This window comes from Spirabiliibacterium falconis (assembly GCF_014885015.1).
Lineage (GTDB): Bacteria > Pseudomonadota > Gammaproteobacteria > Enterobacterales > Pasteurellaceae > Spirabiliibacterium > Spirabiliibacterium falconis.
Map to the genome: position 1 here is coordinate 230,685 of NZ_JABMIJ010000006.1, position 115,343 is coordinate 346,027.

A 115,343-nucleotide genomic window follows, 5' to 3' on the forward strand; every position below is an offset into this window, starting at 1 on the left:
ATGTTGATTAATAAACTCTCGTTGACTTAACTCTGATAATGATGACTGTTGATAACGCACGCGTCTGAAATAGTTCCAAACCGCACTTTGATTAATTTTATCCTGTTGACACTGTGCGCTGATGGCCTCAATTTTTGCCGTAAGCGACGGCAATGCAATTGGTTGCAAGTAAGCATCTTCACTTTCTCGCACACCAAGTTGGTAAAGTGCGGTTAACCCCTCTGCATCAAAGCACTTCCCTGCTATTTGCTGGGATAAATATTGCACTAATCCACCCCACTGTTGCAAACGTTCTGGCGTGCTGGTATCCAAATAATGCTCAATTTCACTGTATTGTGAAAACGCATATAAGGTCTCATCAAGCTGATAAAGACTGGCCAATTGTTCACGAGAACCAAGTAAAATTAGTTTAAACGTCAGCGGTTGAGGTGGAACATAGGGTAAGTTAGATTTATCTGAGAGTTCCCAATGAAACACTTGCGTTAACAAAATTGATTTTAAACGAAACCACCAATGCGGATGCTGAATTAATGGCTCAACACCGAGAATTAAAACGCCATTTTTAGCATGATGCACCAGCCCTTGTTCCAATGAACACGCACTGTTGGCATTATGCACTCGTCCAAATAACATGTGCTGTGTGTAATATAGCTGTGAAACCACCCTGTCGTCTTCAATAGGATATTGAGAACAAATATAGCTCCTCAGACATTGCCCATAAACATCAACCTGTTCGCACTTTAATACTAACGCCTGCCCCGCTTGTGTATGGAGATAATCGCTGATAGCAGATAATACGCGCGGCTGCGTTTCCATAAAATGGGGGATTTTATAGTCTGGATCGTCAAAGTGCGGTTGTGGTGCTAATGTCAGATAAGATAAAGGTTGTCTGCTCACATGGGTGTCTCTTATAAAATGTTACTACTTCTATTATAACCTTATCACACCACAGTTCACAAAACATAAAAAAAAGCCTATACTAATCAAATGTGACATTGTCACGAATTAGGAGGCAACATGAAATATCAAAAACTGGAAAATCAAGAAGCACAATGGAAATGGCTCTATCTGGCAAAAAAAATTCGTAATGGAGAAAATATCACGCGTTATCTTGAGCACAGTCTGGCAACAGAAAAGGCAAACGCATTATTACAATCACAACATTATCCAGCATTAATTGAACAATGGATCAATCAGCACCTTGCACCTGAATTAGTCATTAAACTTGATCAAGCTATTCGAGCAAGGCGAAAGCGTTTTTTTAATGGCGAAAAACGCACAACAAAGAAAAAATCGATTGATTTAGAATATAGCGTGTGGGCACGTTTATCTAAGCATTCTCGCAAAATGAAAATGACACTGTCTGAAACCATTATGTATATGATTGATGAGGCTGAAAATAAAGAGCGTTACGCCAGCAAAATGGATTTAATGAAGAAAAATCTCAAGCAACTCCTTGAATAATTTTTAAGCAACATCATATATCTTAGTACGACGCAATGAACATTTTACTGAAAAAAGTGTCATAGCTTTCGTTGAGCTTAACAAATGTTTCTTACAGGATTAATAGAGAGTATTGTATGAAAAAAAATAAATTTCTTTTATCTGCCTTAGCAACTGCCGTTTTAGGCTTAAGCCTAGGTAGCATGCCAGTTTATGCACAAAATGCAACCAATCTTGCAGAAAGTATTATCAACACACCGACTCACAGCACAATGGATGGGCAACAATTACCGAGTTTAGCCCCAATGCTACAAAAAGTATTGCCAAGTGTGGTAACCGTCAATGTGTCGGGTACACAAAAACAAGAATCACTCATTCCCGAAGAGTTCAAATTCTTTTTTGGTCGTGACTTTGATACTCAACCACGCGAGTTTCAAGGTTTAGGTTCTGGCGTGATTATTGATGCGGAAAAAGGTTATGTCTTAACCAATAATCATGTTATTGAAAATGCCAATAAAATCAGCCTAACGTTACAAGATGGGCGAGAGCTTAAAGCAAAATTACTGGGGGCTGATAGCAAATCTGATGTAGCGTTACTACAAATAGAAGAGCCGAAAAACTTAACGGCTATTAAAGTTGCCAATTCAGACAAACTCCGTGTAGGCGACTATGTCGTCGCTATCGGTAACCCATTTGGACTTGGACAAACTGTAACCTCTGGTATTGTATCCGCACTTGGGCGTTCGATGCTGTCAGGCAGTGGCAATTATGAAAACTACATTCAAACCGATGCCGCCGTTAATCGCGGTAATTCTGGTGGTGCGTTAATTAATTTAAACGGTGAGCTTATTGGTATTAATACGGCCATTATTGCACCAAGTGGCGGTAACGTAGGGATTGCATTTGCCATTCCGAGTAATATGGCGAATAACTTGGTAAAACAAATCGTGGAATACGGTGAAGTCCGTCGTGGTATTTTAGGCATTAAAGGCGGCGAATTGAATGCTGATCTTGCTAAAGCCTTTGGAGTGGAAGCGCAAAAAGGGGCATTTATCAGCGAAGTGATACCAAAATCAGCTGCCGAAGTTGCGGGTTTGAAAGCCGGTGACATTATCACTGCCATCGACGGTCAGCCTATTAATAGCTTTGCCGAATTGCGCGCTAAAGTGGCTACGACTGGGGCAGGCAAAACGGTTAAACTCACTTATCAACGTGAAGGTAAAAGCCATGATACCGATGTGGTATTACAAGCAGACGATCAAAGCCAAACAGCAGCATCAAGTGTCATGCCAGCTCTAAAAGGTGCAGAGTTGGGTAATTATGATAAAGATGGTGTACAAGGCGTTGAAATTACTGCGGTAACACCGAAATCAGATGCCGATCGTTATGGATTACAAAAAGGCGACATTATTATTGGTGTAAATCGTCAAAAAGTAAACAACATCAGCGAACTACGTAAAATGTTAGAGAAAAAACCGTCTGTCGTAGCACTAAATATCAAGCGTGGCGACAGCAATTTCTATATGCTAGTGCAATAGTTAACCGCACTTTATCATTCCAATCCCCAGTTTTGCTGGGGATTTTTTTATCTTGCAATTTGACACCAGTTACCTACAATCACATAAAAACAGGAGGCATAATGGCAGATCCGCATATCAAATCTCCAATGGATGGGTGGGATTATTTAACCGTTATTTTATATCGTCTCGGCTTTTTTATTGCCACAGTAGGAATAATGGGATTACTGTTTGCCACGCCTTGGGGCATTGTCTGTGTTGCGCTTGCTGCTGCACTATGCGCCAGTAGTTTACATATTTATCTCAAAAAATTCCGTCTAATTTTGCAATTTGCTACATGGACTGGTTTAATCCTGATGCTCTTAAACGCACACGCTCTGGCATTAGGAGCTTTTTTTGTAACCTTAGGGGGATTATGCTTTAAAGAATATTTCTGCTTTCGTGTACCCCTATTGCAGTTTCAGCCACTTTTTTTAGCGATATTATGGCTTGCCAGCACAATTCATCATGCTATGCTGACATCCATATTAGGCATCCTCTGCACCGCACTTTTTCTTTTACTCGCAATCAAAAAAGCACTGATGCCACTACATTTTGATATTGGAGATAAACAAAAATATGAAATTTAAGCCACAGGTAACCGCACTTTACCTCTATCCGATTAAATCCACCCAACCCTATTGCGTGCAACAGGCAACGGTCACATCAGAGGGGCTACATTTTGATCGTCGCTTTATGCTGACTGACAACAATGGTGCGTTTATCACAGCTCGTAAACACGGTGGACTTTATGACGTCACTGCATATCCAACGCCACAAGGGCTTTGGATACAGCATCGTGATGGAAGCCATATTGAGGTGCATTATTCAGACTTTACTCAAACCGCACTTTGCACCGTCTGGGGAACGGAATTTGAAAGCCTAGTGGCGAAAGCAGATATTAATCAATGGTTTAGTGAAAAATTACAAAGTGCGGTACAATTACGCTGGTGCGGTTTTGCCAGCGAGCGACGAATCCAACGCTACCCTGATACCGCACTTTCATTTGCCGATGGCTACCCGCTATTACTGACCAATCAACACAGTCTCGAGCAAGTTCAACGACACTGCCCTGTCGAGATTGATATGCGTCAGTTTCGCCCTAATATCGTCATTCAACATGTACAAGCGTTTGCGGAAAATACATGGCAACGCATCAAAATTGGTCAGATTGAATTTATCAATGCTAAAGCCTGCGAACGCTGCATCCTGACAACACGTGATCTTGCTTCAGGTCAGTTACAACCAAAGTCTGAACCCTTTCGCACCCTAAAAAAACACTTTGCGAATGAGCAAGGAAAGCCGATTTTCGGTGCAAATTTAATCGCCATGCAATCGGGTGTGATTCATGTAGGCGATACACTGGAAATTTTAGCGTAAAACAACAAAGTGCGGTTGAGTAAAATGTGGTGCAAATCACAATTTGAGAATCTTTCTCATTTAATAAAAATAATCGCATTTTCTAACTCATTGCTCTATTTGATATTTTAAAAAGTCAAGTATCAAACGGCAAATTTTCCACTTGAATTTCAGTTAAATTATCATTATCTTGTACTTCGTTTTTTACAACACCACAAGATATAGTATTTGTTAATATTTTTAACATCGTATTTATAATCGCAAACAGGACATCTTATGAATAAAGCATTGATGGTCACTAAGCGTGACGGACGCTTAGAACCGATTGATTTGGATAAAATCCACCGCGTTATTACATGGGCTGCGGAAGGATTAGATAATGTGTCGGTTTCACAAGTTGAGTTACGCTCACACATTCAATTTTATGAAGGTATTCGCACTTCCGATATTCATGAAACGATCATTAAAGCTGCTGCCGATCTCATTACTAAAGATACGCCTGATTATCAATACCTTGCTGCTCGTTTAGCGGTATTTCACCTACGCAAAAAAGCCTATGGGCATTTCGATCCGCCACGCCTTTATGACCATGTGAAAAAATTGGTGCGTATGGGCAAATATGATCCCGCACTTTTAACCGATTACTCTCGTGAAGAATGGGATGAAATGGATGGCTATTTAGATCACTGGCGTGATATGACATTTTCATATGCCGCCGTGAAACAGCTAGAAGGTAAATACTTGGTACAAAACCGTGTCACGGGTGAAATTTATGAATCAGCACAGTTTTTGTATCTTTTAGTGGCAGCTTGTTTATTCAGCCAATACCCACAAGACACGCGTTTAGACTATGTACGCCGTTTTTATGATGCGGTATCCACATTTAAAATTTCACTGCCAACACCAATTATGGCTGGAGTTCGTACTCCAACCCGTCAATTTAGTTCCTGTGTGCTTATCGAGTGTGGTGACAGCTTAGATTCAATTAATGCGACCTCTGCGTCGATTGTTAAATATGTTTCACAACGTGCTGGAATTGGCATTAATGCGGGTGCAATTCGTGCACTTGGTAGCCCAATTCGAGGTGGTGAAGCCTTCCATACTGGCTGCATTCCATTCTATAAACACTTCCAAACCGCCGTCAAATCTTGCTCTCAAGGTGGTGTGCGTGGTGGTGCGGCAACGGTGTATTATCCATTCTGGCATTTAGAGGTAGAAAGCCTGTTAGTGTTAAAAAATAATCGTGGTGTGGAAGATAACCGTGTACGCCATATGGATTACGGGGTGCAGCTTAATAAATTAATGTATCAACGCTTGATTAAAGGTGGCAATATTACCCTGTTTAGCCCATCAGATGTACCCGGATTGTATGCGGCTTTCTTTGCTGATCAAGAAGAATTTGAACGTTTATATGTACAATATGAAAACGATGCGAATATTCGTAAGCGTAGTGTCAAAGCCCTTGAGCTATTCTCTCTGTTAATGCAAGAGCGGGCCTCGACTGGACGTATTTATATTCAAAATGTCGATCACTGCAATACACACTCGCCTTTCGATCCACTGGTTGCACCTGTGCGTCAATCTAATTTATGTTTAGAAATTGCACTACCAACCAAACCACTTGAGCATATTCACGATGAAAAAGGCGAAATTGCCTTGTGTACACTGTCTGCATTCAATCTTGGTGCGCTCGACAATTTAGATGAATTAGAAGGACTAGCTGATTTGGCAGTGCGTGCGTTGGATGCGTTACTGGATTATCAAGACTACCCGATTAAAGCGGCACGTATCGGCTCAATGGGGCGGCGTTCACTCGGTATCGGAGTTATTAATTTTGCCTATTATTTAGCAAAAAATGGCGTACGTTATTCTGATGGTAGTGCGAACAACTTAACACACCGCACTTTTGAAGCGATTCAATATTATTTGCTTAAAGCGTCAAATAATTTAGCCAAAGAGCTAGGCCCTTGTGGTTATTTTAATGAAACAACCTATGCAAAAGGTATTTTACCAATTGATACTTATAAAAAAGACATTGATAAACTCACTGATGAGCCATTGCACTACGATTGGGAAAGTCTGCGTGCTGACATTCAAGAATTTGGTTTACGCAACTCCACTTTGACCGCACTTATGCCATCGGAAACCTCTTCGCAGATTTCTAATGCGACCAACGGTATTGAGCCACCCCGTGGGCATGTGAGCATTAAGGCCTCCAAAGACGGCATTTTGCGTCAAGTAGTGCCTGATTATGAAAACTTAAGCGACAATTACGAATTACTCTGGGATATTCCAAATAACGAAGGCTATTTGCAATTAGTTGGGATTATGCAAAAGTTTGTCGATCAGGCAATCTCAACCAATACCAACTATGATCCAAAACGCTTCGAAGATGGCAAAGTACCAATGAAACGCCTACTTGCCGACTTACTCACTGCCTATAAATATGGCGTGAAAACGCTTTATTATCAAAACACCCGTGACGGTGCTGATGACTCACAAGAAGACATCGATGACGGCTGTGCGGGCGGTGCGTGTAAAATCTAATTAATTGAGGTATTTATGGCTTACACTACGTTTTCACAAAACAAAAATGATCAACTCAAAGAGCCGATGTTCTTTGGGCAGAACGTGAATGTTGCACGTTACGACCAACAAAAATATGAAACCTTTGAAAAGCTGATAGAAAAACAATTATCGTTTTTCTGGCGGCCAGAAGAAATTGATGTGTCACAAGATCGCATTGACTATCAAGCGTTGCCTGAGCATGAAAAACATATTTTTATCAGTAACTTAAAATATCAAACATTACTGGATTCTATTCAAGGACGTAGTCCAAATGTGGCGTTATTGCCTGTGGTATCCATTCCTGAACTGGAAACGTGGATTGAAACTTGGACGTTTTCTGAAACCATTCACTCACGTTCTTACACACATATTATCCGTAATATTGTCAATGATCCTTCCGTCGTGTTCGATGACATTGTGACCAATGAAGAAATTATTAAACGGGCGAAAGATATTTCTGCTTACTACGATGATTTTATTCGCGATACCCAACTCTACACCCTCTATGGTGAGGGCACTTATACCGTGGATGGCAAAGAATGCGTAGTGAGTTTACGTAGTCTAAAAAAACAACTGTATTTGTGCTTGATGAGTGTGAATGCCTTGGAAGCCATCCGTTTTTATGTCAGCTTCGCCTGTTCGTTTGCTTTTGCTGAACGCCAATTAATGGAAGGTAATGCAAAAATCATTAAATTTATCGCACGCGATGAAGCCCTGCATTTGACGGGCACACAACATATTCTCAATATTATGGCATCGGGGCAAGATGATCCTGAAATGGTCGAAATTGTCGAAGAGTGTAAAGACGAAGCTTATGAGCTTTTCCTTGCAGCTGCCGAGCAAGAAAAAGAGTGGGCTGATTATCTGTTCAAAGATGGCTCAATGATTGGCTTAAATAAAGATATTCTTTGCCAATATGTCGAATATATCACTAATATTCGGATGCAGGCTGTGGGCTTGCCGCTACCATTTGAAGTGCGGTCAAACCCTATCCCTTGGATTAACGCTTGGCTCGTGTCTGATAACGTGCAAGTGGCGCCACAAGAGGTGGAAGTTAGCTCTTACCTTGTTGGGCAAATTGACTCCAAGGTTGACTCCAGCGATTTTGGCGACTTTGATCTGTAACTGAGGCAACCGCACTTTTAAGTGCGGTTTTTCATCATGAAAGTGTATAAAATCACCCTTCCCCGCTTCGGCTATTGTGTTGAGCATAACAATGACGACGGTTCATTATTAGAAACACTGGAGAAACACGGCATTGAACACGAATATCAATGCCGCTCAGGATTTTGTGGTGCTTGTCGCGTCAAATTATTAAAAGGCACTGTGCATTACAACCAACCTCCACTTGCCTTTTTAAATCCAGACGAAATGCTACTGTGTTGTTGCAAAGTAGATAGTGATTTAGAGATTGATTTTTAAATGACTTCTGTCTGGAATGAATATTGTGCTAATGTGAGTTCTAGCTTATCACCAGGATGCAATTGCCCGACACCTTTTGGCGTACCCGTTAGTACAATATCGCCTTTTTGTAATGTGAAAAATTGGCTCGCATAACTAATTAAGTGCGGTATATCCACTAACATTTGTGCTGAATGTCCCATTTGACGCAATTCATCATTAACTAACAAGCTAAACGTAATATCTTGCCAATCAGAAAACTGTACTGCGGGAATAAAGGGCGAAATAGGGCAAGCATTATCAAATCCTTTCGCAATTTCCCAAGGGTGAGCGTTCTCTTTACAGCGTTGCTGCACATCACGCAAGGTCAGATCTAATGCAATAGCGAAAGCGCTAACCGCACTTTTTGCCGTGTCCACGTTTGCTTGTGATACATTTTTACCGATTAACACGGCAATTTCTAACTCATGCTCAACACGCCCGAGATGTTTGGGAATAAAAATAGGATTTTGCAAACAGCAAAGTGCGGTTTGAGGTTTGATAAATAACAATGGGGCACTAGGTTCGGGGTTGTTTAATTCGTGAATATGTTCACGATAATTGCGTCCAACGCAGACGACTTTGCCTGCTGGCAAATCCAAAATACTCCCTTTAATATCACGATGTTGATACATAACGCCCCTCTATTTTACCTTATGGATTTACCCGTTGTTTTATGCGATCGGCAAACATACCAATACTTGTAGCGAAATAATTTGAATTATTCCAATGCAGTAAAGTGCGGTAATTATTGGTCACTAAAAATGCTCGCCCAACCTCTTTATTTGGTTGCACTAGCCATAAATCAGCAGCATTAAGGGCTTGCCAGCGTTCATAATCCAACGCTGATTTTGGTTGTACGCCTAATGCTTGCCATTGGCTTAAACTGCGTTTTTGCTCAGCTTTCGTACCAGATATCTCCAGCGATACCGGCATTGTTAAACTGACTTCTAAGCCCCAAGGTAAATTGTTATTCCAGCCAACAGTTGAGAGATAATTAGCAATGGAGGCAAACACATCATATTGGTTTTTCCAAATATCTTCCGTACCATCATTATCGCCATCGGCGGCATAGCTTAAAAATGAGCTTGGCATAAATTGAGATTGCCCCATGGCTCCCGCCCATGAGCCTTTCATTCGTGTTCGATCAATCACATTTGATTGTAAAATTTTGAGTGCAGCAATATACTCTTTACTGAATAATGCTTCACGTCGCCCATCAAATGCCAGTGTTGCAAGTACGGAAAGGACATCATAATTACCTTGATAATAGCCAAAACTACTTTCCATTCCCCATAATGCCATAATATATTCCGTTGGCACACCATAACGCTGGCTAGCTTTCGTTAATGCGGGAAGCTGCTGCCAATAACGTTCAACGGCAACATCAACCTTATGATTGGTTAAAACTTTATTCAAATAGCGGGTAATACCATGCGGATTTGGACTTGGTGGTGCATTACGATTGCGTTGTGCTCGTTCAGCTTGTGCATTATCTAGTTCAACAGCGCGTGCAATATAGTTAACATTCTGTCCTTTTTGTGCGATCGTTTTAGCACTAACGCCTTGATGACTGGCTTGATATTGTAAATATTGCACATAATGCTGAAATTGATCTAAAGTGCGGTTCGCTGGTGCTTGGGTTTGATACAATACCGAAGTATTACTACTACAGCCTGCAAGTATTAGGCTGGTTAATAAAAGTGTACGTTTAAACATAATTATCCTATTTTGTTACGGGTGCCCACGGATCTTTAGGGGGCATTTGTAAATAAAATCCTTCCGTTTGTAATTGCTGTTTTACCTGTTCAATATCGGCGCGTGCCAGTTTATTACGTTGGCTTAAATCAAGCATCATGACAAATTGTGCACGTCCAAACTGAGCAAGCAATAATTCAGGTACAGCACTAAAATCGTCTTTTTGGCATAAATAAAGATACATGCCCTCTTTTTTTGTGCTTTTATAAATCGCACATTGCATTGAAATCCTCCGCATTTGACAAAATTTATGCTATATTGAGCTATTATACACGACATTACGCTAGTTCTCAGCAATGCAGAAACAGATTATTGAATTTCATACTGGTCAGTTTTCTTCTATTGTGCTTACGCTTCATGGAGAAAGCTTGATTGCTATCAAAAAAGCACTCACATTAAAAGTGAAAAAATCGCCTTTATTCTTCCATAATGTACCCGTAATTTTACAATACACACCCATCTTAGAAAAATGCGATTTAAATCAACTTAAAGCATTGTTATCTGAATTTGGTATTCATTTAATCGGGGTGAGTAACTGGCAAAACAACCTGCAAAAAGAATTAATTTTAAGCCACAATTTGCCTGCGCTGGGGAAAAGTGCCAATCAAGATGAACTAATTACACCACGCTACATTGCGCCATTAGTGATTAATGAAAACATCACCAAAAGTATGCCTATCTATGCGAAAGGGCGGGATTTGATCATTTATGGTGATGTATTACCCAGTGCAGAAGTTGTCAGTGATGGCAATATTCATATCTATGGCAAATTGCTAGGGCGTGCAATGGCGGGATTACACAATGAAAACTGTGCAATTTACACCCAATTTCTAGATCCTGAATTTATCGCTGTGTGCCAACGCCATATGACAAAATCGCTGATTCCAATTGATTATTTATTACATAGCGTGCGGATCACAGCACAAGGTCAACATCTTATCTTTACTGCATTTGATTAAAAAATAGACACAAAGTTGAAAAGCTCTGCTGAAATGTGTATGATGAAAGTGGTTTTTCTTTAAACCATCTATGAATAACTATAAGTTTTATAAATCAGGAGAAACAATATGAAAATGATTTGGGCTGTAATTTTTGCATTAACTGTGGGTTCTTTAACTGCATGTAATACTGTGAAAGGTGCTGGTGAAGATGTTTCAGCAGCGGGTCAAGCTATCAATAACACAGCATCTGACGTACAAAAAAGCCTATAATTGAAGGCAACAAAAAAGGGAACAGATGTTCCCTTTTTTATTGGAAAAAAGTGCGGTTAATTAGTCAGCCAACTGGCTAATAAAATAACCACCGCAAAAATGCCTAACCAAATCAATTGTAACTTGGCACTTTTACGATTAATCTCTTTCTTTTGCTCACGAATGCGAGCCATTTTTTGATTAAACGCTGCGATATTATCTGGTGCAAAAGAAAAACCACAATGAGGGCAGAAATTAACCTCTTGGGTCATTTTTTTCTTACATTCTGGGCAATGCGTTATTTTCATTGGGTGCAAATTTCATCATCAGTAAAAAAATATGCGATTTCACGCGCAGCGGAATCTACCGAATCCGAACCATGCACGGCATTACAGCTTTTACTTTCAGCAAAATCATAGCGTAATGTCCCCACTCTCGCCTGTGCAGGATCGGTTGCACCGATTAACTCACGCTGCCCTAAAATCGCATTCTCTCCTTGCAAAACAGACACCACCACTGGTCCTGAGGTCATAAATTCAATTAATCCTTCAAAAAATGGCTGCCCTTTGTGTTCCGCATAAAATCCTTCAGCCTGCTCACGGGTTAATTTCAGCATTTTACTCGCAACAATGGAAAAATGAGCTTGCTCAAATCGCGTAAAAATTGCGCCAATAAGCTGTCGTTTTACAGCATCAGGCTTGATGATTGAAAGCGTCTGTTGCATACATTGTATCCTTACATTATCAAATTTGTGATAAAGTGCGGTCAAACCGCACTTTGCTAAGCGGTCTGATCGGCTTGGGCTAATAATAAATTAGCTAAGGTATTCACACCAATTCCCGTTGCCCCCGTTGCCCATTGAGCATTGGCTGATTTTCTAAAGGTAGCAGAACAGTCAATATGTACCCACTGTTTTTGGTATGTTTCCACAAAATAAGACAAAAATGCCGTCGCTGTACTGGCTCCAGCCCCCGTGCCAGCTGGAACGGTTGCGGTGTTACAAATATCGGCAAATTGCGATTTAATCTGCCCCCGATGAAATGGTTCAAATGGTAAACGCCAGAAGCGTTCTTGTTCTTGTTCGGCTGATGTAAACAAGGCGTTAACCAGTGTATCATCCATGGATAACACACTGTGATAATCATTACCCACTGCCATTTTGGCAGCCCCTGTTAATGTAGCACAATCAATGATAAAGTGCGGTTTATCACGGCAAGCATCGATTAAGCCATCAGCTAACACCAAACGCCCTTCAGCGTCAGTGTTAAGCACTTCTACTTTAACTCCATTACGATATTCAATAATATCGCCAAGTTTGAACGCCTGTGAGCTGACCATATTTTCAGCACAACATAAATACAATTTGACTCGCTGATTCAAACCACAAGCGATTGCTAAGCCTAATGCGCCCGTAAGCAATGCTGCCCCGCCCATATCTGATCGCATAGAATCCATTGAATTACTCGGCTTTAAGCTATACCCGCCAGAGTCAAATGTAATCCCTTTACCGACTAAACTTGCCATCACAGGGGCGGTGTCGTCCCCTGTTGGATTAAAATCTAGCTGTAACATTGCTGGGCTATGTTGTGAACCACGCCCCACCGTCCAAATACCGTGATAGCCCCTTTCAACTAATTCAGCGTTCGTTAAAATCTGGTAAGACACCGCACTTTGCATATCGGCGTGTTCTGCTTGTTGCAAAATAAAATCAGCAGCACGCTGTGCAAGCACCTCTGGCGTGATCACATCGGCGGGAAGGTTAATGATTTCTCGCACAAAATCCCCACATTCAATTTGGCGAAACAGTTGCTGCTGCTCTGCGTCCTCTAAATGGGGAAATTCAATGCCAAAATCTTGTTTCGCCGAATAAAACCCTTGATAAAACGCCCAACAACGACTTAAATCCCAATTATCGCCTGCTAATTCCACATCATTAATATGTTGCCCGCGCAAACGACGCGCCGCCGTTTGAATGCTCGTATTGCCTTCTAAAAGGTGAATATGTGCACCTTGGTTATCAAAACTCAGCACCGCACTTTCACCCCATTGCGCCGTCGCAGGGCTACTATTTAAAAACACTTTCATCGTCATATACTTACCTAATCAATGTTAACGTTCATGAGGAATAGTATAACGCAGTTATAAAAAAAAATAACCCATTATGACCAGAAAGACAGTTGTTCGTTGCGAGCTTGTGGCGAGAGTACAATTTGTAACCCAATAAGGCGTACAGCGCGATTTTTGCGACGTTGCCAAATTTGAGCAAGTAATTGCTGAAAATGAGCCTTACTAAACACCAACATGCGGTTTTCTAGCGTTGTAACGTGAAAATCGCTGAATTTGAGTTTAATGCCAAGATGATGAAAATCACGCAAAGTGCGGTCAGGTAGCACAGATTGGACACGCGCAAGCAACGCATCATAAAGCTGATCTAACACGCGATTAGCCTCATTAAGCTCATCAATATCACGCAGTAATGTCGTTTCCACGCTGATCGATTTGCGTACCTGTTTCGGCTGCACTGGGCGTGTATCAATACCATGGCTGAACTGCCAAATGCGTTGCCCGAGCTTGCCAAATGTATCCAGTAAAATATGTTGTGACATCTGCTGTATATCGCCACAATTAATCAGCCCCATCGTATTGAGTTTTTGTGCAGTTACTTTGCCCACGCCTGGAATTTTCGCCAGTGGTAACGTTTGAATAAACGCATCAACTTGCTCAGGTGTAATGACATATTGCCCATTGGGTTTATTCATATCTGATGCTATTTTTGCGAGAAACTTCAACGGTGCAACACCCGCTGATGCCGTAAGTTGTGTTTCTGCAAAAATGGCTTGGCGAATGGCTTGCGCTATCCAAGTGGCAGAACCATTACATTCACAGCAGTCGGTTACGTCAAGGTAGGCCTCATCAAGCGATAAGGGCTCAATTAGATCGGTAAAGCGACGAAAAATGTGCTGAATTTGTGCAGATACCCTGCGGTAAAGTGGCATATTACCCTTCAGTAAAATTAAATGAGGGCATTTGCGAAGTGCGGTTACGCTCGGCATTGCACTGTGCAGACCAAAACGGCGGGCTTCGTAATTACATGTGCTTAGCACGCCACGCTGACTCGGCAGACCACCGACGGCCACGGGCTTGCCCTGAAGATGTGGATTTTCACGCATTTCAATGGCTGCATAAAAACAGTCCATATCAATATGGATAATTTTTCGCACGGGCAGGTTACCTAGTCATGATTAATGGTAACGCCACTATAACAAAAAACACTGTATAAATAAACAGTGTTTTTAAAATAATAACAGTACGAATTTAAAAACTAACGGAGCCAAAATCGATGTGATGATGCCACATAACACCAGTGCAATAGAGCTAAAAATCCCTGCGTGTTTATCTAACTCTAAGGTGCGTGCCGTGCCAAGAGCATGTGATACGGCACCAATGGAAAGCCCAATGGCTTCAGCATGTTTAATCTTCAACTTTTTCAGTAAGACATAACCAAAAATAGATCCTTGCAATCCCGCTAAAACCACGCTCACTGCTGTAACCGACGGTACGCCCCCAATGGTTTGCGCAACCGCCATGGCAATTGGTGTGCTGATGGATTTAGGCAATAATGTTGCCACAATTTCTTGATTAGCCCCCAATAATATTGCCAGCACGGCACCACTAAACATCGCAAAGACTGACGCGGTTGTGGTGATCAATAAAATACTTTTCCAGCGGCTACTGATTTGACGCAACTGTTCATACAACGGCAATGCCAAGGCAACAATGGCAGGACCAAGCAGACTATTTAACGGTGCATTGCCTTGCATATAGCGATCGTAAGGAATATCACACAGCAACAAAATCGCTACAAGCATTAAAATGGTTAATACAAACGAATTAAAAATAATCGAACGCCAACGTTTACTTATCCACACGGCAAGCATAAAGCAGACAATGGTCAGCAATGAATATAGCCAAAGTGCGGTTTCCGTTAGAAAAGATACCCACATTATGCTTGCCCTCTACGCCGTTTGCTTGCCTTGCGGCGTAAAAATGTGACCGAATGGCGATGATATAAATAATCCCCCAGAAAACCAATAACCACCATTGTGAGCATGGTGCTGACAATATTTGGGATGAGCAACTGTTGTGCATTATCAAGCAACACATCACCATATTTAATAATCCCCACACTGACAGGCACAAACAGCATTGCCATATAACGCACGAGCAACGATGCACCTAGTGCGATCCACTCCACTTTGACAACTTGCGTGGTAAGGCAGAAAAATAAAATTAATAGCCCCCAAATACTGCCAGGCACGCCAATCGGAATAAGATTCTCAATGAAAATGCCTATATAAAGCACGAGATATAAAATAACCAGCGCGCGTAATAAGTTAAAAATGTGATATCGCATAATTTGATTGTATAAGAATGTAAATCGGGTTAAAGTCGTTCAATCTATTGGCTAATTTTACTCCCTTTTCGTGAACTATGTCACCCTTTGTCGTGTATAAATCCGCTCATTGGCGATTGTTGTGGCTGCTGACCGCACTTTGCCTCACAACACATCCGAGTATTTTGGCTAAATCTACATCCAAACGCCAACCTGAGGTGATGGTGCAGCACTGCTTCGTCAGCCATGTGATTGATGGAGATACATTTATTTGCCATTTTAGCCAAGAGAATGAACAACGCGTACGTCTTATTGATATTGACAGCCCCGAGCGGAAACAGCCGTTTTATCATACTGCCCGTAAGGCATTGAGTGCGATGGTTGAAAAACAAATTGTGCTCCTGCACATCTACGGCACGGACAAATATCACCGCCTACTTAGCCGTGTGTATAATACCGACGGCAAAGATGTCAATTTCACGATGATCACACAAGGGCTTGCATGGGTCTATCATTATAGTGATAATGCCTTATATAAACAGGCAGAGCAACACGCTCGACGTGAAAAACGCGGGCTATGGCAAGACAGCTCTAGCATTGATCCCTATGACTATCGCAAACAACAGAAAAAGCAAAAATGACAGCACTTACCGATCACTTTAGACAAGCATTTCCCTATTTTCAGCGTGCTAATGCACCCGTCTATCTCGACAGTGCCGCCACCGCCTTAAAACCGCAAATATTAATAGACAGCACTAACGCCTGTTATAGCCAAGCAGGAAGTGTCCATCGTGGCATGCAACACGCACACACAACCGATCAGTACGAGCATGCTCGCACGCTGATGGCGCAATGGCTACATTGCCAAAGCCCAGATTGTGTGGTGTGGACATCAGGCGCAACGGCGAGCATTAACCTTGTCGCTCATGGGATTGCACCGCAATTATGCCCTAGCGATAACATCATCACAACCCGTGCGGAGCATCATGCCAATTTTGTACCTTGGGTTATGCTTGCACAAAAGTGCGGTGCGGCGTTACGCGTGATTGATTTTGATCACCATTATGCTATTGATCAAACCGCACTTTTAGCCCAACTCGATCACCAAACAAAATTAGTGGCATTAAACCTACAATCCAATATCACAGGCACAATACAAGCGATTTCGCCATTAATTCACTTGATTAGAACACATGCACCCAATGCGTATATTTTACTCGACTGTGCGCAAGCCATTGTGCATCAGCGTCTAGATGTTCAAAAGCTCGATGCGGATTTTTATGTCTTTTCTGCTCACAAACTGTATGGACCAACTGGATTAGGGGTACTGACAGGCAAGCGAGCTGCATTATCACAGCTTCAACCGTTACATTTTGGCGGAAAAATGGTGCAACACGTCAGTGAACGTGCGGTCAGTTTTGCCCCATTACCCTATCGCTTGGAAGCAGGAACACCCAATATTGCCGCTGTGATTGCCTTTGGCGATGTGCTAGCATGGCTGGCAACATGGGACATTGAACGCCTTCAACGTGACACTGTCACACTAGCACAATACTGCTATACCGCACTTTCGCAAATGGCAGGTTGTCGGCTATTTTCCGCCTCACCCGTTGAAAGCCTGTTTTCATTCGCATTTGATGGCATCGCAAGTATTGATTTAGCCTTATTATTACAAGAACATGGCATCGTGCTACGAACAGGACAACACTGCGCACAGCCTTATTTACACGCACTCGGTGAGCAAAGTTTGCTGCGGTTGTCTTTTGCACCTTATAATAATACAGACGATATTGAGCAATTTTTAACCACACTTTCGCTATCGCTTGACCTATTACGAGATTAATATGACCACGATTGATGATGTAATCGCACACTTTACTGCACTGCCTGACTGGCAAGCGCGTTATCGTGCGTTAATTTTACTCGGTAAAACATTACCTATGCCTAATGATGAGCAACAACAAGCCATGACGCTATTAGCAGGCTGTGAAGTTCCTATTTTCTTTCAATTAGAGCCAACAGAAAATGGCATAAAAGTGCGGTTATATAGCCAATCACGCATTATCAATGGGCTATTTGTGATTTTACTTCACCAACTTGATGCACTCGATAATCCGCAAGCGTTAAATATTCACGCGACCCTTGCAAAGTGCGGTATCAGTGAGCATTTAAGTGCAACACGCTTGGCAGGTTTGCGGGAGATTGAACGTCAAATTAAAACGGCATTGCGTGCAAACGTATAGGCTAGGCGAAAAGATGGTTTCCTGCTAGAATATTCTTTTCATTAACATAAGGATAACATGTGCTAGACCAATCCCTTTTTCGTAATGCGATGGCAAATGTGGCATCAGCAGTGAGCATTTTAACCTCTCATGGTAACGCAGGCAGCGCAGGGTTGACGGTGTCGTCAATGGCATCAGTTACCGATACGCCTGCCACAGTTTTAGTCTGCATTAATCAAGGGAGTGATTTGCACGATGTGATTGCCGAAAATGGGCATGTTGCCATTAATTTGCTACAGCCGCAACACGAGCAACTTGCATTGCACTTTGCCTGTATGGCGGACAGTACGATGGCAGAACGGTTAAGCTGGGAAATGTGGACGCAAGGCCGCAATGGCGTACCCATTTTAAAAGATGCTCTCGCCGTGTTACAAGGACGCGTTACCCAGCAACATGCCGTCGGAACGCACAGTGTCTTTTTTATTGAACTTGACCAAATTGATCTGGCTGAAAAAGGCAACGCCTTGATTTATCACAACCGCCAGTTTAAAGCCTTAAACTATTGACAGTAAGTGCGGTCAAACCGCACTTTTATAATTCTCGCCAAAATTCATCATCTAAATGCCGTTGCGCGTGATTTAGCACGCGGGCAAGATCATAAAAGTGCGGTTGAGCTACACGTTCTACCGCAATGCCTTTGGATTGCAATGTATCACAAATGTGCATATAAGCTAGCCGTGAGCGTTCATTTAAAGGCGTTTTAGCACGTTTTCCAAGCCAAAAAATACCTTGCAGCGGCAGGCTTAGAGCAAAAAGTGCGGTAATAATTGCTGCCGCCAATGCCATTTGGCTATGAGGCATTGTTAATCGCTGCCAAACAATCGCTAACACCGCAACCGCTGGCATAATTTTTTCCGCAAAGCGAACTGCACGAATAATACGATTTTCAGGGAAAATCATACCTAGTTTAGGGTGTAATACCCATAAATTGAGATACTCTCGCCCCTGTTGATAGGTTTTCAATAAACTCATTTTTGGTCTTATGTTTTAACAAATTGAAAAAAATCAATTTTTCCTGCATTTATCCTGCGTTATAATTTATTTTATGCCGACAAAGGTGTATTCTATTGCAGTTATTTTTATGACGCAATGTCATCTTCATTTAATTAATCAACATAGGTATTGATATGTCTGAAAAACTCATTCTGGTGCTCAACTGTGGCAGCTCATCTCTAAAATTTGCCATTCTTAATCCTGAAAACGGGGACGAAAAATTATCTGGTCTTGCTGAGGCATTCCATTTGCCTGATGCGCGAATTAAATGGAAATTGCATGGTGAAAAAGGCAATGCTGATTTAGGTGCGGGTGCCGCGCATAGCGAGGCGTTGGCATTTATCGTAAACGAAATTTTAGCCAAAGAGCCCGCATTAAAAGACAATATTGTTGCCATTGGGCATCGTATTGTGCATGGTGGTGAGAAATTCACCTCATCTGTATTGGTTAATGATGAAGTGATTGAAGGTATCCGTGATGCCATTCAATTTGCGCCATTACACAACCCTGCGCATTTAATCGGAATTGAAGAGGCATTTAAAGCATTCCCTGAATTAAAAGACAAAAATGTGGTTGTTTTTGATACGGCATTCCATCAAACAATGCCTGAAGAAGCCTACCTTTATGCGCTGCCGTATAAACTCTATAAAGACCATGCCATTCGTCGCTATGGTGCACACGGTACCAGTCATTATTATGTCAGCCGTGAAGCTGCAAAAGAACTCAATATTCCTGTTGATAGCCTCAATGTTATTACCTGTCATCTTGGTAATGGTGGCTCAGTTTCTGCTATTCGCCACGGCGAATGTATTGACACCTCGATGGGCTTAACGCCACTTGAAGGGATTGTCATGGGCACACGTTGTGGTGATATTGACCCTGCTATCGTGTTCTATCTCTACAATAATTTAGGGTATAGCATGGAGCAAATTGAAAAATGCTTAACGAAAGAATCAGGGTTATTAGGCTTAACTGAAATCACTAGTGACTGTCGCTATGCCGAAGACAATTTTGATACGGAAGAACCTGCCCGTCGCGCATTAGAAGTGTATTGCTACCGTTTAGCCAAATACATCGGCGGCTATATGGCCATTATTGGTGAGCGTTTAGATGCTATTATCTTTACTGGTGGTATCGGTGAAAACTCAGCGCATGTTCGTGAATTAACCTTGGGACATTTAAAACTCTTTGGTTATCAATTAGACGAAGAACGCAACTTAGCCGCTCGCTTTGGTAATGCAGGTAAAATCACAACTGATACCTCTCCATTAGCAATTGTAATTCCAACTAATGAAGAATTAGTGATTGCACAAGACACAGCTCGTTTAGCTGCACAATAATGTTTACACTGCCGATTTTGTCGGCAGTTTTTCTTTAAATAAAAGGTTTAGATTATGTCTCGTACTATTATTTTAATTCCTGTAAGTGCTAGCGTTGGATTAACCAGTGTTAGTCTTGGTTTAGTGCATGCGTTACAGCAAAAAGGCGCAAAAACGGCTTTTATGAAGCCAATTTCTCAGCCTAGCAGTGGTGAAGATAAAATTGACCGCACAACGGCAATTCTTCGCTCAAGCACTGCTATAGATACGGGCGAGCCAATTATGCTTAGCCAAGCAGAATCATTGATCGGACAAAACCAAACTGATGTTTTGTTAGAAAAAATCGTGGCACAACATCAACAATTAAGCAATAAAAATGAAATTGTCATTGTTGAAGGATTAATTCCAACCAGTAAAAGTGCCTATGCTGCTGGTATTAACTATGATATTAGTCAGGCTCTTGATGCCGAAATCATTCTCGTTGCTGCGCCAGGAACAGATACACCAAGTCAATTAATCGAACGTTTAGAAGCTGCTGCCAGTGATTTCGGTGGTCGCAGTAATCCGAATATGCTCGGTGTGGTTGTCAACAAATTTAATGCTCCCGTTGATGAAAGTGGACGCACACGCCCAGACTTAAGTGAAATTTTTGAAGCCTTTAAAGAACGTGAAAGTTCTAGCAATGAGATTCGTCATTTATTTACTAAAAGTCCATTAACTTTACTGGCGTGCATTCCCTGGAATGCAGAATTGATCGCAACACGTGCTATCGACATTGCCAAGCATCTTGATGCCCAAATCATTTACGAGGGAGAAATTAAAACACGCCGCATACATGGTATTACATTCTGTGCAAGAAGTTTACCCAATATGCTTGAACATTTCCGTGCTGGGAGCTTATTAGTTACCTCTGCCGATCGCCCTGATGTATTAGTTGCCGCCTCATTGGCAGCAATGAATGGGGTAAAAATTGGTGCATTAGTTTTAACAGGTGGCTATAAAATTGACGCTCAAATCAGTAAGTTATGTCAACAAGCCTTTGAAACTGGTCTACCAGTTATCCGCGTTGAAGGCAACACATGGCAAACATCACTAAACCTACAAAGTTTCAATTTAGAAGTGCCTGCTGATGACGCAGAACGCATTGAAACAATCAAACAGTTCACCAGCGAACAATTCAATTCGCAATTTATTGATGGCTTAATTGGTGGATCATCACGCTTACGTCGCTTATCACCACCTGCATTCCGTTATCAATTAACGGAACTTGCGCGTAATGCAAAAAAACGTATTGTCCTGCCTGAAGGTGATGAACCCCGCACCGTTAAAGCAGCTGTGCTTTGTGCTGAGCGTGGCATTGCAGAATGTGTATTATTAGCAGATCCTGCTGAAGTAGAACGCGTTGCGGAATCCCAAGGCGTACAATTAGGAAAAGGCATTACCATTATTGATCCAAAAATGGTTCGTCATAATTATGTGCCACGTTTAGTTGAACTACGCAAAAACAAAGGCATGACTGAAGTGGTTGCAGAAGAACAACTGCAAGATAACGTCGTGCTAGGCACCATGATGCTCGAAGCAGGTGAAGTTGATGGATTAGTGTCAGGCGCGGTACACACCACAGCCAATACCATTCGTCCGCCACTACAAATCATCAAAACTGCACCGGGCAGCTCTCTTGTATCATCAGTATTCTTTATGCTATTGCCAGATCAAGTGCTTGTTTACGGTGACTGTGCAATTAATCCTGATCCAACTGCTGAACAGCTGTCAGAAATTGCAATTCAATCAGCCGACTCCGCTAAAGCCTTTGGAATCGATCCAAAAGTTGCAATGATCTCCTATTCAACAGGTACATCTGGTCAAGGTTCTGATGTTGAAAAAGTGCGGGAAGCAACACGTTTAGCGAAAGAAAAGCGCCCTGATCTCGTCATCGACGGACCATTGCAATACGACGCTGCCGTGATGGAGGATGTGGCACGCTCTAAAGCACCAAACTCTCCTGTTGCAGGTAAAGCGACTGTCTTTATATTCCCAGATCTCAATACAGGTAACACAACCTATAAGGCGGTTCAACGCTCAGCCGATCTCATCTCTATTGGACCAATGCTACAAGGTATGCGTAAACCCGTTAACGATCTCTCCCGTGGTGCATTGGTAGATGATATTGTCTATACCGTAGCACTCACTGCTATTCAAGCAACACAACAATAAATAAAGTGCGGTCATCCAACCGCACTTTCACCTCTCACGGCAGGTTTTCCTGCCGTTTTTCTTAAGTGATTAACAATTATACGATTTTAAAAATAAATTTCTTGTCCCAAATATTAAAAATCGTTATCATAACCGTACTTTCAAATGCGACCATAGCTCAGTTGGTTAGAGCACCACCTTGACATGGTGGGGGTCGGTGGTTCGAGTCCACTTGGTCGCACCATTATGATGTCTTATCGTTACACGATTCCATTCATTCAATAAGCTATTTTTCAATTGAATTTTTTGATGCTTACATAAAAGAACCGCACTTTAAAATAAAAAGTGCGGTTTTAAGCTCTTAAAATATTTAATTAAGCTGGTGTTTTCGCTAATTTATAAATTTGATAAAAATTCACGGCGGTAACAAAAAGATTGAGTAGCATTACTGGAACAGATCCAATGAGTGCGCCATAGATAATGTACAGCACTGCGCCAATTGAGTTGACCACTCGCAATGCCATCATTTTGCTTAATAAAAACGAACCTGCTACAAAGGCAGTAGCAATATAACCTAAAATTTCAATTAAATTAATATCCATTGTTATTATTATCCCTATAAAAATAAAGAGTTAGGTTAACAAAAACTTTTTATTGAATAAAGATAAAACTGCTTTTTTTGTCAGCAATCAGCATTTTTGAAGTAATAAAACTCGTGTATAATCTTCTACTTTAATCAGTTATTAGGATTTTTATGTCATTTAGTACATTACTTTTGGGACATATTACGTTTGCATTTTTCGCTCTTGCTTTACTGCTCATTCGAGGAATAATGCAGTTAAGAGGATTAAATTGGCGTAGTATAATCGTGCTACGCATTATGCCACATATTATTGATACACTTTTGCTCCTTTCTGGGATTATGATGATCGTTTTAGGTTATCCAATGATGCCTTGGCTATGGTGTAAAATAGCACTACTTCTTGGCTATATTATGTTTAGTATTCAAACATTTAAACGTAATATGCCTAAAAATTCTTGCTTCTTGCCCGCTTTATTCTGTTTACTTGCTGTGATGGGGATTGCCTATTTTCATTGATATAAAAAAGGAAGCATTTCGCTTCCTTTTTCTCACTTAACCACCTGCAAGTTTTACTTTATAGCCTTTTTGTTCCAATAGCTGTTTGAGTAATTCTCTGTTATCGCCTTGGATTTCAATGGTATAGTCTTTCACCGCACCACCACAACCGCACTTTTTCTTTAATTCAGTTGCTAATATACTAAGTGCTTTTTTATCTAACGCTAAACCTGTGATGATACTAACGCCCTTACCTTTTCGACCGCTGACTTGGCGTTGAATCCGAACTATGCCATCGCCTTTTGGTATACATTCTTCGACAGGTGCTTTAATTCGTCCAAGTTCAGTGGAATAAACTAATGAGTTAGCCATTGCGTACTTGATTAACCTCTGCATTAATTTGCGATAAGACCGCCACAGGATCGGATGACTGTGTAATTGGTCGCCCAACAACCAAATAATCTGAACCTTCACGGATTGCCTCTGATGGCGTCATGACACGACGCTGATCACCAAAATCTGCACCTGCGGGACGAATTCCTGGTGTCACCAATGTAAAATCCTGGCCGCAATTGGCTCGCAAAATTTCAACTTCTTGTGGCGAACAAACCACACCATCGAGCCCTGCACGCTGTGTTAGTCGAGCAAGACGAATAACTTGCTCCATTGGCGAGGCATTTAAGCCGATTTGTAATAAATCTACATCTTCCATACTTGTTAATACGGTAACTGCAATCAGCTTTGGTGCATCTTTGCCATAAGGCTCAAGAATTTTCTTTGCTGTTTCCATCATTCTTAGGCCACCACTGGCATGCAAATCCACCATCCATACCCCCAGATCAGCAGCAGAACGTACTGCTCGTGCAACAGTATTCGGAATATCATGAAATTTTAAATCTAAAAACACATCAAAACCACGCGAATGGAGCTGTTTGACAAATTGAGTTCCCAATGTGGTAAACATTTCTTTGCCAACCTTTAAACGACAAAGTTCTGGGTTGATTTGGTCAACCAATGCCAAAGCCTCTTTTTCTGTTTCATAATCAAGTGCAACAATCACTTTGCTTTCCATTCCGATCCCCTTATTGAATGTTTTTTTGATAAATTCCATCTGTTGGTTTAATACTTTCCCATTGATTACATGACGGGCAATTCCATAATAAACGATGACTATGATAGCCACAATTCGTACAGTGATATTGATAATTTTTTTCTATTTTATCACTCACAATTTGCTGCAAACGCGAAAGGCTTGATTTTGCGTTATCATTATCCATTGAATTTAAATCATATTGCAACAAACGTTGAAAAATATCCATACTTGGAATATGTGAAAGCTGTTCATAAAGATGGGTTTGTGCAATATGTTCACCGCTCTTTTTCTCAATAATGTCTGCTAATGCAAGCTCAATTTGCCCACTTTTCACGCTTTGGCGTGCTTTAATTAAAAATAATTCAAAATTATCTAATTGACTTAACTGACTATAACACCAATGTAAATGAACCAGCGCTTCACTAATAAAAACAGGATTTTGCACTAAAATTTGCTCGAAATAGCTAATTGCTTGCGTGAAATCGTGTTCCCGCATGGCGATAAAACCAAGTTCAAGACTCGCTCTCGCACAGCTTGGAGAAACAGAAAGTGCTTTTTGTAAAAGTGCGGTTTTCTCTTTATCATCTGGTTGTTGAGCGGCAATATATTCGCAATAATAATGTGCTAACTCAACATTATTCGGCTTTGGAAACGCTTTTTGACGCTTTTCTGTTACGTCAATTGCTTTTTTCCACTCTTTCATTTTTTGATAAATTTTTGCTAATTCTTTTAACGCATTTTCAGCATATTCTGGCTCATCAATTAAGCTAATATATAAATTCTCAGCACGATCAAAAAAACCAACACGAACATAATCGAAAGCAAGCTGCTGTTTTACTAATAATTTTTGCTCATCAATTAAATTGACATCATCTAATAAATTTTGATGAATACGAATAGCACGATCGACTTCACCACGCGTGCGAAATAAATTACCAAGCGTTAATGAGGCTTCAAATTGGGAGGCACTATCAATTTCATTTTCTGCTTCTTGCTTTTGTAGCATATCTAAGAAAAGCCCCACCGCTTTATCTTGCTGATTAGATAAAAGCAAGTTGACCCCCGTCACATAGTCCTGCGACAGTTTATTGCGGACATCATCTTGCCCTTTTCTTGCACTGCGATACCCCATATACCAACCATAAAGTGCGGCTATGGGTAATAATAGAAAAAGTAATTCCAGCATTTAATTACTGTAGTTTACGATTCATACTTAACTCGGTGATCTGCTGTGCTTGGCGTTTTACCTGACGATTTAAGCCCATATTTTTCATTTTTAAACGTAATACAAAATAAGCACTAATCAACCAACCTAGCAGTAATCCTAAACCAAATAAAATGGCCACAAGAGATGAGAGTTGTAGCTCTGATTTTGCCACAATATAATTAAATGTGATGATCTGATCATTATCTGCACCAATAGTTACTGCTACAATAACAATGGCTAAAATAATCACAAATCCAAGGAAAAATTTAATCATTTTACGCTCCAAACAATAAAAACACACATTCTATTATGCCAAAATTTCCGTATGCCTTGTAGCTAAAAAATAAAAAACGGTGCTTTAACACCGTTTTTTTATTTATTTTGTTGGATTTACACGCTCTCTAAGTTCTTTGCCTGCTTTAAAATGTGGTACATATTTCGCATCTAAATCCACTTTTTCTCCTGTCTTAGGGTTTCGTCCAAGGCGTGGTTGGCGATAATGCAATGAAAAGCTACCAAAGCCACGAATTTCAATGCGATTACCTTGTTCTAATGTCTGCGACATTAATTCAAGAACTGCTTTCACACCATTTTCTACACTCTTAACAGGAACGGTTTGATTTTGTTCAATCAAACATTCTATAAGTTCAGATTTTGTCATAACGATGTCCTCATTAAAAGCAGGTAAAACTTAATTTACCTGCGTGTTATACACGTTTAATTATTCGCTTTTAGCAGCTTTAAACGCTTCCGCCATTGCATTTGGAATAGCTTCTTCTTGCTTGTTCACATTTGCAATTGCTGCGCTATCTTCTGCTTCATCTTTTGCACGAACAGATAAATGAACTAAACGTGCTTTACGATCAACGCCTGTGTATTTTGCTTCAATCTCATCACCAACATTAACAATACTGGTTGCATCTTCAACGCGTTCACGAGAAAGATCTGCTACACGAACGTAGCCTTCAGCACCGCCATCTAATTCAACTTTAACACCTTTCGCATCAACTTCAACGGCTTTACCTTTTACGATAGCACCTTTCTTATTAGCTGCGATAAAATTGTTAAATGGATCATCTTCTAATTGCTTAATGCCTAAAGAAATGCGTTCTTTAACGGCATCAACTTGCAATACGACAGCTGCAACTTCATCACCTTTCTTATAATTACGAACAGCTTCTTCGCCTGGTACATTCCAAGAAATATCAGATAGATGAACAAGACCATCAATGCCGCCTTCCAATCCAATGAAAATACCAAAATCAGTAATCGATTTAATTTTACCTTCAACACGATCACCTTTTTTGTGCGTTTCATCAAATTGTTGCCATGGATTTGGTTTACATTGTTTTAAACCTAAAGAAATACGACGACGTTCTTCATCGATTTCTAATACCATAACTTCAACTTCATCACCGACATTAACAACTTTAGATGGGTGGATATTTTTATTAGTCCAATCCATTTCAGATACGTGAACTAGACCTTCAACACCATCTAAGATCTCAACGAAACAGCCGTAATCTGTTAAGTTAGTAACTTTACCTGTTAATTTGCTATTAACTGGATGATTTTCAGCAATCGCAACCCAAGGATCTTGACCTAATTGTTTTAAACCTAATGACACGCGAGTACGATCACGATCAAATTTTAATACTTTAACGGTGATTTCATCACCTACATTAACAATTTCACTTGGATGTTTAACACGTTTCCACGCCATATCAGTGATGTGTAATAAACCATCAACACCGCCAAGATCAACGAATGCACCATAGTCAGTTAAATTTTTAACCACACCTGTAACGGTTGCATCTTCAGCGAGGTTTTCAAGTAATTGTTCACGTTCTTGGCTATTTTCTGTTTCAATCACAGCACGACGTGAAACAACAACGTTGTTACGTTTTTGATCAAGTTTAATTACTTTAAACTCTAATTCTTTGCCTTCTAAATGTAAGGTATCGCGAACTGGGCGAGTATCTACTAAAGAACCCGGTAAGAACGCACGAACGCCATTTAGCTCAACAGTGAAGCCACCTTTAACTTTACCATTGATGATACCAGTTACAGTCGCCTGTTCTTCATAGGCTTTTTCTAATTCAATCCAAGACTCGTGGCGAACAGCTTTCTCACGCGACAGTTTAGTTTCACCGAAGCCATCTTCAACCGCATCAAGGGCAACTTTCACTTCATCGCCCACTTGGACTGCAAGTTCGCCTTGTGCATTTAAAAATTCTTCTACTGGAATAGCGGATTCAGATTTTAAACCTGCGTCAACCAATACAAATCCTTTTTGGATTGCAACAACAGTACCGTTAACGATAGAACCTTGACGAGTTTCAAGTTCTTTTAGGGATTCTTCAAATAATTGAGCAAAAGATTCAGTCATATTTAATCTTCAAAATAAATTAATAACGTCCACTTGAAATCCTTTCAAATGGGGCTGTAAATATCGGTTCAATCATCCATGATTAAACCCTAGTCACATCACACCTTCAAATTTAGGTTATGATCAATATATTGTAACGCTTTTTCAAGTACTTGACCAACACTTAATTCACTTGTATCTAAAAAATAGGCATCTTGTGCTGGTTTTAATGGTGCAACAGCACGATTTCTATCACGATCATCACGCGCCTTAATATCCGCTAAAATCGCGTCAAAATCTGCCATCACCCCCTTTCCCAGCAGCTGATTATAACGCCGCTGAGCACGAACCTCACTACTCGCATCTAAGAAAATTTTAATCTGCGCCGTTGGGAAAACCACCGTCCCCATGTCACGCCCATCGGCGATCAACCCGCGTGGCGTGCTAAAATCACGTTGGCGTTGCAACAATGCAGACCGCACTTTAGGCAACGCTGCTACTTTTGACGCATTAATGCCTGCCTGTTCAGTACGAATTGCTACACTCACATCTTCACCATCGAGCAAAACCTGAACCGCACTTTCATGCGGAATAAACTGTAAATTAAGTGTCGAACCAAGCGCACTTAACGCATTCTCATCCTCAAGTGCAATTCTCTTTTTCACAGCTGCTACGCCTAATACACGATAAATTGCGCCAGAATCCAGCAAATCAAAATCAAAATGCTGCGCCAAACGCTGGCACAACGTCCCCTTGCCCACTCCACTTGGACCGTCAATCGCAATGACTATATTTTCCATTTTTATTCCTTTTCTAATATCGCACGTTGAATTTTTAAAACCAGTTCGAATGCCACGGGCAAATGTGTAAAACCCTCTCGATCAAGGAAATGACCGCCTGAATTGAAGAGATAAAAATCTGCGCCCAATTTTTCAGCTAAATGTTCACTATACTGCCATGGAACAATAGTGTCATCACGGGCAGACACGACTGCTTTATACAAAATTTGCTGTTTTAAAAAATCAAAATTAAGGGCTTTAACACAAAATTCATCTAATTCACTTAACCCTGTCACAGATTGGCAAAAGCCAGAGACAAAAACAACGCCTACAACTGACGTGACATTTTTATTGGCTTGTAAATACTGCAAAAGAGAAATACATCCCAAACTGTGCCCCACTAAAATTGTGTCATGATCAAGTATGATTTCCTGCTCAAGCGTACGTAGCCACTGCTCAAAGTGCGGTGCGTGGCTATTAGGCATCTCCAATGAATACGCTCTAATATTATGTTTTTCACACTGTGACACCAGCCATGGAAACCAATGTGCGTTTTTATTAGCCGTATAGCCATGAACAATATAGAGCTTCACACTTTCCCCCGCACAACCCAACAATTATGAATCTGTTTATTGCGTTCAAAATCCAGTGGTAGGGTTTTGGCGGTGATGTCAACCGCACTTAGTCCCAACTGTGCTAAACCATCATGATCCATTTTAAAGCCACGCTTGTTGTTGGAAAAAATAATCGTACCGCCCTCTTCGAGGCAATTTTTTAACATTGTGAATAAGTGAATATGATCCCGCTGCACATCCCAGCTGTCTTGCATGCGCTTGGAGTTTGAAAAGGTCGGCGGGTCAACAAAAATCAAGTCATACCGCACTTTGCATTGTGCCAGCCACTGCAGGCAGTCAGCTTGGATGATTTGGTGGCAACGGCTTTCTTCAAAACCGTTTAAGTTCAAGTTCTGCTCTGCCCAATTAAGATAAGTGTTCGACATATCCACCGTGGTAGTACTTTTTGCGCCGCCAAGTGCAGCGTGAACTGTCGCCGATCCTGTATAGGCAAACAAATTCAAAAACGATTTTCCTTTTGCCATCTCGCCGACCATTTTACGCGTCTGTCGGTGATCTAAGAACAAGCCTGTATCCAAATAATCGGTGAGATTAACCCACAATTTTGCGCCATACTCATGCACATAAAAATATTCACCTTTTTCCGCCATTTTTTCGTATTGATTTTTGCCCTTTTGCTTTTGGCGGACTTTAAGCACCAATTTATTCGTGTCAACACCCGTGACATTCAGTGTGGCGGTGACTGCATCTAGCAAACGTTGGCGTGCTTTGGCTGGGTCAATATTTTTCGGTGCGGCGTATTCTTGCACCACGATATGATCGCCATAGCGATCCACCGCGAGGTTATATTCAGGCAAATCCGCATCATATAAGCGATAGGCATCAAGCCCTTGCTGCGTCGCCCATTTTTCCACTTTTTTACAATTTTTCTGCAAGCGATTGGCAAAATCTGGTGCAACATTAACCGCACTTTGTGTTTTTTCATCGGCTAGTGTTATGCCTGATTTTTCAGCAATGCGATAATTTTTTTGCACACAATCCAACGGACCATTTTTTGCCTTAAATTGGCGATAGGCACGCATGCGTACGCAGTCCAATAATTGCGCCTCACCGCTAAAAAGTGATACATTCCAACCTGCGAATTCAGCTTTCAACCGTTGCCCTAATACGGAATACAGTGCAATAAGGGCGGGGGTTGCCCCCAATCGCTCTCCATAAGGTGGGTTACACACCACCGTACCGCACTTTTGTGGGCTTGGATTGTGCAATGCTGCCACGTCACCAAATTGAAAATGAATTAAATTGCCTACACCTGCCGCAATGGCGTTATTCTGTGCTTTGTTTAATACGCGGCGATCAATGTCAACGCCGTAAAAGTGCGGTTCAATATCATGCTTAACCGCACTTTGCAGTTGTTCTCGCACAGTTTGGAATAGGGTAGGATTATGCCCTTTCCAATGGTCAAATCCCCAATGCAAACGGCTGAGATTAGGTGCAATGTTTGCTTCCATCATCGCTGCTTCAATTAATAATGTGCCCGAACCACACATAGGATCGACTAAAGGCGTGCCGCTCACCCACCCCGAACGTATGATAATTGCAGCGGCAAGCGTTTCCCGTAACGGGGCTTTACCGCTTTCTTGCCGATAGCCTCGCAAATGTAGGGCTTCTCCGCTGAGATCCAGTGAGATAATCACCTTATCACGATTAAGGTAGGCATGTAAGCGAATGTCAGGGTAATCTTTATCAACATTCGGACGTGCCTGCCCTTGACGCTCAAAATAATCAACAATCCCATCTTTCACACGCATCGCACCAAATTGACTATGGCGAATCGCATGATTTGTGCCGTTGAAGTCAACTAAAAAAGTACAACGACTATCAAATTGGCTTGCCCAATCAAACTGGCTCACTAACGCATATAAATCCAAATCACTATATACATTACCTGAAATGAGAGGTAATAAAATACGCGAACTTAGGCGTGAACCAAGCAAAGTGCGGTACAATGTGCTCTCATCAGCGGTAAATTGCACGCCACCTTGCACAATACGCAATGCTGTGGCGCCAAGCTCTGTGAGTTCAACTTTTAACAATTCTTCAAAACCACGAGCGGTGGTGGCAAATAGTGTATTCATAACAGCCTTTAAGGTAATACTAGTCTGCTAATTATATCAGATCAGTGTATGAAAAAGCATATCTAAATAAAAAAGCGCAGCAAAGGCTACGCTTAATCATCAAAGTGCGGTTGTTAATTCAAGGCTTTGCCTTTTAGCTCAGGAATTAAGAATACGGTTGCAAGCAAATCAATAAGATAAATAGCCGCCAGCAGGGCGATGGCCACTTGGAATGAATACGCTGATACAATTGCACCTACGACGATAGGTCCAAATCCACCGACAGCTCGCCCTAGGTTGAACAAGACATTTTGTGCTGTCGCCCGTGCTGATGTTGGGTAGGCTTCTGACATGAGCGCGCCGTAACCTCCCAGCATACCATTAACAAAAATCCCCATAATCACACCCGCAATTAGCATTGATTCAGGGGTGGTTAATTGAGAATAAACGATTACGGCGATGGCCGCACCGATTTGAAATAAAATGAAACTTGGCTTGCGCCCAATGCGATCTGCAAGTTGCCCGAATACCCAGATGCCTAACATCATTCCCAGCACACTCATTGCAGTCCATACGCCTGATTTTGCCAATGTGAAGCCCAGTTGTTTAGATAAGAAACTTGGCATCCAAATCATAATGCCATAATAACCAAAATTTTGCACCGAACATAAAATCCAAATGCCGATACTCACTTTGGTGGTTTCACGGTCTTTCACTAATAGGCGGAAAGATTCCCATTTTGATTGACGAGGCTGTTTTTGGTTTTCTTTAAATACCTCAGGCTCATGCAATTTCGCTCGTAAATACCACGCCACAAACGCAGGAATAATGCCAACTAAAAACATTCCTCGCCAGCCAATGATAGGTAATAATAATGGTGTGAGTAATGCCGCACCCAATACACCAAGTTGCCACCCTAGGGCAACATAACTTGATGCCCTTGCACGGTGACGAGCAGGCCATGCTTCTGCCGCTAAAGCCATACCAATGCCGAATTCACCACCAAGACCAATTCCTGCGATAGTTCGGTAGATCAGTAAATCCCAGTAACCTTGTGCAAACGCACACAATCCAGTAAAGACAGCAAATAAAATGATCGTCCACGTTAAAACCCTCACTCGTCCAAACCGATCACTTAATGCACCAAAAATAATGCCGCCCGCGACCGCACCGACTAATGTCCACGTTACAAGTGAACCCAGTTGTGCTTTTGTTAAAGCTAAGTCAGCACCAATAGCTGAGAGCATAAAGCCTAAAATTAATAAATCAAAGCCGTCCATTGCATAGCCTACGGCAGATCCCACGACCGCTTTGATACCATAACGATCTATTTTTTGCATTTGCTGTTTTCTCCTGTTGTATTTCACTTTCTCTCAATCAAAAAAAATCCCTTTTAAAAATAAAAGGGATTTAAAAAATTAATGACCACCAATAACATCAATGCCATTCATATAAGGTCGTAACACCTTTGGAATAACAATAGAACCATCAGCTTGCTGATAATTCTCTATGACTGCAACTAATGTGCGTCCAACCGCTAATCCTGAGCCATTTAACGTATGCACTAGCCGTGGTTTCTTCTCACCCTTAGCACGGCAACGTGCTTGCATACGACGAGCTTGAAAATCCCACATATTAGAACAAGATGAGATTTCACGATAAGTATTTTGTGCTGGTAACCAAACCTCTAGATCATAGGTTTTGCATGATCCAAAGCCCATATCGCCTGTGCAAAGTAATACCTTACGGTATGGCAATTCTAATAGTTGTAAGATTTTTTCTGCATGCCCTGTCAATTCTTCCAACGCTTGCATTGATTGCTCTGGTGCTACAATTTGTACCATTTCCACTTTATCAAATTGGTGCATACGAATAAGTCCACGCGTATCTCTACCATAAGAACCTGCTTCAGAGCGGAAACACGGCGTATGCGCTGTCATTTTAATAGGCAAATTTTCTTCTTCTAAAATAGTTCCGCGCACAATATTGGTTACGGGCACCTCTGCGGTAGGAATCAAAGCATAAGGTTGCTCACCTTCTAACGGTTTGGTATGAAAGAGATCTTCACCAAATTTTGGCAACTGTCCCGTACCATAAAGGGTTTCATGATTGACCAAATAAGGCACATACGTTTCTTGATAGCCGTGCTGTTCTGTATGCAAATCCAGCATAAACTGTGTTAATGCTCGATGAAGTCTCGCAATGTGTCCTTGCATCACCACAAAACGGGCACCTGCTAATTTCGCGCCTGTTGCAAAATCTAATCCTTGTGCCATTTCGCCCAATGTAACGTGATCACGTACTTCAAAATCAAATTGTTTTGGCTCGCCCCAGCGTAACACTTCTTTATTATCATTTTCGTCTGCACCAAGCGGCACATCATCATCTGGAATATTCGGGATACTTAAGGCAATATCTTGTAGCTCGGTTTGAACATGTTCAAGTGCTTGCTTAGCCTCATTGAGTTCACTACCCATTTTATCCACCTCAGCCAGAAGTGGTGCAATGTCCTCACCGCGCGCCTTCGCAGCCCCGATAGATTTTGATCGCGCATTGCGCTCTGCCTGTAACGTTTCTGTTTTAACTTGTAATGCTTTGCGTTGTTCTTCAAGTTGAGCGAAATGATTTACGTCTAAATTATAGTTACGACGAATTTTTAGTTTTTCAGCAATCTCTGCTAAATTGCTTCTCAGTAAATTTGGATCGATCATAAACTAGCCTTTTATGAAAGTGTTTTAATGTGTTTTACACAAAATTGGCGTATTTTAACGCGATTTTTGTGATCACGCTAGCAAAAAAACCGCACTTTATCCTTTTTATTTTCACGTATAAAAAAAGCACCTTAACGGTGCTTTTATCAAAGTGCGGTCAACTATGCTTTTGGCTGATCATCATCAGCTTTTTGTCGCTCTTCTTCCTTCACTTCGTCAAACGATTTCGGCTCGTCATCCGATGGTTCAGGCGCATTGCCTTTTACCTCTTCCCACCCTATTGGCGGGCTGACCTCTTCTCGTGCCATTAACTGTTTGATTTGCTCAAGCTCAATAGTCTCATATTTGATCAACGCATCTTTCATTGCATGTAATATATCCATATTATCTTGCAACAATTGACGAGAACGCTGGTAGTTTCGACTCACAATCGCACGCACTTCTTCATCAATAAGGTGTGCGGTTTCATCAGACATATGTTTCGCTTTTGCCATTGAACGACCAAGGAATACCTCACCTTCGTCCTCAGCATAAAGCACAGGACCGAGTTTGTCAGAAAAGCCCCACTCTGTCACCATTTTGCGTGCAATATTAGTCGCAACTTGAATGTCATTTGAAGCCCCTGTTGAGATATTTTCTTCACCATAAATCAGTTCTTCAGCAATACGTCCAGCATAAAGCGTAGAAAGTTTACTCTCTAATTGTTTCTGACTAATGCTGATTTGATCGCCTTCTGGTAAGAAGAACGTTACCCCCAGTGCTCGCCCGCGTGGAATAATAGTCACTTTATGTACGGGATCGTGCTCAGGCACAAGGTAACCTACAATTGCATGTCCTGCTTCATGATACGCTGTCGATTCTTTTTGCTTATCGGTCATCATCATGGTGCGACGCTCAGGTCCCATATTAATTTTATCTTTCGCCTTTTCAAACTCTAACATCGTCACGATGCGTTTGTTTGTACGAGCAGCAAAAAGCGCAGCTTCATTCACTAAATTTGCCAAGTCCGCCCCTGAATAGCCCGGTGTACCACGAGCAATCACCATTGGATTGACATCCTCTGCAACAGGCACTTTACGCATATGCACTTTTAAAATTTGCTCACGTCCACGCACATCAGGCAATCCAACAGTTACTTGGCGATCGAAACGCCCTGGTCGAGTCAGTGCAGGATCGAGCACATCTGGGCGGTTAGTCGCTGCAATCACAATCACGCCTGAATTGCCTTCGAAACCATCCATTTCAACTAGCATTTGATTTAGCGTTTGTTCACGTTCATCGTGTCCGCCCCCTAATCCTGCACCACGTTGACGGCCCACTGCATCAATTTCGTCAATAAAAATCAAACACGGTGCATTTTTCTTTGCTTGTTCAAACATGTCACGCACACGTGATGCTCCAACCCCCACAAACATTTCGACAAAGTCAGAACCCGAAATAGTGAAAAATGGTACTTTTGCTTCACCTGCAATGGCTTTTGCTAATAATGTTTTACCCGTTCCTGGTGGTCCAACCATTAAAATGCCTTTAGGAATTTTACCGCCAAGTTTTTGAAACTTACTTGGATCACGCAAGAAATCAACAACTTCAGCCACTTCTTCTTTGGCTTCTTCACAGCCTGCCACATCGGTAAACCGCACTTTGTTTTGATCTTCACTCATCATCTTGGCACGGCTTTTTCCAAAGCTCATCGCTTTACCGCCACCGCCTTGCATCTGACGCATAAAGAAGACCCATACTCCAATAAGAAGTAACATTGGGAACCATGAAATCAAAATTTGGGATAATAGTCCTCGTTTTTCAGGCGGTGTGCCAAGCACTTTGATGTCTTTTTTGATCAAATCATCAAGCAATTTATCATCATATAACGGCATAACGGTTTGATATTTATCACCATTGGTTTTGGTTACCGTAATTTCGTTTTGATCAAAGCGTGTCTCACGCACTTGATTTTTACCCACATCAGAAATAAAAGTCGTATAATCTACACCACTTTTTGCGTCTGAATCGGAATTAAAACTTTGAAAAACAGACATCAAAATAACACCGATAACTGTCCACAAAATTAAATTTTTTATCATATCGTTCTTCAAATTACGACCTCTTCTGATTTCCCATAGTGATAAAATAAGGCAATAGATTACTACAATTTATAACCTGTTGCCACAATATAAACTTCCCTTGAGCGATCTCGCGATGCTTCAGGTTTTCGAACTTTGACTGTTGTAAAAAGGCGACGAATTTCGCGTAAATACTCATCAAACCCTTCACCTTGAAACACTTTAACCACAAAACTACCATTTTTCGCCAAGACTTGACGACACATATCCAATGCCAGTTCAACCAAATACATCGCACGTGGAATATCGACCGATGGCATGCCAGAAAAATTCGGGGCCATATCCGACATTACCACATCCACTTTTTGTTCGCCAACGCGATCTAAAAGTGCGGTCAGCACACTCTCTTCACGAAAATCACCTTGCAAAAAATCAACACCTGCGATCGGGTCCATATCCAAAATATCACACGCAATCACTCGCCCGCGCCCGCCAATTTGCTGTACCACAAATTGTGACCATCCCCCTGGAGCCGCACCAAGATCGACTACTGTCATCCCTTGTTTAAATAATTTATCCTTACTTTGCAGCTCATCGAGTTTAAAATAAGCTCGTGAACGCAATTTTTGTTTGTGTGCTTTTTGCACAAACTGATCTTTAAAATGTTCATTTAGCCAGCGATTAGAACTTGCTGAGCGTTTTTTCTTTCCCATTTTTTCTCTCTGAACATCAAATGATGGTTTAAATGTTAATATGGTGCTAAAATTTTTATATTCAAGCAGATTTTTATAATTTTCCGTTTAACTGGAAACCTAAGGATAACTATGACACTTTCTACAAAACAAAAACAATTCTTAAAAGGACTTGCACATAATCTCAAACCGGTGGTTATGCTCGGTGCAAATGGCCTAACTGAAGGCGTTGTTGCTGAGATTGATAACGCGCTTGACCACCACGAACTGATTAAAGTGAAAATTGCAGGTGCAGAACGTGAAACCAAACAATTAATCATTGATGCCATTGTTCGTGAAACCCGTGCTGAGCCCGTGCAATTAATTGGTCATGTTTTGGTACTCTATCGCCCAAGTGAAGCACAGTTAATTCGCTTACCAAAATAAAGAAAATGCCTTTCATTAGAAAGGCATTTTTAACCGCACTTTAGGTTTTGTAAATGACCTCAATAATATCAAACTCAACTTGCCCACCTGGCGTGGTAATAACAACATTATCGTCAACTTCCTTGCCGATAAGCCCACGTGCAATCGGCGAATTCACAGAAATTAACCCTTGTTTGATGTCAGCTTCGTCATCACCAACAATTTTATACGTGACTTCTTCATCATTATCAACATTGACCAGTACCACCGTTGCACCAAAAATCACTTTTCCATTATTCTTAATTTTGCTCACATCAATGATTTGACAATTTGCCAGTTTACTTTCAATATCTTGAATGCGTCCTTCACAAAATGCCTGCTGCTCACGAGCAGCATGATATTCGGCATTTTCCTTTAAATCCCCGTGCTCACGCGCTTCTGCAATTGCTTTGATAATTTCAGGGCGACGAACGGTTTTTAATTGCTCCAATTCTTGTTTTAGTTGTTCTGCACCACGGGCTGTCATTGGAATTTGCTGCATAATAACTTCCTTGCGTTAAGACAAAAAAAACCTACAGCAATAATAATGTTGCCGTAAGGAATTGATGTTTTGTAAAAGAATTTGAAAGTATTCAAATTCGCTTTTAAATAACTCTATAACACTCTATATTATGGGGTTTGGAATCAAATTGCAATGAATTCACCATGATTAAATTATCCACATTCATCTGTTCGCTATTTTCTATGGGTGTTGCCGTAGCACAAATCTCACCACAGGAGTTTGTTTCATCATTACCGCAGGGGGCGTCAGTAGCACTCATTGCTGAAAATCTTAATCAGCATCAACGCATCGCTCAGCTCAATGATGACCAATTAATGCTGCCCGCTAGCACACAAAAAATCTTTACGGCATTAGCCGCAAAACTGATTTTAGGTGATAATTTTACGTTTAAAACCGCACTTTTAACCACGGGGAAAATACAAGATGGCATTTTACAAGGCGATGTGATAGTTAAATTCTCAGGCGATCCGACCCTAACCAGTGGGCAGCTTTACCAACTACTGGCGCAACTAAAACAACGAGGTGTGAAGCGTATTGCAGGCAATGTATGGCTCGATTCGACTATTTTTGCTAGTCACGATCGGGGATTAGGCTGGATTTGGAATGATTTAACAATGTGCTTTAATGCACCACCGTCAGCAGCCAGTGTGGACGGTAACTGTTTCTCTGTTAATCTTGATGCTTCGAGCAATGCAGGCGAGCTTGTTAATGTCACGATTCCTGCTCAATTTCCAGTGCAAGTTTTTAGCCAAGTACAAATTGTAGAGCCAAAAGCGGCTGGATTTTGCAATTTTGATGTCAGTGTCAGCGATAACAATCGCTATACCTTGAAAGGCTGCATTGCTCGTAATGCTAAGCCGTTTGGGCTGAGTTTTGCCGTACAAGATCCAGATAGTTATGCTGGAAGCTATATCGACAGCCAATTAAAACGCCTTGGCGTGCAACATAGCGGCGTTAACGTGAGTTTAGTTCCACGCCAAGGAAATGAAATTGCCGTTGTCGAATCCAAGCCACTTCCTGTGTTGCTTAAACGAATGATGAAACGTTCAGACAACCAAATCGCTGATAGCCTTTTCCGTCGTATTGGTTACGCTCACTACCAACGCCCTGTATCATTTCAACAAAGTGCGGTTGCGCTCAAAACGATTCTGAGCAAACAAGCAAATATTCGATTTGGGAACGATCAAATTGCCGACGGCTCAGGGCTTTCACGCCATAATTTAGTTAGCCCCAATACGCTTTTGCAAGCACTTGAATACATCAATGCCCATGATGAAACGCTGGATTTACTCTCCACTTTTCCTATTGCGGGTGTTGATGGCACAATAAGTGGACGCGGCTCAATGATCGCACCACCGATTCAACATAATCTCATCGCCAAAACTGGCTCACTGAAAGGCGTATATAATCTTGCAGGTTTCATCACAAATGCTCGCGGTGAAAAAATCGCATTCGTGCAATTTGTCAGCAACTATGTGACAGGTGATCTAGAACAAAAAACGAAACGCCGTCCTTTAGTGCAGTTTGAAAAACAATTTTATACCGCACTTTTTGAAGAATAATCAACCGCACTTTAGAATAAAAAAATCCCCTTTTTATTCAGGGGATTTCGTTTTAGTGGCTGTCATTCAATGTATTTTCCAATTTTGCTAGCTCTTTTTCGGGAAATCGAATATCAAGCTGATTATATGGAATTTCAATGCCTGCTCGGTCAAACTCTAATTTTACCCGCTCTGTTAAGGCGAATTGTACCGCAAAAAAATCGGCTGTTTTCACCCATGGACGCACAAACAGTTGCACACTGCTTGACTCCAATGCGCCAACTGCAATCAGTGGCTCTGGATGACGTAACACACGCGGCTCTTCTTCTAAGCATAGTGCAATAACCTCTTTTGCTTTACGAATATCCGCTTCATAGGCAATATCAAAAATGAAATCGATGCGACGTGTTTCGTTAATGGAGTAATTAGTAATGCTATCGCCAAATACTTTACCATTAGGTACCAGTACGGTTTTATTGTCCGCTGTGCGTAATTCCAAAACCAATAGCCCGATTTGCTCTACACTGCCTGCCACACCGCCAGCCTCAATATAATCCCCTTTACGAAATGGCTTGAAAATCAAAATCATCACACCCGCTGCAAAATTTTGTAACGAATTTTGTAATGATAACCCTATCGCTAATCCAGCAGCCCCAATCAACGCCACTAACGAAGTCGTATTAATGCCAATTTGAGAAAGTGCCGCAATCACAACCATTAGCAACAGTGCAAAATAACTAATTGAGCGTACGAAACTTTGCAACATTTCATCGCCACTGGAACGTGCCACTGCTTTGCCTAAAATAGTGCTGAATAAACGCGCAAGCCGTTTTCCAACCCAATAAATAACAATAGCGAGAATGATTTTTGAGCCATAAGGAATAAGCCAATCATAAATCACCGTGTGTAAATCTAATCCTTGCACGCTACTAATAATCTCTTTTGCGTTTTCAGTAATATCAATATTCGGTGCAGTTTGCACCGCACTTTCATTTTCTGCTGCCATAATACTCTCCAAAAATAAATGAGATGGGCATTCTAGCACGGCTTACCGCACTTTTTAAACATTCCCGACCAAATTAATCAGGAATAGATTGCGCATATGCTCAAATTTCTATACACTTTATTCATTCATATTAAATACATCTTTTAAGGACATGTTATGACTCCCAACCAATTAGTTTGTTATAAAAAAATGCCGGTATGGACCGCCAAAACGTTACCTGATATGTTCCAAAAAATGCACAATACCAAAGTGGGGACATGGGCAAAATTGACGATTTTACAAGGAAAATTGAAGTTCTATGCCCTTGATGAGCAAGGTAATATTCAAGCGGAATATATTTTTGACCAAGATAATCAAGCCCCATTTGTTGAGCCACAGCAATGGCATCGCGTTGAGCCACTCAGTGATGATTTGGAATGTTATCTAGAATTTTATTGTGAGCTGAAAGATTTCGGTTCCAAAAAATACAATATGACCGCCACTCACAGCGACGTGGTGCGAACAATGTCGCACATCTGTAAGGGAAAAGCACTGGATCTTGGCTGCGGACAAGGGCGAAACGCACTTTTCCTTGCAAAAATGGGCTTTGAGGTTGACGCATGGGATCGCAACGAAAGCAGCATTGCTTTTCTCAATAATGTGAAAGAAAAAGAGCAATTAACCCACCTTAATACCGCACTTTATGATATTACCCAAGCGGCAATCCAAGATCACTACGATCTCATCATCTCCACCGTCGTGCTGATGTTCCTGCCCGCTGAAAGTATTCCGCGCGTGATCGCCAACATGCAAGAGAACACCAAACAAGGCGGCTACAACCTCATTATCGCTGCCATGTCAACCGACGACTACCCATGCCCAATGCCCTTCCCTTTCACCTTTAAAGAAGGCGAATTAAAGCACTATTACCAAGACTGGGATATTGTGGAGTACAATGAAAATATAGGTGAATTGCACAAAACCGACGAAAACGGCAACCGCATCAAACTGCGCTTCGCCACCCTGCTTGCCAAAAAAGGCTAAAAGATAAACGTACAAGTGCGGTCAGATTATTCTAACCGCACTTTTATTATGTAAGATCGATATGTTCTACCAATTCGCGAATGAGGTTCGGGCCTTGGTAGATCATGCCTGAATAGAGTTGCAAGAGGCTGGCGCCAGCGTTGATTTTTTCTTGTCCAGTGGCAACACTGGTAATACCACCACAGCCGATGATCGGTAATTTTCCATCCAGCTCTTGATGTAAACGTCGAATAATTTGAGTACTTAGTTCACATAATGGTTTACCACTTAACCCGCCTTGTTGCTCGCTGTTAGCAACGCCTTGTACCATATCGCGTGAGATGGTGGTGTTGGTGGCAATCACGCCATCAATTTGGTGGCGTACGAGACTGTCGGCGATTTGCACCAGTTCCGCTTCGCTTAAATCAGGGGCAATTTTCACCGCAATTGGCACATAGCGGTTATGATAGTGTGCAAGCTCTCCTTGTCGTTGTTTAATGCCTTGCAATAAGTCATCAAGCGCATCACCATACTGTAAATTGCGCAATCCAGGCGAATTTGGCGATGAAATATTGATCGCAATGTAATCAGCATGCGGATAAACTTTATTAAGGCAATATATGTAATCACCTTTGCCATTTTCGACGCTAGTAGTGGTATTTTTGCCAATATTAATGCCTAAAATACCATCATAGTGCGATTTTTTCACATTTTCGACAAGATTATCCACCCCAAGATTATTAAAACCGTTACGATTAATAATGCCTTGCACCTCAGGCAAACGAAATTGACGTGGTTTTGGGTTACCTGCTTGCGCCAGTGGCGTTACCGTACCGACTTCAATAAACCCAAATCCAAGTGCGCCAAAGCCGTCAATCGCTTCACCGTTTTTGTCCGCCCCAGCGGCTAACCCAATCGGGTTGCGAAAATGCAATCCCATACATTCAATTGCGTGGTCTTGTGCCCGACACTGCCCCAATGCAAACAAATGCTTCGCGGGTGTTTTACCAACCGCACTTAGGGTTTTTATTGTTAATTCGTGGGCTCGCTCGGCATCTAGTGCAAATAACCCTTTACGAATGAGAGAATATAGTTGGCTCACAATCCCTCCTTAATTTAGTGCTTTTTCAATTTTTTCATACAAATCATTGGATAGGTTTTCAATTTTTTCTAATCGCTCTAATCCGCGACGCATTAAAGTTTGACGTTGGTTATCATAACGACGCAGGCGGATCAATGGCTCGATTAAACGCGACGCCACCTGTGGATTACTGTTGTTTAAACGAATAAGCACATCAACTAAGAAGCGATAGCCTGAACCATCGATAGCATGGAAAGCATTTGGATTTTGTCCACAGAAACTGCCCACCAAACTACGCACACGATTTGGATTATTAAATTCAAAACTTGGGTGATCCAGTAATTTTATGACCAGTTGTAACACATCACTGTCTGGACGGGTGGCTTGCAAAGTAAACCATTTATCCATGACAAGGCCATCATGTTGCCATTTTTGTTCAAAATCTGCCAATAATTTATCGCGACACGCTAACTGGTTGGCACAAGCACAGCTTAATGCCGCTAATGTGTCTGTCATATTATCGGCATGCAAATAGTGCGTGTTAACCAGCGCATTACCATAATCGGTCGCCGCCAAGAAACTTAAACAACAATTACGTAAGCTACGCAACGCAATATCATGTTGTTCCACACGATAGCTTGGCAACGCTATTTTATGATAAATACGAAGTGCGGTTGTTTTTAGATGCTCTGCGATGGCTTTGAACATAAAAGCACGCACATGGTGAATACCTTGCGGATCAATGATCTTAAATTGTTCAGCAAACTCGGTCTCTTTCGGCACACTAAGAATAAGTGCGGTCAGCTCAAGATCATCTTCATATTGTGCTAAAATTGCGTCAAATGCGTTTAATAACGCCGTTGATAACTGCATTTCCTTGCCTTCGCGCCAACGCTCAAGATTGGCTTGTAACTCTCGATTAAGCAAGGTTTGTGCAGCATCCCACCGCACAAAATCATCTTCAGCATGCGTCAGCAATGTCAGCAATTGCTCCGTCGTGTATGGGTAATCTAATTTTACGGGGGCAGAAAACTCACACAGCAACGCTGGCACAGGCTGGCTTGTCAAACCATGAAATTCAAATGTTTGATTATACTGCGTGACATTCAACACATTATGCATTGCACCATCTGCATTTTCTAAGCGCAATGGCTTGCCTTGGGCATCATATAATGCCACTTTCAATGGAATATGCAGGTTAATTTTATCCATTTGATCATGTGTGGCTGGGGTCATTTGAGTAACATGTAAGCGATAAACGCCTGTTCGCGCCTCAAATTCATCATGTACGCTTAACTCTGGGGTGCCTGACTGGCTATACCAACGACGGAAAATAGACAAGTCAATCCCTGAAGCCTCTTCCATTGCTTGCACAAAATCATCGCATGTTGCCGCCTTACCATCATTGACTGCAATATAGCGTTTCATCCCTTGTTGGAAGCGTTCTTCACCCAGTAGAGTATGTAACATTCGGATAACTTCAGCCCCTTTTTCATACACCGTAACCGTGTAGAAATTATTCATCTCAATCACTTTTTCAGGGCGAATTGGATGTGCCATTGGTCCTGCATCTTCAGCAAATTGTACGCTACGTAAAAAGCGAACATTATTAATGCGATTGACAGAACGCGATCCTGTATCCGAAGAAAACTCTTGATCACGGAATACCGTTAAACCTTCTTTTAGGCTTAATTGGAACCAATCTCGGCAAGTCACGCGGTTTCCCGTCCAATTATGGAAATATTCGTGGGCAATCACCCGTTCAACGTCCAAATAGTCGTTATCCGTCGCAGTTGCGGGATTAGCCAGCACAAATTTTGAGTTGAAAATATTTAACCCTTTGTTTTCCATTGCCCCCATATTGAAGAAATCAACGGCCACAATCATATAAATATCTAGATCGTATTCTAAATCAAATCGCTCTTCATCCCAACGCATTGATTTTTTTAGACTTTGCATTGCCCAGTGAGCACGATCTAAATTGCCCTTATCCACATAAATTTCTAATGCAACCGCCCGACCGCTTTTTGTAGTGAATGTATCAGAAAGTAGGTCAAAATCACCTGCAACTAAAGCAAATAGATAGCTCGGTTTTGGAAATGGGTCTTGCCATTGCACCCAATGTTTATCGCCTTCCTCACCGCTATCAATGCGATTACCATTAGATAAAAGATAAGGATACTGCGCCTTATTTGCTGTAATTTTTGTGGTATACCGCGCCAATACATCGGGGCGATCTAACATATAGGTGATTTGGCGAAAACCTTCTGCCTCACATTGCGTACAAAATGCCTGTCCTGATTGATAAAGCCCTTGCAAGGATGTATTGCTTGCTGGCTGCAAAATAGTGGTGATTTCAAGCTCAAATTCATTCGCATCAATATGGCTAAGATCTAATGTCAGTGATTGACTATCTTGTGTATAAGCACTAAACGGTTTGCCATTGAGTTTAATATCTGCAAATTGAAAACTATGCCCATCAAGGCGTAGCGTGTCTGCGTCATGATTGATGCGCTTAACCGCACTTTTATTCACAACAGTGGTATGCTGCGGATCCAGTTGGAAATCCAGGGCGATATCCGTAATCGTGAAATCGACAGGTTGATAATCTTTACGATATTTTGCTTTAGGCTGCATGCAATGCTCCGAAATAAATAAATGACTATTTGGGGCGTAAGCATAGAATTTTAAACGTCAAGTTGCAATCAGATTAATCTATCATTCTAAAAAATTTTCACGTCATAGGGTTAAATTCTGCGCAATTCGTGCTATCCTAACCGCACTTTCACCTTTATCTCTCTGCAAGGAGTTATTGCATGTCTAACTGCCCTGTTGCCATTGTGATGGGTTCCAAAAGTGACTGGTCAACCATGCGTGAAGCGGCACAAATGCTCGATTTACTTGATGTTGCCTATCATGTTGAAATTGTCTCTGCCCACCGCACTCCCGATAAATTGTTTTCATTTGCCGAACACGCTAAGCAAAATGGTTACCACGTGATTATTGCAGGAGCTGGCGGTGCTGCACATTTACCAGGCATGCTGGCAGCAAAAACGCTTGTGCCTGTGCTAGGCGTGCCCGTAAAAAGCTCGATGTTAAATGGGGTGGATAGCCTTTATTCAATTGTACAAATGCCACGTGGTATCCCAGTCGGTACATTGGCCATTGGTGGTGCAGGTGCGGCAAATGCTGGGCTTTTAGCAGCACAAATACTGGCGATACACGATGACCATTTGGCACAACGTTTACTTAATTTCCGACAACAACAAACCGAGCAGGTATTACAAAATCCAGATCCGCGGGAGGAAGCCTAATGCAAAAAAGTGCCCTTTACCCCCCGATTTTGGTACTTGGAAACGGTCAACTTGGGCGAATGCTACGCTATGCTGGCGCACCGTTAGATATTAATGTTATTCCTCTTGGCTTTGACGAACCGCACTTTGATATTCCAACCGATGCCATTGTTACAGCCGAAATTGAACGTTGGGCAGAAACACCACTCACACACGCATTAAGTACCCATCCTCACTTTGCTAATCAAACTGTTTTTGCACGCCTCGCAGATCGCTTGTCCCAAAAACAATTAATTGATGACCTTCAGCTTGCGACCTCGCCGTGGTGCTTATTGGAAACCAAACAAAATCTCACTAATGCGCTGAATACTATTGGTGAAAAACTGGTCATCAAACGACGCACGGGTGGTTATGATGGTCGTGGACAGTGGATTGTCAATGCACAAAATTGTGATGTCATCACAGAAGAGCTTTACGGCGAAGTCATTGCCGAGCAATTTATTCCATTTGATTATGAAATTTCATTAATTGGTGCCCGTTTTCGTGATGGCACGACACGCTTTTTTCCGATAACGCATAATTTGCAACAAGAAGGCATTTTGCGTTGCAGCGTCACACATAAAGCACTTCCTCAGTTAACCGCTCTTCAACAGCAAGCAGAACATATGCTAACTGCCATTCTTAACACACTAGATTATGTCGGCGTGATGGCGATGGAATGCTTTGTGGTTGGCGAGCGTTTATTGATTAATGAACTCGCACCGCGTGTGCATAATAGCGGGCATTGGACACAGTTAGGTGCAAATATTAGCCAGTTTGAATTGCACCTTCGTGCCTTACTGAATTTACCTACACCAAACTTAGAACTCATCATGCCAAGTGTTATGGTAAATCTCATTGGTTGTGCATATAATGAACAATGGTTAAGCCTGCCAAATAGTCAACTGCATTGGTATGGTAAAGAAGTGCGGTCTGGACGAAAATTAGGGCATATAAATATCGCACATCCCGATAATAAACACATTATTAGCACATTAACACAGCTCCAACCCATGCTACCCGCTGATTATCAATCGGGACTTGCTTGGGCAATTGAGAAATTACAATAAATTCTCGTGAAATGGTTGTCATTTTGCGATGAAATGAGTATAAAAGAAATTCACAACATCATAACGTATAAAAGGAAAGACTATGTTTGAAAAAATTGAAGCCGCTCCCGCAGATCCAATTTTAGGTTTAGGCGAAGCCTTTAAAGCCGAAACACGTGACCCCAAAGTCAATTTAGGTATTGGGGTCTATAAAGACGCTAATGGACAAACCCCAATCGTACAGGCTGTTAAAGAAGCTGAACGTCGTCTACTGGAAACTGAAGAAACTAAAAATTATCTCACTATTGATGGTATTCCTGCTTATAATCAACTTACGCAAGTCTTACTATTTGGCGAAAATAGTGACGTTGTCACTCAAAAGCGTGCTAAAACAGCACAGAGCCTTGGCGGCACTGGCGCATTGCGTGTTGCTGCAGAGTTTATTAAACGACAAACCAACGCCCAAAACGTGTGGATTAGTTCACCCACATGGCCTAATCACAATGCCATTTTTAATGCTGTGGGAATGACCATTCGCCAGTACCGTTATTATGATGAAAAAAATCACGCCTTAGATTGGGAGAATATGCTCTCTGATTTAAGCCATGCAGGTGAAGGGGATGTTGTGCTTCTCCATGGTTGCTGTCATAACCCAACAGGTATTGATCCAACACCAGCGCAATGGCAACAATTAGCGGATCTTTCTGCTAAAAATGGGTGGTTACCGCTGTTTGATTTTGCTTATCAAGGTCTTGCCAATGGTATTGAAGAAGATGCCTTTGGTCTGCGCACCTTTGCTAAAAACCATAAAGAATTATTGGTCGCCAGTTCGTATTCCAAAAACTTTGGGCTTTATAATGAGCGGGTTGGAGCATTCACCTTAGTTGCAGGCGATCAAACCACTGCCGAAACAGCTTTCAGCCAAGTAAAAACGATTATCCGCACACTATACTCTAATCCATCATCTCACGGGGCCAATGCTGTGGCTATTGTGCTAGGCGATGAGAAACTGAAAGCCCAATGGCTTGAGGAATTAAGCCAAATGCGTAATCGCATTAAACAGATGCGTGGCAAATTGGTTGAATTGCTCAAAGAATATGGTGCACAGCAGAACTTTGATTTTATTAATGAACAAAATGGTATGTTCTCATTCAGCGGTTTAACGCCAGAACAAGTCGATCGCCTAAAAGAAGAATTTGCTATTTATGTTGTACGTTCAGGCCGTATTAACGTAGCAGGAATTACTGACAATAACATTGAATACCTCTGCAAAGCTATTGTTAATGTCCTCTAATTTTACTGGTTAAGAGCGCATTTGCGCTCTTTTTATTTTTCCAACGGTACAGCTATGCTATTTCTCACCCTCTTTCATCTTAGCCTTGTCATCATTTTTACCTTACGCATTCTCTTACGCGATGATCTTGAGCCCAACGGGCGACTCGCATGGTTTGTTGTATTAATCGTTGTACCGTACATTGGAACCGCACTTTATATTTTCTTTGGCGAAAATAATATTGGACGCAAATTCAGTAATGAATATCGTACTATCTTTAGCCAAATGCGAACACACTATCCTCACTTAATCAGCCATACACAACAAGACAACGATAATATAGCCATTCCATATCGCCCTGCTTTTGCTTATGCATCATCAATTAACGGTTTTCATACGCTCGACGGTAATCGTGCAGAACTCCTACAAGACGCTCAAACAGCACGTGAACGCCTTGAATATGATATAACTAATGCCAAGCACAGTGTTGATATTCTGTATTATATTTGGCTAGATGATAATACAGGTAAGCGAGTGGCAAATGCGGTAATATCCGCGGCTAAGCGTGGTGTAAAATGTCGTATTATGGTCGATGGGCTCGGTTCACGCCAATTTATACACACACCCTATTGGCACGAAATGCAACGTGCTGGTGCACAAGTGGCAATCGCATTTCCAATTAATCATCCATTAAAAACCATTATTACAAGCCGCTTAGATCTGCGTAATCACCGTAAAATTACAATCATCGATGATCAAATACTCTATTGCGGTAGTCAAAATTGCGCTGATCCTGAGTTTCGCATAAAGGCAAAATATGCGCCATGGGTCGACATTTTGTTACGTTTTGAAGGAGCTGTGGTAGAACAAATGCAACTGTTGTTTGAAAGTGACTGGCTTGCTGCAACTGGTACAACGTTAAAAAACCTTCATCGTAGCATAAAGCATGCCAATCCGATGAATGCCATCACTGACGGGTTTCCAGCACAAGTCATTGGCGATGGTCCAACTGAGCGGCATAATTCAAGCCCACAATTATTTTCCAGCTTATTTAATTGTGCACAACAAACCCTTATTCTTTCCACACCTTATTTTGTGCCTGATGTGATGACATTGGAAAGTCTGTGTGCTGCGGCACTACGCGGTGTCAATGTTACACTTATTTTTCCACAACGTAATGACTCTTGGGTGGTCTCTGCCGCCAGCCGTAGCCACTATAAACGTCTGCTACAATCTGGTGTGAAGATTTTTGAATTTCAAGGCGGGTTGTTGCATGCGAAGACTTTAACGATTGACCATCATGTCAGTTTGATTGGCTCAACCAATTTAGATATGCGTAGCTTTAATCTTAATTATGAAAATAACATTTTGCTGCAAGATGCAACAGTAACCGCTGCAATTGTTGAACGTCAGCAACACTATCTTCAAAGTGCGGTACAAATTCAACTTGATGATGTAAAACGTTGGCGTTTTTATCAACGCATTTGGCAAAATGTGATTGCAACCATTGGACCAGTGTTATAAAACCGCACTTTTATCCTTGCCAGCGATCTGCACTGTGCTGATCACTGTCGCGTGCTTCAATCCAACGATCGCCTTGCGACGTTTTTTCCTTTTTCCAAAAAGGGGCTTGGGTCTTAAGATAATCCATAATAAATTCATTGGCTTGATACGCACTGCCTCGATGCGCGCTACTCACGCCAACCAATACAATTTCATCGCCCATAGAAAGCGTGCCGATACGGTGAATCACACTCACACGATCCAACGCCCACCGAGCACACGCCTGCTCGATAATGTTATGCAATGCTTTCTCGGTCATACCAGGATAATGTTCAAGGGTTAATGTTTGGACTTCGTCGCCCAAATTCATGTCACGCACCTTACCGATAAACATAACTACCGCACCACTTTGCGGCAACTCCGCCAGCCATTGATAAACCGCACTTTGATCAAACGCTTCGTGCTGTACCGCAATATGAATATTGCTCATCTAGCCTCCCGTTACTGGCGGAAAAAAGGCCACCTCATCACCGTCTAAAATCGGGTGTTCAAGGCTTACTAACTCTTGATTAATGGCAACCAATAACTTACCTCGCGTCAATGCCAATGCCCATTTATCGCCTTTTTCGCACAACATTTGACGTAACTGCTCGGCAGTCTCAAAAGTGCGGTCTAGTTGCAGTTCATCGCATTGCACTAACTCACGCACTTGGGCAAAAAACCGTACTGTAATCATATTAATCCACCTTAAACTCGCCCGATTTACCGCCCGACTTGCTCAATAATCTAACATGCTCAATAACAATATCTTTTTGCACAGCCTTGCACATATCATAAATGGTCAATGCGGCAACACTGGCCGCCGTTAATGCTTCCATTTCGACACCTGTTTTACCACGCAAACGGCATAGACTTTCAATTCTTATTTGATTACGCTCAACCAACGGTTCGAGCATGACTTCCACTTTTGTCAATAATAATGGATGACATAATGGAATTAATTCTGACGTACGTTTTGCCGCTTGAATGCCCGCAATGCGTGCTGTGGCAAACACATCTCCCTTATGATGAGCTCCATGAATAATCATTTCCAGCGTTTTTTGTGACATTGTCACAATCGCCTCAGCTCGAGCTTCTCGCACAGTTTCGAGCTTATCACCAACGTCAACCATATTAGCTTCACCATTGGTATTAATGTGAGTAAATGTTGTCATAATAACCCCTATATCAACCACCGATCGAGGCTAAGTGCGGTCGAATACCACTGTCACCTTGGTGTAAATAATGATGCTCCCGCTTGCGTGTTAATGCCTGTTGTAGCCTTAGTTGTAATTGAGTTTGTTGGCTGTCAGACTGTAATAAATCCCGCAAATCGATACCATCTTCGCCAAATAAACAGAGATGCAACTGCCCTTTCGCCGATACCCGCAAACGATTACAATCAGCACAGAAATTTTTTGAATACGGCATAATTAAACCAATGCTTCCAACATAATCTGGATGCGTAAATACTTTTGCCGGCCCATCTGTTACAGCGCGTTTCTGCTGTTGCCAACCGCACTTTATTAATTTTTGCATGAGCACAGCACCAGAAAGATGGTACTGCTCAAAGAAACTATCCATCTCGCCTGTTTGCATCAATTCAATAAAGCGCATTTGAATAGGTTTATCTTTGATCCAGTTTAGAAAGGCGTTGAAATCAGATTCATTCAACCCTTTCATTAACACGGCGTTGACTTTAATTTGTTTATAACCGACTTCAAGGGCGCGCTCAATACCCGCCATAACTTGATGAAATACGTTTTCGCCTGTAATTTGATAAAAGAGCTTAGGATCAAGGCTATCGACACTGACATTAATAGCATCTAAGCCTGCCGCACGCCATTCATCTACCGACTTTGCCATACGATAACCATTCGTCGTTAATGCAATAGTCTCAATCGCAGCGTTTTGACGAATAGTTTCAATAATAGCTGTAAAATCTTTACGTAGCGTTGGCTCGCCTCCTGTGATCCGCACTTTGCGTGTACCAAGGGCTGCAAAGGTATTAACCACGCGACGAATTTCATCAAGCGTCAAAAATAGATTTCGTTGCCCATTAGGCTTATATCCATCAGGCAAGCAGTAATTGCACTTAAAATTACACACATCTGTAATTGAAAGTCGCAGATAATGATATTGACGTGCAAATCGATCCACCAACTGGGGAGAATCAATTGTACGAATTGCGATTTTTTGCATTAAACACCTTTCTAAACACGAGCGGACAAACCGTTTCCAGCGTATCCGGCGTAGCAAATTAGCTAACAGGCTGGCAACCCTATTTTGCAACGTAGGTTACTCAGCTCGGAGTATGCGAATATTATTTTTCATTCTAAAGAGTTACGCTTTTTATCGCAATCCCTAATTAGACGTAAGCAAAGGAAATGTGATCTAAAACAAAATGTGCGTGATGACACAGATTTTAGCATCGTTACTGACAACATCTATAAATTTGATTAAAATAGTCCTATGAGCTTTAGCTAAGTGAGAAATTATGCTTTATTCTAATCTTAACGCACTAACGTCGGTGGTTGCCATTGGTGGCGGTCATGGACTTGGGCGTGTAATGTCGAGCTTGAGCTTTTTAGAATCCCGCCTGACCGGTATTGTAACCACCACAGACAACGGCAGCTCCACTGGGCGCATCCGAGCACAACAAGGCGGCATCGCGTGGGGAGATATTCGTAACTGCTTAATGCAGCTTAATGACACGCCATCAACGGCAGCCGCCATTTTTGAATACCGCTTTCAAGGCGAAGGGGAACTCTCAGGGCATAATTTAGGTAATCTTATTTTCCGTGCATTAGAAGATTTACATATTCGCCCATTTGAAAGCATTAAATTAGTGCGTAATTTCTTGCGTGTTAGTGCAAATTTAATTCCGATGTCGGAACTGCCAGTACATATTGCTGCCAAAATGCCTGAAGGCGAAACCGTGGTTGGCGAAGTAAACATCGATCAATTAGATCAAGCACCGAGTGAGCTTTTTCTGCTGCCGCAAGTCCCTGCTACGCGAGAAGCAATAAGTGCGGTTAAAACAACGCCGCTGATTTTACTTGGGCCAGGAAGTTTTTTTACCAGTATTCTGCCTCCGCTTCTCGTCTGCGATCTCTCCCATGCAATTGCACAAAGCAACGCCAATATTGTGTTTATTGATAATCTCGGTACAGAACACAGCCCAGCCGCGCAGTTAAGTTTACATAAACGGATTGCTTGGATTGAACATTTAATCCAACGCCCTATTCAAGGGATTATTACACATCAAGATGCAGTGCTTACTGGGCTTGATAGCAAAGTAATCATGGCTAAGCAACTCAATGATAGTGATGTGTATTATCGCCACGACCGCACTTTATTATGTCGTTATCTTGATCAGATTTTAACCGCACTTTAATTTTATACTATTTATAATAATACCCCACAGCTTCTATTCATTAATAGGCATACAATAGATTTAGCATATTCCACACACAATTTTACGCAATATGACAAATTAATTGTTTTATGTTAAAATATCGTTAAATTTCAAAAACCGTACTCTCTATGCACAGCTATTTTATTTAAAAAATAAAAAGTGCGGTTTATTTTAAATAAACAATATCACATTGATAATAAAAAAGTTTCATCTCATATTTAATTTAATAGATATAACCAAAAAGGATATTATGAAAACACAAACAGCTTATATTAATGGACGTTATGTTGAACACAATAATAATGCTGAAACATTTGAAACAATTAATCCAGCCAACGGTGAAATTATCGCAAAAATTCAACAAAGTGATGAGAAAGAAATTAATTTTGCCGTTGCAAGTGCACAGCAAGGTCAAGTTATTTGGGCGAAAATGACGCCTGTTGAACGCAGCCGTATCTTGCTCAAATCCGTTGATATTTTACGCTCTCGTAACGATGAACTTGCCCAGCTTGAAACGCAAGATACTGGTAAACCACTTTCTGAAACACAATCTGTTGATATTCAAACAGGTGCCGATGTGATCGAATATTACGCTGGTCTTGCTGTTGCAATTGAAGGACGTCAGATTCCATTGCGCGAAACCAGTTTTGTTTATACCCGCCAAGAGCCTCTTGGCGTGGTTGCAGGAATCGGTGCTTGGAACTATCCAATTCAGATTGCTATGTGGAAGGCTGCGCCTGCTCTTGCAGCAGGTAATGCAATGATTTTTAAACCCAGTGAAATTACACCGTTAACCGCACTTAAATTAGCTGAGATTTTCACCGAAGCGGGCTTACCTAATGGCGTTTTTAACGTGGTACAAGGTGACTATCGCGTAGGACAACTCTTAAGTGAGCATCCTAACATCGCCAAAGTCTCATTCACAGGAGGCGTATCAACGGGCAAAAAAGTGATGGCACAAGCCTCTTCATCAACCCTAAAAGAGGTCACTATGGAGCTTGGGGGCAAGTCCCCATTAATTATCTGTGATGATGCTGATCTCAATCAGGCAGCAGATATTGCAATGATGGCAAATTTTTATAGTTCTGGACAAGTCTGTACTAATGGTACACGTGTCTTTGTGCCGACCAAGCTGAAATCCAAATTCGAACAAAGCATCCTTGAACGGGTAAAACGCATTAAAATTGGTACTCCTTTAAACGAAGAAACCAATTTTGGTCCAGTGGTCAGCTTTCCACATATGGAAAAAGTCCTTAGTTACATTGAGAAAGGTAAAGAACAGGGTGCAAAACTTCTCGCTGGTGGTGAGCGTTTAAGCGGTGAATTTGCACAAGGTGCATATATTGCACCGACAGTATTTACAGATTGCCGTGATGACATGACCATTGTGCAAGAAGAAATTTTTGGTCCCGTGATGAGTATTCTGAGCTATGACACTGAAGAGGAAGCCATTGAGCGTGCTAACAATACAAAATATGGTCTTGCCGCTGGTGTTGTAACTTGCGATCTTCAACGAGCCCATCGCATTATTGCTCAGCTACAAGCTGGAATTTGCTGGATCAATACATGGGGCGAGTCACCCGCACCAATGCCTGTAGGTGGCTATAAACAATCGGGTGTAGGACGAGAAAATGGCATTCAAACGCTGATGCATTACACACAGACAAAATCAATTCAAGTGGAGTTAGAGCCTTTCGTCAGTGTCTTTGAGTGATTTGACCGCACTTTTAGTCTTTGAGATTTAAAAAGAAGGAATAAGAAGAAGGAAATTTATGTCAACATTTCAAGAATACGATTATATCATTATTGGTGCTGGCTCAGCAGGCAATGTGCTAGCTGCTCGCTTAACCGAAGATGCCGATGTCAGCGTACTGCTACTTGAGGCAGGGCATCCTGATTACCGCTTAGATTTTCGCACGCAAATGCCTGCCGCTCTCGCTATGCCGCTGCAAGGACGCATGTATAATTGGGGTTATAAAACCGATCCTGAACCTCATATGAATAATCGCCGTATGGACTGCGGTCGTGGAAAAGGCTTAGGCGGTTCATCGCTCATCAATGGAATGTGCTATATTCGCGGTAATGCCCTTGATTTCGATCATTGGGCAAAAATTCCAGGCTTAGAAGATTGGACTTACCTTGATTGTTTGCCCTATTTTAAAAAAGCAGAACAACGTGATGCTGGTGAAAATGATTATCATGGCGGCAATGGGCCAGTGCATGTAACCACGGCGAAGAGAGATGTTAATCCTCTATTTGAAGCGATGATTCAAGCTGGTGTTGATGCGGGTTATCCACGTACTGATGATCTTAATGGCTATCAGCAAGAAGGATTTGGTCCGATGGATCGTTTTGTCACCCCAAATGGACGACGCTCATCCACTGCACGGGGTTATCTTGATATGGCAAAACATCGCTCTCGTTTAACAATTTTAACGCAGGCTATAACGGATACTATTCTCATTGAGAATAAGCGTGCCAAAGGCGTGAAATTTGAACATAAAGGTGAAAGTAAAACAGCTTACGCTAAACGAGAAGTGCTGCTCTGTGCAGGTGCTATCGCCTCCCCGCAAATCTTACAACGTTCAGGAATAGGGCCTGGTGAATGGTTGCGTGAGGCGGGAGTGCAAGAAGTTTTAGATTTACCTGGTGTTGGAAATAATTTACAAGATCATCTTGAACTTTATATGCAATATGAATGCTTACAGCCTGTGTCTATTTCACCTGCAACCAAGTGGTGGAATAAACCTGCCATTGGAGCACAATGGCTATTTAATGGTACAGGTCTAGGCGCGACTAACCATTTTGAAGCGGGTGGATTTATTCGCAGTGATGCAAAATTTGAATGGCCGAATATTCAATATCACTTTTTACCTATCGCCGTGCGCTATGACGGACGCAATGCTGCCAAATCGCATAGTTTTCAAGCACATGTAGGCTCAATGCGTTCACTCAGCCGTGGGCGAATTAAATTACTTTCTCGTGATCCTAAAGCACATCCTAGTATTTTGTTTAACTATATGAGTCATGAACAAGATTGGGAAGAATTTCGTGCCGCTATTCGCATCACACGTGAAATCATGAATCAGCCTGCGCTGGATCCATATCGTGGTAAGGTCATCACGCCAACAGAAGATATTACAACTGACGCCCAACTTGATGAATATGTACGCAATCATGCTGAAACAGCCTATCATCCTTCGTGCACCTGTGCGATGGGAGAAAGCAATGATGCCGTAGTTGACGGTCAAGGACGTGTGCATGGTATTGATGGCTTGCGCGTGGTTGATGCGTCAATTATGCCAAATATCATTACAGGCAATCTAAATGCAACCACCGTGATGATTGCCGAAAAAATCGCTGATCGCATCCGTGGCAAAGCTCCCCTTGCTCGTGCAGCCGTTGATTATTATGTTGCTAACGGTGCGCCACTGCATCACGAGCCTAAGCGTAAATAATTCGCAACCGCACTTTATACAAAGTGCGGTTACTCATCTTTAAACACAACAAAAGGAAAATTGTATGCACAGTCAAATAAAGGCGACTGATGCTGACAATGCCCAATTGTCAGTGAATAAAATTGTATTTCTTGCATCTGCAATTTTATCAATTGCCCTCATTATTTTTACCATCATATTTCCCGAAACCAGCGGACAGCTACTGGATAATTCTCTTCGCTGGGTATCTGATTCATTCGGCTGGTATTACATGCTAGTCGTTGCTGCCTATACGATTTTTGCCCTCTTCGTTGGGGTATCACGCTATGGCGACATAAAATTGGGGCAAGATCACGATAAACCCGATTTTCCCTTTCTTGCCTGGGCGGCCATGTTATTCTCAGCTGGGATTGGGATTGATTTGCTGTTTTTTGGAGCCTCTGAGCCTCTCGCACACTATTTAACCCCGAATATGGGAGAAGGTGCCACCCCTGCCGCAGCACGCGCTGCTTTATCTCAAACATTTCTACACTGGGGACTACATGGTTGGGGCATTTATGCACTTATTGGTATGGCACTAGCCTACTTTTCTTATCGTCAAAATCTTCCTCTAGCTCTACGAAGCGCACTCGTTCCTGTATTTGGACAGAAACGCACTGACGGCTGGCTTGGCCATAGTGTCGATACATTTGGCGTGGTATGTACACTACTTGGAATCGCAACCTCGCTTGGAATTGGCGTATTACAAGCTAATGCCGGTCTGACTCATGTATTCGGTATTGAATCAAGTAAATTCGTACAATCGGCAATAATCATTGGTGTTACCGTTGTTGCAGGGCTTTCAGCAATGTCAGGCGTAGAACGAGGTGTACGCCGCCTTTCTGAAATTAATATGGGGGGAGCAACCATCTTGCTCATCGCTTTATTGGTGATGGGGCCAACTATTTTCTTACTCAACGCCTTCACAGAAAATATCGGCGATTATTTCCAGACAATTATTGCTAAAACCTTTGATGTATATGCCTATGAAGGTGAACAAGGCGCAGAATGGAAATCGTGGTGGACCGTATTTTTCTGGGCGTGGTGGGTCGCTTGGGCACCATTTGTAGGGCTTTTTATTGCACGAATTTCCCGTGGTCGTACCCTGCGTGAATTTGTTTTCGGCGTTATGTTCATTCCACTAGGCTTTATCTTTGCTTGGTTTTCAATTTTCGGTAACAGTGCCATTGATCTTGTAAGCCACGGTGCAACTGAGCTAGGAAAAATAGCACTTGATGATCCCGCAATGGGAATGTTTGCCTTATTCGATCACTATCCACTCGCCTCTTTATGGGCTACGATGGCTGTTATGATCGGCTTAATCTTCTTTGTAACCTCTGCTGACTCTGGCGCACTCGTACTTGCTAATTTAAGTTCTAAAAATCTTGCATCAGGTGCAGATGCTCCTATTTGGTTACGCTTATTTTGGGCAACAGCAACAGGATTGATCACACTTGGATTACTATTTGCAGGTGGATTTAGCTCATTACAAGCCGTATCTGTTGTCGCTGGTCTGCCATTTTCTATCGTGTTATTAATTTATATGGCGTCAATGTGGATCAGTTTAAGCCGAGAAAGCAAAAAGCGTAAAGCCAGTAATGTCGATATGGCTCCTGTATTACAAGGTGGACGCACTTGGCGTGAACGCTTAGCGCGCATCGTGCATTTTCCAAGCAAAAAAACCGTGCTTGCCTTTATGAGTCAAAGCATCGAGCCTGCAATGCAAGAAGTATCACAAGAGCTTAAATCAAAAGGGATTTTATCACGCATTGAACATCGTCAAGATGGTTCTGAGTTGATCTTTTATGTCGTGCATGGCGACGACTCACCAGAAACCGAAGAAGACTTTATTTATGAAGTGCGGTTGATCAAGGCTATTAAACCTGTACTCGCATTGGGTCAAGCTGGAAATATCACGAATTCACGTGAAGAACACTATTATCGAGCCGAGGTGTTCTTACGTGAAGGCAGCCAAGAATATGATTTAGTTGGTTACACAAAAGAGCAAATTATTACGGATATGCTCAACCAATACGAACGTCATATGCAATTCTTACACCTTGACCACTAAAAATAAAACGGCTCAATTGAGCCGTTTTTCTATTCTCATCTAACTTGCTAACTGCAATAATTCTTTCGCATTTGCCAATGTTGTTTTTGTTACCGCACTTCCACCAAGTAACTTCGATAACGCATAAACACGCTGTTCATTATCAAGTGCGGTCATTTCTGTGATGGTTTTCCCATTATGTGTATATTTTTCCACACTAAAATGGTTATCTCCAAACGCAGCCACTTGTGGCAAATGCGTAACACACAATACCTGACATTTTTGTCCTAGTTCATGTAATAATTTACCCACTACGGTAGCCGTTGCACCACTAATACCTGTATCAATTTCATCAAAAATTAACGTTGGAATCGCATATTTATCTGCGGTTAGTGCTTGTAACGCTAATGCAATGCGTGATAATTCCCCGCCAGATGCAACTTTTGCCAATGGTTGCATACTTTGCCCTAAATTGGCTTGTAGCATAAATGTCACTTCATTGCCACCTAATGCACTCAAATTTGGTGTGTCGATTATTTCGATGCCAAAATGCGCATTTTCCATCGCCAATAAATGCAATTGCTGATTAATTTTTTCACTTAATGCATGAGCTCCCTGACTACGTGCTTGCGACAGTTTTCGTGCACACTGCTGCATCATTTTTTCACACTGTGCTACCGCACTTTGCAATGTAGCTTCACTCTCGTTGATGTCGGATAATTGTGCTAATGTATCTTTTAATGCTATATGCTGAGCTACCAACTCTTGCGGTTTGATATAATGTTTTTTTGCTAATTGAATATATGATGCTAAACGCTGCTCAACTTCAGCCAGTAATTGCGGATCCTGCTCTATACCTGAGCTTAACGAGCTTAATTCACTACTCGCTTCTTGGACTTGGATTAACGCATCATCTAAATAACGTTGTAATCCCACATATTGTTGGCTAATTTGTGCTAATTCTTCACAATATTGCCCCGCTCTGTACAACATAGACTCAATATTACTTGCCCCTTCACTTAGCAAATTCAGTGCTGATTGTGCCAATTCCGTCATATTTTCGCTATTTGCCAAACAGCTTTGTTGCTCTTCAAGAGCGTCAAATTCTCCTTCTTGAGGAGCAAAGTCATCAAGTTCACTGACTTGATATTCCAGTAATTGTCTTTGTGCAGCTTTGCTTGCCATATCCTGTTGAAAGTCATGCAGTGCTTTTTTAGCCGCCTTCCATTGTTGATATGCTGTTGTCATTGCTGATAATAATTCATGATTATGACAAAATGTATCTAATAAACTGAGCTGATATTCACTTTTTAGTAAGCGTTGAGTGCTGTGCTGTCCATTAATTTGAATCAGATATTGGCTCAATTCTCGCAGTTGTGCCACAGGTACAGGGCAATTATTAATGAAGGCTTTAGAGCGGCCATCTGTACGTAACACGCGCCGTAGCGTGCATTGTGTGGGGGCATCTTCATCAATCAATTCATGCTGCTCCAACCATGCTATCGCTTGAGTATTTTCACCAATGAGAAACGTTGCTCGCACATCACTTCGCTCTTGTCCATGACGAATCATTGAGCTGTCACATCGCTCGCCTAAACACAGACCAAGTGCATCAATAGCGATGGATTTACCCGCCCCAGTTTCACCTGTGATCACACTCATACCGCACTTTAAGCTAAGCTCCAGTGTTTCAACGATTGCAAACTGATTAATGCTTAAATGAATTAACATAACAACACCAAACTGGTTATTTATACAATAAAACACAGTATAGACTGTTTTTTTATACAGTAAAGTGTTTTTTGCTACATTTAGAATAATTTTTTGAGCCAGCCAAGTTTGGAGCTTAATACATTAAAATAGTTATAATCATTAAGATGCACTAAACGCAAGGTATCAGCACTTTTTCGCACAATAATTTTATCATCAGGGGAAAAGAGGGCGGTAACTTGGCTATCACAACTTATTTCCAACTGGCGTTCCGTATATTGAGCAAAACGTAACGAAATTTCACTATTACCGTCGATGACCAAAGGGCGTGATGAAAGGGTGTGCGGAAACATTGGTACGAGTGCAATAGCATTTAATTGTGGTGTTAATATTGGCCCACCTGCTGATAATGAATAGGCTGTTGAGCCCGTTGGAGTTGAGATAATTAACCCATCAGAACGCTGAGAAAACGCAAATTTGTTATCAATATAGACTTGAAAATCAATCATATGGGCAATTTTCGCAGGGTGAATAACCACTTCATTCACCGCATTATTGATGGGAATCAGTGCCCCCTCACGCTCAATAATAGCCTCTAGCAAAAAACGTTCTTCAATGAAATATTCGCCCCCTTCCAGCAAGGCATGGAGCTGAGAATAGGCATTTTTAGGATCAATATCGGTCAAAAAACCAAGGTGCCCACGATTAATGCCAATGACAGCAATATCATAGCGAGCTAAAATTCGTGCACGCCCTAACATATTACCATCACCGCCGATCACAATCGCCAGATCTGCTTGTTCGCCTATACGCTCAATACTCGCAACATCATCGTCACTAATCGCTAGCCCTTTGGCGATCGTGTCTTCAACTAAAACGCGATAGCCACGCTCTTGCAACCAATGATAAATGTTAATATGCATTTGTAATGCGTTATGATTGCGTGGACGACCGACCAATGCGATAGTCTTAAAATGGTGTTTTGACTGAAAATCTGCTGTCTGTTGCATATTTTTTCTTTACAGGTAAAAATCACTGTGCCTTGAAACCGCACTTTTTGCCACTATATTAACAAAAAGCATTTAGAATAACAGCATAAATCCGTTCTGCCCTTACGCATAGCCATTTTTTTGGGTAGAATAAGCACATTTAATGAAACGGAGAACACTATGTCAGAGCAAGAAAAACAAACTGAAACGTTGCAAGAAGAAACACAACAGGCTGAAAACACCACCGAACTTAATGAGGAAAGTGCGGTTTCAGAAAATGAACCTGATGCACTCGAAGAGGCCATTGCCCGTGTGCAAGAGCTAGAAGATGCATTACAAGCACAACAAGATGATGTTAAAAAACAATTACAAGATCTGCAATTACGCAATCAAGCGGAATTGCAAAATGTGCGTCGTCGTGCTGAGCAAGATGTGGAAAAAGCCCACAACTTCGCCCTTGAAAAATTTGCAAAAGAATTATTAGAGGTCATTGATAATCTTGAGCGTGCAATAACGTCAAAACCTGAGAATATTGATGAAACAAGCAAACCTATGTTTGATGGGGTTGAATTGACATATAAATCGTTGATCTCAACGGTAAATAAATTTGGTATTACAGCGGTCGGTGATGTTGGCGAAGCCTTCAATCCAGACTTACACCAAGCCATTGCGATGAACCCAACCGAAGGCTTTTCTAGCAATCAAATCACCCAAGTATTACAAAAAGGGTATTTGCTCAATGGACGTGTTATTCGCCCCGCGATGGTAATGGTAGCCGCTTAGTCATTTCTTAATATACTGCACCCAAACTGGGTGCAGCCTTTTCTATCTTATTCACTCGCCCTAGACCGCACTTTGTTTTTCTCTGCGTAAAATTATTGTAAAAAAGACAAATTTTCACCACATTAGGCTTGAAAATAACATTTTTATAACTATTAATAAGAGAGCTAAATCACATTAAGGAGTAACCAATTATGATGAGAATTGTACTGTTTTTATTGACCAATATGGCAGTATTGTTCGTATTTAACATTATCTTAAGTTTGACGGGCATTCAGGCGCAAGATGCAACAGGCTTGTTGATTTTTGCAGCACTGTTCGGGTTTTCAGGCTCATTAATTTCTCTCTTTTTATCCAAAACGATGGCACTACGAGCTGTGGGCGGCGAAGTGATTACACAGCCACGAAATGAAACAGAGCGTTGGCTACTCAACACTGTAGCACAACAAACCCAAAAAGCCGGCATTCCAATGCCTGAGGTGGCCATTTATCACTCAAGTGATGTGAATGCGTTCGCAACAGGTGCGTCGAAAAAAAATTCATTGGTCGCCGTCAGTACAGGGCTTTTAAATAATATGACGCGTGATGAAGCTGAGGCGGTACTCGCTCACGAAGTCAGCCACATTGCCAATGGTGATATGGTGACAATGACCTTATTACAGGGAGTGCTCAATACATTTGTGATTTTTGTATCTCGAATGATTGCCAAAGTTGTTGCGAGCAATCGTGATGGCGAAACCAGCTCAGGCATGTATTTTATGGTGGCAATGGTGCTTGAAATTGTCTTTGGTTTTCTTGCGAGCATCATTGCGATGTGGTTTTCTCGTTATCGTGAATTCCATGCCGACGCTGGCTCTGCACAATTGGTAGGCAAGCAAAAAATGATCGCAGCATTGCGTCGTTTGCAAAGCCTACATGAGCCAGAACAGCTCGAAGGTGAACTCGCTGCATTTGCGATTAACGGCAAGCGTACAGGTTCACTCGCTGCGCTATTTATGAGCCACCCACCACTTGAAAAACGCATTCAAGCATTAGAAAAACTTTAATAAGGAAGGGGCATTTGCCCCTTTTAGCGTTATGACACACGATTACAACGATTTAATTACCCTTTTCAACCGCACTTTTTATGCCCAATACAACACCAAATTAGTCAAAGGTGGAGATGAACCTATTTATCTCCCCGCAGATGAAAACCGCACATTTAATGGTATCTATTTTGCTCATGGCTATTTTAGTAGCGCATTACATGAAATTGCGCACTGGCTTGTTGCTGGACGCAAACGTTGGGGATTGGTTGATTTTGGTTACTGGTATGAAGCAGACGGGCGTAGTGAAGCACAACAGCGTCTTTTTGAACAAGTAGAAGTCAAACCACAAGCACTTGAATGGATTCTCTCTGTTGCGGCAAAACACCGTTTTTATGCCAGCAGTGATAATCTCAACGGCACCACAGGCGACACACGCCCTTTCAAACAAGCCGTTTATAATCAAGTATGCTATTACGCTCAGCACGGTCTTCCCAAGCGTGCAGCCATGTTACACCAAGCACTGTGTGAATTTTATGGTACAGAAAATCGTATTAATTTAGCGTTATTTGATATTGATAAGATCTAAAAAGGCAACCGCAGTTGCCTTTTTCTTTTCATATTTATGCTGTTTCTCGAGCCAAATGTCCTTGATCTAGATGCACTGTACCAACCAAGTCATTCGGATCAACTTGGAAGGCTTGTCCAAACCCTTTCACAAACAAGCCTTTTTCAGGCACAAGGTTAAACAAGGTAAAATCTTGCATCTTCATCAAATGTTCCATTACCTCACCGTGACGCTCACGCAGTGATTGTGTGCCACTTTTCCATTCATCGCTGTTATAAGGCACAATTTCAACTGCGGCATCAAACGATAAGCGACGACGAGCAAAAATCTGACGAGATTTCTCTTCATCTTCAATCAGCATTAATGACACACGCGGATTCTGTTTTAAATTACGCGCATGACGTGCAATATCCGAAATAAAGACATAATAGCCCCGATCATTTAAGGCAAATGGTGCATAACTCACATTAGGTTGCCCATTTTCATCCACCGTTGCCAACATAATGGTCAGACAATTCTCTTTTAATTCTTGAATTTCGGGGCCGATTTTATTTTGTAAACGAGTTTGACGATCTTCCATTATTCATCCTTAATTAGTTGTTTTTGATAAAATTTGTTTGAATTTAGCCACTTGTTCTGGAATAAGTTCACGCTGTTCATTACGTCCTAGATAAATTTTAAACATCACTTGACCGCACTTTGTGATAAACGCAAATGCATAACTTTCTTTGCCACGAAACGGTTTACTAACTAAGGCAATTTTATCCACATTACTTAATTTTAAATGCCCATACAACGCACCAACAGGCTCACCACCGTGCATATTTAAATTGTAATAGCCATAACCTGAACACCCTAGAGGAAAGGGCTGTTTAACCTCAAAGATTGAACCCTCTTTCTCAATAATGGTGACCAACTTTCCCCATTGGCTTAATTCATGCAGCAATTCTTCACACTGCACGCCCGAGATGACATGCACCCATTGGGCTGGCAATGCGCAAATAATATCACCTTCGGGCTTATCTAACCGCTTGGCTAAATCCAGCGTATTGAGCTGAGGCTCGTCAGCTAATATGTTCGCAACTTCATTTGCTAAATCCATTTATTCTCCTTAGAAAACCGCACTTTAACCAAAGGCAGACAGCTAAAGTGCGGTATATTTGCAATCGCAGTTAATACCGAGCAATCATGACATTATTTGAATGCTTACAAAACCAAAAATAAGAATTATTATCATTATAATTAAAATGTCGCTATATGCAATATTTATAACAATCTATAAACACATCTATGACGATTTAATAACCACAAAGTGGTTTATCTCATTGTTATAAAAAGTATTTTTAATAAACTTTATATTTTGCAACCATTTACCCCCTTATTACCTATCCACTTGATTTTATAGATGAAAAATAAAAATAATTGATTCATATGCCGCAAAAAAAGAAAAAACTTGACTAGAAAGCATTGATCAAATAATAATTATTATCATTATTTTTCTCAATTAATGGACTGCCATCATGAAATGGATTTCACTCGCATTCATCAGTTTTGTTACTGTGTTGTTAAGTAGCTGTGCTCATAAACACGAGATTTATTTACATGAAAAAACTGTTTTTGACACCGCACAACAACGCTACATCACCGTTGAGGCTATGTTACAACAATTGCAGCAACGCGATTTGGTATTACTCGGTGAAGTGCATGACAATCCTAAACACCATCTTGCGGAACTCTTTCTTGTAAAACAATTACAAACTCAGCCAAAAGGCTTGCATTCTGTGATGTTAGAAATGCTCACAACCGAACAAAATGCGAAACTGCTCGCTGCACAAGTTATGATCCAACGAGAACATATAACAGACGCTCAAGACATTGCAACGCTAATACAATGGAATCCAAAATGGAATTGGCGATTGTACCACACTTTAGTCTCGTTTATTGCTCGCTCACGCACACATCTCATCGGGGCGAATCTCACGCAAGATGAAATCAATACGATTATGCAGGGGGCATATCCGCTCAATGGGCAACAATCTACCCAAGATAGCGTTAAAGCACAGCTGGCTGATATTATTACCCAGACACACGGTAAACTTGATAACAGCACGCTCGCCGCATTGGTCAGTGTGCAACAGTTTAAAGATCGCCGTATGGCACAAACCTTGGTGGAAAATACTGATCCAAAAACAGGCATTGGGCTATTAATTGCGGGGCGTTTTCATGTGAGTAAATTCATGGGCGTGCCTTTACACCTCAATGACTATGGCAAACACAACTATGCCGTTGTGATGATGAGTGATTCCCATACGGCAATGGATTCGCGTGAAGCTGATTTCATTTGGGAGATCAAATGAAATTCGTGATAGCTAGCTTGACCGCACTTTTATCGTTATCTGTGCTGGCCGCACCTGCTCCACAACTTGAGCCAAAGCAGGGCTATTTATCTACACCGCAGGGGAACGTCCAAGATGATTATTTATGGTTGGAAATGCCCCAACATCAGCACACCTTAAACAAGATCGTTGCACAAGAAAACCGTGCGACACAAGCCTATTTGGCAGATCAAACCGCATTGAAAAACCAACTTCGGCAAGAAATGTTAGCTCGCCTTAACCAGCAAAGTGCGGTACAAATATGGCGTGATGGGCATTATCGTTATCGCAAAACTGTCGAGCAACGCTACCCTCTCTATCAACGCACCAAACTCGCAACCCATGCGTGGGAAACCGTTGTGGACGGGCGTACACGTTCGGCTTATTCAAACTATTATCAATTACTGCCTCCCATCATCAGCCCTGATAATACATCGGTCATCATTGCCGAAGATACACAAGGGCGAGAGCTATACACCCTTTCATTGGGTCAGATTGGCACACAAATTTTTACGCCTGAGCTTGAAAATACCACGGGTGAAGTTGTATGGAGTAAGGATAATCAGCAACTTTATTATTTGCAAAAAGATCCCCATTCAGGGCGCATTCGTGGATTATATCACCACACAATAGGAACACCGCAGCAAACGGATCGCCTTATCTATGCCGAACCTGATCCGCGCTTTTATCTGAGTTTGTCTCAGTCTAGCTCCCAACGTTATTTATTATTGGATATTGCTGGACAATCGCAATCTGAAACCTATGTGCTCGATCTCGATGCACCGAAAGCGAGCTTGCAACGGGTTAAACCTCGCACGAAAGGGGTTGAATACTATCTTGATCACAGCAATGATGGCTTTTATCTACGCACCAATCTCAATGCACCGCACTTTGCGTTATTTTATACCCCAACGCTGCAACAACCTTGGCAGCCACTCTACCACCCAGATGATGAGGAATCACTGGAGAGTTTTACGATTTTACATGATTGGGTTATTGTAAAAGTGCGGTCAAACGGCATTGGACTTTACCGTTATTGGCAAAAAACTATGCCACAACAACGCACAGAAATTACCTTTCCAGATCCTAATTACTTAGCTTGGCCGCAATATGGCGAAAACACGCAAGATGGCATTATTGATTTTACCTATACGGCAATGGGCACGCCAAAAACGCATTTACGCTATGATTTACGCAAAAAACAGTGGTTAGATGATACCCAAGCCCTCGCTGGCGATTATCACACCGATTACATTGAGATTACAACACGCGATGGTGTGCGAGTGCCTGTATCATTAATTTATAAAAAAGGCTTACTAAAACAACACGATACACCGCTATTACTCACTGCTTACGGTGCATACGGATTTAGCTTTGAGCCGACCTATGGCACAGCGTATCACAGCCTGCTGGATCGCGGTTTTATCTACGCTATTGCACACATTCGAGGTGGTGGCGAGTTAGGCATAAAGTGGCACCAGCAAGGCAAAAAACGTCATAAAATTAATAGTATTAATGACACAGTTGATGTTGCCAATGCCTTAGCAAAGCGATTTAACACAACGCATCTTTATGCCTTAGGCGAAAGTGCGGGTGCATTAGCCATTGCGGGTGCAATTAATCAAGCCCCAACACGTTTTAAAGCAGTAGTGCTACAAGTGCCTTTTCTTGATGTCGTTGGCGCACTGGCACATGCTCAAGACGGCACAAATGCACAAGAAAGTGAAGAGTGGGGTTCATTGTCTGATCAAACTGATTTTAAGCATATTCTCAGCTATTCACCATATCAAAATATTACCAAACAACCCTACCCTGCACTCTATCTCATTGCGGCATTGCAAGATAAGCGGGTGCCGTTTGTTGATAGCCTCAAATATGCGGCAAAAGTGCGTGCATTAAGCACGAGTGATGCCCCTGTATTAGTTCATATTGAAAAAGACAGTGGGCACAGTAGCGGGCAGGGGCGATATGGTCGGATTGAGCGTAATCTTGATGCGTATTCTTTTTTATTAAAGCAAGAACAACAATAGTACACAACCTTAAGGAGATCTTATGCAACTGAATAAAATTGTAAGTGCGGTTATTTTCACCTGCCTAACAGGCTATACCTTGTCTGCCATGGCAGAAACGGTAACCGCACTTGATACCATTGAAGTGGTCGCAGATAAAAAAACAACCGAGCAACAACGCTATACACGCGCAGGTGCAGTCAGTACCATTGGTGCAACGGATAAAAAAATGCAATCGCTCGACAGCACCATTCGCTCCTTACCTGGTACCTATACCAACATTAACCCAACTCAAGGCACAGTGAGTGTCAATATTCGCGGAATGACGGGCTTTGGGCGTGTCAATACGATGGTTGATGGTGTTCCTCAAACATTTTATGGTACATCGTCCAATTCAGGCAGCAAATACCACGCTGGTAATGATGGTGAAGGTTATGGTCCTAGTAGCCAATATGGTGTTATGATCGATCCAAACTTCATCGTGGCGGCAACCGTTGAGCGTGGTTTTAGTACCGATGGCGCGCACAACATCAATGCATTAAATGGTAGTGCAAACTTCCGTACATTAGATGTGGATGATATTGTTTTCAGTGGTAATCGTCTTGGCGCATTAGCGAAATTTAATGTCGGCAATAATGGCGTTGGACGTGGCGGAATGCTGGCATTAGGTGGCAAAACATTATTAGAAAATAATGGTCATATTGGGGCATTAGCCGCATATAGTGGCAACTCTAGCAAAGCAAACTACAAATCAGGTGCTGGCACTTTTTCAAGTGATAATGACTATGTTAAACGCTTAGATCAACGCCCTCGTTCATGGCTGGCAAAAGTAGAATGGAAAGCCAATGACGATCATTTTATTAAATTCAGTAACAACGGCTATCGCAATAATGTTGGCGGGCGTGACACTGAGCACGATAGTTATCAATTAGATTATCGCTATACCCCAACATCGCCATGGGTTGATGTCAAATTACTTGCTGCATATAGTCAAAATCAACAAATTTACAATGATGATGCCAATATTTGGCAAATTGCTGATGCCAAAACAAAAAATAAATCGAATTATCTCGATCTCAGCAATAAAATGGCATTTGATTGGCTAAATACCCAAAACTCGCTTATTTTAGGTGTAAATTATCTCACAAATCAATATATTAAAAACGGTACAGGCGTCAACGAAGATAACTATAATTACACGCCTTTTGCACCATCTGGTAAGCAAAAAATGCATAGCCTCTATGCAACATTGCAATCCAATTGGCAGCGTTTCACCTTAGACAGTAATTTAACCTATACCCAAGCAGAAACAACTGGGTATAAACCCGCTTGTGAGGAAATTGAGTGTTTCCCACAAGGCGGGGCAAGCATGAAGCTTACTCAAAAAATACTGAAACCTTCTGTGATGTTATCTTGGCAAGCATCTGATTGGTTTGCACCTTATATTAGTTATGCCTACACCTCTCGTATGCCGAACTTAAATGAAATTTTCTTCAATCACCAAAGCGGTGGTTCAATGAATCCATTTTTAAAACCCGAACGCGGACATACATTCCAAATTGGCTTTAATACACATAAAGACAATGTATTTGTTAAAGATGATTTTCTCGGATTAAAAGTTACCGCATTCCAATCCAATGTCCGTGACTTTATTTACAACCAAAGTTTTTATGTGACAACCGGTGGCTCAAAAGTGACATCACTTAATAATCCAAATGTTGTCTCCCATACACAAATTTATATGAATTCACTCAATACCATTAAACAACGTGGTATTGAACTTGATTTCAATTACGACGCTGGCTTTGCCTTTGCTCGTTTAGATTTAAGTCTGATTAAGTCAAATGAGCCTATTGATGTCAACTCAACTGTCAGTACAGGGTTTGGTACTGTTGGGGTCACACAACTGCCAACCAGCTATGGCTCACTTGAGTTGGGTGGTCGCTTGCTTGACCGCACTTTAACACTGGGGTCTATTTTCAAATACACGGGTAAAAATCAACGTCTTAAACCTAATGGGCTTACCGTTGATTATGCAGAAGGAAATGACACACTAACTCAAGAAATGCCAAAAGTCCCAATTATTGTTGATGTTTATGCGAACTATCAGATTAATAAACATATTTTATTAAAAGCCTCTGTGCAAAATCTCATGAACAAAAATTACGTTGATGCACTCAATAGCCTAAATTCGACCGCCTCGCAATACAGTGTGGATAGTAATGAAAATGACGTATTTTCATTTACCAACTCAGCACGTGGCAGAACATTCTATTTGGGTGCAGAAGTACGTTTTTAACCCTTAAACAAAGAGGAGACAATATCCATGCAAACCATCACAAAAACAACTCTCGCAGCAACATTACTTGCCGCACTGACGGCTTGTTCATCAAACAGTACATCGTATGAATTGGATCAACCACGCAATTCGACGACAGCGAGTGAAACTAATCCACATCAAGCACAAGAAGGGGCTTCAAATAGCACACCAGATAAAACAGATGAGGCTACTGAGGCTACTGAACCCGCTAAGCCAGATAATTCTACCAAACCAGATGATTCTGCTCAGCCTACAACACCTGATGCCTCGGATACTGTAACACAGCCAAAAGAACCTAAACAGCCTGTTGAACCTACACAACCTGCAGAAACCGAGCCAAAACCTGATGTGGTTAATGGATTGGAGGATCGCACGATTACTATTCCTGATAAACCTTATCTAGGTGGAGATGAATATAATCCCAATATACAAAATGGCGTAGCTAGCTATTATAGTGCTGGTGGTGCTCATGCAATGAGTAAACCTGGTACGAATAACGCTGTTCAGCTTCAACTCAAAGATGTTTTGACTGACGCTGATAAAAAAGCGTTGCAAAATGCAAAAATTGATCCAAATGAACGACACGTTTTAGAAGTTAAAGATAAAGACGGCACATTACTAGGTAGATTTCAATTTGTTAATCAATCCTATTCTAGTTATGGCACGTTTGTTCCTGAAGATACGCAATATAACTACGGCGAAAAATATTCTTACGATAACTTAGCAATGTTCCTTGCTACCCCAACCACCGAAGCCCAATTTGCACAACAAAAAGGCACGGCAACCTACTCAGGGCATACGCTCGGTTATGTTGATGGTCCAAAAGGCGAAACACCAACACAAGGTTATATGGGTGATGTGAGCTTAAACGTGAACTTTGACACCAAAATGATCGACGGGAAAGTCACCGCACGTCAAGATGGCTTCACCAAATATAGCCCTAGTTTTACAGATGATAATAAGAATCCGACCGCTGAAGGCATTGAATTGACCAAGTCAGATCTAATCTTAGAAAAAACTGAAATTAAAGTCAGTAAAAATGGCACCATGAGCTTCGGAGAAGGTGCTTACAACAATGTAGCCGTCATAAAAAATAACGGAGAAAAAATTGGCTTTAATAAATACAGTGGAACCTTTGCTGGACCTAACGCCGACGAAATTGTGGGTCAAATTGGTGGCGGTGAAGAACGTATTGCCTTTGGTGCAAGCCGTGATAAATAACCAAAGTGCGGTCTAACCGCACTTTCTTCAAGGAGTTTTTATGAAATATAAGCTAACCGCACTTTTAGCTTGTGTGTTCTGTAGTGCGATCGCAGCCGCACAGCCCCAACGGATCGTGTCCGCAGGCTTTGGAATTACACAACTGGTTAATGAACTGGGTGCTGGCAATGAACTGGTTGCGGTAGACTCCACCAGCAAGGCATTTGCACGCGATCGCAATTTGCCCGTGTTAGGCTACCAACGCAAACTCAGTGCAGAGGGCATTATCGCCCTAAAACCCAGTATTGTGATTGGGAGTGAAGAAATGGGGCCTGAAAGTGTATTATCCCAATTAAAACACGTCGGCATTGAGGTGTTAGTGCTGTCAAGTGAGCAGCATAATCTTCACGATTTAGAACAACATATTGCTACGCTGGGCAAAACATTAGACAAACAAGAACAAAGTGCGGTTCTACTCAAACAACTTACACAACAAAACGCTGAGCTAGCAGCACATAAACAACATAATCAAAGTGCGGTTTTTCTCTTTTTAGGTGAAAAAGGGGCGCTGTTTGCAGGTGGCGACAAGACAACCGCCAATGGGATGTTTGAGTTAATTGGGCTGAAAAACAGTGCGGACGGGAAATCCAGCTATTATCCTTATGGGATTGAAACATTAATTAGCCTTCAACCGAAAGTAGTGCTTATTTCTGAACGAAGCCTTGCGCAAGATTTAGACAGCATTTTACAGAAATACCCGTTTTTAAAGCAGCTTTCGGCTGCACAAAAACAGTGCATTTTTACCGTTAATGGGCAAGCATTACTCGGTGGATTTAATTTAAGCTCATTAGAGGAAAGCGTTCGCTTACAGCGCGCTATTGCGAATAATTCTGCGTGTCAAGAATGAAACTGATTTCACCGTTTATTTTTGGGGCTATCACCCTATCATTATTATTGGGATTGAGTTTGCTATCTCTGAGTACAGGGGCAGTAAAACTTGAGCTTGAACACATTATCACCGCACTTTTTGGGCAAGGCGACAACGCCACGGTGTTTATTTTGCAGCAATTACGTCTGCCACGCACCTTAACAGCCCTCTCTATCGGGGCTATTTTGGGCTGCTGTGGTGCGGTGTTACAAGGATTATTTCGCAATCCCTTAGCTGACCCTGGTATTATTGGGGTTAGTGCTGGTGCAGCACTCGGTGCGGGCATTGCGATTGTATTATTGCCCGCGTCCTTGTTCGGTTTACAATTAGGCATCACCTCAATTTTTGCCTTTCTGGGCAGCTTGCTAATTACCCTATTCGTCTATCGCCTAGGTAAAACGCAATATGGCTCACAAATGACATTAATGTTACTCGGCGGCATAGCCATTGGTTCGATTGCCTTTGCACTGCTCGGCTTACTGCAATATGTTGCTGATGACCGTGCGCTGCGTGATTTAACCACATGGCAACTAGGCTCTCTCGCACAAAGTCATTATTGGCATGTTATAGTTACCTTTATTGCGTTAATCATCGTGTTACTCCGTTTTAAACAACTGGCATATGCCCTTAATGCGTTGTTATTAGGTGATATTGAAGCCCAACATTTAGGCATTAATATTGAGCGTGTCAAACGCCAATGTATATTTTTGACCGCACTTGCTATCGGCATTGCGGTGGCGGTGGCGGGCATTATCGGCTTTGTCGGCTTAGTTGTGCCGCATATCTGCCGCACATTACTTGGTGCAAATCATAAAATATTAATTCCAGCCAGCAGCGTTATGGGGGCCGTGCTATTACTGTTTGCAGACATCCTCGCACGCGCCATTGCACCGCCAGCGGAAGTGCCTATTGGCATCATTACAGCCTTAATTGGTGCGCCATTTTTTATTGCTTTATTGCTGAAATTAAAAGGGAAAATGTGATGTTATCGCTCAATCAAGTTTCTGTTACTATTGGCAATAAATGCTTATTACAATCACTCAGTTTTTCGGTAACTCAGCCATGCTGTATTGGCATTATTGGTGCAAACGGTGCTGGAAAATCAACCCTATTAAAAACCATTGGGCAGAATATCGCTTATCAAGGCAATATTTTGTGGAATGATCACGCCTTAAAGCACCTCAATGAACATCAACGTGCCACACAGATGGCATTTATGCCGCAACATAGCCAAATGGCATTTGCCCTAAGTGTTAAAGATATTGTGGAAATGGGGGTAATGATGCACCACGGTTTGAAAAACCCAAGTGCGGTTATCGATCGCGTGCTCGCACAATTTGATATTACCCACCTTAAAGATCAAAACTATCTGCATCTATCTGGTGGCGAAAAACAGCGTGTGCATGCCGCACGTGTATGGGCACAAATTCAAGCAACCGAACAGCCCAAATTAGTGCTGTTAGATGAGCCAACAAGTGCGCTAGATTTAAAACACCAACACCATTTTTTACATTGTACACAAGCACTTGCACGCCAGCATATTGTGCTAATTGTGCTACATGATCTCAATTTAGTCAGCCGCTATTGTGATCAATTACTGTTGCTTAAACACGGTATGCTCTGTGGTTTTGGTGCAACTGACACCTTAATGAATGCAGATACTATTCACACATTATACGACTATAAGGCTGAGGTGTTTGAACATAATAATCGTATCCATATCAGCTAAAAAAACCGCACTTTTAACGTGCGGTTTGTGAAAGTGCGGTTAAGTTAAGATTTATCCATCGGGGTGAACTCACGTTTTGCATGTCCTACATACACCTGACGTGGGCGCACAATACGAATAGCACCATCGTTATACATCTCTTTCCAATGGGCAATCCACCCAACTGTACGCGCTAATGCAAACATTACGGTAAACATAGACACAGGAATGCCAATCGCTTTTAAGATAATGCCCGAATAGAAATCCACATTAGGATAGAGTTTGTGATCTTTGAAATAAGGATCGCTCAGTGCAATACGCTCCAGCTCCATTGCCACGTCTAACAGTGGATTTTGCACATTCAATTCTTTAAGCACTTCATGACACGTTTTGCGCATCACTTTTGCACGTGGATCATAGTTTTTATATACACGATGCCCAAAGCCCATTAGACGGAACGGATCATTTTTATCTTTCGCTTTAGCAATATATTCTGGAATGCGATCAACAGTTCCAATCTCTTCTAGCATATTAATGCAGGCTTCATTTGCGCCACCGTGCGCTGGTCCCCAAAGTGAGGCAATTCCTGCCGCAATACATGCAAACGGATTTGCCCCTGATGAGGCAGCGGTTCGCACCGTTGATGTGGACGCATTTTGTTCATGATCAGCGTGTAGAATAAAGATACGATCCATCGCTTTTTCAAGTACAGGATTGACCACATATGGCTCACACGGCGTAGCAAACATCATATACAAGAAATTGCCTGAAAATGACAGATGACGTTGCGGATACATAAATGGCTGACCAATCGAATATTTATAGCACATTGCGGCAAGTGTTGGCATTTTGGCAAGTAAACGATAAGCGGTTAATTCACGATGATAAGGATTGGTTACATCGGTCGAATCGTGATAGAACGCTGCCAACGCACCACTGACCCCACACATAATCGCCATTGGGTGAGAGTCTCGACGGAAACCATGGAAAAAACGTGAAATTTGCTCATGCACCAATTCATGTTTTTTGACTCGATTGCTAAATGTGATGTACTGCTCTTTGGTTGGTCGCTCACCAAACAATAATAAATAAGATACCTCAAGATAGTCAGCGTGCTCTGCAAGCTCTTCGATAGGATAGCCACGATGCAATAACATCCCCTGTTCGCCATCAATATAAGTGATTTGTGACTTACACGATGCTGTAGACATAAAACCAGGATCAAAGGTAAATAGTTGATTTTTAACCAATGGTTGCACATCAACGGCATCATAACCTAACGTTCCTTGCTCTACATTCAACTCGAATTGACGTCCATCACTAATTGACAGGGTTGCTTTGAGTTCTGACATACTTACTCCTTTGTTATTGTTCTGTTAATTGCCAAGTGCCATTTTCAACCGCACTTTAGCCTTCATTAACTGATGATTTGATAACCATACTCACAATTTAGCCCTTTATGATTAAAAATTAAAGTCTGAATTACGGTTATTTGTTACTTTTTTGTAAAAAATTCTAGTTACGTCACATTATAAAAAAAATTTTTAGGTATAATTTCACCATTCATCACAACTTGCGTTATATTTTAATACATACTCGTGTGTTGGAAGATAATAAGCGGTAAACTAACCCATAAACGTGGATAGAAAAGGTCTAATTTATGCAACAAAATAATGCAATGCAAGACTGGATTGATAGCAGTGCCCTTAGTGGCAGCAATCAAAGTTACATTGAACAACTTTACGAAGATTACTTGAACGACCCCAACAGCATCGACGCTAGCTGGCGTGACATTTTTAACCAATGGCCGAGCCCACAATCCCCCGAACAAGCCCATAGCCCTGTGCGAGACTATTTCCGAGAGCTTGCGCGTGAAAATGTGAATAAAAAAGGCACGCATACCATTATCGATCCAAGTGCAAGCCAACGTTTAGTGCGTGTATTGCAATATATTAACGCATACCGTTACCGTGGTCATTTGCGTGCGGATCTTGATCCATTAAAAATGTGGCAACGCCTCTCTGTTCCCAATTTAGACTATCAATTCTATGGATTAGACGATAAAAACCTTGATGAAGAGTTTAATATTGGACGCTATGTTTACGATCAAGAAAATATTACATTACGCGAATTGTCTGAAAAATTACACGCCACCTATTGCGGCACTATCGGACTTGAATTTATGCACGTCCATAATGTCGAAATGCGTGACTGGCTACAAAAGAAAATGGAAGCACGCATCGCCAAACCGCACTTTAGTCAAGCTGAAAAAATCACGTATCTGCAAGAGCTTACAGCCGCAGAAGGGCTAGAACGTTATTTAGGTGCAAAATTCCCAGGTGCAAAACGTTTTTCTCTAGAAGGAAGTGATGCGTTCATTCCACTCATGAAAGAGATTATTCGCCATGCAGGTAAATTTGGTGCAAAAGATATTGTGATGGGGATGGCGCACCGTGGGCGGTTGAATATGCTAGTCAACGTGCTAGGAAAAAAACCGATTGAGCTGTTTGATGAATTTGCAGGAAAACACAGTAATGAAGAACGCACTGGCGATGTAAAATATCACCAAGGCTTTTCCTCTAATTTCCATACAGATAACGGAGATGTGCATTTATCACTTGCCTTTAACCCGTCCCATTTAGAAATTGTCAGTCCTGTGGTTATCGGTTCAGTACGTTCCCGCCAAGCACGTTTAGGTGATATAGAACATGATAAAGTGCTTGGTATTACCGTGCATGGCGATTCTGCGGTGACTGGACAAGGTATTGTGCAAGAAACCCTCAATATGTCTGCAACCCGTGGCTATACGATTGGGGGCACTATTCGTGTTGTGATCAATAACCGTATTGGTTTCACGACCTCTTATCGCGGTGATACCCGCTCAACTGAATACTGCACAGATATTGCTAAAATGGTGGACGCACCAGTTATCCACGTCAACGGTGATGATCCTGAAGCCGTTGTCTATGCTGCGCGTATGGCAGTGGAATTCAGAGCTAAATTTAAACGTGATATTTTCATTGATTTGGTCTCTTATCGCCGCCATGGTCATAATGAAGCGGATGAACCTTCTGCCACGCAGCCAATGATGTATAAAGCCATCAAAAAACATCCAACCCCACGCAAAGTGTATGCTGATCGTTTAATTGCAGAAAATGTAGTTAGCGATGATCAAACATTTGAAATGATCAATGAATATCGTGATGCATTAGACAATGGCGAACGTGTCGTGAAAGAGTGGCGAGAACTGGACCGCACTTCACTTAGTTGGCTGCCATATCTTAACCACGATTGGACAACCGCTTATGACAGCACATTCGACAAAGAGCGGTTTATGGCTCTGGCAAAAAAAGTGTGCATGTATCCACAAACGCACAAATTGCATAATCGTGTGAAAAAAATCTATCAAGATCGTGAGTTAATGGCAGCGGGTGAAAAACCACTAGATTGGGGAATGGCTGAAATTATGGCCTATGCTACGCTACTTGATGATGGCAATGCTATTCGCCTGTCTGGTGAAGATTCAGGACGCGGAACCTTTTTCCACCGCCATGCGGTTATGCACAATCAAGAAGACGGCACATACTATATTCCACTGCAACACTTGCACCAACAGCAAGGTCGCTTTGAAGTCTGGGATTCGGTATTATCTGAAGAAGCTGTGCTCGCCTATGAATACGGTTATGCCACCTCAGATCCCAAAACATTGGTTATTTGGGAAGCCCAATTCGGGGATTTTGCCAATGTTGCCCAAGTGGTTATTGATCAATTTATCAGCTCAGGTGAACAAAAATGGGGCAGAATGTGTGGTTTGACCATGCTATTACCGCATGGTTATGAAGGACAAGGACCAGAACACTCCTCTGCTCGCTTAGAACGTTATTTACAATTGTGCGCAGAGCAAAATATTCAAGTGTGTGTGCCATCAACACCTGCACAGGTTTACCATATGTTGCGTCGTCAAATGTTACGCCCAATGCGCAGACCATTGATTGCATTAACACCAAAATCACTACTACGCCACCCGCTCGCCATTTCAGACATGGATGAATTATTAAATGGCACATTCCAAACTGTGCTGCCAGAGGTGGACGCATTAGATCCAAACGGCATAAAACGTGTGGTATTGTGTGCAGGTAAAGTGTATTACGACTTACTGGAAAAACGACGTGAGAAAGAGCAAACCGATGTGGCAATTATTCGCATTGAACAACTCTATCCTTACCCAACTCAAGATGTGCAAGCTATTTTAGCACCTTATCAACACGTCAACGATTTTATTTGGTGTCAAGAAGAGCCGCTCAATCAAGGGGCTTGGTATTGTAGCCAGCATAACTTCCGTACATCATTGCCTGATGGCGCAAGTTTAAATTATGTCGGGCGAGCTGCATCAGCTTCTCCTGCCACAGGTTTTGCCTCATTACATAATGCGCAGCAAAAAGCATTAGTTGAGCAAGCCTTAACGGTATAACTGAATTTATATAAAATAAGGATTAGAAAATGAGTACAATCGAAATCTTAACCCCCGTCTTACCAGAATCTGTTGCTGATGCAAGTGTTGCCACATGGCATAAAAAAGTGGGCGACAGCGTTGCGCGTGATGAAATTATTGTAGAAATTGAAACCGATAAAGTCGTGCTAGAAGTGCCTGCAACCGCCGACGGTGTCATTGAAAGTATTTTAGAAGAAGAAGGGGCTACCGTAACCAGCAGTCAAATTCTTGGTAAACTAAGCCCTCAATCTACGGCTGGTACGCAAACCAGTGCCACAGTAGAAAGCGCAGAAGCAACTCCTGCACAACGCCACGGTGCTGCCATTGACGACGAAAGTAGCAATGAGAGTATTAGCCCATCAGTACGCCGCTTGCTTGCTGAACACAATGTCGATGCAAACCACATTAAAGGAACTGGTGTAGGGGGGCGCATCACCCGAGAAGACGTGCAGGCATATATTGAAAAAACACAAAGTGCGGTTCACTCTGGAGGAACCGATAGTTCCGTTGCTCTGGCAAATCGCAGTGAAAAACGTGTTCCAATGACACGCTTGCGTAAACGGGTTGCAGAACGTTTACTTGAAGCGAAAAATTCTACCGCAATGCTTACCACCTTCAATGAGGTGGATATGTCGCCAATCATGCAATTGCGTAAAACCTACGGCGAACAATTTGAAAAACGTAACGACATTCGCTTAGGTTTTATGTCATTCTATATCAAAGCCGTTGTAGAAGCCCTAAAACGCTATCCTGAAGTAAACGCTTCCATTGACGGTGATGATATCGTTTATCACAATTATTTTGATATTTCCATCGCCGTATCAACGCCTCGTGGGCTGGTTACTCCAGTATTGAAAGACTGCGACAAACTCTCTATGGCAGAAATTGAGAAAAAAATCAAAGAATTAGCAATCAAAGGACGTGATGGCAAACTGACCGTAGAAGAACTCACGGGCGGTAACTTTACCATTACCAACGGTGGCGTGTTCGGCTCATTAATGTCAACCCCAATCATTAATCCACCACAAAGTGCCATTTTAGGTATGCACGCGATTAAAGAACGCCCTGTTGCAGTCAATGGTGAAGTTGTTATTAGACCAATGATGTATTTAGCATTGTCTTACGATCATCGCTTAATTGACGGTCGCGAATCTGTTGGCTTTTTAGTAACCATTAAAGAATTACTCGAAGATCCAACACGCATTCTACTTGAAATTTAATAATACCTTATTGGTAGGCATAACATCGTTATGCCTACATTTACTTTTGCCCTAAAACGACGAAAGGATAAACTATGAATCTACACGAATATCAAAGCAAACAGCTTTTTTCCCAATACCATATTCCCGTTCCCGATGGTTATGCCTGCAAAACAATAGACGAACTACTCGAGGCCGCCGATAAACTCGGTGACTCACGTTTGGTGATCAAATGTCAAGTCCATGCAGGCGGGCGAGGCAAAGCGGGTGGCGTGAAATTAGTCAATAGCAAAGAAGATATTCGTGCATTTGCAACACAATGGTTTGGCAAAAACCTCGTAACTTTTCAAACCGATAAACATGGTCAGCCCGTTAATACCATTTATCTTGAACGTTGCTCCGCAATTGCCAAAGAATTATACCTAAGTGCGGTTTTAGATCGTAGCCAACAAGCAATAACATTTATGGCATCAACTGAAGGCGGAATGGATATTGAAGAAGTCGCCGAAAAATCACCCGAATTATTGCACAAGATCAGTTTTAGTCCACTTTATGGCGTACAACCTTTCCAAGCTCGTCAATTAGGCTTTGCGTTAGGATTAACTAAAGAACAGCTTAAGCAATTTACCCACTTAGTTATCCAGCTTGGTAAATTATTTGTAGAAAAAGATCTCGCACTGATTGAGGTCAATCCGCTGGTCATTTTAGACAATGGTGATCTCTTATGCCTTGATGCGAAAATTATCACTGACAGTAACGCTACATATCGTCATCCCGACCTAGAGGCTTTCAATGATCCAAGCCAAGAAGATGAACGTGAGTCACTTGCAGAAAAATGGCAATTAAATTATGTTGCGCTTGACGGAAATATCGGTTGTATGGTTAATGGTGCTGGGCTTGCCATGGGCACAATGGATATTATCAAACTGCATGGCGGCGAACCTGCTAATTTCCTTGATGTTGGCGGTGGTGCAACAAAAGAACGTGTTGCTGAAGCGTTTAAAATTATTCTATCCGATAAACACGTTAAAGCCGTACTTGTGAATATCTTCGGAGGCATTGTACGCTGTGATTTAATTGCTAACGGCATTATTGCAGCCGTCAATGAAGTGGGCGTGACAATTCCCGTGGTAGTCCGTCTCGAAGGAAATAATGCAGAAAACGGACGCAATATTCTCGCCCAAAGTGGGCTAAATATCATTGCAGCCAATAGTCTTACAGAAGCTGCACAACGTGTCGTTGCCGCAGCGGAGGGAAAATAATGTCTATTTTAATTGATAAAAATACAAAAGTGATCTGTCAAGGATTTACAGGTGGTCAAGGTACATTCCACTCAGAGCAAGCCCTCGCTTACGGCACCCAACTGGTCGGCGGTGTCTCACCAGGCAAAGGGGGGACAACGCACTTAGGCTTGCCTGTGTTTAACACAGTCAAAGATGCCGTAAAACAAACAGGTGCAACAGCTAGCGTTATCTATGTTCCTGCGCCAGGCTGTAAAGATGCCATTTTAGAAGCCATTGATGCAGGAATTGAGCTTGTAATCTGTATCACAGAAGGTATTCCAACCTTAGATATGCTTGCGGTAAAACAACGCTTAAATGAAACTGGTGTACGAATGATCGGGCCAAACTGCCCTGGTGTTATCACACCTGACGAATGCAAAATCGGCATTATGCCTGGTGATATTCATAAAAAAGGTAAAGTTGGCATCGTTTCACGCTCAGGTACATTAACCTATGAAGCCGTCAAACAAACGACCGATTGTGGACTTGGGCAATCAAGCTGTGTAGGAATTGGGGGTGATCCTATCCCTGGCTCGAGCTTTATTGATATTTTAGCGTTATTTGAGCGCGACCCTGAAACGCAAGCGATTGTGTTAATTGGTGAAATTGGTGGAAGCGCAGAAGAAGAAGCAGCGGCATATATCAAAGCGAATGTTAGCAAACCTGTTGTTGCCTATATCGCAGGCGTTACAGCCCCGAAAGGCAAACGAATGGGGCATGCAGGTGCCATTATCAGTGGCGGCAAAGGCACTGCTGATGATAAATTCCGTGCACTTGAAGACGCTGGCGTCACCACCGTTCGTAGCCTTGCTGACATCGGCGAAGCAGTGAAAAAAGTACTTAGCTAACACTCATTGCTAGAGCAAACCGCACTTTATATAAAGTGCGGTTTTTTCGTAAAGCGAGTTGCGGTACACTAAAAGCCTCTTACCATCCCTTTTGGAGTATTTATGAAAGCAGAAACCATCGCCCTTCACGCAGGTTATACCCCTGAGCAAACCACCAAAGCAGTGGCAGTGCCCATTTACCAAACTGCCAGTTATGCCTTTGATGACACCCAGCATGGAGCAGATTTATTTGATTTAAAAACCCCGGGTAATATCTATACTCGCATTATGAACCCAACAACTGCTGTACTAGAAGAGCGTATCGCACAGCTTGAAGGCGGCATTGCCGCACTTGCCGTATCGAGTGGTATGGCTGCAATTATGTATGCCGTTGAAGCCTTAGTGGAAAGTGGCGATAATATTATCGCAAGTCGCACATTATACGGCGGCACTTACACCTATTTCACTCAGACCTTGAAAAAACAAGGGGTTGAAGTGCGGTTTTTTGATCCAAATAATCCCGATGAAATCACCGCACTTTCAGATAACAATACCAAATTGGTCTATTGTGAAAGTATCGGCAACCCTGCAATTAATGTGATCGATATTCCAACCGTATCTGATTTGGCACATCAATGCGGCGTACCTTTAATTGTTGATAATACCGTCCCGTCCCCTGTGTTATGCAAACCTTTGCAATTGGGAGCCGATATTGTGGTTCATTCTCTGACCAAATACATCGGAGGGCATGGCACAACAATTGGCGGTGCCATCATTGATGGCGGTACATTTAATTGGAAGCAAAACACACGTTTTACCCAATTTAACACGCCCGATCCATCCTATCATGGCATTACTTATTGTGAACATTTTGGCAATGCCGCCTATATTGCCTATTTACGCGTAGTTGCGCTACGCAATTCAGGTGCCGCATTGAGCCCAATGAATGCCTTTTTATTACTACAAGGGCTGGAAACATTAAGCCTGCGTATGGAGCGTCATTGCGAAAACGCCATCCGTGTAGCAAATTTTCTCGCAAATCATCCAAACGTTTCATGGGTAAATTATCCTGCTTTGCCTGATAGCCCATATTATGCACTCATCCAACGTGATTTCGCGGGTAAAGCCTCTGGATTACTGAGTTTTGGTATCAAAGGCGGGCGTGAGGCTGGGGCTGCATTCATTGATAAATTGAAACTGATTATACGCTTAGTGAATATTGGTGATGCTAAATCGCTTGCCTGCCACCCTGCTAGCACCACCCATCGCCAAATGAGTGATCAAGAATTAACGGCTGCTGGCGTTGGTGCAGATATGGTGCGCCTAAGTGTCGGTATTGAACATATTGACGACATCATCGCCGATCTTGCTCAAGCACTTGAAACATGATGACCATAAAAAACCGCACGTTAAAGTGCGGTTTTGTTTTGTTGGCGATTATTTTTTCGGCTCTAACACGAATTTACCGAATGATGAATTGATATGGAAATTCGGTTTTTCCGTTTGCGGATTGATCCAAGTAATCCAATCGGCTCGTTCTTTGCCTTTTCCTTCAATAATACTAAATTCTGCACGATACACCCCAGCTTGAATAGTATTATCTTTCACCAATCCTAAATCATTAAGCTCTTTTAAGGAAATTTGCCCTTCAACAACATAGCCATTATCAGTGCGTTCACCTTTTAGCTCAAGTGAATTTGGATTCCACGCAGCATCAACATTTTTCTGTACATCACGCAACATGGATAATGCACGTCCTTTAAAATCCATCTCCAATGCCATATATTTTGGATAACTACCATCAGCATTCGCCTGATCGATTGCACCTGGTGCCATAAAGAGTTCAACGCGATCTTCACGGGCAACCATCCACTCATGATCAGTTTGATCATACACTACAACATTTGGATCAACGACATCGAAGGCAAAATAGAGATTTTTATCATCGTGATATGCTTTAAATGATGTTGATGGCATTTTATCTTCAACCCATGGGTTAGAAAAATCCGTGATTGCCGCAACATCTTTCCACACGGCATCATTTAATTTTCCATCAAGCACAGGGGCTTTGTCGTTATATACCACATTATAACTATCCCCAGTATTAGCTGCATACACATTCGCGGCTAATGCGCAGGTTAATAATGATAAAGTCAATTTTTTCATACACTCTCCTTGGATAAATGTAGCAACTGTTGCTACTGTTATTGGTTATTTCACCTCTGTTAATTGTATTTGGCACGGTGTCGCATCACGCGTTGTTGTGCTTAGCGTTGTATTAGCACCATCAAGTGCGGTTTTGGCACACGCTGACCGCACTTTAAGTTGCCATTGTCCTTTTAATGTCACTTGAGAGTGCTGCTCTTGTGACTCATTAGCACGCCATTGGCGAGAATACACGCTCACTTCCACTTGCTTTCCGTTGTTAAGTTGATCACTTTCCACACCTTGATAGAACGCTAAATCAGGATTAAGCACCGAGACATCTAATTGTTTGTCATGCACTTTCGTCATCACCATCAGCGGATTATTCGCACTCAGTACTACTCCACCTTGATTTTGTTCCCCTTTTTCAAAGAAAGCATAACCCTCCATACCTGTTTTTTCATCACGTACAGCATGCAATTTCTCGGTGCGTGCAAGCACGTGATAAGCGGGTCGCTGCGGCATGTGAGGTTCAACTACAATAGCATACTCATAACCTGCATTTTTGGGTGCTTTACCATGATTGATCACAGCCGTAGCAAACTTGCCTTCAGTTTCTTTATCATTGCGCCCATCTAAAGATTTTTGTACTTGATAAGTTATATTAATGCGCTGTCCTTTCGGCACATAATAGTAGTTACCCGCAGGATCAACCAACGTTAATGCCTCACCATCAAATTGCATCGACTCACCCAATTTGTTCACTTCTGTGCCATTGACTAAAATAGGCTGATTGTTCGCAACTGCATATTGGAGCAAGGTTGTTTCTGTTGGATGTTGCATATCATCATCTTGAATATTTGAACCCAATGCCACAATACGATTATCAAACATAAAATACGATTTATTAGCAGTAAAGGATTCTTGTTGATACTTACTGTGACCATGCAACTTCACCGCATACATACTGTTATTATCCAACGCATTAGCACCTGCATAGGTTTCCGTCGATAGTAACATTTCCTCTAATCCAGCCGCTGGCAACTGCTTAAGTTGTGATTTTAATTGCTCAAATGGTAATTGAATTGTCGTCGTACCTGGGAAACGATTCCAATTCCAACCATTATAGCTAAAGGCGTATTTGCTAAAATCTGACGGAATTAGCTCGAGCTGACCATATTGTAAATAACGCCCATAACGGTTATTGGCTTCATAGCTTTCATTGCCCACCAAATAACGACTAAACCCACGCGCAACAGCTAACCACGATTTTTTCGCATCTTCGCCATGACGACGTTGTAATGCCATAGAAGCATAATTCATTGCCCAAGCACCTTGCGGCTCTTCAATTGCTGGCACGCCTTCAAATGCTTTTTCGCCTTTCAATGCCGCATAAATACCCGCAAAGGTTTTATTAATGCGTTTTGGATTATCCACTTCTCCTGCAAGTGCCATCCATTTAAAGGGGGTATCTGCAATTTTAAATTTACCTGTTGGATGCCGCCCACTAAGCACCACAGGAATATTCATATCTTTGGTGTAAACCCACATTTTATAAAGCACATCATTAAGGCGTTTATGCGCCTCAGGACTGATGGCATAATCCGTGCCACTTAACACATAAATTGTCGGAGCAAGGCCATTAAAGGCATCTTTTGCATAAGCGGTATAGTGTTGTGAATGGTGAAAAATTGAGCCGTCAGGCTTAAAGCCACCAGACACGCCTTTCGATTGTAAAATCGTTTTACTCAACCAGTTAGACAGTTGTGTTAAAAGAGCTTCACGTTGTGCCATATCTGGAATTAAAAGAATACTTTTTACCATCCATTGCAATTGGGTATTTAAAATATCGACATTAGCAGAAACAATTTCCTCATCACTTTCAAAAATGCGTCCTGTGCCGTTATACCACATCATTGCACCTTGTGCTTGCTCCAGCAAATTATTCTCTGCCAGCAAATCACGCGCAATAAACCAAGCATCAAACATTTCTCGAGATTGATAGCCTAAATGCGTAATAATTTGATACCCACTGCCTCGCACAAAACCTTGATCAAAGATATACTGTGTAGCAAGTAAAAACGCCTGTTCTAACTGTTGCTTATCAACCGCACTTAGGTTTTTGGCTTGTAATAATTTTGCAGTTTGTAGCAATGTTTTGCCGAGCTCTCGCATCTGGATTGCATCAAGATAGAAATCTTGTGCCTTTTTATCAAAAACATCGGCATTTTTCATAAATTTTTGACGCGCAGGAAAATCCATACTTTTGCCTAAAATATGCCCTTGCTCGTCACGATAAATGCCAAATTTAGCATAAACGTTTAGATTTTCTTGAATTTTATCCGCCCCTACGTCTGCTTGACTAACGCCCATCACAGTGGCAAATTTTTCATATAATGCGTGTGTTTTGCCTTGATCACTAAATGGGGTATTAAAGTTCAAGTGCGGTATGTGTTTGCTAAGCATATCATCGTACATCAACAACCCATTCCAGTTTTTATTCACCGAAGTATTGACTTTTACATTCACAAAACGGGCTTGGTAATCAGGGATAGGATCTCGATTATCAACGGGAATATTCAACATGATCTGATCAAAAAAGACCTTTCCTGCTTGATTGGGGGCTTTTATCATCACGCTATCGGCACGGTTTACGGCATCACCTTTCATATCCCGAAATGGCACCGCAACACCCCGCCACCCTGTAAAATTCAAATTAAACTCAAATTGTTTAACCGTTTTATCACCTTGCTTGAACGTAAACGTAAACGGGGCATCAATTGCTTTTGAATTATAAATCCAAGCCATAAATGTGCGAGGCAAAATCGTATCATCATTGCTTAAATCAATTGCTATGTTAAGTGTTAACGTATCATTTGCTGGAAACGCCCACGCGAGGGAATGCGAACCATCTTTAAAATGTTCCTGACTTAAATATAATTTTCCCGCATCGGCATTAAATGCTGATATATCCTGTTGTTCAAAGCTGTATTGAGGAAATGGTATTTCAGTTGCTACAACAGCACTTGAGGCAACCGCACTTGCTACAATGCAGTAAGCCAAGCTCATTTTTTTAACCATGGCACTCTCCTAACATCATACACATTATGATGAGAACGGATTTACGTTTATTTTCGATTAGTAAATATAATAAGTAGTCGAAACAAAAAGAAAAGAAAGAAAAATGAATTATTAGAGTTAGATCACAAAAAATATGGTTTTATAAAATCACATTTCAAAAAAAAGCAAACCGCACTTATAAAGTGCGGTTTATGCAATAGGAAAGAGCGGATATTAAAAGACAACGGTTCGATTTTGATAAACAAAAATGCGATCTTGTAATGCCAGATCTAATGCTTGAGTCAGCACACTTTTCTCTACATCGCGCCCTGCTTTCATCATCGCTTGTGCATCGTAGGTGTGATCAACATTAATCACATTTTGTCGAATAATTGGGCCTTGATCGAGCTCATTATTGATAAAATGTGCGGTAGCACCAATGATCTTAACACCACGCTCATAGGCCTGTTGATAAGGTTTAGCCCCAATAAATGCAGGTAAAAAAGAGTGGTGAATGTTAATCACACGATTTGGATAGCGTTCCACAAATTTAGGATTTAATACTCTCATATATTTCGCAAGCACAATATAATCAGGCTGATATTCATCAATTTTATTGGCTAATAGTTCATCGTGTTGCTCACGTGTCAAATTTTGATGGCTAATATAATGAAATGGAATATCAAAACGTTCAACTAACTGTTTAAGGGTTTCGTGATTACCAATAACAGCTGCAATCTCCGCATCTAATGCCCCGTAATAATTTTTCATTAAAATATCACCAAGACAGTGTGCTTCTTTAGTTACCAATATAACCAAACGTTTTCGTTTCCGAGTTACTAATTGGTATTTCGCCCCTTCTGGCAAGGCCAATTGCAAATCTGCTAATAAGACCTCATCATTAAAAATACCTGTTAACTCAGTACGCATAAAAAAGCGTTTGCTCACGTTATCCACATATTCACTATTATGTGTAATATTTAATTGATGCTTATAGCAAATATTCGTTATATTGGCGACTAATCCTTTTGCATCACGACAATCTGTCAGCAAAATTTTATGTTCAATCATAGAAAATCCTATAAAATACAAAAAATAAACCCTTATAATAAGGGTTTATTGGCTTATTATAATAGTTAATTAAATTTCAAAATCAGCGAGTGCTTTACCCGCATCAAGTGCTTTTTGAATTATTTTTGGGGTACGACCTTGCCCTGTCCACGTTTTTTGCTTACCACTTTCATCGGTATATTGATACTTTGCTTTACGCGGTGTACGTTTTTTCCGTCCTTTATTTGTCACATCTCGTAGTAACATTTCAGCCAGTTCTTCTGGATTTAAACCACTTTGTTCTAATTGTGATTTTAATGCTGCGATTTTTTCTTGACGTGCTTTTTCTTGTGCTTCAACTTCACGCAACTCTTCTTTTTTCTCATCAAGAATCTGTGTTAATTTTTCAATTATATTCTCCAACTGCTCAACTGTTAATTCCTTTAATGAGACACGAAGACTACGAATATTTGATAATTTTTTAATAAGATCAGACATACTATTTCCTATTTTTAGACCAACATTTTTTACGAAATATAATGTAATTTATTATAAATATCAACTTTATTCTTACGAGAATAACGCAAATTAACACAATGTAATAATAACCGCACTTTATGTTAAAACCGCTGTCATTTTATGTTGGCTATTGTATGATTTTTACTTGATTTTTCGCTATTTTATTGTACGCTCTCAACGTGCGGTTTCTCCACTTTCTGATTTCCATAATAATGACTCATGATAAATGTCATCACGAAATCAAAAAGTAACGTGCATTTTTATTAACCTAATATTGGAACAAACTATACGGATGTTTTATGCAACTAATTGATTTTTCATCTTCTTTCTGGGCGGTATTGCCACCCTTACTGGCACTTTCACTTGCCATACTAACACGTCGAGTCCTGCTTTCTTTAAGTGCCGGGATTATCATTGGCGGATTAATGTTAACCGATTGGAATCCTATCAATGCAGGCATTTATATTAAAAATAGCGTATTATCGCTCGTTTATGGTGATGATGGCTTAAATTTTGATAGCTTAAATATTATCATTTTCCTGCTTCTCTTGGGGGCATTAACCTCACTTTTGACCGTATCAGGCAGTAATCAGGCCTTTGCCGCTTGGGCACAAAAACATATTAAAAATCGCCGTGGCGCAAAAATGCTCACCGCTGGTTTGGTCTTTTTTACGTTTATTGACGATTATTTCCACAGTCTTGCCGTCGGTGCTATTGCCCGCCCTGTCGCTGATAAATTTAAAATTTCGCGTCCAAAACTGGCTTATATTTTGGACTCTACCGCAGCCCCGATGTGTGTCTTAATGCCAATTTCAAGTTGGGGAGCATACATTATGACCTTAGTTGCTGGCTTATTAGCAACGCATGCGATTACGGACTACTCTCCAATCGGTGCCTTTGTCAGCATGAGTTTAATGAATTATTACGCCATTTTTGCACTCATTACGGTATTTATCGTTGCTTGGTTCTCATTTGATATTGGCTCAATGGCACGTTTTGAACGTGAAACACTGGAAAAGCAAAGTGCGGTTGAACACGTTGATGATGGTGTGAAAGGGCGTGTTTATGCGTTGATTTTACCGATTATTACCTTAATTATCGTTACCGTTGGAATGATGATCCACACAGGGGCCGACGCTCTCAGCGCAGATGGCAAACCATTCTCTATTCTTGGCGCATTTGAAAATACCACCGTGGGTATCTCACTGGTCGTCGGTGGCTGTGCCTCATATCTCGTAGCTACGCTATGTACACTTGGTTTAATTAGCCTGCCAGACTTCATCAAATCTATTTTTGTGGGCTTTAAATCAATGTCTGGCGCAATTACGATCCTCTTTTTTGCTTGGACAATCAATGCCATTGTTGGTGATATGAACACAGGTAAATATCTTTCCTCATTGGTCACAGAAGGTGGCTTAAACGCACAATTCTTACCTGCACTCCTTTTCGTGTTAGCCGTTGTGATGGCATTTTCAACTGGTACGAGCTGGGGTACATTTGGCATTATGCTCCCAATTGCCGCCTCAATGGCTGCCAATGCAGATCCGAGTTTAATGCTGCCTTGTATGTCTGCGGTAATGGCAGGAGCGGTATGCGGTGATCATTGCTCGCCTGTATCAGACACCACTATTTTGTCTTCTACGGGGGCGGCGTGTAATCACATTGATCACGTGACCACTCAGCTACCTTATGCCTTAATTGTGGCAACCGCTGCTTTTGTTGGATTTCTAACATTGGGCTTTAGCACCTCTAGCCTGCTTGGCTTTGTCGTAACCGCACTTTGCCTAATGATTCTATTGGTCATCTTTAAAGCAAAACAACGCACTGTGCAATAAAAATTAAATTCTACTAATTTTATAAAATGCGATATTTATATCGCATTTTTTTATTATCCCCACCTTTAATTTTATAAAATATCGTATTACCAAGTTATAAAGTATAAAAATCCAAAATAATCAAATTAACCATATAAAAAATCACTGGACATCTTCTAAGCTTTATCGTAAAACTAAATCAAATAAACAAAAAGGAGCGACTATGAAAAAATTGTCTGGTGCTGAAATTATTGTACAAGCACTGCAAGATCAAGGCGTAAAGTATGTTTTTGGTTATCCTGGTGGATCTGTGCTGGATATTTATGATGCCATTCAAACCCACGGCGGCATTGATCATATCTTAGTCCGTCATGAACAAGCAGCTGTGCATATGGCAGACGGTTATGCACGCGCCACAGGTGAAGTCGGCTGCGTGTTAGTGACCTCAGGACCAGGCGCAACCAATGCGATCACTGGCATTGCTACCGCTTATATGGACTCCATCCCGATGGTTGTATTTTCAGGGCAAGTGCGGTCAGCCTTAATTGGCTCGGATGCCTTCCAAGAGTGCGATATGGTCGGCATCTCTCGCCCTGTGGTTAAACATAGTTTTTTAGTAAAACGTACAGAAGACCTGGCCGCGACCATTAAAAAAGCATTTTATCTTGCCGCTTCAGGTCGCCCTGGTCCTGTCGTCATTGATCTGCCCAAAGATGTGGTTAATCCTGCGTATAAAATTCCATATCAATACCCAGAGCAAATTAGCCTGCGTTCGTATAACCCCACCTTATACGGGCATAAAGGGCAAATTAAGCGTGCATTAAAAACCATGCTTGTAGCGAAAAAGCCTGTACTCTTCATTGGTGGCGGGATTATTAGTGCCAACTGTGCTGCTGAGCTAACGGAATTCGCCCATCGCTTACATTTACCTGTGGTCAGCTCACTGATGGGGTTAGGTGGTTTTCCCGCAACAGATCAACAAAGTTTAGGCATGCTCGGCATGCACGGTACTTTTGAAGCCAATAATGCCATGCACCATAGCGATTTGATTATTGCACTCGGTGTCCGCTTTGATGATCGCACCACCAATAATCTCGAAAAATATTGCCCAAATGCCAAAGTCATTCAAGTGGATATTGATCCTACGTCAATTTCTAAAAATGTCAGTGTATATATTCCTATTGTAGGCAGTGTTGAATTTGTATTAGCCGAATTTTTATCCCTACTCAGTGACGATCAATTACTAAAATCACAGACCGCACTTTCACCTTGGTGGGAACAAATTGAGCAATGGCGTGCGAAAAACTGCCTACAATACGAGCACAAAGACGATGTTATCAAGCCTCAACAGGCGGTAGAAATGGTGTATAAGCTAACAAAAGGAAAGGCGTATATCGCGTCAGATGTTGGGCAACACCAAATGTTTACCGCACTTTATTATCCATTTGATAAACCGCGTCGCTGGATCAACTCAGGTGGGCTTGGCACAATGGGATTTGGGTTGCCAGCCGCTATGGGCGTGAAACTTGCCCATCCCGATGAAACCGTGGTGTGCGTCACGGGCGATGGCAGCATTCAAATGAATATTCAAGAGCTATCCACAGCACAGCAATACAACATTCCCATCGTCATCATTAGCCTGAACAACCGCTTTTTAGGTATGGTAAAACAGTGGCAAGATATTATCTATGCAGGGCGACACTCTCAATCTTACATGAAATCGCTACCTGATTTCGTTAAACTTGCCGAGGCCTACGGGCATAAAGGCATTCAAATTAATCACCCTGATGAGCTTGAGCCAAAGCTCAAAGAGGCCTTTGCTTGCAAAGATAAACTGGTGTTTGTGGATATTTTAGTTGATGAAACCGAACACGTTTACCCAATGCAAATTGCAGGCGGAGCAATGAATGAAATGATGTTAAGCAAAACGGAGAAAAGCCATGCGTAGAATAATTTCAGTCTTACTCGAAAATGAAACGGGTGCCCTATCGCGTGTAGTCGGGCTATTCTCGCAACGTGCCTTTAATATTGAAAGTTTAACCGTCGCACCGACCGATGACCCAACACTTTCACGTATGACCATTGAAGCCTTTGGTGAGGAAAGAGTGCTTGAACAAATCGAAAAACAGCTGCACAAGCTGGTGGATATCTACAAGGTGATGAGCTTAAGCGAATGTGAACACGTAGAGCGTGAAATTATGCTACTCAAAGCTCGTGCAAGTGGCAACACCCGCGATGAACTCAAACGCATGTCTGACATCTATCGTGGTCAAATTGTCGATATTACCCCAAAAAGTTATACTATTCAGCTTGCAGGTACAAAAGATAAGCTCAACGCCTTCGTTAACGCAGTAAAACAAGAAACTGACGTGCTGGAAATTGTACGATCAGGGCTGATTAGCCTCTCGAGAGGCGAGAAAAATTGCCTCTGACCGCACTTTAAAGCACCAACCGCACTTTGCCATCACAAAGTGCGGTTTTGTTATTTAGCTAATGCCTGAAAATCAGCAAAAAAGGTTGGAAAGGTTTTTGCTGTGCAGTTTGGGTCTAAAATTGTCACTGGCGTTTGAGAGAGTGCAACCAAGGCAAAACACATTGCCATGCGATGATCGTTATAGGTCTCAATTTCTGCATGTTGAAACTTTGTCAACGCAAGTGGTTGAATACGGATAAAGTCCTCCCCCTCTTCTACGGTTGCCCCAATTTTACGCAATTCTGTTGCCATCGCATTTAGGCGATCGGTTTCTTTCACCCTCCAGTTGGCGATATTGCGAATCACCGTTTCACCTTCGGCAAAAAGTGCGGTGGTAGCAATCGTCATTGCCGCATCAGGAATATGATTCATATCCATATCAACACCATGCAATGGTGCACAGTCCGCCTGAATAAAATCATCCCCCCACGTGATTTTCGCCCCCATTTTTTCTAGCACATCAGCGAAAAGTTTGTCGCCTTGAATGCTATTTTTACCAACCCCAATGACTCGCACGGAACCTTTCAGAGCACCTGCGGCAAGAAAATAAGAGGCAGACGATGCATCACCTTCTACTAAAAACTGCCCAGGCGATTGATAACACTGCCCGCCTTTAATGAAAAACCGTTGGTAATTTTGGTTCACGACCTGTACTCGAAATTGTGCCATCATGGCCAATGTCATATCAATATAAGGCTTAGAAACCAGATCACCGATAATCTCCACTTCGCTGTCGCCCACTGCCATCGGCATTGCCATTAAAAGTGCGGTCAAAAATTGACTTGATACGGAGCCGTCAATCTGAATTTTGCCTCCCCGCAATCCTGTATTGCGAATCGCCAGTGGTGGGAACCCCTCTTGCTCAAGATAATCAATTTCAGCCCCTGCCTGACGCAAGGCATCAACCAAGTGCGCGATAGGGCGTTCCTTCATTCTTGGCTCGCCAGTCAGCACTGTTTCAGCAACGGTATGTTGAGCATGGTGTAAACACAATGCGGCTGTCAGAGGGCGCATTGCCGTGCCTGCATTCCCTAAAAAAAGTGATAAGCCAGCGTCCAGTTGAAACGCCCCCCCAAGCCCTGTAACCCAGCACTCACGCTTATCGTCAGATAAACGGTAATCCACGCCTAGGTGTTTCAAGGCATTCAGCATATGACGCACATCATCACTATCAAGCAAGTTCGTTAAATGCGTTTCGCCTTGCGCCAGTGCTGCGAGTAACAACGCGCGATTTGATAAACTTTTTGAGCCTGGTAAACGAATTTCACCCGCCATGTGATGAATTGGGTTTAGTGTTATTTTTTCAGTCATACTACAACCCTAAAACCGCTGTTAATGCGTCAATAAAACGTTGATTTTCTTCTGGTAAGCCTATGCTAATGCGTAAATGATTTGGTAAGCCATAACCTGCAATTGGACGCACGATAACGCCCTGCTCAAGCAATTTTTGGTAAATTGGGGCGGCTGGTTGTTGCAAATTCAGCATAATAAAATTCCCTTTAGACGGCACATATTCAAGCCCTTTTTGTTCAAAAAATTGGCTTAACTGGCGCAATCCTGCTGCATTATTAGCCGCAGTTTTCTCCACAAATTCGTCATCATTAAGCACGGCTTTTGCGGCAGCCAGCGCGAGGCTATTACAATTAAAAGGTTGGCGAATGCGATTGAGCAAATCCGCCACTTCCTCACTTGACACCAGATAGCCCACACGCAAGCCTGCCAAACCATAGGCTTTAGAAAACGTGCGGCAAATAAGTAAATTTGGATAGCGACGCAATAGCTCAAATGATGGCACTCGCTCATTGGGTGCAGTAAATTCAGTGTACGCCTCGTCCAACACCACGACAATATGCGGTGGCACCTGTGCAAGAAACTCATTAATCTCCTGCGCACTTAAAAACGTGCCTGTTGGATTATTTGGATTGGCAATATAGATAACTTTGGTTTTATCTGTAATTGCGGCTAAAAAACCGTGCAAATCATGCCCATATTGTTTAGCTGGCACAATAACTTGTTTTGCATTAATGGCCTTTGACACCAGCGGATAGACAATAAATGTATATTGGGAAAAGATCACTTCATCATGCTCACTTAAGAATGTGTGAGCAGTGATTTCTAACAAATCATTTGAGCCATTGCCCAGCGTAATTTGTTTTGGATTTAGCCCAAATTTTGTCGCAATCGTTTGTTTTAATTCAAAGCCATTGGCATCAGGGTAACGTGGAAGATCATCTAACTGCGCTTGAATAGCGGCTTTCGCACTTTGTGGAAAACCAAGCGGATTTTCATTGGACGCCAGTTTCACAATATCCGTCAATCCAAGCTCGCGCGCTAATTCGTCAACAGGTTTGCCTGCTTGATAAGGTGATAGGTTTTGTACCCCAATATTGGCTTGATTTAAAAATGTCATAGTTAATCCTTTAATCTAAGTGCGGTTAGCCTTGCTGTTCAAACGCTTGCATAAATGTAATCAACGCTGCTACGCCGTCCAATGGCATGGCATTATAAATCGACGCTCGCATCCCACCAACGATACGATGCCCTTTCAGGGCTTGTAATCCCTGAGCGGCTGCTTGTGCAACAAATTCGGCATCACGCGCGGCATCTCCTGTGGTAAATGTCACATTCATTCGGGAGCGATTTGCGAGTGCGACGCTATTGCGGAAAACCGCACTTTTATCAATATAGCGGTAAAGCATCTCTGCTTTTTCTTGATTACGTTTTTCCATTGCGCTCAAGCCACCATGTTGCAGTAACCAATCAAAGACTAACGAGCAAAGATACCATGCAAACGTTGGTGGGGTGTTAAACATGGAATCGCTATCACGCAATAATTGATAATCCCAAATTGATGGCGTTATTCCCTGCGCCCGCCCAAGTAAATCATCACGAACAATAATGAGCGTAATTCCCGCTGGTCCTACATTTTTTTGTGCGCCAGCATAAATTAGACCAAAACGACTCACATCAATTGGGCGAGACAGAATTGTTGATGACATATCTGCCACCAGTACGCTATCACCAACATCTGGCACCTCAAAAATTTCCACACCGCTTATGGTTTCATTTGGGCAATAATGGACATAATCATACGCTTGTGCTTTTTGGGATAAATCGGGCAACTCAACCGCACTTTGCCCATTTTGGTTGACTAAAATGGTTTGCACATCGATTTGCCCATAACGCTTAGCCTCATCAGCCGCAGCATTCGACCAATAACCGCTGTTAAGATAAAGTGCTTTGCCATTCTGTGACAGTAAATTCATGGGAATCGCCGCAAATTGTCCACGTGCCCCTCCTTGTGCAAATAGCACATGATAATTCTCTGGAATGGCAAGTAGCTCTCGGATTTGTGCAATTGAACGCTCAGCCAGAGCCATAAAGTGTTTCCCTCGATGACTCACTTCCATAACAGAGGTGTGCAACGCCTCCCAATTACATAATTCGGCTTGTGCTTTCTCAAGTACTGCGGCAGGCATCATCGCTGGACCTGCACTAAAATTAAACACTCTAGACATCATTTTTCCTTGGATTGTAATATGATTTAATTAAGTGAATTAGTTTTAACACTGCGCCCCGTTTCAATCAATCAATTTATGCGCTTTTTTAAAAAAATTTCTTAATCTTGCTCACAAATTTCATTCATAGACTTTGACCAACGAAACAAAAAAGGCTAAATTACTCAAAAATTCATTTTATGTAGGATATAAAATCATGGAAAAAGTCAGCAAACAATCCTTTCAAGATGTATTGGAGTATGTGCGTATGTATCGTTTAAAAAACAAATTGTTGCGTGATATGGACGATATGCAACGCAAAATCCGCGACAATCAAAAACGTGTATTATTGCTTGATAACTTAAATCAATATATCACTGATGATATGTCAGTTGCAGATATCCGAGCGATAATTCTTTCCATGCGTGATGATTATGAAGATCGTATCGACGACTACATTATTCGCAATGCGGAAACCTCAAAACAGCGTCGTGAAATTAGTAAAAAAATGGCCGAGCAAGCAAGAGGACCATCAAAAAGCTAATCTATCATAGAGGCACATTCAATTTCGTGCCTTTTCTCTTACATTTTTTGCAAAGTGCGGTTATAATAGACTACCAGTTGGCTTTAAGTCCAACATTCTTTTGTTCTTTTTAAACTCGGTGGACACAATGAATCCAATGTTAACAATTGCTGTTCGTGCTGCACGAAAAGCAGGTAATTTAATTGCCAAAAGTTATGAACGTCCAGATAGCGTGGAAGTGCATAACAAACAAGAAAATGATTTTGTTACAAATGTAGATAAAGCGGCGGAAGTTGCCATTATTGAGGTAATTAAAAAATCTTATCCTGATCATACCATCATTGCTGAAGAAAGCGGTGCTCAAGAAGGTGATAATGCCCAAGTGCAATGGATCATTGATCCACTTGACGGCACAACTAACTTCACAAAATCATTACCGCACTTTGCTGTGTCTATCGCTGTACGCGAACATGGCCGCACAACTGTGGGCGTGGTATATGATCCAATCCGCAATGAATTATTCACAGCTGTGCGCGGTGAAGGTACAAAACTGAACGAAATGCGTCTGCGTGTAAACAACAAACAAGAACTTGACGGGAGCATTATTGCAACAGGTTTTCCTTACAAGCAAAAACGCAATATGCCAATCCAGTTTAATATGATGACCGCACTTTCAGATCAAGTAGCCGATTTCCGCCGCACAGGCTCCGCTGCCCTTGATCTTGCTTATGTGGCGGCAGGTCGGGTTGATGGCTATTTTGAAAGTGGCTTAAAACCGTGGGATTGTGCAGCGGGTGATTTGATTGTGCGAGAAGCTGGCGGCATTGTATCGGATTTTACTGGCGGACACGCTTATCTGCAATCAGGTAATATCGTTGCTGCACCTGCCAAAGTAGCAAAAGCGATTTTAAGCAAAGTTCAACCTTTTTCTAAATAGCATCTAAAAGAAAAGCTACATTTATGTAGCTTTTTTATCTCATTTGAAACTTACGACGTAACGCACGCAAAAGCAAGAATACCCACGGCCATAAGATACCACTAAGTATGGCACCAACAAGCTCTTGTGGATTAAAACGAGCACTGTGCATAAATAATTCAAGCAAGAAAATAGCAATATCAATAACGATCACAGATAAAATTGCGATGACACTTTGCAACCATAAGGATAGATTACGCAAAACAAGATAATTTGAAGCAATAATGTAAGTAAAAATGGACAATATTAGAGCATGAACGCCCATAATGGAACCGAGACTTAAATCCCACATTAGCCCAACAATAAATGCCCAACCAATACTCACACGATTAGGTAGTGCCATGACCCAATAAAATAGCACCATCACAAGCCATGCTGGTCGAAAACCTTGAAAATCCGCTGACCACGGCGTAATTTCCATAATCAATGCAACTAAAAATGTGCCTGCCAATAATAATGTTTGTAATATCCAACTGCCACGCATTACTGATTATCCTCTCGCAGTGCATCTTGTTGCTGCTGATTAGCATCGGCAGGATCAACGTCAGAATGATGCTTGTCATTATCATCAACACCATCATTTAGCTCAACTTTTTCTTTGATATTTTGGTTCCGCTTCGGATTTAAATAATCGGTTGGTTTTGCGGATAAACGTTGACGAACCGCATTACGAACATCTTCAGGCGAAATCGAATGTGCTCGATGTAATTCATCGTTAACTGGCCAAAGTAGTAAGAGATAACGCAAACGTTCAAGTGAGGCCAATGGACGAGCGGTAATAGTAGCAAAATAATTTTGTTTATCACGAGATACGCTATCGACTATTGCAACTGGGTATCCTTCGGGAAAACGCCCGCCTAGTCCTGAAGTCACTAATAGATCACCTTTAATAATATCTACCGAACGTGCAACATTATCCAATTGCAATTCATCGCTACGCCCTGTGCCACTCGCAATTACTCGTACATCATTGCGTAATACTTGCAGAGGAATAGAATGGGTAACATCAGAAATTAATAACACTCGACTTGTGGTTGCTCCGACTGAGATAACCTGCCCTACTACCCCTTTTTCATCAATAATGGGTTGCCCAACGAACACCCCATCTTTACTGCCTTGATTAATCACAACTTGTTGGCGATAAATATCCGTCTCGGCCGTTAATACTTCAGCGATTTTTTTATATTCATCGTAGCGAAGGGGGGAATTTAGTAACAAACGTAAGCGTTGATTTTCTACTTTAAGTTGATCTAGCAGTAACAAATCCGCATTTTTTTCACTTAACTGCTGCTTAAGCACTTTATTTTCAATTTGTAATTTACTGGCATCAACAAAGTTATCTGAAACACCATCAAGCACAGTGCGTGGCATATTCGCAAAATAAAATATACCACTAATTGAGGTCTCCATTAAGCTGCGTAATTGAATCATAGCACTACTACGCCCATCCCCAATCATCAACAAGATAGAGGCAACAATAGCAAGGATTAAGCGAATGCCTAATGGCGGTGCTTTGGAAAAAATGGGTTTCATTAATTGTATGTCCTAGGACGAATTTTTCGCCCTATTCTTGGGCATTAATCATCGCTGAAAATATCGCCACCGTGTGTATCAATCATAGAAAGTGCCTCACCGCCACCACGCGCAACACAGGTTAACGGATCTTCGGCGATAATGACTGGCACGCCTGATTCTCGTGATAGCAAGATGTCAATATTCGGCATTAATGCACCACCACCCGTTAACACCATGCCACGTTCAAAGATATCTGCGGCTAATTCTGGTGGGCAAGACTCAAGTGCGGTTCGAACCGCTGTCACAATGCCACTTAATGGTTGCTGAATCGCCTCTAACACATCTTTCGAAGTGAGTTTGAAGCTACGAGGTGCGCCTTCAGCCAAATTATGACCATGCACTTCGATCTCTTTGATCTCGTCGCCGTCTTCAATAAAAGCTGTACCAATTTCGTGCTTAATACGCTCTGCTGTTGCTTCTCCAATTGATGAGCCAAAGGTACGGCGGACATATGCAATAATGGCTTCATCAAAACGATCGCCACCAATGCGAACAGAAGATGAATACACCACACCATTCAGGGAAATGACAGCAACTTCTGTCGTACCACCGCCAATGTCAATTACCATAGAACCCGTAGCTGATGAAACGGGTAATTTTGCACCAATTGCGGCCGCCATGGGTTCTTCAATGAGATAAACTTCACGTGCACCCGCACCAATTGCAGATTCTTTAATGGCTCGACGCTCAACTTGTGTCGCACCTGCAGGCACACACACTAATACACGTGGACTTGGACGCATAAAATTATTACGGTGGACTTGTTTAATAAAGTATTGCAACATTTTTTCTGTTACAAAAAAGTCAGCAATCACGCCGTCTTTCATAGGACGAATAGCAGCAATACTTTTCGGAGTACGCCCGAGCATCATTTTGGCATCACGCCCTACTGCAGCAATAGATTTGAGCGAACCAACACGATCTTGACGAATCGCCACAACAGAAGGTTCATCAAGTACAATACCTTGACCTTTTACATAAATAAGAGTGTTTGCAGTCCCTAAATCGATAGAAAGATCGTTAGAAAATAAGCCACGAATTTTTTTAAACATAGTCATTCCGATTTGAATCTGAGAGTTAATTATAATTGGCAGAAATTGCGCTCAATGTATCAAAATCTGCGCCCTTGCTCAACTTTAAATTGTAAAAGGGCTCAGATTATTTTTAAAACCGCACTTTTTATTTTGCTTTATTCAGCATTGGCGCAAGAAAGCGAGCTGTATGGGATTTCTCGCATTGACATAACTGCTCTGGTGTCCCTGTGGCGATAATTTCACCGCCGCCATCACCCCCTTCTGGTCCAAGGTCAACAATCCAATCCGCCGTTTTGATCACATCTAAATTATGCTCAATTACAACAACCGTGTTTCCTTGATCACGCAAGCGATGCAACACGCTCAGTAATTGTTTAATATCGGCGAAATGCAGTCCTGTGGTTGGCTCATCAAGAATATAGAGCGTTTTCCCTGTATCACGTTTAGATAGTTCTGTCGCGAGCTTAACCCGCTGTGCTTCACCGCCTGACAATGTCGTTGAAGATTGCCCTAACCGAATATAAGAAAGCCCAACATCCATTAACGTTTGCAATTTGCGTTTAATGACCGGAATCGCATCAAAAAATTCACAGGCCTCTTCCACAGTCATCTCAAGGATCTGATGAATGGTTTTGCCTTTATACCGCACTTCTAGTGTTTCACGGTTATAACGTTTGCCTTTACACTGATCACACGGTACATACACATCGGGTAAAAAGTGCATTTCTACTTTTATCATGCCATCGCCTTGACAAGCCTCACACCGCCCGCCACGCACGTTAAAACTAAACCGCCCTGGTGTATAACCGCGTGCGCGTGACTCTGGTACGCCTGCAAATAACTCTCGAATTGGCGTAAATAGTCCCGTATAAGTAGCCGGATTAGAACGTGGCGTGCGTCCAATTGGGCTTTGATCGATGTCGATCACTTTGTCAAAAAAACCTAATCCATCAATACTGTCATAAGGCGCAACATGCGTATTTTCTGCGCGATTTAGTGCATTTTGTGCTAATGGGAAAAGTGTATCGTTAATCAATGTCGACTTACCCGAACCGGATACTCCTGTAATACAGGTAAATAACCCCACCGGTATTTCTAACGTGACATTTTTGAGATTATTTCCCGATGCACCTTTGAGTATAAGCCATTTCTTTTTATCTACTGGTGTGCGTTTTTTGGGAATTGCTATTTTCTCCACGCCAGATAAATAACGCCCTGTCAATGATGCCGCATTACGCATTAATTGTTTTGCTGTTCCTTGTGCGACAACATTGCCACCATGCACTCCCGCACCTGGTCCAATATCAATGATGTAATCTGCTGCCATAATCGCATCTTCATCATGTTCAACCACTATCACGGTATTACCCAGATCACGTAAGTGCGTTAATGTTTTTAATAAGCGTTCATTATCACGCTGATGCAACCCAATAGACGGCTCATCAAGTACATACATCACCCCCACTAATCCAGCACCGATTTGACTCGCAAGACGAATACGCTGCGCCTCCCCCCCCGAAAGCGTTTCTGCTGAACGGGAAAGGGATAAGTAATTAAGCCCGACATTAACCAAAAACAACAACCGCTCTTTGATCTCTTTTAGGATTTTATCGGCAATTTGTGCTCGCTGCCCTGTTAATTGTAAAGAATCAAAAAACACCAGCGCATTGCCAATGCTACGCTCTGCCACATCAGGAAGGTTAAAGTCCTGAATAAAAACATGACGCGCCTCCGTACGCAAACGTGAGCCACCACACTCACGACATGGGCGTGTACTAATCAGCTTTGCTAACTCTTCGCGCACAGCGGTAGATTCCGTTTCCTTATAACGGCGTGCCATATTGTTCAAAATGCCTTCAAATGGGTGCTTGCGTACCACAATGTCACCCCTATCATTAACATAATGAAAATCAATTTTATCGCTCCCTGAGCCATGTAAAATGATCTGTTGAACCTGTTGTGGTAAGTCTTCAAATGGCTGGTTAATATCAAATTTGTAATGTTTTGCTAGTGATGTAAGCATCTGATAATAATAAAAATTACGCTTATCCCATCCTTTAATCGCACCATTGGTCAGCGAAATAGACGGATTTTGCACAACCTGCTTTTCGTCAAAATACTGCTGTACCCCTAGCCCATCACAACTTGGACATGCGCCCGCGGGATTGTTAAATGAAAACAGACGAGGCTCAAGCTCTGCAATCGAATAGCCGCAATGTGGGCAAGCAAAATTAGATGAAAAAAGCAATTCTTCAATATCACTACCCGATTCCATCGGTGCAACAACTACTGTGCCACCTGAAAGCTCAAGTGCGGTCTCAAAGGATTCTGCTAAGCGTGTTGCAATATCTGACCGCACTTTAAAGCGGTCGATCACGACTTCAATAGTGTGCTTTTTCTGTAATGCCAACGTTGGCGGATCAGACAGATCACATACCTCACCATCAATTCTTGCACGAATAAAGCCTTGCGCAGCAATATTTTCCAATAATTTAATATGCTCACCTTTGCGTTCTTTTACCACTGGTGCAAGTAGCATCATTTTACTTCCCTCAGGCAACGCTAACACTTTATCCACCATTTGACTGATGGTTTGTGCAGCCAAAGGCACAGCATGAGTTGGGCAACGTGGCTCACCAATCCGTGCAAATAATAAGCGCAAATAGTCATAAATCTCAGTAATCGTACCGACCGTTGAGCGTGGATTATGTGAGGTGGATTTTTGCTCAATTGAAATCGCAGGCGAAAGCCCTTCAATATGATCGACATCGGGCTTTTCCATCAGGGATAAAAACTGACGTGCATATGCAGAAAGTGACTCAACATAACGCCGCTGCCCTTCCGCATAAAGGGTATCAAACGCCAACGACGATTTTCCTGAACCAGAAAGCCCCGTAATCACAACTAATTTATCGCGCGGAATAGTGAGATCAATATTTTTTAGATTGTGCGTACGTGCACCACGAATCTCAATGTTGTCCATAGTCTTACTCTTTTAAGAAATATTGGAATGATTATCGCAAATCATAAAAACTGTGTAAATATCCAGTATTTTTTATTTGAAATTTGATGATTTTTTTTCTAATCTAGGGCAAGATAACAGATCATAAAATATAACAAGCCAACATTTAAAAAAGAGGAATTTATGGCGGGAGTGAATAAAGTAATTATCATCGGTAACTTAGGAAATGATCCTGAACTACGCACAATGCCGAATGGCGAAGCTGTTGCCAACATTAGCGTTGCAACAAGTGAATCTTGGCGTGATAAGAATAGTGGCGAAATGCGTGAAATCACTGAATGGCATCGTATCGTACTGTATCGCCGTTTAGCAGAAATTGCAGGAGAATATTTGCGTAAAGGCGGTAAAGTCTATGTGGAAGGGCGTTTAAAAACACGTAAATGGCAAGATCAAAATGGACAAGATCGCTATACCACGGAAATTATTGGTGATAACTTGCAAATGTTAGATTCTCGTGCTGACCGTTCAGGGCAACAAAGCGGTAACTATAACCAAAGTGCACCATCAACAAACACTTACAATCGCCCAGCAACGTCACAAGCTCCTAAACAAGCAACACCAGCAAAAGCACCAGCACAACCAGATAACTTTGATCCATTTACCGATGATGATATTCCATTCTAATTAAACATCATCTAGCACAAAACCCAGCCACTGAGCTGGGTTTAACAATGAAACTAAAGTGCGGTTTTCACTTTAGTTGACACTTCATCACAAAATTATTCCCCTTAATGCTTATCTTTTCTGATAAATTCAGCTACACTGTTTTTTCCTGTTTCAATAAGATAGAAACATGCTAGAAAAATAAACACGCAAAGGTACAATTAAGTAAAAGTGCGGTGTCAGGCAAACCGCACTTCATTATTAAAAACTATCTTATTATAAACTTGATTTATCGCAAGAATGATAAAAGTCAATTTGAAAAAATATCACTTTTATCTATAATGCAAGGTAATGTTGCCAATAATTAGCAGTGGAAAAATTATGGAAAAAGAAAAAGATACCCAACCCGAAGCCGTTTCATCCGTTCTCAAAGTGTTTGCAATCTTAGAAGCACTTGCCAAACAAAAAGATATTGGTATCACAGAGCTTTCTCAACGTTTAATGATGTCAAAAAGTACGACATATCGCTTTTTGCAAACAATGAAAAACTTAGGTTTTGTTCATCAAGAGGGGGAAACGGATAAATACGGATTGACGATTAAATTATTTGAAATTGGTGCTGCTGCACTTGAATACACAGACCTAGTGCCACTTGCTGATAAAGAAATGCAAAAAATTGCAAATCAAACTAACGAAGCATTGCACTTGGGGATCTTTGAAGGGCATGAAATTGTCTATTTACATAAAATCGATTCTGGCTATAACTTGCGTATGTACTCTCGCATTGGACGCCGCAATCCGCTTTATAGCACCGCCATCGGAAAAGTCTTAATGTCTGATTTGGATGACGATAAAGTGCGTGATATTCTTAAAGATGTAGAGTTTAAACGTCATACTGAAAATACACTTGAAAATGTTGAACAATTCATAGACGAATTGAAACAAGTACGCCAACAGCATTTTGCACAAGATAACGAAGAACAAGAAACAGGACTACGCTGCATTGCCGTGCCAGTGTATAATCGCTTTGGCCGTATCATTGCGGGTGTATCTATTTCACTCCCAACAGTGCGGTTTGAAGAAGAAAATCTATCAACTTTAGTGAACATGTTACAAACAGCAGGGAAAAACATCTCAGATAGCCTTGGCTTCCACAACTACCCTGTCTAAATTTACATCATTAAATAAAAAGGGAAGTATTACTTCCCTTTTTATTTATCCTAATGCCACCGCTATTTTCTTCGTCCAAAGACAAATGAAATAACAGAAAGAACCAAAAACACTATAAAGAGAATTTTAGCTATTCCAACCGCACTTCCTGCAATGCCACCAAAACCTAACGCAGCGGCAATCAATGCAATAATAAAAAATATAACAGCATAACGTAACATATATTATCCTTTTCTTATGGTAAAATAAAAATGATTTATCCATGTGGTTTGCATTACATATCTAACATGTAATATATATAGCTATACCATAACTAAATTAATAAATGCAAATTTATCCGTCATTCCATTTGCTACATTTTTATGCTTTTTAGATAAAATTAGTTAAAAAAAGAGGAAATATATGCCAAAAATTCATCATTATGATTTAGAACGCATCATCAATAACGAATTAAAAAGTACTGAAATTCGCGATTATGCACCTAATGGGCTACAAATTGAAGGTAAAAGTGCGGTCAGTAAGATGATTTGTGGTGTAACGGCTTGCCAAGCCCTCATTGATTACGCAGTAACCCAACATGCCGATGCTATCCTCGTGCATCATGGCTATTTTTGGAAAAATGAACCGCTTGAAATAAAAGGCATGAAAGCGAAACGAATCCGCACGTTAATGCAGAATAATATCAATTTGTATGCCTATCATCTTCCCCTTGATGTACACCCAACTTTGGGCAACAATGCACAGCTTGCCAAGCTACTTAATATAACTGATCTTGAGCCATTAGAAGAGACACCTTTTTCTATTCCTATTTATGGTAAACTCGAAACACCTTTAACTGGGTCAGCCCTGGCTCAACGCCTTGAGCAAGTGCTCCATCGCACTCCACTGTATTGCGGCGATAATGCACCAGAGCGAATTAAACGCGTTGCACTATGCACAGGTGGCGGGCAAGATTATATTGAGCTTGCCGCTGCGAATGACATTGATGCCTTCATCACGGGCGAAGTGTCAGAGCGAACCATCCATATAGCACGTGAAATGGGCATTCATTTTTTTGCAGCAGGTCATCACGCCACGGAACGATTTGGCGTGCAAGCACTCGGAAAATGGCTAAATACACATTATGATTTAGATGTTGAATATCACGAAGTAAATAATCCCGCATAATGTCATATAATTGTAAAATTCTTGCAATAATGCAGCAAATATGACATTATCAAAAGCAAAATCTCTATAAAGTGAATAAGATAACTAAGGAGTTATATATGAAAAACACTTTTGACAGCAAACGTGACGAACTATTATCTGAGCTACAAGATATTCTTGATTCAGCTGAACAACTAGTCGAAGAAGGCGGCGAAGTAAGTGCGGATCAGCTGAAAAAATTAAAAAAACAATTAGTGGAAAAAACCGAAGGCTATCGTGAACAACTTGATGATCTTCGCACTAAAGCCACCGACAAAGCTCGTGCGGCGATTAAACAATCCGATGAACTTATCCAAGATAATCCATATAAAACTATCGGCATTGTCGCTGGGGTTGCGTTCTTAGCAGGTCTATTAATCAACCGTAGCAAATAATGATTTGTTTCTTAAGAAGTCGTTTCATCGCGACTTCTTAATGTCTTTTTGCCATATGGAGATCACGTATGCAAAGTGTTAGCAAAATTAAATCAGGTGTGAAAAATACGGTTGTAACCGCACTTGAACTTGCCAGCGTGCGTTTAGAAATGGCGACTATTGAGCTGAGCTATATGAAAAGTCGCCTTATTACCGTGATCATCTGCACTCTACTTGCACTTTTTCTGTTTCTTTTCTCTGGCATAAGTCTCCTTTTTGCACTGGATGCTTGGCTGCCGGTCGAACAAAAAAGTTCCGTATTTTTCTTAATAACAGGACTTGGGTTTGTATTCATACTCCTTTTGGGCATTGCCATTGTAGTTATATTGCGTAAACAAAAAGGCTTCTTGCCTGAAACTGTCAATGAAATTAAACAAGATGTGGCTGCGATTAAACGCGCTCTGCGTTCAAATTCATCTCAAGGAGCGTAAATATGAATAAACGTCAACAATTAGAACTTCTCCAATTGCGTGGTGAAATTTTACGCCAACGAATGAAGTTGGAAAGTCGCAATACCAAAAAAACGATTGCGGAACCATTGCATTATGCTAAATCTTTAGCTAATCCATTGATTCGCTCTGCTCTTATTTCATTAGGAACGCGTTTACTCTTTGGTAGCAAAAAATGGCTATTATTGCCTGCCGCTGGTGCAGGAGCTGCTTCATTTTTCTTCTTGAAAAACAAACAACGTGACAAATAACGCAACTCCATGTAGGCGTGGATTATTCTTTTTCTTTTCAGTATAATATGGCAATCTAGATGGGCACTTGGCTCATCTTTTCTTTCAAATAGGACTATATTATGGGCTTTTTATCCAATAAACGTATTTTAATCGCAGGCGTCGCTAGTAATCGCTCTATTGCTTACGGCATTGCAAAAGCAATGTTTGACGCAGGTGCTGAACTTGCATTTACCTATCAAAACGACAAATTAAAACCTCGTGTTGAAGAATATGCCAAAGATTTTGGTTCGTCTATTGTCATTCCTTGTGATGTTGCAAACGATCAAGAGATTGAAAACTGCTTTGCTGAACTCAGTAAACACTGGGAGACCTTTGATGGTTTTGTTCATGCCATTGCATTTGCACCTGGCGATCAACTGGATGGTGATTATGTTGATGCCGTAAATCGCGAAGGCTTTAAAATTGCCCATGATATTAGCTCATATAGCTTTGTTGCAATGGCAAAAGCCGCTCGCAAAATGTTAAATCCAGGAGCAGGTTTAGTGACTTTGTCCTATCTTGGTGCGGAACGTGCTATTCCAAATTACAATGTAATGGGGCTCGCTAAGGCATCATTAGAAGCCAATGTTCGTTTTATGGCAAATGCGATGGGCAAAGAAGGCATTCGCGTGAATGCTATTTCAGCCGGTCCAATCCGTACACTTGCAGCATCAGGCATTAAAAATTTCAAAAAAATGTTATCCCATTGTGAAGCGGTTACGCCACTGCGTCGTACAGTAACGACAGAAGATGTGGGTAAAAGTGCGGCATTCCTCTGTTCTGACCTTGCTTCAGGCGTAACAGGTGAAATTTTACATGTCGATGGTGGCTTCAACATCGCTGCAATGAACGAATTAGACGCAGAATAATTCACTATATTTCAACAGCAGTAAACATACTTACTGCTGTTTTCTTTTGCTCATCAGGTACATCATGTTTCAAGATAACCCTCTTCTTAGCCAGTTAAAGCAACAAATTCGTGAAAACAAGCCGCGCGTAGAAGGCACCATTCGTGCCAATGAAAAAGGATTCGGCTTTTTAGAATGTGATAAAAAAAGTTATTTTATTGCCCCTCCTGCGATGAAAAATGTCTTGCATGGCGACAAAGTTAAAGCCATTATTAGCCAAGATGGTGAAAAAGAACAAGCTGAGCCAGAGAGTTTACTTGAACCAACACTTTCACGTTTCATTGGTAAAGTGCGGTTTAATAAGCATAAAAAACCACAGGTTATTCCTGACCATCCTAATATCACCCGCGCACTCACCGCACTTTATGATCCAAAACTTGGCGAGCTGCACGAAAATGATTGGGTTGTGGCAACCTTGCAACAGCACCCACTGCGTGATGAATCTGGCTTCAAAGTAAATATTGAGCAAATTATTTGCTCAGGTGATGATCATTTTGCACCTTGGTGGGTAACGTTAGCCCGCCACGAACAACCACGCAATCCTGTTACTGGGCTTGAAAGTTATACACTTGATGATATTCCACGCGATGATTTGACCGCACTTAGCTTCATCACCATTGACGCTCGCACCACTAAAGATATGGATGATGCGCTTTATGTTGAACCATTAGAAAATGGTTGGCGTTTGGCTATTGCTGTTGCCGATCCCACTGCCTATATCCCTCAAGACAGCCAAATTGAACGAGACGCACGCCAACGCTGCTTTACCAATTATTTACCTGGTTTTACTATTCCGATGTTGCCAGCAAAACTGTCTGACGAACTTTGCTCTCTTGTTCCAAATGCTCACCGTCCTGCCCTGGTTTGTTGGTTAGATCTTGATACAGCGGGTAATCTCATCAGCGAAGCGACATTTCAAACTGCGTGGATCGAATCAAAAGCGAAATTAGACTACGATGATGTTTCCGACTGGCTAGAAAGCAACGCATCCACCTGGCAGCCTGAGAATGACATGATTCGCACCCAAATTGAACAGCTACATCAATTCGCCCTTAGCCGTATGACATGGCGTCGCAACAACGCCCTCTTATTCAATGAACGCCCTGATTATACGTTTGAGCTCGCCCAAGATGGCGAAGTGAAGGCGATTCACGCTAAACATCGGCGTATCGCACACAAAATGGTGGAAGAATGCATGATTTTAGCCAATACAGCGGCAGCATTTTATCTTACCCAAAATACAAAGTGCGGTATTTTCAACACACATGGTGGCTTTGATAAAAAGTTTTTACAACAAGCGCAAGACTATCTGCTCACCACACTGAATCTGCAATCAGATAGCGAAGAAGCTGCTTCATTTAGCAAAGAACAGTTGAGCAAACTTGCCAATTATCGTGCTATGCGTCAAACCTTGGATCAAAAAAATCTTTATGCCGCAGAGTTACGATTGCGTCGTTTTTTGCAACCTGCGGAATTTAAAACGAAAATCGCACCGCACTTTGGGCTAGGTTTAGAAGGTTATGCTACTTGGACATCGCCAATTCGTAAATATTCTGATATGGTCAATCACCGTATCATTAAAGCCTATCTACACAATCAGCCAATTCATGCACCAGAAGATAGTACGCTGCAACGTTTACAAGAAGCGCGTCGTCAAAATCGACTGGTCGAACGAGATATTGCCGACTGGCTATATGCCCGCTTTTATGCCTCCCAAAACAATGAAAGTGCGGTTTATGTTGCAGAAATCGTAGATATTAGTCGAGGTGGGATGCGAGTGCAATTAACGGAGACTGGCGCAAGTGTATTTATTCCACTTAGCTCCTTGGCGGACGACAAAACAATCCTTAATGTTAATAGTGATGAAATTGCATTGTATATTGGTGATCAAAAATGCTGGCAACTGGGTGATAAAGTCACGGTTGAAATAAGTGATATAAATCTCAATACACGTTCACTACTTGGCAAACTTCACAGCGAATAAAATAAAAAGTGCGGTTCAACCGCACTTTATCATGACACAATCAAAAATGATTTTATATAGCGGATGAGTTATAACAATTTAGGCCAATAGTCTTTATTCGCAATAATTAAATCGTCCAAAATCGCCTTGGCGACACTCGCACTGGGTACCGTTTTTGACAATGTTATCGCCTGCCACATTTTTTGATAACTTTGTTCAATCCAAGCTTCCACCACTAATTTCTCAACTGCGACCTGCTGCTCCATCAAACCTTTTTCAAACGTCGGTATTTTTCCTTGTGCTAAAGGCTCTGCCCCTGAGCTTCCAACTAAACAAGGTACCTCAACCATTGCATCAGCTCTAAAGTTTTCAATTGCTCCGTTATTCTCGACAATTAATAACATTCTTTCTCCCGTATCATATGCTATTGCACAAGCAAGATCGACGATAAAATAGGCATGTCCATCAATCCTAAAAGTAAAATGTTCTGCTGTACCGGCTGAAATAATCTGCTTTGCTGTCGAAAATATCGTTTTCTCTCTACCTTCAATTACTTCATTGGCTCTGGTATAGTTAGGGTTAGAATGTGCAACAACTTCATCTGGATATAAATAATATTTTAAATATGTGTTAGGCAAAAAATTAGGCTCTATGGCTAATAAGTCTTTGGCTTTCCGGTGCGTTTCTTGCCAGCTTGGATCCGTATGCTGCGTATCAATTTCTATTTGAGTTAAATAACCATTTTGTGCAACATAATCTCGTATTTCTGGCAAACGTTCATTCCCATTGGGATCTTTCACACTTGTCCACCAGCCAAAATGATTCAAGCCAAAATAACGCACTTTTAAATCTTTTGGTTGCAACCCTACTATCTGCGACATTCTTCTTAGCGTGCCCACTGGCATATCACAAATATTCAGCACTTTTGAAGTTGGACGAAGGACTCGGCAGGCTTCAGCCACTATGGATGCAGGATTTGAATAATTCAACATCCAGCAATTTGGTGAATATTTTTCCATTAAATCAATTAAATCAATAATATCGCCTATACTGCGCATTCCATATGCAATACCACCTGGTCCGCAAGTTTCTTGACCAACAACGCCATGCTTCAAGGGAATTTTTTCATCTAACTCTCGCATTTTATATTGCCCAGTGCGAATATGTGCCATGCAAAAATCCACATCGGTAAAGGCTTCTTTAGGATCCGTTGTATAATAAAAAAGAATTTCGGGTGCTTTTTCTTTTAAAATAATGGCTAACGCATCACCAATAATTTTTTGACGCTCTGCATCATTATCATATAACTTAATTTGCCTCAACGGAAACTTATCTAAACATGTTAATAACATCATAACAATTCCTGGTGTATAAGTACTTCCACCGCCAGCAATAACAATCGAAAACTTTTTCATTTTATTCTCCTTTATTTTTTAATTTCATCAAAGAATTATCAACAGCTTTCCTAATTGATGACACTTTTAATCCATAAACAACCTGTATGTTTTTATCCATTTTTATTACCGCACTTGCACCTGTTAATTGCGTTAAAATTGTTTCATCTACTAAATTTTCATCCTTAACAATTAATCTTAAGCGTGTATAACAATTATCAACGCTAATAATATTACTAGCACCACCTAAACCATCAATAATGGTATCTGAATCAACAGCGTTCTTACTATTCTGTTGAAGATACTCTTGCCTAGAATACAATTTTGATTCTTCACCTATATTTTCTCTACCAATTGTCATCAGGTTCAAATAACCAATTAGAACTCTAAAAATAGTGTAATATAGAAAGAAGAATATTACGCCCACTAGCATATATAGTGGCCAACCTGTTTTTTGAATACCTAATGGCAAATTAAAGATTAAAAAATCAATAAACCCATTAGGTCCTATCGCACGCACATCAAGTAAACTTAAAACAACCATACTTAATCCACTTAAAATAGCGTGTACAATAAATAGAATTGGAGCTACGAACATAAAAGTGAATTCTATTGGTTCAGTTACACCCGCAATAAAAGAAGAAAATGCAGCAGGAATTAAGATAGCTTTGACCTTTAATTTATTTTCAGGTTTCGCCATATGATACATTGCTAAGCAAGCGCCCATCAGCCCGTACATTTTAGATATACCTCTAGCGTCCCATATCACCGTAGGAGAAAGTCTTTCAACGGAAGGCAAGGCCATTTCAGCATAATAAATATTTCTAGCCCCCTCAAATACCTGACCATTAATTTCAATCGAACCGCCTAATGGCGTATATAGGAATGATGTATAGACCAGATGATGCAAACCTGTTGGAATAAGTAATCGTTCTAACATTCCATAAATAAAAATACCCAATTCACCACTACGATTAATCACAGTTCCAAGTTTTAAAATACCAATTTGAACAAAAGGCCAGATATACGTTAATAAAATAGCAGAAATAATTACGATAGGTATTAATGTAATGAAAACAAAGCGAGAACCACCATAAATTTGAAAAGCACTCCTAAACTCTTTATTACAAAACTTGTTATGGATATAGGCAACTATACAACCGAGAAATAACCCCAGAAATATCCCCATATCAAGAATCTGTACACCTAATACAATTGTCTGCCCCGTTCCTCTTAGGGATTCTCCTTGATATAAAATACCGTTTATTTGCATAAACTTATTCATCGAATAAGTAAAAATAAGGTAGGCTAATACGGATGTAAAACCTGCTTCTGATTTTTTTTCTTTTGCTAAACCTACAGTTAATCCAACACAAAAAACCAGACCTAAGTTTGTTAAAATAGAAAGTAGTGAACTAGACAGAATAGTGCCGAAATCTTTTATAACCCCAGCACCTAAAAATGGAATATATTCGGCTAATCGGGCATTAGTGAAAATATTACTTAATGCAATCAGAACCCCCACTATTGGCAATATAAGAATAGGAACAAACATTGCCTTTGAGAAGTGTTGTAATCCATTAGTGACTTTTTCTCTCATAAGTCCTCCTCACTTTTATCTAAAGAACTAAGCTAAGCATAATACTAAGCGAGAATTTATCATAGATAATGAATGAAGAAAGACACAGGTTTCCAAATTTAGTTACAGGTTATCTTTTGTGTGATAAATTTTATATACTCATAAGTAATAGCTTCAAACAACATGAGTACATTAGGAAAGAACATATTTAGCCTCACATTTAGTGAATCGGATTTTAAATTATCATGTATCTTAAAACTAAATAAAGATAATTCACTGAGACTGTTTTCAATTTCATTCGTAAAACTAATTACGGGAATATTATTTTCTCTGGCTGTTCTTGCTTTATTTAGCACATTGATCGTTTCTCCTGATTTTGACAAAGCAATAAATAACCCTATATCTTCTAGATTATTTTCAAAAACCGCACTAGAATCTGATCCTGATGCAATCATACTTTTCTTACCTAAAACCAATAATTTTTTATGTATATACTCTGCAATAATCCCTGAAAATCCTGTTGCATAAATAAAAATAAATTTTCTTTCTAATGATTCTAACATTTGTATAAATTTTAAAATATTATTATGATTATTTAATTCAAACACACTCTGATATTGGAATAGCGACAAAACATCTTTATTTGTATTTTCATAACTAGGCGATTTTATATATGGCAATAGTTTATAGTGCATATCTACAAAACCACTATACCCTAATTTTTTAGCTAATCGCATAATTACAGATGTTGATGTAAAGTTTTCTTTTGCTATATTTCTTACGCCCATTTTCATCACATCATCAATATGCTCAATAATATATTCTAATACCTTCCTCTCGGTATTTGTTAATGTTTTATCTTTAATAATTTTCTCTAACATAGCTCTGTTTTCAACTATAAAAAAACGGTATAACCAAAAAATTATACCGTATAATACATTTAATAAAATTTACTCCCACTCAATCGTGGCTGGTGGTTTGCCGCTAATATCGTAGGTGACGCGAGAGATGCCGATGACCTCGTTGATGATGCGGTTAGACACTTTGCCAAGTAAGTCATATGGCAAGTGTGCCCAGTGGGCAGTCATGAAGTCAATGGTTTGCACCGCACGGATAGAAACGACCCAATCATATTTGCGCCCATCACCCATCACGCCAACGGATTTCACTGGCAAGAAAACGGTGAAGGCTTGGCTGACTTTGTGATACCAATCGGCGTTGTGCAGCTCTTCGATAAAGATCGCATCAGCACGACGCAAAATATCACAATACTCTTTTTTCACCTCGCCAAGCACGCGTACGCCAAGCCCTGGACCAGGGAATGGATGACGCATTAGCATTTCGTGCGGCAGTCCGAGGGCAAGCCCAATTTTA

The 115,343-nt window shown here is 41.4% G+C and carries 109 protein-coding genes, 1 tRNA gene and 1 riboswitch (2 of these 111 cut by a window edge); of the genes, 56 read left to right on the forward strand and 54 right to left on the reverse strand.

Going from position 1 to position 115,343, the window contains the following annotated elements; genetic code table 11:
* On the reverse strand, positions 1-897 hold the 5' portion of the coding sequence (locus HPC40_RS03710; protein WP_208118137.1) for an AAA family ATPase. The gene continues 744 nt to the left of window position 1, outside the view; only the first 897 of its 1,641 coding nucleotides appear in the window; it begins with the start codon at positions 895-897; the stop codon falls past the left edge of the window.
* Between the two features lie 120 nt (positions 898-1,017).
* On the opposite strand from HPC40_RS03710, the gene matP reads away from it, so the two are divergent.
* The 7 genes from matP to yfaE all read left to right on the forward strand — a co-directional run bounded on the left by matP (position 1,018) and on the right by yfaE (position 8,348).
* Positions 1,018-1,464: a macrodomain Ter protein MatP gene (matP, locus tag HPC40_RS03715; protein WP_208118138.1), complete on the forward strand. Its 447-nt coding sequence runs from the start codon at positions 1,018-1,020 to the stop codon at positions 1,462-1,464.
* 116 nt (positions 1,465-1,580) lie between these two features.
* The gene (locus HPC40_RS03720; protein ID WP_208118139.1) at positions 1,581-2,981 is read left to right on the forward strand and encodes a Do family serine endopeptidase; all 1,401 of its coding nucleotides are present in this window, start codon (positions 1,581-1,583) and stop codon (positions 2,979-2,981) included.
* A gap of 101 nt (positions 2,982-3,082) precedes the next feature.
* Positions 3,083-3,589 carry a DUF2301 domain-containing membrane protein gene (locus HPC40_RS03725; protein WP_208118140.1) on the forward strand — a complete coding sequence of 169 codons (507 nt, stop codon included), beginning with the start codon at positions 3,083-3,085 and terminating at the stop codon, positions 3,587-3,589.
* Positions 3,579-4,379 (forward strand): MOSC domain-containing protein, encoded by an 801-nt coding sequence (locus tag HPC40_RS03730; protein ID WP_208118141.1) that lies wholly within the window; start codon positions 3,579-3,581, stop codon positions 4,377-4,379. The genes HPC40_RS03725 and HPC40_RS03730 overlap by 11 nt, the downstream gene beginning before the upstream one ends.
* Positions 4,380-4,634: 255 nt before the next feature.
* On the forward strand, positions 4,635-6,905 hold the full coding sequence (nrdA, locus tag HPC40_RS03735) for a class 1a ribonucleoside-diphosphate reductase subunit alpha (RefSeq protein WP_208118142.1): 2,271 nt from the start codon (positions 4,635-4,637) through the stop codon (positions 6,903-6,905).
* A gap of 15 nt (positions 6,906-6,920) precedes the next feature.
* The gene (gene nrdB, locus HPC40_RS03740; RefSeq protein ID WP_208118143.1) at positions 6,921-8,051 is read left to right on the forward strand and encodes a class Ia ribonucleoside-diphosphate reductase subunit beta; all 1,131 of its coding nucleotides are present in this window, start codon (positions 6,921-6,923) and stop codon (positions 8,049-8,051) included.
* Between the two features lie 36 nt (positions 8,052-8,087).
* Positions 8,088-8,348, forward strand: a complete 261-nt coding sequence (yfaE, locus tag HPC40_RS03745; protein ID WP_208118144.1) for a class I ribonucleotide reductase maintenance protein YfaE — start codon at positions 8,088-8,090, stop codon at positions 8,346-8,348.
* Here yfaE and HPC40_RS03750 read toward each other — a convergent pair.
* Genes HPC40_RS03750 through HPC40_RS03760 form a run of 3 tightly spaced genes read right to left on the reverse strand, consistent with a single transcriptional unit; the run spans position 8,345 to position 10,347 of the window.
* Positions 8,345-9,001 carry a fumarylacetoacetate hydrolase family protein gene (locus HPC40_RS03750; RefSeq protein ID WP_208118145.1) on the reverse strand — a complete coding sequence of 219 codons (657 nt, stop codon included), beginning with the start codon at positions 8,999-9,001 and terminating at the stop codon, positions 8,345-8,347. The two genes, yfaE and HPC40_RS03750, sit on opposite strands and share 4 nt — an antisense overlap.
* 19 nt (positions 9,002-9,020) lie before the next feature.
* Positions 9,021-10,085, reverse strand: coding sequence for a lytic murein transglycosylase (locus HPC40_RS03755; RefSeq protein ID WP_208118146.1), 1,065 nt, complete (start codon positions 10,083-10,085; stop codon positions 9,021-9,023).
* A gap of 7 nt (positions 10,086-10,092) precedes the next feature.
* On the reverse strand, positions 10,093-10,347 hold the full coding sequence (locus HPC40_RS03760; protein ID WP_208118147.1) for a YcgL domain-containing protein: 255 nt from the start codon (positions 10,345-10,347) through the stop codon (positions 10,093-10,095).
* Between the two features lie 73 nt (positions 10,348-10,420).
* Here HPC40_RS03760 and minC point away from each other — a divergent pair, with 73 nt between their 5' ends.
* Positions 10,421-11,083: a septum site-determining protein MinC gene (gene minC, locus HPC40_RS03765; protein WP_208118148.1), complete on the forward strand. Its 663-nt coding sequence runs from the start codon at positions 10,421-10,423 to the stop codon at positions 11,081-11,083.
* A 108-nt stretch (positions 11,084-11,191) separates the two neighbouring features.
* Positions 11,192-11,335, forward strand: coding sequence for an entericidin A/B family lipoprotein (locus HPC40_RS03770; protein WP_208118149.1), 144 nt, complete (start codon positions 11,192-11,194; stop codon positions 11,333-11,335).
* Positions 11,336-11,391: 56 nt separating this feature from the next.
* On the opposite strand, the gene HPC40_RS03775 is transcribed toward HPC40_RS03770, so the two are convergent.
* The 6 genes from HPC40_RS03775 to HPC40_RS03800 form a co-directional block, all read right to left on the reverse strand.
* Positions 11,392-11,622 carry a zinc ribbon domain-containing protein gene (locus HPC40_RS03775; RefSeq protein WP_208118150.1) on the reverse strand — a complete coding sequence of 77 codons (231 nt, stop codon included), beginning with the start codon at positions 11,620-11,622 and terminating at the stop codon, positions 11,392-11,394.
* Positions 11,619-12,038, reverse strand: a complete 420-nt coding sequence (ndk, locus tag HPC40_RS03780) for a nucleoside-diphosphate kinase (RefSeq protein ID WP_208118151.1) — start codon at positions 12,036-12,038, stop codon at positions 11,619-11,621. Before ndk ends, HPC40_RS03775 begins: the two co-directional genes overlap by 4 nt.
* A 56-nt stretch (positions 12,039-12,094) precedes the next feature.
* On the reverse strand, positions 12,095-13,405 hold the full coding sequence (gene pepB / locus HPC40_RS03785; RefSeq protein ID WP_208118152.1) for an aminopeptidase PepB: 1,311 nt from the start codon (positions 13,403-13,405) through the stop codon (positions 12,095-12,097).
* Positions 13,406-13,473: 68 nt separating this feature from the next.
* Positions 13,474-14,541 (reverse strand): DNA polymerase IV, encoded by a 1,068-nt coding sequence (gene dinB, locus HPC40_RS03790; protein WP_208118309.1) that lies wholly within the window; start codon positions 14,539-14,541, stop codon positions 13,474-13,476.
* 66 nt (positions 14,542-14,607) lie between these two features.
* Entirely contained in the window at positions 14,608-15,318 is a 711-nt protein-coding gene (locus tag HPC40_RS03795) for a CidB/LrgB family autolysis modulator (RefSeq protein WP_208118153.1), read from the reverse strand.
* A complete protein-coding gene (locus HPC40_RS03800; RefSeq protein WP_208118154.1) occupies positions 15,318-15,728 on the reverse strand; it encodes a CidA/LrgA family protein in 411 nt (136 codons plus the stop codon). Before HPC40_RS03800 ends, HPC40_RS03795 begins: the two co-directional genes overlap by 1 nt.
* Positions 15,729-15,805: 77 nt before the next feature.
* Between HPC40_RS03800 and HPC40_RS03805 the strand changes: the two genes are divergently transcribed.
* The 4 genes from HPC40_RS03805 to HPC40_RS03820 all read left to right on the forward strand — a co-directional run bounded on the left by HPC40_RS03805 (position 15,806) and on the right by HPC40_RS03820 (position 18,495).
* The gene (locus tag HPC40_RS03805; protein ID WP_208118155.1) at positions 15,806-16,348 is read left to right on the forward strand and encodes a thermonuclease family protein; all 543 of its coding nucleotides are present in this window, start codon (positions 15,806-15,808) and stop codon (positions 16,346-16,348) included.
* Positions 16,345-17,550 (forward strand): aminotransferase class V-fold PLP-dependent enzyme, encoded by a 1,206-nt coding sequence (locus HPC40_RS03810; RefSeq protein ID WP_208118156.1) that lies wholly within the window; start codon positions 16,345-16,347, stop codon positions 17,548-17,550. The genes HPC40_RS03805 and HPC40_RS03810 overlap by 4 nt, the downstream gene beginning before the upstream one ends.
* 1 nt (position 17,551) lies before the next feature.
* Complete coding sequence (locus tag HPC40_RS03815; protein ID WP_208118157.1) at positions 17,552-17,950, forward strand: SufE family protein; 399 nt, start codon at positions 17,552-17,554, stop codon at positions 17,948-17,950.
* 89 nt (positions 17,951-18,039) lie between these two features.
* Entirely contained in the window at positions 18,040-18,495 is a 456-nt protein-coding gene (locus HPC40_RS03820) for a flavin reductase (RefSeq protein WP_208118310.1), read from the forward strand.
* 25 nt (positions 18,496-18,520) lie between these two features.
* On the opposite strand, the gene yfbV is transcribed toward HPC40_RS03820, so the two are convergent.
* Positions 18,521-18,961: a terminus macrodomain insulation protein YfbV gene (yfbV, locus tag HPC40_RS03825; RefSeq protein ID WP_208118158.1), complete on the reverse strand. Its 441-nt coding sequence runs from the start codon at positions 18,959-18,961 to the stop codon at positions 18,521-18,523.
* Between the two features lie 155 nt (positions 18,962-19,116).
* Here yfbV and HPC40_RS03830 point away from each other — a divergent pair, with 155 nt between their 5' ends.
* The 3 genes from HPC40_RS03830 to HPC40_RS03840 all read left to right on the forward strand — a co-directional run bounded on the left by HPC40_RS03830 (position 19,117) and on the right by HPC40_RS03840 (position 22,738).
* A complete protein-coding gene (locus HPC40_RS03830) occupies positions 19,117-20,322 on the forward strand; it encodes an acetate kinase (protein ID WP_208118159.1) in 1,206 nt (401 codons plus the stop codon).
* A 54-nt stretch (positions 20,323-20,376) separates the two neighbouring features.
* The gene (gene pta / locus HPC40_RS03835; protein WP_208118160.1) at positions 20,377-22,515 is read left to right on the forward strand and encodes a phosphate acetyltransferase; all 2,139 of its coding nucleotides are present in this window, start codon (positions 20,377-20,379) and stop codon (positions 22,513-22,515) included.
* A gap of 146 nt (positions 22,516-22,661) precedes the next feature.
* Positions 22,662-22,738 (forward strand) — tRNA-Val (locus HPC40_RS03840).
* A 130-nt stretch (positions 22,739-22,868) separates the two neighbouring features.
* Here HPC40_RS03840 and HPC40_RS03845 read toward each other — a convergent pair.
* A complete protein-coding gene (locus HPC40_RS03845) occupies positions 22,869-23,096 on the reverse strand; it encodes a YgjV family protein (protein WP_208118161.1) in 228 nt (75 codons plus the stop codon).
* Positions 23,097-23,248: 152 nt separating this feature from the next.
* On the opposite strand from HPC40_RS03845, the gene HPC40_RS03850 reads away from it, so the two are divergent.
* Entirely contained in the window at positions 23,249-23,593 is a 345-nt protein-coding gene (locus HPC40_RS03850; RefSeq protein WP_208118162.1) for a SirB2 family protein, read from the forward strand.
* 36 nt (positions 23,594-23,629) lie between these two features.
* Here HPC40_RS03850 and yciH read toward each other — a convergent pair whose 3' ends face one another.
* The 13 genes from yciH to rlmE form a co-directional block, all read right to left on the reverse strand.
* Positions 23,630-23,944 carry a stress response translation initiation inhibitor YciH gene (gene yciH / locus HPC40_RS03855; RefSeq protein WP_208118163.1) on the reverse strand — a complete coding sequence of 105 codons (315 nt, stop codon included), beginning with the start codon at positions 23,942-23,944 and terminating at the stop codon, positions 23,630-23,632.
* Positions 23,937-24,644, reverse strand: a complete 708-nt coding sequence (pyrF, locus tag HPC40_RS03860) for an orotidine-5'-phosphate decarboxylase (protein WP_208118164.1) — start codon at positions 24,642-24,644, stop codon at positions 23,937-23,939. Before pyrF ends, yciH begins: the two co-directional genes overlap by 8 nt.
* A 10-nt stretch (positions 24,645-24,654) precedes the next feature.
* A complete protein-coding gene (gene lapB / locus HPC40_RS03865; RefSeq protein ID WP_208118165.1) occupies positions 24,655-25,851 on the reverse strand; it encodes a lipopolysaccharide assembly protein LapB in 1,197 nt (398 codons plus the stop codon).
* Between the two features lie 4 nt (positions 25,852-25,855).
* Complete coding sequence (locus HPC40_RS03870; RefSeq protein ID WP_208118166.1) at positions 25,856-26,146, reverse strand: LapA family protein; 291 nt, start codon at positions 26,144-26,146, stop codon at positions 25,856-25,858.
* A gap of 102 nt (positions 26,147-26,248) precedes the next feature.
* Positions 26,249-26,533: an integration host factor subunit beta gene (locus HPC40_RS03875; RefSeq protein WP_208118167.1), complete on the reverse strand. Its 285-nt coding sequence runs from the start codon at positions 26,531-26,533 to the stop codon at positions 26,249-26,251.
* 60 nt (positions 26,534-26,593) lie between these two features.
* On the reverse strand, positions 26,594-28,261 hold the full coding sequence (gene rpsA, locus HPC40_RS03880) for a 30S ribosomal protein S1 (RefSeq protein WP_208118168.1): 1,668 nt from the start codon (positions 28,259-28,261) through the stop codon (positions 26,594-26,596).
* 98 nt (positions 28,262-28,359) lie between these two features.
* Positions 28,360-29,040 (reverse strand): (d)CMP kinase, encoded by a 681-nt coding sequence (cmk, locus tag HPC40_RS03885; protein WP_208118169.1) that lies wholly within the window; start codon positions 29,038-29,040, stop codon positions 28,360-28,362.
* A 2-nt stretch (positions 29,041-29,042) separates the two neighbouring features.
* Positions 29,043-29,612 carry an RBBP9/YdeN family alpha/beta hydrolase gene (locus HPC40_RS03890; protein ID WP_208118170.1) on the reverse strand — a complete coding sequence of 190 codons (570 nt, stop codon included), beginning with the start codon at positions 29,610-29,612 and terminating at the stop codon, positions 29,043-29,045.
* Positions 29,609-31,732 carry a bifunctional 23S rRNA (guanine(2069)-N(7))-methyltransferase RlmK/23S rRNA (guanine(2445)-N(2))-methyltransferase RlmL gene (gene rlmKL / locus HPC40_RS03895; RefSeq protein WP_208118171.1) on the reverse strand — a complete coding sequence of 708 codons (2,124 nt, stop codon included), beginning with the start codon at positions 31,730-31,732 and terminating at the stop codon, positions 29,609-29,611. The genes HPC40_RS03890 and rlmKL overlap by 4 nt, the downstream gene beginning before the upstream one ends.
* A 113-nt stretch (positions 31,733-31,845) precedes the next feature.
* Complete coding sequence (locus HPC40_RS03900; protein ID WP_208118172.1) at positions 31,846-33,051, reverse strand: MFS transporter; 1,206 nt, start codon at positions 33,049-33,051, stop codon at positions 31,846-31,848.
* A 78-nt stretch (positions 33,052-33,129) separates the two neighbouring features.
* Complete coding sequence (gene serS, locus HPC40_RS03905) at positions 33,130-34,422, reverse strand: serine--tRNA ligase (protein WP_208118173.1); 1,293 nt, start codon at positions 34,420-34,422, stop codon at positions 33,130-33,132.
* 161 nt (positions 34,423-34,583) lie between these two features.
* Positions 34,584-36,503, reverse strand: a complete 1,920-nt coding sequence (gene ftsH, locus HPC40_RS03910; protein ID WP_208118174.1) for an ATP-dependent zinc metalloprotease FtsH — start codon at positions 36,501-36,503, stop codon at positions 34,584-34,586.
* Positions 36,504-36,565: 62 nt separating this feature from the next.
* Positions 36,566-37,195: a 23S rRNA (uridine(2552)-2'-O)-methyltransferase RlmE gene (gene rlmE, locus HPC40_RS03915; RefSeq protein ID WP_208118175.1), complete on the reverse strand. Its 630-nt coding sequence runs from the start codon at positions 37,193-37,195 to the stop codon at positions 36,566-36,568.
* A gap of 111 nt (positions 37,196-37,306) precedes the next feature.
* Here rlmE and yhbY point away from each other — a divergent pair, with 111 nt between their 5' ends.
* Positions 37,307-37,600 carry a ribosome assembly RNA-binding protein YhbY gene (gene yhbY, locus HPC40_RS03920; RefSeq protein WP_208118176.1) on the forward strand — a complete coding sequence of 98 codons (294 nt, stop codon included), beginning with the start codon at positions 37,307-37,309 and terminating at the stop codon, positions 37,598-37,600.
* A gap of 40 nt (positions 37,601-37,640) precedes the next feature.
* Here yhbY and greA read toward each other — a convergent pair whose 3' ends face one another.
* Positions 37,641-38,120, reverse strand: coding sequence for a transcription elongation factor GreA (gene greA, locus HPC40_RS03925; protein WP_208118177.1), 480 nt, complete (start codon positions 38,118-38,120; stop codon positions 37,641-37,643).
* 164 nt (positions 38,121-38,284) lie between these two features.
* On the opposite strand from greA, the gene dacB reads away from it, so the two are divergent.
* Positions 38,285-39,703, forward strand: coding sequence for a serine-type D-Ala-D-Ala carboxypeptidase (gene dacB / locus HPC40_RS03930; protein WP_208118178.1), 1,419 nt, complete (start codon positions 38,285-38,287; stop codon positions 39,701-39,703).
* Between the two features lie 52 nt (positions 39,704-39,755).
* On the opposite strand, the gene HPC40_RS03935 is transcribed toward dacB, so the two are convergent.
* Positions 39,756-40,688 carry a mechanosensitive ion channel family protein gene (locus tag HPC40_RS03935; RefSeq protein ID WP_208118179.1) on the reverse strand — a complete coding sequence of 311 codons (933 nt, stop codon included), beginning with the start codon at positions 40,686-40,688 and terminating at the stop codon, positions 39,756-39,758.
* A gap of 156 nt (positions 40,689-40,844) precedes the next feature.
* Between HPC40_RS03935 and tehB the strand changes: the two genes are divergently transcribed.
* On the forward strand, positions 40,845-41,711 hold the full coding sequence (gene tehB / locus HPC40_RS03940) for an SAM-dependent methyltransferase TehB (RefSeq protein WP_208118180.1): 867 nt from the start codon (positions 40,845-40,847) through the stop codon (positions 41,709-41,711).
* Between the two features lie 46 nt (positions 41,712-41,757).
* Here tehB and pyrD read toward each other — a convergent pair whose 3' ends face one another.
* A complete protein-coding gene (pyrD, locus tag HPC40_RS03945) occupies positions 41,758-42,792 on the reverse strand; it encodes a quinone-dependent dihydroorotate dehydrogenase (RefSeq protein ID WP_208118181.1) in 1,035 nt (344 codons plus the stop codon).
* 9 nt (positions 42,793-42,801) lie between these two features.
* The gene (gene pepN, locus HPC40_RS03950; protein WP_208118182.1) at positions 42,802-45,408 is read right to left on the reverse strand and encodes an aminopeptidase N; all 2,607 of its coding nucleotides are present in this window, start codon (positions 45,406-45,408) and stop codon (positions 42,802-42,804) included.
* A gap of 179 nt (positions 45,409-45,587) precedes the next feature.
* Here pepN and purE point away from each other — a divergent pair, with 179 nt between their 5' ends.
* The 4 genes from purE (at position 45,588) to cls (ending at position 49,949) form a co-directional block, all read left to right on the forward strand.
* Complete coding sequence (gene purE / locus HPC40_RS03955) at positions 45,588-46,085, forward strand: 5-(carboxyamino)imidazole ribonucleotide mutase (RefSeq protein ID WP_208118183.1); 498 nt, start codon at positions 45,588-45,590, stop codon at positions 46,083-46,085.
* Complete coding sequence (gene purK, locus HPC40_RS03960; RefSeq protein ID WP_208118184.1) at positions 46,085-47,173, forward strand: 5-(carboxyamino)imidazole ribonucleotide synthase; 1,089 nt, start codon at positions 46,085-46,087, stop codon at positions 47,171-47,173. The genes purE and purK overlap by 1 nt, the downstream gene beginning before the upstream one ends.
* Before the next feature lie 82 nt (positions 47,174-47,255).
* A complete protein-coding gene (locus HPC40_RS03965) occupies positions 47,256-48,446 on the forward strand; it encodes an amino acid aminotransferase (RefSeq protein WP_208118185.1) in 1,191 nt (396 codons plus the stop codon).
* Positions 48,447-48,500: 54 nt separating this feature from the next.
* On the forward strand, positions 48,501-49,949 hold the full coding sequence (gene cls / locus HPC40_RS03970) for a cardiolipin synthase (protein WP_208118186.1): 1,449 nt from the start codon (positions 48,501-48,503) through the stop codon (positions 49,947-49,949).
* 10 nt (positions 49,950-49,959) lie between these two features.
* Here the strand turns inward: cls and moaE are convergent, their stop codons facing one another.
* The 4 genes from moaE to moaA form a co-directional block, all read right to left on the reverse strand.
* On the reverse strand, positions 49,960-50,418 hold the full coding sequence (gene moaE / locus HPC40_RS03975) for a molybdopterin synthase catalytic subunit MoaE (RefSeq protein ID WP_208118187.1): 459 nt from the start codon (positions 50,416-50,418) through the stop codon (positions 49,960-49,962).
* On the reverse strand, positions 50,419-50,664 hold the full coding sequence (gene moaD / locus HPC40_RS03980; protein WP_208118188.1) for a molybdopterin synthase sulfur carrier subunit: 246 nt from the start codon (positions 50,662-50,664) through the stop codon (positions 50,419-50,421).
* Between the two features lies 1 nt (position 50,665).
* Positions 50,666-51,142 (reverse strand): cyclic pyranopterin monophosphate synthase MoaC, encoded by a 477-nt coding sequence (gene moaC / locus HPC40_RS03985; RefSeq protein WP_208118189.1) that lies wholly within the window; start codon positions 51,140-51,142, stop codon positions 50,666-50,668.
* 13 nt (positions 51,143-51,155) lie between these two features.
* Complete coding sequence (moaA, locus tag HPC40_RS03990; protein ID WP_208118190.1) at positions 51,156-52,169, reverse strand: GTP 3',8-cyclase MoaA; 1,014 nt, start codon at positions 52,167-52,169, stop codon at positions 51,156-51,158.
* Positions 52,158-52,292: riboswitch (molybdenum cofactor riboswitch) on the reverse strand. Its footprint overlaps the gene before it by 12 nt.
* A 172-nt stretch (positions 52,293-52,464) precedes the next feature.
* Between moaA and yvcK the strand changes: the two genes are divergently transcribed.
* The 4 genes from yvcK to betT all read left to right on the forward strand — a co-directional run bounded on the left by yvcK (position 52,465) and on the right by betT (position 58,932).
* The gene (gene yvcK, locus HPC40_RS03995) at positions 52,465-53,364 is read left to right on the forward strand and encodes a uridine diphosphate-N-acetylglucosamine-binding protein YvcK (RefSeq protein ID WP_208118191.1); all 900 of its coding nucleotides are present in this window, start codon (positions 52,465-52,467) and stop codon (positions 53,362-53,364) included.
* Between the two features lie 271 nt (positions 53,365-53,635).
* Positions 53,636-55,099: a betaine-aldehyde dehydrogenase gene (gene betB / locus HPC40_RS04000; protein WP_208118192.1), complete on the forward strand. Its 1,464-nt coding sequence runs from the start codon at positions 53,636-53,638 to the stop codon at positions 55,097-55,099.
* A 58-nt stretch (positions 55,100-55,157) separates the two neighbouring features.
* On the forward strand, positions 55,158-56,843 hold the full coding sequence (betA, locus tag HPC40_RS04005; RefSeq protein ID WP_208118193.1) for a choline dehydrogenase: 1,686 nt from the start codon (positions 55,158-55,160) through the stop codon (positions 56,841-56,843).
* Between the two features lie 64 nt (positions 56,844-56,907).
* On the forward strand, positions 56,908-58,932 hold the full coding sequence (gene betT, locus HPC40_RS04010) for a choline BCCT transporter BetT (RefSeq protein WP_208118194.1): 2,025 nt from the start codon (positions 56,908-56,910) through the stop codon (positions 58,930-58,932).
* A 39-nt stretch (positions 58,933-58,971) separates the two neighbouring features.
* Here betT and recN read toward each other — a convergent pair whose 3' ends face one another.
* Together recN and HPC40_RS04020 are read right to left on the reverse strand one after the other, a co-directional pair.
* Positions 58,972-60,642: a DNA repair protein RecN gene (recN, locus tag HPC40_RS04015; protein WP_208118195.1), complete on the reverse strand. Its 1,671-nt coding sequence runs from the start codon at positions 60,640-60,642 to the stop codon at positions 58,972-58,974.
* Between the two features lie 80 nt (positions 60,643-60,722).
* A complete protein-coding gene (locus HPC40_RS04020; protein ID WP_208118196.1) occupies positions 60,723-61,631 on the reverse strand; it encodes an NAD(+) kinase in 909 nt (302 codons plus the stop codon).
* A gap of 159 nt (positions 61,632-61,790) precedes the next feature.
* On the opposite strand from HPC40_RS04020, the gene grpE reads away from it, so the two are divergent.
* The 3 genes from grpE (at position 61,791) to HPC40_RS04035 (ending at position 64,004) form a co-directional block, all read left to right on the forward strand.
* A complete protein-coding gene (gene grpE, locus HPC40_RS04025; RefSeq protein WP_208118197.1) occupies positions 61,791-62,393 on the forward strand; it encodes a nucleotide exchange factor GrpE in 603 nt (200 codons plus the stop codon).
* A gap of 191 nt (positions 62,394-62,584) precedes the next feature.
* The gene (htpX, locus tag HPC40_RS04030; protein ID WP_208118198.1) at positions 62,585-63,436 is read left to right on the forward strand and encodes a protease HtpX; all 852 of its coding nucleotides are present in this window, start codon (positions 62,585-62,587) and stop codon (positions 63,434-63,436) included.
* 31 nt (positions 63,437-63,467) lie between these two features.
* The gene (locus tag HPC40_RS04035) at positions 63,468-64,004 is read left to right on the forward strand and encodes an elongation factor P hydroxylase (protein WP_208118199.1); all 537 of its coding nucleotides are present in this window, start codon (positions 63,468-63,470) and stop codon (positions 64,002-64,004) included.
* A gap of 34 nt (positions 64,005-64,038) precedes the next feature.
* Here the strand turns inward: HPC40_RS04035 and hutZ are convergent, their stop codons facing one another.
* Both hutZ and hutX read right to left on the reverse strand, forming a co-directional pair.
* Positions 64,039-64,563 (reverse strand): heme utilization protein HutZ, encoded by a 525-nt coding sequence (hutZ, locus tag HPC40_RS04040; protein ID WP_208118200.1) that lies wholly within the window; start codon positions 64,561-64,563, stop codon positions 64,039-64,041.
* A 9-nt stretch (positions 64,564-64,572) separates the two neighbouring features.
* Complete coding sequence (hutX, locus tag HPC40_RS04045; protein ID WP_208118201.1) at positions 64,573-65,085, reverse strand: heme utilization cystosolic carrier protein HutX; 513 nt, start codon at positions 65,083-65,085, stop codon at positions 64,573-64,575.
* 418 nt (positions 65,086-65,503) lie between these two features.
* Between hutX and HPC40_RS04050 the strand changes: the two genes are divergently transcribed.
* From HPC40_RS04050 to HPC40_RS04080, 7 genes are read left to right on the forward strand one after another with little or no spacing between them, the layout of a single operon-like run.
* The gene (locus HPC40_RS04050) at positions 65,504-66,340 is read left to right on the forward strand and encodes a ChaN family lipoprotein (protein WP_208118202.1); all 837 of its coding nucleotides are present in this window, start codon (positions 65,504-65,506) and stop codon (positions 66,338-66,340) included.
* Positions 66,337-68,388: a prolyl oligopeptidase family serine peptidase gene (locus HPC40_RS04055; RefSeq protein WP_208118203.1), complete on the forward strand. Its 2,052-nt coding sequence runs from the start codon at positions 66,337-66,339 to the stop codon at positions 68,386-68,388. The genes HPC40_RS04050 and HPC40_RS04055 overlap by 4 nt, the downstream gene beginning before the upstream one ends.
* 22 nt (positions 68,389-68,410) lie before the next feature.
* Positions 68,411-70,666 carry a TonB-dependent receptor domain-containing protein gene (locus HPC40_RS04060; RefSeq protein ID WP_208118204.1) on the forward strand — a complete coding sequence of 752 codons (2,256 nt, stop codon included), beginning with the start codon at positions 68,411-68,413 and terminating at the stop codon, positions 70,664-70,666.
* 27 nt (positions 70,667-70,693) lie between these two features.
* Positions 70,694-71,908 (forward strand): transferrin-binding protein-like solute binding protein, encoded by a 1,215-nt coding sequence (locus tag HPC40_RS04065; RefSeq protein ID WP_208118205.1) that lies wholly within the window; start codon positions 70,694-70,696, stop codon positions 71,906-71,908.
* A gap of 40 nt (positions 71,909-71,948) precedes the next feature.
* Positions 71,949-72,794, forward strand: coding sequence for a heme/hemin ABC transporter substrate-binding protein (locus tag HPC40_RS04070; protein ID WP_208118206.1), 846 nt, complete (start codon positions 71,949-71,951; stop codon positions 72,792-72,794).
* Positions 72,791-73,798 (forward strand): FecCD family ABC transporter permease, encoded by a 1,008-nt coding sequence (locus tag HPC40_RS04075; protein WP_208118207.1) that lies wholly within the window; start codon positions 72,791-72,793, stop codon positions 73,796-73,798. Before HPC40_RS04070 ends, HPC40_RS04075 begins: the two co-directional genes overlap by 4 nt.
* Positions 73,798-74,544 (forward strand): ATP-binding cassette domain-containing protein, encoded by a 747-nt coding sequence (locus HPC40_RS04080; protein ID WP_208118208.1) that lies wholly within the window; start codon positions 73,798-73,800, stop codon positions 74,542-74,544. The genes HPC40_RS04075 and HPC40_RS04080 overlap by 1 nt, the downstream gene beginning before the upstream one ends.
* Positions 74,545-74,588: 44 nt before the next feature.
* Here the strand turns inward: HPC40_RS04080 and HPC40_RS04085 are convergent, their stop codons facing one another.
* The gene (locus HPC40_RS04085) at positions 74,589-75,875 is read right to left on the reverse strand and encodes a citrate synthase (RefSeq protein ID WP_208118209.1); all 1,287 of its coding nucleotides are present in this window, start codon (positions 75,873-75,875) and stop codon (positions 74,589-74,591) included.
* A 308-nt stretch (positions 75,876-76,183) separates the two neighbouring features.
* Here HPC40_RS04085 and sucA point away from each other — a divergent pair, with 308 nt between their 5' ends.
* The 5 genes from sucA to HPC40_RS04110 all read left to right on the forward strand — a co-directional run bounded on the left by sucA (position 76,184) and on the right by HPC40_RS04110 (position 83,713).
* Positions 76,184-78,994 (forward strand): 2-oxoglutarate dehydrogenase E1 component, encoded by a 2,811-nt coding sequence (gene sucA, locus HPC40_RS04090; protein WP_208118210.1) that lies wholly within the window; start codon positions 76,184-76,186, stop codon positions 78,992-78,994.
* A 29-nt stretch (positions 78,995-79,023) separates the two neighbouring features.
* The gene (odhB, locus tag HPC40_RS04095) at positions 79,024-80,235 is read left to right on the forward strand and encodes a 2-oxoglutarate dehydrogenase complex dihydrolipoyllysine-residue succinyltransferase (RefSeq protein WP_208118211.1); all 1,212 of its coding nucleotides are present in this window, start codon (positions 79,024-79,026) and stop codon (positions 80,233-80,235) included.
* A 74-nt stretch (positions 80,236-80,309) separates the two neighbouring features.
* The gene (gene sucC, locus HPC40_RS04100; RefSeq protein WP_208118212.1) at positions 80,310-81,476 is read left to right on the forward strand and encodes an ADP-forming succinate--CoA ligase subunit beta; all 1,167 of its coding nucleotides are present in this window, start codon (positions 80,310-80,312) and stop codon (positions 81,474-81,476) included.
* Positions 81,476-82,345 (forward strand): succinate--CoA ligase subunit alpha, encoded by an 870-nt coding sequence (sucD, locus tag HPC40_RS04105; RefSeq protein ID WP_208118213.1) that lies wholly within the window; start codon positions 81,476-81,478, stop codon positions 82,343-82,345. The genes sucC and sucD overlap by 1 nt, the downstream gene beginning before the upstream one ends.
* A gap of 102 nt (positions 82,346-82,447) precedes the next feature.
* Positions 82,448-83,713 (forward strand): O-acetylhomoserine aminocarboxypropyltransferase/cysteine synthase family protein, encoded by a 1,266-nt coding sequence (locus HPC40_RS04110; RefSeq protein ID WP_208118214.1) that lies wholly within the window; start codon positions 82,448-82,450, stop codon positions 83,711-83,713.
* A 48-nt stretch (positions 83,714-83,761) separates the two neighbouring features.
* Here HPC40_RS04110 and HPC40_RS04115 read toward each other — a convergent pair whose 3' ends face one another.
* The 4 genes from HPC40_RS04115 to HPC40_RS04130 form a co-directional block, all read right to left on the reverse strand.
* Entirely contained in the window at positions 83,762-84,490 is a 729-nt protein-coding gene (locus HPC40_RS04115; protein ID WP_208118215.1) for a carbohydrate-binding family 9-like protein, read from the reverse strand.
* Positions 84,491-84,535: 45 nt separating this feature from the next.
* Positions 84,536-87,550 carry a chondroitinase family polysaccharide lyase gene (locus tag HPC40_RS04120; RefSeq protein WP_208118216.1) on the reverse strand — a complete coding sequence of 1,005 codons (3,015 nt, stop codon included), beginning with the start codon at positions 87,548-87,550 and terminating at the stop codon, positions 84,536-84,538.
* A gap of 213 nt (positions 87,551-87,763) precedes the next feature.
* Positions 87,764-88,600: a formyltetrahydrofolate deformylase gene (purU, locus tag HPC40_RS04125; RefSeq protein WP_208118217.1), complete on the reverse strand. Its 837-nt coding sequence runs from the start codon at positions 88,598-88,600 to the stop codon at positions 87,764-87,766.
* A 69-nt stretch (positions 88,601-88,669) separates the two neighbouring features.
* Positions 88,670-89,077, reverse strand: coding sequence for an H-NS family histone-like protein (locus HPC40_RS04130; protein WP_208118218.1), 408 nt, complete (start codon positions 89,075-89,077; stop codon positions 88,670-88,672).
* A gap of 320 nt (positions 89,078-89,397) precedes the next feature.
* On the opposite strand from HPC40_RS04130, the gene HPC40_RS04135 reads away from it, so the two are divergent.
* The 3 genes from HPC40_RS04135 to ilvN all read left to right on the forward strand — a co-directional run bounded on the left by HPC40_RS04135 (position 89,398) and on the right by ilvN (position 93,344).
* Positions 89,398-90,933 carry a Na+/H+ antiporter NhaC family protein gene (locus HPC40_RS04135; RefSeq protein WP_208118219.1) on the forward strand — a complete coding sequence of 512 codons (1,536 nt, stop codon included), beginning with the start codon at positions 89,398-89,400 and terminating at the stop codon, positions 90,931-90,933.
* A gap of 202 nt (positions 90,934-91,135) precedes the next feature.
* Positions 91,136-92,860 (forward strand): acetolactate synthase 3 large subunit, encoded by a 1,725-nt coding sequence (locus HPC40_RS04140; RefSeq protein WP_208118220.1) that lies wholly within the window; start codon positions 91,136-91,138, stop codon positions 92,858-92,860.
* Complete coding sequence (gene ilvN / locus HPC40_RS04145; protein WP_208118221.1) at positions 92,853-93,344, forward strand: acetolactate synthase small subunit; 492 nt, start codon at positions 92,853-92,855, stop codon at positions 93,342-93,344. The genes HPC40_RS04140 and ilvN overlap by 8 nt, the downstream gene beginning before the upstream one ends.
* Positions 93,345-93,394: 50 nt before the next feature.
* On the opposite strand, the gene aroA is transcribed toward ilvN, so the two are convergent.
* Genes aroA through serC form a run of 3 tightly spaced genes read right to left on the reverse strand, consistent with a single transcriptional unit; the run spans position 93,395 to position 96,903 of the window.
* Positions 93,395-94,696, reverse strand: a complete 1,302-nt coding sequence (aroA, locus tag HPC40_RS04150) for a 3-phosphoshikimate 1-carboxyvinyltransferase (protein WP_208118222.1) — start codon at positions 94,694-94,696, stop codon at positions 93,395-93,397.
* A 1-nt stretch (position 94,697) separates the two neighbouring features.
* Entirely contained in the window at positions 94,698-95,795 is a 1,098-nt protein-coding gene (gene hisC / locus HPC40_RS04155) for a histidinol-phosphate transaminase (RefSeq protein ID WP_208118223.1), read from the reverse strand.
* 25 nt (positions 95,796-95,820) lie between these two features.
* Positions 95,821-96,903, reverse strand: a complete 1,083-nt coding sequence (gene serC / locus HPC40_RS04160) for a 3-phosphoserine/phosphohydroxythreonine transaminase (protein ID WP_208118224.1) — start codon at positions 96,901-96,903, stop codon at positions 95,821-95,823.
* Positions 96,904-97,099: 196 nt separating this feature from the next.
* On the opposite strand from serC, the gene HPC40_RS04165 reads away from it, so the two are divergent.
* Positions 97,100-97,426, forward strand: coding sequence for a DUF496 family protein (locus HPC40_RS04165; protein ID WP_208118225.1), 327 nt, complete (start codon positions 97,100-97,102; stop codon positions 97,424-97,426).
* Positions 97,427-97,553: 127 nt separating this feature from the next.
* On the forward strand, positions 97,554-98,342 hold the full coding sequence (gene suhB, locus HPC40_RS04170; protein ID WP_208118226.1) for an inositol-1-monophosphatase: 789 nt from the start codon (positions 97,554-97,556) through the stop codon (positions 98,340-98,342).
* 34 nt (positions 98,343-98,376) lie between these two features.
* On the opposite strand, the gene mreD is transcribed toward suhB, so the two are convergent.
* The 4 genes from mreD to uvrA form a co-directional block, all read right to left on the reverse strand.
* On the reverse strand, positions 98,377-98,865 hold the full coding sequence (mreD, locus tag HPC40_RS04175; RefSeq protein ID WP_208118227.1) for a rod shape-determining protein MreD: 489 nt from the start codon (positions 98,863-98,865) through the stop codon (positions 98,377-98,379).
* Positions 98,865-99,914: a rod shape-determining protein MreC gene (gene mreC / locus HPC40_RS04180; protein WP_208118228.1), complete on the reverse strand. Its 1,050-nt coding sequence runs from the start codon at positions 99,912-99,914 to the stop codon at positions 98,865-98,867. Before mreC ends, mreD begins: the two co-directional genes overlap by 1 nt.
* A 44-nt stretch (positions 99,915-99,958) precedes the next feature.
* A complete protein-coding gene (locus tag HPC40_RS04185) occupies positions 99,959-101,008 on the reverse strand; it encodes a rod shape-determining protein (RefSeq protein ID WP_208118229.1) in 1,050 nt (349 codons plus the stop codon).
* 127 nt (positions 101,009-101,135) lie between these two features.
* Positions 101,136-103,973, reverse strand: coding sequence for an excinuclease ABC subunit UvrA (gene uvrA, locus HPC40_RS04190; RefSeq protein WP_208118230.1), 2,838 nt, complete (start codon positions 103,971-103,973; stop codon positions 101,136-101,138).
* 162 nt (positions 103,974-104,135) lie between these two features.
* Between uvrA and ssb the strand changes: the two genes are divergently transcribed.
* Both ssb and kdgR read left to right on the forward strand, forming a co-directional pair.
* Positions 104,136-104,636: a single-stranded DNA-binding protein gene (gene ssb, locus HPC40_RS04195; RefSeq protein ID WP_208118231.1), complete on the forward strand. Its 501-nt coding sequence runs from the start codon at positions 104,136-104,138 to the stop codon at positions 104,634-104,636.
* Between the two features lie 360 nt (positions 104,637-104,996).
* Positions 104,997-105,785, forward strand: coding sequence for a DNA-binding transcriptional regulator KdgR (kdgR, locus tag HPC40_RS04200; RefSeq protein ID WP_208118232.1), 789 nt, complete (start codon positions 104,997-104,999; stop codon positions 105,783-105,785).
* 62 nt (positions 105,786-105,847) lie between these two features.
* Here the strand turns inward: kdgR and HPC40_RS04205 are convergent, their stop codons facing one another.
* Positions 105,848-106,006, reverse strand: coding sequence for a DUF1328 domain-containing protein (locus HPC40_RS04205; protein WP_208118233.1), 159 nt, complete (start codon positions 106,004-106,006; stop codon positions 105,848-105,850).
* 190 nt (positions 106,007-106,196) lie between these two features.
* Here HPC40_RS04205 and HPC40_RS04210 point away from each other — a divergent pair, with 190 nt between their 5' ends.
* The 6 genes from HPC40_RS04210 to HPC40_RS04235 all read left to right on the forward strand — a co-directional run bounded on the left by HPC40_RS04210 (position 106,197) and on the right by HPC40_RS04235 (position 111,017).
* Positions 106,197-106,952, forward strand: coding sequence for a Nif3-like dinuclear metal center hexameric protein (locus tag HPC40_RS04210; RefSeq protein ID WP_208118311.1), 756 nt, complete (start codon positions 106,197-106,199; stop codon positions 106,950-106,952).
* 98 nt (positions 106,953-107,050) lie between these two features.
* On the forward strand, positions 107,051-107,365 hold the full coding sequence (locus HPC40_RS04215; protein ID WP_208118234.1) for a DUF883 family protein: 315 nt from the start codon (positions 107,051-107,053) through the stop codon (positions 107,363-107,365).
* 68 nt (positions 107,366-107,433) lie between these two features.
* Positions 107,434-107,835, forward strand: a complete 402-nt coding sequence (locus HPC40_RS04220) for a phage holin family protein (RefSeq protein WP_208118235.1) — start codon at positions 107,434-107,436, stop codon at positions 107,833-107,835.
* A 2-nt stretch (positions 107,836-107,837) separates the two neighbouring features.
* Positions 107,838-108,104: a hypothetical protein gene (locus HPC40_RS04225; protein WP_208118236.1), complete on the forward strand. Its 267-nt coding sequence runs from the start codon at positions 107,838-107,840 to the stop codon at positions 108,102-108,104.
* A 101-nt stretch (positions 108,105-108,205) separates the two neighbouring features.
* The gene (gene fabI / locus HPC40_RS04230; protein ID WP_208118237.1) at positions 108,206-108,994 is read left to right on the forward strand and encodes an enoyl-ACP reductase FabI; all 789 of its coding nucleotides are present in this window, start codon (positions 108,206-108,208) and stop codon (positions 108,992-108,994) included.
* 64 nt (positions 108,995-109,058) lie between these two features.
* Complete coding sequence (locus HPC40_RS04235; protein WP_208118238.1) at positions 109,059-111,017, forward strand: exoribonuclease II; 1,959 nt, start codon at positions 109,059-109,061, stop codon at positions 111,015-111,017.
* 68 nt (positions 111,018-111,085) lie between these two features.
* Here HPC40_RS04235 and HPC40_RS04240 read toward each other — a convergent pair whose 3' ends face one another.
* The 4 genes from HPC40_RS04240 to guaA all read right to left on the reverse strand — a co-directional run.
* Positions 111,086-112,411 carry a 6-phospho-alpha-glucosidase gene (locus HPC40_RS04240; protein ID WP_208118239.1) on the reverse strand — a complete coding sequence of 442 codons (1,326 nt, stop codon included), beginning with the start codon at positions 112,409-112,411 and terminating at the stop codon, positions 111,086-111,088.
* A gap of 1 nt (position 112,412) precedes the next feature.
* Positions 112,413-113,990 carry a PTS transporter subunit EIIC gene (locus HPC40_RS04245; protein WP_208118240.1) on the reverse strand — a complete coding sequence of 526 codons (1,578 nt, stop codon included), beginning with the start codon at positions 113,988-113,990 and terminating at the stop codon, positions 112,413-112,415.
* A 98-nt stretch (positions 113,991-114,088) separates the two neighbouring features.
* Positions 114,089-114,850, reverse strand: coding sequence for a MurR/RpiR family transcriptional regulator (locus HPC40_RS04250; RefSeq protein WP_208118241.1), 762 nt, complete (start codon positions 114,848-114,850; stop codon positions 114,089-114,091).
* Between the two features lie 69 nt (positions 114,851-114,919).
* A protein-coding gene (gene guaA / locus HPC40_RS04255) for a glutamine-hydrolyzing GMP synthase (RefSeq protein WP_208118242.1) crosses the window boundary here: on the reverse strand, positions 114,920-115,343 show its 3' end. Its footprint extends 1,151 nt past the window's final position; 424 of the gene's 1,575 nt are visible here — the last part of the coding sequence; its start codon lies beyond the right edge, outside the window; the stop codon is at positions 114,920-114,922.

Excerpts from the sequence above, each read along its gene's own strand:
- dacB (WP_208118178.1), top strand. The coding sequence starts at position 38,285 with ATGATTAAATTATCCACATTCATCTGTTCGCTATTTTCTATGGGTGTT.
- pepB (WP_208118152.1), bottom strand. The coding sequence starts at position 13,405 with ATGACGATGAAAGTGTTTTTAAATAGTAGCCCTGCGACGGCGCAATGG.
- kdgR (WP_208118232.1), top strand. The coding sequence starts at position 104,997 with ATGGAAAAAGAAAAAGATACCCAACCCGAAGCCGTTTCATCCGTTCTC.
- fabI (WP_208118237.1), top strand. The coding sequence starts at position 108,206 with ATGGGCTTTTTATCCAATAAACGTATTTTAATCGCAGGCGTCGCTAGT.
- sucC (WP_208118212.1), top strand. The coding sequence starts at position 80,310 with ATGAATCTACACGAATATCAAAGCAAACAGCTTTTTTCCCAATACCAT.
- HPC40_RS03815 (WP_208118157.1), top strand. The coding sequence starts at position 17,552 with ATGACCACGATTGATGATGTAATCGCACACTTTACTGCACTGCCTGAC.
- HPC40_RS04220 (WP_208118235.1), top strand. The coding sequence starts at position 107,434 with ATGCAAAGTGTTAGCAAAATTAAATCAGGTGTGAAAAATACGGTTGTA.
- cls (WP_208118186.1), top strand. The coding sequence starts at position 48,501 with ATGCTATTTCTCACCCTCTTTCATCTTAGCCTTGTCATCATTTTTACC.
- HPC40_RS03965 (WP_208118185.1), top strand. The coding sequence starts at position 47,256 with ATGTTTGAAAAAATTGAAGCCGCTCCCGCAGATCCAATTTTAGGTTTA.
- pyrF (WP_208118164.1), bottom strand. The coding sequence starts at position 24,644 with ATGGAAAGCAAAGTGATTGTTGCACTTGATTATGAAACAGAAAAAGAG.
- odhB (WP_208118211.1), top strand. The coding sequence starts at position 79,024 with ATGAGTACAATCGAAATCTTAACCCCCGTCTTACCAGAATCTGTTGCT.
- moaA (WP_208118190.1), bottom strand. The coding sequence starts at position 52,169 with ATGCAAAAAATCGCAATTCGTACAATTGATTCTCCCCAGTTGGTGGAT.
- htpX (WP_208118198.1), top strand. The coding sequence starts at position 62,585 with ATGATGAGAATTGTACTGTTTTTATTGACCAATATGGCAGTATTGTTC.
- pepN (WP_208118182.1), bottom strand. The coding sequence starts at position 45,408 with ATGCAGCCTAAAGCAAAATATCGTAAAGATTATCAACCTGTCGATTTC.
- nrdA (WP_208118142.1), top strand. The coding sequence starts at position 4,635 with ATGAATAAAGCATTGATGGTCACTAAGCGTGACGGACGCTTAGAACCG.
- rlmKL (WP_208118171.1), bottom strand. The coding sequence starts at position 31,732 with ATGAATACACTATTTGCCACCACCGCTCGTGGTTTTGAAGAATTGTTA.
- nrdB (WP_208118143.1), top strand. The coding sequence starts at position 6,921 with ATGGCTTACACTACGTTTTCACAAAACAAAAATGATCAACTCAAAGAG.
- HPC40_RS03845 (WP_208118161.1), bottom strand. The coding sequence starts at position 23,096 with ATGGATATTAATTTAATTGAAATTTTAGGTTATATTGCTACTGCCTTT.
- HPC40_RS03795 (WP_208118153.1), bottom strand. The coding sequence starts at position 15,318 with ATGTGGGTATCTTTTCTAACGGAAACCGCACTTTGGCTATATTCATTG.
- HPC40_RS04075 (WP_208118207.1), top strand. The coding sequence starts at position 72,791 with ATGAAACTGATTTCACCGTTTATTTTTGGGGCTATCACCCTATCATTA.
- HPC40_RS04120 (WP_208118216.1), bottom strand. The coding sequence starts at position 87,550 with ATGGTTAAAAAAATGAGCTTGGCTTACTGCATTGTAGCAAGTGCGGTT.
- HPC40_RS04050 (WP_208118202.1), top strand. The coding sequence starts at position 65,504 with ATGAAATGGATTTCACTCGCATTCATCAGTTTTGTTACTGTGTTGTTA.
- HPC40_RS04065 (WP_208118205.1), top strand. The coding sequence starts at position 70,694 with ATGCAAACCATCACAAAAACAACTCTCGCAGCAACATTACTTGCCGCA.
- HPC40_RS04205 (WP_208118233.1), bottom strand. The coding sequence starts at position 106,006 with ATGTTACGTTATGCTGTTATATTTTTTATTATTGCATTGATTGCCGCT.
- HPC40_RS03760 (WP_208118147.1), bottom strand. The coding sequence starts at position 10,347 with ATGCAATGTGCGATTTATAAAAGCACAAAAAAAGAGGGCATGTATCTT.
- HPC40_RS04140 (WP_208118220.1), top strand. The coding sequence starts at position 91,136 with ATGAAAAAATTGTCTGGTGCTGAAATTATTGTACAAGCACTGCAAGAT.
- betB (WP_208118192.1), top strand. The coding sequence starts at position 53,636 with ATGAAAACACAAACAGCTTATATTAATGGACGTTATGTTGAACACAAT.
- HPC40_RS03810 (WP_208118156.1), top strand. The coding sequence starts at position 16,345 with ATGACAGCACTTACCGATCACTTTAGACAAGCATTTCCCTATTTTCAG.
- yfbV (WP_208118158.1), bottom strand. The coding sequence starts at position 18,961 with ATGAGTTTATTGAAAACCTATCAACAGGGGCGAGAGTATCTCAATTTA.
- HPC40_RS04250 (WP_208118241.1), bottom strand. The coding sequence starts at position 114,850 with ATGTTAGAGAAAATTATTAAAGATAAAACATTAACAAATACCGAGAGG.
- betA (WP_208118193.1), top strand. The coding sequence starts at position 55,158 with ATGTCAACATTTCAAGAATACGATTATATCATTATTGGTGCTGGCTCA.
- hutX (WP_208118201.1), bottom strand. The coding sequence starts at position 65,085 with ATGGATTTAGCAAATGAAGTTGCGAACATATTAGCTGACGAGCCTCAG.
- purK (WP_208118184.1), top strand. The coding sequence starts at position 46,085 with ATGCAAAAAAGTGCCCTTTACCCCCCGATTTTGGTACTTGGAAACGGT.
- HPC40_RS03730 (WP_208118141.1), top strand. The coding sequence starts at position 3,579 with ATGAAATTTAAGCCACAGGTAACCGCACTTTACCTCTATCCGATTAAA.
- pta (WP_208118160.1), top strand. The coding sequence starts at position 20,377 with ATGTCTCGTACTATTATTTTAATTCCTGTAAGTGCTAGCGTTGGATTA.
- moaD (WP_208118188.1), bottom strand. The coding sequence starts at position 50,664 with ATGATTACAGTACGGTTTTTTGCCCAAGTGCGTGAGTTAGTGCAATGC.
- HPC40_RS04245 (WP_208118240.1), bottom strand. The coding sequence starts at position 113,990 with ATGAGAGAAAAAGTCACTAATGGATTACAACACTTCTCAAAGGCAATG.
- HPC40_RS04020 (WP_208118196.1), bottom strand. The coding sequence starts at position 61,631 with ATGCAACAGACAGCAGATTTTCAGTCAAAACACCATTTTAAGACTATC.
- yhbY (WP_208118176.1), top strand. The coding sequence starts at position 37,307 with ATGACACTTTCTACAAAACAAAAACAATTCTTAAAAGGACTTGCACAT.
- HPC40_RS03755 (WP_208118146.1), bottom strand. The coding sequence starts at position 10,085 with ATGTTTAAACGTACACTTTTATTAACCAGCCTAATACTTGCAGGCTGT.
- recN (WP_208118195.1), bottom strand. The coding sequence starts at position 60,642 with ATGTTAATTCATTTAAGCATTAATCAGTTTGCAATCGTTGAAACACTG.
- HPC40_RS03900 (WP_208118172.1), bottom strand. The coding sequence starts at position 33,051 with ATGCAAAAAATAGATCGTTATGGTATCAAAGCGGTCGTGGGATCTGCC.
- rpsA (WP_208118168.1), bottom strand. The coding sequence starts at position 28,261 with ATGACTGAATCTTTTGCTCAATTATTTGAAGAATCCCTAAAAGAACTT.
- serS (WP_208118173.1), bottom strand. The coding sequence starts at position 34,422 with ATGATCGATCCAAATTTACTGAGAAGCAATTTAGCAGAGATTGCTGAA.
- mreC (WP_208118228.1), bottom strand. The coding sequence starts at position 99,914 with ATGAAACCCATTTTTTCCAAAGCACCGCCATTAGGCATTCGCTTAATC.
- rlmE (WP_208118175.1), bottom strand. The coding sequence starts at position 37,195 with ATGGGAAAGAAAAAACGCTCAGCAAGTTCTAATCGCTGGCTAAATGAA.
- ftsH (WP_208118174.1), bottom strand. The coding sequence starts at position 36,503 with ATGATAAAAAATTTAATTTTGTGGACAGTTATCGGTGTTATTTTGATG.
- purE (WP_208118183.1), top strand. The coding sequence starts at position 45,588 with ATGTCTAACTGCCCTGTTGCCATTGTGATGGGTTCCAAAAGTGACTGG.
- HPC40_RS04070 (WP_208118206.1), top strand. The coding sequence starts at position 71,949 with ATGAAATATAAGCTAACCGCACTTTTAGCTTGTGTGTTCTGTAGTGCG.
- HPC40_RS04035 (WP_208118199.1), top strand. The coding sequence starts at position 63,468 with ATGACACACGATTACAACGATTTAATTACCCTTTTCAACCGCACTTTT.
- yvcK (WP_208118191.1), top strand. The coding sequence starts at position 52,465 with ATGCTTTATTCTAATCTTAACGCACTAACGTCGGTGGTTGCCATTGGT.
- matP (WP_208118138.1), top strand. The coding sequence starts at position 1,018 with ATGAAATATCAAAAACTGGAAAATCAAGAAGCACAATGGAAATGGCTC.
- HPC40_RS03935 (WP_208118179.1), bottom strand. The coding sequence starts at position 40,688 with ATGGCAGCAGAAAATGAAAGTGCGGTGCAAACTGCACCGAATATTGAT.
- HPC40_RS04225 (WP_208118236.1), top strand. The coding sequence starts at position 107,838 with ATGAATAAACGTCAACAATTAGAACTTCTCCAATTGCGTGGTGAAATT.
- ilvN (WP_208118221.1), top strand. The coding sequence starts at position 92,853 with ATGCGTAGAATAATTTCAGTCTTACTCGAAAATGAAACGGGTGCCCTA.
- HPC40_RS03720 (WP_208118139.1), top strand. The coding sequence starts at position 1,581 with ATGAAAAAAAATAAATTTCTTTTATCTGCCTTAGCAACTGCCGTTTTA.
- yfaE (WP_208118144.1), top strand. The coding sequence starts at position 8,088 with ATGAAAGTGTATAAAATCACCCTTCCCCGCTTCGGCTATTGTGTTGAG.
- HPC40_RS03850 (WP_208118162.1), top strand. The coding sequence starts at position 23,249 with ATGTCATTTAGTACATTACTTTTGGGACATATTACGTTTGCATTTTTC.
- sucA (WP_208118210.1), top strand. The coding sequence starts at position 76,184 with ATGCAACAAAATAATGCAATGCAAGACTGGATTGATAGCAGTGCCCTT.
- hutZ (WP_208118200.1), bottom strand. The coding sequence starts at position 64,563 with ATGGAAGATCGTCAAACTCGTTTACAAAATAAAATCGGCCCCGAAATT.
- HPC40_RS03800 (WP_208118154.1), bottom strand. The coding sequence starts at position 15,728 with ATGCGATATCACATTTTTAACTTATTACGCGCGCTGGTTATTTTATAT.
- betT (WP_208118194.1), top strand. The coding sequence starts at position 56,908 with ATGCACAGTCAAATAAAGGCGACTGATGCTGACAATGCCCAATTGTCA.
- HPC40_RS03770 (WP_208118149.1), top strand. The coding sequence starts at position 11,192 with ATGAAAATGATTTGGGCTGTAATTTTTGCATTAACTGTGGGTTCTTTA.
- moaC (WP_208118189.1), bottom strand. The coding sequence starts at position 51,142 with ATGACAACATTTACTCACATTAATACCAATGGTGAAGCTAATATGGTT.
- HPC40_RS04240 (WP_208118239.1), bottom strand. The coding sequence starts at position 112,411 with ATGAAAAAGTTTTCGATTGTTATTGCTGGCGGTGGAAGTACTTATACA.
- HPC40_RS04055 (WP_208118203.1), top strand. The coding sequence starts at position 66,337 with ATGAAATTCGTGATAGCTAGCTTGACCGCACTTTTATCGTTATCTGTG.
- HPC40_RS03805 (WP_208118155.1), top strand. The coding sequence starts at position 15,806 with ATGTCACCCTTTGTCGTGTATAAATCCGCTCATTGGCGATTGTTGTGG.
- HPC40_RS03820 (WP_208118310.1), top strand. The coding sequence starts at position 18,040 with ATGGCAAATGTGGCATCAGCAGTGAGCATTTTAACCTCTCATGGTAAC.
- hisC (WP_208118223.1), bottom strand. The coding sequence starts at position 95,795 with ATGACATTTTTAAATCAAGCCAATATTGGGGTACAAAACCTATCACCT.
- yciH (WP_208118163.1), bottom strand. The coding sequence starts at position 23,944 with ATGGCTAACTCATTAGTTTATTCCACTGAACTTGGACGAATTAAAGCA.
- HPC40_RS04185 (WP_208118229.1), bottom strand. The coding sequence starts at position 101,008 with ATGTTTAAAAAAATTCGTGGCTTATTTTCTAACGATCTTTCTATCGAT.
- HPC40_RS04165 (WP_208118225.1), top strand. The coding sequence starts at position 97,100 with ATGGAAAAAGTCAGCAAACAATCCTTTCAAGATGTATTGGAGTATGTG.
- tehB (WP_208118180.1), top strand. The coding sequence starts at position 40,845 with ATGACTCCCAACCAATTAGTTTGTTATAAAAAAATGCCGGTATGGACC.
- grpE (WP_208118197.1), top strand. The coding sequence starts at position 61,791 with ATGTCAGAGCAAGAAAAACAAACTGAAACGTTGCAAGAAGAAACACAA.
- lapB (WP_208118165.1), bottom strand. The coding sequence starts at position 25,851 with ATGCTGGAATTACTTTTTCTATTATTACCCATAGCCGCACTTTATGGT.
- HPC40_RS03775 (WP_208118150.1), bottom strand. The coding sequence starts at position 11,622 with ATGAAAATAACGCATTGCCCAGAATGTAAGAAAAAAATGACCCAAGAG.
- HPC40_RS04085 (WP_208118209.1), bottom strand. The coding sequence starts at position 75,875 with ATGTCAGAACTCAAAGCAACCCTGTCAATTAGTGATGGACGTCAATTC.
- HPC40_RS04115 (WP_208118215.1), bottom strand. The coding sequence starts at position 84,490 with ATGAAAAAATTGACTTTATCATTATTAACCTGCGCATTAGCCGCGAAT.
- HPC40_RS04060 (WP_208118204.1), top strand. The coding sequence starts at position 68,411 with ATGCAACTGAATAAAATTGTAAGTGCGGTTATTTTCACCTGCCTAACA.
- HPC40_RS03750 (WP_208118145.1), bottom strand. The coding sequence starts at position 9,001 with ATGTATCAACATCGTGATATTAAAGGGAGTATTTTGGATTTGCCAGCA.
- HPC40_RS03830 (WP_208118159.1), top strand. The coding sequence starts at position 19,117 with ATGTCTGAAAAACTCATTCTGGTGCTCAACTGTGGCAGCTCATCTCTA.
- HPC40_RS03725 (WP_208118140.1), top strand. The coding sequence starts at position 3,083 with ATGGCAGATCCGCATATCAAATCTCCAATGGATGGGTGGGATTATTTA.
- ndk (WP_208118151.1), bottom strand. The coding sequence starts at position 12,038 with ATGCAACAGACGCTTTCAATCATCAAGCCTGATGCTGTAAAACGACAG.
- suhB (WP_208118226.1), top strand. The coding sequence starts at position 97,554 with ATGAATCCAATGTTAACAATTGCTGTTCGTGCTGCACGAAAAGCAGGT.
- HPC40_RS04135 (WP_208118219.1), top strand. The coding sequence starts at position 89,398 with ATGCAACTAATTGATTTTTCATCTTCTTTCTGGGCGGTATTGCCACCC.
- cmk (WP_208118169.1), bottom strand. The coding sequence starts at position 29,040 with ATGGAAAATATAGTCATTGCGATTGACGGTCCAAGTGGAGTGGGCAAG.
- ssb (WP_208118231.1), top strand. The coding sequence starts at position 104,136 with ATGGCGGGAGTGAATAAAGTAATTATCATCGGTAACTTAGGAAATGAT.
- HPC40_RS04235 (WP_208118238.1), top strand. The coding sequence starts at position 109,059 with ATGTTTCAAGATAACCCTCTTCTTAGCCAGTTAAAGCAACAAATTCGT.
- uvrA (WP_208118230.1), bottom strand. The coding sequence starts at position 103,973 with ATGGACAACATTGAGATTCGTGGTGCACGTACGCACAATCTAAAAAAT.
- mreD (WP_208118227.1), bottom strand. The coding sequence starts at position 98,865 with ATGCGTGGCAGTTGGATATTACAAACATTATTATTGGCAGGCACATTT.
- minC (WP_208118148.1), top strand. The coding sequence starts at position 10,421 with ATGCAGAAACAGATTATTGAATTTCATACTGGTCAGTTTTCTTCTATT.
- HPC40_RS03870 (WP_208118166.1), bottom strand. The coding sequence starts at position 26,146 with ATGATTAAATTTTTCCTTGGATTTGTGATTATTTTAGCCATTGTTATT.
- moaE (WP_208118187.1), bottom strand. The coding sequence starts at position 50,418 with ATGAGCAATATTCATATTGCGGTACAGCACGAAGCGTTTGATCAAAGT.
- HPC40_RS04130 (WP_208118218.1), bottom strand. The coding sequence starts at position 89,077 with ATGTCTGATCTTATTAAAAAATTATCAAATATTCGTAGTCTTCGTGTC.
- HPC40_RS03875 (WP_208118167.1), bottom strand. The coding sequence starts at position 26,533 with ATGACAAAATCTGAACTTATAGAATGTTTGATTGAACAAAATCAAACC.
- HPC40_RS04080 (WP_208118208.1), top strand. The coding sequence starts at position 73,798 with ATGTTATCGCTCAATCAAGTTTCTGTTACTATTGGCAATAAATGCTTA.
- aroA (WP_208118222.1), bottom strand. The coding sequence starts at position 94,696 with ATGACTGAAAAAATAACACTAAACCCAATTCATCACATGGCGGGTGAA.
- HPC40_RS04215 (WP_208118234.1), top strand. The coding sequence starts at position 107,051 with ATGAAAAACACTTTTGACAGCAAACGTGACGAACTATTATCTGAGCTA.
- sucD (WP_208118213.1), top strand. The coding sequence starts at position 81,476 with ATGTCTATTTTAATTGATAAAAATACAAAAGTGATCTGTCAAGGATTT.
- serC (WP_208118224.1), bottom strand. The coding sequence starts at position 96,903 with ATGTCTAGAGTGTTTAATTTTAGTGCAGGTCCAGCGATGATGCCTGCC.
- HPC40_RS04110 (WP_208118214.1), top strand. The coding sequence starts at position 82,448 with ATGAAAGCAGAAACCATCGCCCTTCACGCAGGTTATACCCCTGAGCAA.
- greA (WP_208118177.1), bottom strand. The coding sequence starts at position 38,120 with ATGCAGCAAATTCCAATGACAGCCCGTGGTGCAGAACAACTAAAACAA.
- purU (WP_208118217.1), bottom strand. The coding sequence starts at position 88,600 with ATGATTGAACATAAAATTTTGCTGACAGATTGTCGTGATGCAAAAGGA.